Raw genomic sequence first — 115,343 nt, 5'->3', positions numbered from 1 at the left:
TTCCTGATGCCCAGCCGCCGGAAGATCGTCTTGGCGACCGCGGGGGCCTCGCCGGTCAGTTGACCCTTGCTGTTGATGGAGGCATAGGGCGGTTCGCTGGCGATTCCCATGCGGACGGTGCCCTTTTTCCGCAGATCCTCCAGCTGGTGTCCGCCGCCGGTCGCCCCGGTGACGTCGACCCGTGAGCAGCCGGTGCCCGCTCCCATCGCACCTGCTGCGCCGAGCGCCGCCACCCCCGCGAGCAGCGATCGGCGTCGGATTCCGCCGGTCAATTTTCTATTGATCATTCTGTTCTCCTGTGGTGGAGCCATGGGCGCGCGACTACCCGGACACCCGGCATATATGCCGATCGTTTCCGGCCCTTGATACAAGCGCCGCGGAGTTGTTCCGTACGCCGGTATTGCCCACCTACGATCAGGGGCATGACCGATCGCTTCATCGAAGTCTCCCTGGACAAGCGCGGCGTGAGCTGCACGGCCAAGTTGCTAGACGACCGCGCGCCGATCACCTGCAATGCCGTGTGGGATGCACTCCCGCTCGGCGGCGACGTCTACCACGCCAAATACGCCCGCAACGAGATCTACGCCCTGCTCGCGCCGTTCGCTCCTGAGGAGCCGCCGCTGGAGAACCCGACGATCACTCCGATCCCCGGCGATCTGTGTTACTTCACCTTCACGGACACACAACTGGGGACGAAGTCCTACGGTTACGAGACCCAGGCCGCACACCAGGGCCGCACCACCGTCGTCGATCTCGCGCTGTTCTACGAGCGCAACAATCTGCTGATCAACGGCGACGCGGGCTGGGTGCCGGGCATCGTGTGGGGCAGCGTCGTCGACAACCTGGACCGGATGGCCGACGCCTGTCAGGACCTGTGGCGGGCCGGGGCGTTGGGGGAGACCCTCAGCTTCCGGCGGGCGTAGGGGGCGCGGGGATCTGTGCGGTCCCCGCCTCGTAGAGGGCATGCGCGGCGCGCAGCACCAGCGCGTCCGCATGCCGCGCACCGACCAGCTGGACGCCGATCGGCAGCCCGTCGGCGTCCACCCCGCACGGCAGCGTCGCGGCCGGCTGCTGGGTGAGGTTGAAGGGGTAGGTGAACGGGGTCCAGCCGGTCCAGCGGGTGTGGCCCGATCCGGACGGCACCTCGGCGCCCGCTTCGAAGGCGGTGATCGGTACCGTCGGGGTCACCAGCAGGTCGTAGGCGCTGTGGAAGCGGCCCATGGCCTGGCCGAGAGCCATCCGCGTATCGACCGCCGCGAGATAGTCCAGCGCGCTGTAGCGGGCACCCTGTGCGCAGATCTCCTGGAGCCCCGGGTCGAGCAGTGCCCGGTCCGCGTCGTCCAGATGCTGCACCACCCGGGCCGCGCCGCTGAACCACAGCGTGTGGAAGGCCTCCACGGGGTCCGCGATGCCCGGGTCGATCTCCTCGACGGACGCACCGAGCCCGGCGAGGGTGTCGACGGCCCGGCGGACCGCCGCGGCGACCTCCGGAGCGATGGGCACCTCCCAGCCGAGCGACGGGCTGTAGGCCACCCGCAGTCCGGACACCGGGCCGGCCAGCTCTGCACGGAACGAGCCGGTCGCCGGACCGAGCTGGGACCAGTCCCGCCAGTCCGGCCCGCAGATCACGTCCATCGCCAGCGCCGCGTCCGCCGCGTCCCGGGTCATCGGCCCGACGTGCGCCAGCGTCCCGAACGGGCTCGCCGGATACAGCGGCACCCGCCCGTAGGTCGCCTTGAGCGCGAAGATCCCGCAGAACGACGCCGGGATGCGCACCGAGCCGCCGCCGTCCGTGCCCAGGCTCAGCGGCCCCGCGCCCGAGGCCACCGCCGCCGCGCTGCCGCCGCTGGAGCCGCCCGAGGTGCGGGCCGGGTCGTACGGGTTGCCCGTCACCCCGTGCCGCGGACTGTCGGTGACGCCCTTCCAGCCGAACTCGGGGGTGGTGGTCTTGCCGACGAACACCGCACCGGACTCCCGCAGCCGGGCGACCGACGGGGCGTCCTCGTCCCAGGGGCCCTCGGCCCGCACCGTGCGCGAACCGCGCAGCGTCGGGGCGCCCCGGGTGAGGATCAGATCCTTGACGGTGACCGGGACCCCGTCCAGCGGACCGGCCGGTTCACCGGCCCGCCAGCGCTCCTCCGATTCCCGGGCGCCCGCCAGCGCCTCGTCCGCGTCGATCCGGGTGAAGCAGTTCGTCGCGGACTGGGCGGCCTCGGCGCGCTCCAGCACCGCCCGGGCCGCCTCGACGGGGGAGAATTCGCCGGCCGCGTACCCGGCGGTGAGCCGGGTGGCGGTGAGGTCGGCGAGGTGGGTCGGTTCGGTGGTCATGCGTCCTCCGAGCGTCGGCCGCCCCGGCGGGGCGGTGGGGGAGCGGGACTGCCGCGCCGGGCCCGGCAGCCGGGCGCCGTCACTGCACCGGTACGTACCCGAGCCGTTTGTCGACGACGTTGTCCAGCGGCTCGCCCGCCGACCACTTGTCGAAGTTGTCCTGGAACTGCTCGGCGAGGGCGTCCCGCCAGCCCAGGGTGTCGCCGCTCATGTGGGGCGAGACGATCAGATGCGGTACGTCCCACAGCGGGCTGTCCGTGGTGAGCGGCTCCTGCTCGAAGACGTCCAGCGCCGCCGCCGCGATCCGCCAGGCGCGCAGCGCCGCGACCAGATCGGCCTCGACGACCAGCGGCCCGCGCCCGACGTTGATGAAGCGGGCCCGCTGCGGCATCCGCTCGAAGGCCGCCTTGTCGAATAGCCCGCGGGTGGCGTCGGTCAGCGGCGCCGCACAGATCACCCAGTCCGCATGGGGCAGCAGCCCGTCCAGCGCCTCACTCGCGTGCACCCGGCCGAAGCGCGGATCGTCCCGGCGCTCCCGGCGGCCGACCAGATCGACCTTGATGCCCAGGGCCAGCAGGGTGCTGCCGATGGCCCGGCCGATCGGCCCGGAGCCCACCACGACGGCCCGGCTCCCGGCCACCCGCAGCGTCTCGCGGTGCCGCCAGCGCCGCTGCCGCTGGAGCTCCCAACTTCCGTAGAAGTCCTTCGCCATAGCGATCACCAGCCCGGCGACGTACTCGGCGATCGGCTGCTCGAAGACACCGCGGGCATTGGTCACCACGGTGTCGTCGGCGATCAGCGCCGGGCACAGCAGCTGATCCACTCCCGCGCTGGCGGTGTGTACCCACCCCGGTTTGGGGCCCTGCTCCGGCCAGGCTCTGCGGATCGCCTCGGAGGTGAAATCCCAGGCCAACAACACGTCGGCGGAGGGGAGTCGGTCGGCGAGCGACTCCTCGTCGGTGAAGATCACCCGCGCCCGGCCGGCGAGCCGGTCCAGCTTCGGCGGCGGGTCGGATCCGAGGACGAGGACGGTGCTTTCGGACATAGCCAGAAACCGTTCTGAAACGTGAGCCCCCTTCAATAAAAGAGGGGCGCCGACAGATGCCTGAGATGCGAGGATTGACCACGCTAAGAAGTCGTATCTACCGTGTCAACAACGGCACTGTCCCGACGTCCCGGCTTGATCCGGCTGCACCTCCTCCTCGGCCACTGGCCTGGCCATTCCAGCCCTTCGTTGTTGTTCTAGGGGCCTTCATGGACGTCTCTTTTCTGGGTGGCCCACAGCCGCAGCTCGGCGTGGGTGTTGTCGCTCCCTTCGACTTCGCGCTCGACCGAGAGCTGTGGCGATGGGTGCCCGACGACGTGTCCCTCCACCTCACCCGAACCCCCTTCGTGCCGGTCGAGGTCAGTCTCGACCTGGCCCGGCTGGTCAGCGAGCACGAAACCCTGGACGCCGCGGTCCAGGCGCTGTGCGCGGTATCACCGCAGGTCATCTCCTATGCCTGCACCTCCGGCAGCTTCGTCGGCGGTGTGGCGGGCGAGCGGGCCATGTGCGCTGCCATGGTCCAGGCGGGGGAGGTGCCCTCCCTCACCACCTCGGGCGCGCTGATCGAAGCGGTCCGCGAGATCGGCGCACGGCGCATCGCCGTGGTCACGCCCTATACGAAATCGGTCACCGACTCCCTGGAGGACTTCCTCGGCGAGGCCGGCATCACGGTTACCGGGCGCGCCTATCTCGGGCTGACCCGGCACATCTGGAAGGTGCCCTACCGCGATGTCGTCGACATGGCCCGCGCGGCCGTGGTCGGTGACACCGAGGCCCTCTTCATCAGCTGTACGAACCTGCCGACCTACGACGTCATCCCGCAGCTGGAGGCCGAGCTGCGGATGCCGGTGCTGTCGGCCAACCAGGTCACGATGTGGGCCGCGCTGCGCGCCATCGGCGTCGCGGCGGTGGGCCCGTATCAGGCGCTGCTCGATCCGGTGGCACGGCGGGGGCCGGCCGCGATGAACGGATCGGAGCCGGTGGACACCGGACCGCGGGCGACCCCCGAGGCCGCCTTCGCCGGGTCTCCCGCACCACCGGAGGGGGAGGTGGCCGAGGGCCTCGAACCGCCGCCCTACCCACCCGAGGACACCGGAGGTCTGCCGCCGGTCTGAGGGTCCGCCCCCGGTCCCGGACGCTGCCGGCGTGATCCCGCTCGCCGGCAGCGCTCCGTCCGTACCTCACCGCTCCACCCGTCAACGCATCCACGAACGCCCCGGCACCCGCAGCCGTACACGCAAGGGAGACCTGCATGGCATCGGTCGGCTTCCTCTATCCCGGATACTCCGCGGAGGACGACTACCCCCGGATCGAAGAGCTCCTGGGCGGCACGGTCCGCCTGCCGCTGGTCCATACCGACATCGGCGAGGACGCCCACCGCGTCGACGCGCTGCTGGAGATGGGCTCCGCCGCGCGGCTGGCGGCCGGCGTCGACGAGCTCAAGGAGCGCGGCGCCGAGGCCGTCGTCTGGTCCTGCACCAGCGCCAGCTTCGTCTTCGGCTGGGAAGGCGCCCACGAACAGGTCCGGGAGCTGTCCGCCACCGCCGGCCTGCCCGCCTCCAGTACGTCCTTCGCGTTCGCCCATGCCGTCCAGGCGCTCGGGGCACGGCGGGTCGCGATTGCGGCCACCTACCCCGACGACGTGGCCGAGCACTTCCATGCGTTCTTGAAGTCCGCCGGGACGGAGGTCGTCTCGACCCGCGCCAGCGGCATCATCACCGCCGCCGAGGTCGGCACCTGGGGCCGCGAGGAGGTGCTGGCACTGGCCCGCGCCGGCGACCATCCCGATGCCGAGGTGGTGCTGCTGCCGGACACCGCGCTGCACACCGCCGACCATCTGCCGGCACTCGAAGCGGAGCTGCGCAAGCCGGTGCTCACCGCGAACCAGGTGACGGTCTGGGAGGGGCTGCGGCTGCTCGACCGCACGCTCTCCTGCCCGGTGCTCGGCACCCTCTTCTCCCGGACCGCGCACGTCTGACCCCGGGCGGCCGGACGCTGCGGCCCGGGCCCCCGCCCGGGAAGCGGTCCTCCCCACGGGATCTGACCCGGGAATAAGTGGAGATACTCTCCGGTTGTCCTCCCGGCAGACCAGCGACGCGAGGAGGACCGCACCGTGAGCGGTGAAGCGGACGAGATCCGGGGCAGCAGCGAGACGATCCACGACGGCGGCGACGGGATACGGGGCACCGCCCTGGGCAGTGCCCCGGTCCCGCTGTCGGTGCTCGACCTGGTGACGGTCGGCGCCGGCCACACCGCGTCCGGTGCGGTGCGCACCGCCGTCGAGCTGGCCCGTACGGCCGAACGCCGCGGCTTCCACCGCTACTGGGTCGCCGAGCACCACTCCATGCCCGGCGTCGCGTCCTCCTCGCCCGCGGTGCTGCTCGCCCATCTCGCTGCCCACACCGACCGCATCCGGCTCGGCTCGGGCGGCGTGATGCTGCCCAACCACGCCCCGCTGGTCATCGCCGAGCAGTTCGGCACCCTGGAGGCGATGGCTCCCGGCCGCATCGACCTGGGGCTGGGCCGGGCACCGGGCACGGACGGCGCCACCGCGGCCGCGCTCCGCAGGGGCACGCACCACGAGGGTGCAATGGGGTCTCCCCGAGAGCTGGGGGACGAATTCCCCCAGCAGTTGGCCGAGTTGACCCGCTTCCTCGACGACTCCTTCCCCGACGGCCATCCGTACGCCGGGATCCATGCGGTCCCCGGACCGGTCCAGGCCACCTCGCCTGGCGGCGTCCAGTCCGCCCACCGGCCGCCCCTGTGGCTGCTCGGCTCGTCCGGTTTCAGCGCCCGGCTGGCCGGCTCGCTCGGCCTGCCGTTCGCCTTCGCGCACCACTTCTCCGCCGCCCACACCCTCCCCGCGCTGGACCTCTACCGCGCCTCATTCCGCCCCTCCGAGGTGCTCGCGGAGCCGTACGCCCTGATCGGGGTCGCGGCGCTGGCCGCCGAGGAGGAGCGCGAGGCTCGGCGCCAGGTGATGACCGGCGCGCTGTCCATGCTCCGGCTGCGCACCGGCCGCCCCGGTCTGGTCCCCACCCCGGAGGAGGCCGCGGCGTACCCGTTCCAGGAGGCGGAGCGCCACTTCGTCGACAGCTGGCTCGGCAATGTCGTGCACGGCACCCCGGACGCGGTCCGCCAGGGACTGGACGACCTCGCCAAGCGCACCGGCGCCGACGAGTTGATGATCACCACCAACGCCCACGGCAGCGCGGCCCGGCTGCGCTCGTACGAGCTGATCGCGGACGTGTACGGGTTGCCGGCGTAGGGCGTTCGTACGCGGCGGTTGCGGCCGGTGGTGATTCCGCCGGGGCCTCGCCGTGGGGGTGGCGCGCCGTTGCGGCGGGATTTCTTTTCGGTGCGGGCCCGCCCGCACCGGTGGTCCGGATTCCGCCCGCGTCGGCGAGCTGTTCCGCGCACGTGGTCCGCTCAGGCTCCCGTATGGCGGCCCGCGTCGAGGAGAGCCTCGACGCGGTCGGGGGCGACGGGACGGGAGTAGAGCCAGCCCTGGCCGGTGTCGCAGCCGATCCGGCGGAGCCGCTCGGCCTGTTCGGCGCTCTCCACGCACTCGGCGGTGACCGTGAGGCCGAGCCGGTGCGCCAGCGCCACCAGCGCCTCGACGATCATCTCGTCCGCGGGATTGGGGTGCTCCTGTGAGCGGAAGCCGCGGACGAAGGAGCCGTCCAGCTTCAGTACCGACACCGGCAGGCGGCTGAGGTAGGCGAGGTTGGAGTAGCCGGTGCCGAAGTCGTCGATGGCGATCCGTACGCCCATGTCGCTCAGCGCCTGCAGGGCCTGCAGCGGCCGGCCGGCCGAGCCCATCACCGCCGACTCGGTCAGCTCCAGCTGCAGCAGATGCGGCGGCAGCCCCGTCTCGGCGAGGATCCCGGCGACATCGGCGACCAGGTCGGAGTCCCAGACCTGACGTACGGCCACATTGACGCTGACGAACAGCGGCTGGCCCGGGTGCGCCAGCTGCCAGGCGCGCGCCTGGTAACAGGCCCGCGTAAGGACCCAGCGGCCCAGCTCGACGATCGCGCCGTTCTCCTCCGCCAGCGCGATGAACCGATTCGGCGACAGCGTCCCGAACTGCGGATGCCGCCAGCGCACCAGCGCTTCCACGCCCTGCGCCCGGCCGTCCCCCAGTCCGACCAGCGGCTGGTACTCCAGGGTGAATTCGCCGCGGTCGACGGCCGGCCGCAGGGTGCTGGAGAGCGCCTGCCGGGTCATCCGGTGGGCGTTGCGCTCCGGGTCGAAGAGCGTCCAGCGGGCCTTGCCGTCCTCCTTCGCCCAGTACAGCGTGGTGTCCGCGGCCTGCATCAGGCCGGTCGCGGTGGTGCCCCCGGCGGCCCGCTCCACCACGCCGATGCTCGCCGAGACCGACAGCCGCTGCCCGGCCAGGTCGAACGGGCGCTGCAGCGCGTCCAGGACGCACTGGGCGAGCTCGGCCAGCTGTTCGGTGCCGGTGGAGTCTTCCACCAAAAGAGCGAACTCGTCACCGCCGAGTCGCGCCACCAGATGCCCGGCGCGGCCCGGCCCGCGGTCCGCGGCGCTCTCCGCACAGCGCGTCAGCCGCTGCGCCACCGCGCTCAGCAGCCGGTCGCCGACGCGGTGCCCGAGGGTGTCGTTGACGGCCTTGAAGCCGTCCAGGTCGAGGTAGCACAGCCCGATCCGGCCGGTGCCGGACGGCCCGAAGGAGGCGGATTCCAGCGCGGTGGAGAGCCGCTCGAAGAACAGCGCCCGGTTGGGCAGCCGGGTCACCGGGTCGTGCATCTGCAGATGCCGCAGCCGGGCCAGCAGATCGTGCCGGTCGCTGATGTCCGCGACCGACAGCAGCATCCGCTCCTCGCCGCTGAGCGGCTCCGGGGTGAGCGGCTCGACGGTCACCTCGACCCAGACGGAGTGCCCCTCGGTGTGTTTGAGCCGGCGGGTGCAGTGCAGCCGTTCGCTGCGCCCGCACAGCACCTCGCGGTAGGCGGTCCACACCCGGGGGTCGGCGCCGAGGTCGGTGAGGTCGGCCGCTGTGGTGGCGACCAACTCCTCCGGGTCGGCGCCGACCAGTTCGCCGAAGGCGGGGTTGGCGGCGAGCACCAGGCCGTCGCGGTTGAGCACGGCCATCGCCAGCCGGCCCGCGTAGAAGGCCGCGCGATAGTCGCCGAGCGAGGCCGCGCCGTCGTCGCAGCGGCCGGCGGGTGCGGGCCGGGTCTCGGCAGGTTCTTTGGTCGTGCCATTACGCTCCGTCACTGAGGGGAGCGTCGCCCCGGGCGTGCGGCCCGGGCTGTCGGGGTGTCCGCTCACTGCTCGCTCCCGCATGGCGCTTGTCTCGTGATGGAGGGGGGATCTCGCGCTGGAAAGTGTGGCGATCATAGAGGCTGGCGCAACGGCCGATCCAGCGACGCAACCGGGATCCTCCGCCCGCATGACGGAACTTCAGCCATTTCTGTCCGCCTGTGTTCGCGCCGAATGCCCCGTTGGTCGTTTGTGACTTTCCGTTACGAGTCAACGAAGACGCGCCGGTCACCCGTCCGGGTCTTCAAAACGGGCCGAATAGCATTAAATCGCCCCAGGGTAGATGAGGTCTCCGAATCCGTCCCTGGAGGTATATGTGCCGCGCGCCCGGACCCCCGACGGGGGAGACCGCCGCCGTCTGCGGCGCTTCGCGGCCGTCGCCACGTCCCTGAGCGCGCTCATCGCGACCTCCATCGTCGCCGGCCCCGCCACCGCCTCCGAGGCCGTGCTCCCGTGCGCCCTGGGACGCACCGACGCGCACCACTCCGAGGGGGTCGACGGCTGGAACGGCTCCTATCCGCGCCCGGACCGCCGGCTCGACGCCGTCATGATCTACCTGTCCTTCCCGGACGCCCGGCCCGAGAGCACCCCGCAGGAGCTGTCCCACGACTACTTCCCGGCCACCTCGGGCTTCTTCGCCCGCGCCTCGTACGGCCACTTCCGGCTGCGGCCGCACATCCACCACTCCTGGGTACGGATGCCGCGGCCCTCGGCCTCGTACGGGATACAGCGTGACTGGGACGCCGACCGGCGCTCGGCCTATCTGCACGACGCGGTCGCCGCCGCCGACCCGTCCGTGGACTTCAGCCGCTACGACGTGGTCTATTTCGTCGCCGACCCGGACGCCCCCGGCGTGGACTCGGACGCCACCAAGGTCGTCAACCTCGACCAGCCGATGCATGCCGACGACCGCGATCTGAGCCGGTTCGTCACCGTCTTCGAGCAGAGCCCGCCGGACCGCAACGTCCTCGCCCACGAGACCGGGCACGTCTTCGATCTGCCGGACCTCTACCACCGGCCGGAGGGCGGCAAGGGCGACTGGGACACCTATGTCGGCGACTGGGACCTCATGGGCAGCCAGTTCGGCCTGGCACCCGACCCCTTCGCCTGGCACAAGTGGCGGCTCGGCTGGATCACCGACCGGCAGGTCGAGTGCATCGATCTGGCCGGCCCGGCCATGCACTCGCTGCGGACGCTGTCCGCCCCCGGGGAATCCGGCGCCCGGCGCCGGCCGCGGCTCCTGGTGCTGCGTACGGGGCACGACAGCGCCCTCGCCATCGAGGCACGCGATGCCACGGGCAACGACCGCTCGCTGTGCGCCGAGGGCGTCCTGGTCTACCGCGTGCACAGCGACACCGCCTCCGGCTCGGGGCCCGTGCAGGTCCTCGACGGCCACCCCGGCACCTCGGCCTGCTGGGGCACCTCGGTCTATCCGCCGCTCGCGGACGCGCCGCTGGGTGTCGGCGAGAGCATGGACGATGCCAAGGACGGCGTCCGCATCCAGGTCGCGGGCCGGACCGCCGACGGGGACTGGGCGGTCAAGATCGGGCACCGCTGACGTCCTGCCCGGCGCACCACGGGAGCGCATACGACGAAGGCCTCCACCATGGTGGAGGCCTTCGGCTGTCTGTGCGCCGCCAGGGACTCGAACCCCGGACCCGCTGATTAAGAGTCAGCTGCTCTAACCAACTGAGCTAGCGGCGCCTGCTGACGGGGAAAACATTAGCATCCTGCCCGGGGAGGGCAAAAATCGGTTTGTCTCAGCCCGGCGTGAGCGCCGAAACGCGGTGCTGAGCTGCGGTGTCCCGCTCTGGCCCGGCCATCGAGCGGGCGGCCCGGACGCACGCCCACAGCAGCACGTCCGGACCCGGCAGCCAGGGGTTGCGGACATCCGGTGCCACCAGCCAGCGGGAGGCGGCCGGGCCGGACGGGTCCTCGGCGGCCGCGGCGGTGATCTCGGCCGCGCCGAGGCGGGGGTGCAGCGGGGGGACGGTGACCGCGTCGCCGCTGCCGTGGCACAGCAGCGGGGGGACGGCGGCGGACCACTCCTCCCAGACGAGCAGCGCGGGCAGCCGCTGGGCCGCGCCGGGGGTGGCGAACAGCAGGATCCGGCCGCGGTGCGCGGCCACCGGCCCCGAACCGGGGCCGGTGGACCATAAGTGGTCCACCATCCGCCGCCCGAAGAGCGCGGGGGCATTGATGACGTCGAAGGCGGTGCCGCACGGCAGCACGCTCGGCGCGGCCGGCTGGGCGGCCCACGCCGCCTGCATCGCGTCCGGATCGGGGCCGGCGGAGGCGAGCCAGTCAGCGCCGGCAAGCGTGACATATGCCGAGGTGGGAAAGGCCAGAGTGCGCGGGGTGTCAGGCAGCCAGTCGCTCATGGGGACAGGTCTACCCAGCTGGAGCGCCAGGTCTTGGCTGATTGCGGGAAATCAGGGCGGGGCGTTGCGGGAGCCGGTATCTTTCGCGCCCTGCATATGCCTCCGGCTCATGATCATGGACCATGAGTCGGAGGGGACGCCTGGGGCAGCACCCCCGGAGCCGGCCGGGGGCGGGGCGGTCAGTCCATGTCGCCGGGCAGCGAGCTGCCGCTGCGCATCAGGCTGCGCCCGAACTCGATCATTTTCTGGGCATAGTCCTCGGTCCACTCCGCCTGCTCGGCGAGCACGGCCAGCGGCATCCGGTCGAACCGGCTGGGGTCGGCCAGCTGGGCCGCGGCCAGCGCCTGGAACTCCGTGGCACGGTCGGCCGCGGCGCGGAAGGCGAGGGTCAGTTCCGTGGCGCGGCTGAGCAGCTCGCGCGGATCCTCCATCGACTCCAGATCGAAGAAGTGCTCGGGATCGGCGGCGGCCTCGGGCGGCTCGAAGAGCAGCTGCGCGGGCTTCATGCGCCGTGGTCCGGGTGCCGCACCACGCGGGTCGGGAGCCGGCTGCGGCTCGGACATGTACCTACCTCCAGATCGTGTGCCGCATTCCATTGTCCCGCCCCGCGCAAGTACGCCCCGCCCAGGAGCGGCCGCCGGCTCGTACCGGCCGTCCGCGGTGGCGGGAGACCGGCGGCCGCCCGGCCTACGGACGCCACCCCACCCGGTGTTCCGCCAGATGGGCGAGGACGGCGTGGTTGGCCTCCCAGCCGTCCGGGAACTTGACCGTGACGCCGAGGCTGACCGGTTCGGTCGAGGGGTGTGCGTCCAGCAGGTCGGCGACGCCCGCCCGGCAGACCACGATGCAGGCGTGGCGGTGGCGGGAGGCGAGCACACACAGCCGGCCGGTCTCCAGATGGAAGGCGGTGGCGTCGGGGCGGCCGGAGAGCGGGTGCAGCACGACCGTGACATCGAACTCGCGGCCCTGGAGGCGGTTGGCGGTGTCCACCGCGACGCCGGTCACCCCCAGATCGGCGAGCGCGGCGCGGACGGCCGCCGCCTGGTCCCGGTGGGCCGTACCGACCGCGATCCGGCCGGCCGTCAGGGGCGCCGGGGCGGGCGTCTCCCCGGCCGCGGCCGGCCCGGCCTCGCTGGTCGTGGCGCCGCCGCGGTCGAGGAGCCGGCGTACGACATGGGCCACCGCGCGCATCGCTTCCGGGTCCGTCCGCGGGGTGTGGCGGGCGGGGAGTTCCAGCAGGCCCCAGCCGGACTCGGCGGCCTCGTCCAGGACGCGGTCCACGCCGGAGCCGTCGCCCGGCACCCCGAACGCCAGCCGACGGTCGCCGTGGCCGGTGCCGCTGCGGAACGGGGTGTACGGATAGAACGCGCGGGAGACCAGCGGCGCGGCCGAGGCGGGCAGCCGCCAGGAGACCGGCAGCCGGTGCTGCGGCAGGCCGGGATTGTGGGCCAGGAGCGTGGACACCGCACTCGACGACGGGTCGTACGCCAGCCCCGCCCACTGCTCCGCGCCGACCACGCTGAAGGGATCCAGCTGGCCCGGGTCGCCGACGAACAGCGCCCGTTCGAAGAGCCCGGCGACGCTCAGCAGCGCATCGGAGCGCATCTGATAGGCCTCGTCCACGATGGCGTGCCGCCAGGGCTCGTCGACCTTGGTGTACGCCCATTTCGCGGCCGTGGAGACCACGATGTCCATCCCGGCCAGCTCGGCGATCTTCGCGGACGTACGGACCGCGGGCAGCCCGGCCAGCGCCGGGTCGAAGGCCCCGGGCTCGCTGCTGTGCAGCCGGCCGACCGGCAGCTGCGGGTCCTTCTCGGCGAGCCGCAGCACGAGGTCGTCGACCTGGGAGTTGGTCTGCGCCACCACCATCAGCGGGCGTCCGGCGGCGGCGAGTTCGCGGGCCGCCCGCACCACGAGGGTGGACTTGCCCGCGCCGGGCGGGGAGTCCACGACCACCCCGCGCAGGGCGCCGTGCAGCGTGTCGTGCAGGATCCGGTCGGTCGCCGCGGCGGCCGCGGCGGCGGGGTCGAAGGGCTCGCCGGGGTCGGGACGGTGAGCCTGAGTGGCCGTCATACGGCGGTGTTCTCCAGGGCGGTCGAGGGCCGGGCACGGGTCACAGGTAGTCCTCCGCGGTCACGGGGTCGGGGGCGTCGTGCGGCGCCTCGGAGGCGCCGGGCGGCGGGCCGCCGTGGGTCCAAGGGGTGTCCTCGGGGTCCGGGAGCTCCGGGCCGCCGCGCGGGGAGTGCTCGAACAGCGTCCAGCACACCGTGTCGCCCGGCTCCGGCACCGAACCGGGCTCCGGGGTCTTCCCGCGCCCCATCCCGCCCGTCAGCCGTACCACCGGCGCGCTGTGTTCGCCGGGTCCTCGGCCTTCCCCGCGTTCCCTGCTCTCCCCGCCTTCCGCGCCCTCGAACGCGACGAACTCGGCGGTCTGTGTGCGGCCGTCCGCCAGCGGGCGGTAGAGCCGGACTCCCTCCGACAACTGCGGGCGGTCGTCCGTGTGCAAGGTGACCAGCGGGCGCGGCATCGGCCGCTTCCCCTCGGAGAAGGCCATCTCGACGGCGGTGACCGTGCCCTGGAACGCCTCGCCGGCCAGTCGGCGTCCCGCCATCACCAGCGGGTCGTCCAGGGCCTCCTGGGCGTCGAGCCGGGCCTGTGCGGTCTCCCGGGCCGACAACTTCTGCGCGGCGGTGACCGCGTCGTCCTGCCGGGGCTGCGGGGGCTCGCCGGCGCGTACCCGGTCCCGGTGCGCGGTGTACGACCAGCGGTCGCGCTTCCAGCGCTCGGCGACCCGCGCGCCCTCCGGCAGCGCCCGCAGCAGGTCGATGCCGTGCCACACGGCGTCCCAGGTCGGCCGCAACTGGCCCTCGACCAGGGCGCGGAGCGCCTCCTCGGCGCCCGGCAGTCCGGCGTCGTAGCGGGCCATCGCGGGGGCGAGCAGCCGGTTGTCGAACGCCGGGTCGGTGGCCGGGCCGGCCGGCGGGCAGAGCAGCTGCCCGTCCGCGTCCCGCGCGCACTCCGCGCGCTCGGCGGCCGCCCGTCCCGACATCCCCGGCGGCGGGTCGATCCACGACAGCAGGGCGCCCAGATGCTGGTCCTCCAGCGCGCTCTGGCCGGTGGCCCAGTGGCGGGTCAGCAGGTCCGTCATGGACAGCAGCAGACCGGAGCCCGGGACCCGCGCCCGCTCGCCGACATGCGTCAGCCAGCGGCCCAGCAGCGGGACGTGCGGCGGCGCGGGATACGGCGCCTCCGGCTCCTGCTCGGCCGTGCGCCGGAACCGCATCGAGCGGCCCAGCAGCCGTACGAACTCGATTCCGCTGCCGCTCGGCACGATCAACTGCGGTGCGTCCGCGCACAGTTCGACCTGCACCGGGACCTTCTTGCCGGTTTCGGGGTCGGTCTCCTTGCGCTCCTCCCACTCGACGGTGTCCGCGAAGCCGTCCAGATACGGCAGCACCGCTTCGGCCAGCTCGGCGAGGAACGCGAACCGCAGCTCGCGGTCGCGCGGCTGGGGCACGGCCAGCAGAGCCGGCTTCTCGCGGTCCGTGCCGACCAGCGCGCCCAGCGGGGCACCGGCCTCGCCCGCGGTCGTCAACGGGACCAGCACCAGCGGCCGCTGGGACAGCGGGCGGTGGCGGACCGTGCACCGCGGTTGGGCGCGGCCCGCGGCGACCGCCTCCATCCGGGCCAGCGTGTCGATCAGGGACATCCCGGCTCCTCCGCTCGCGGACCCGGCACCACGGCCCGGGCCAGTACCTCGGCGCGCAGCGCGGCGGCCCGGCGCAGCGCGCCGACGGCCGGGTCGTCCGGGCCGCCGGGGGCCACGGGGGTCTCCGGGGCATCGGGACCGGCCGCCGCCAACACCTCCGCCACCGTGCGCAGCCCGCCCAACTCGCCCCGTACGCCGCGCCCCAGCGTCTCCACCGCGCCCTCCTCGCGGGACCGCTTGCGGCAGTGGAAGGCCAGCTCGCAGGCGGCGAGGCACTCGGGGGCGTAGGCCGCGCCGACCGCCTCGACGGCCTCGGCGAGCTCTTCGGGCGGGCGGTTGGCCGTCTTCCCGTCGTCCCCGAGGCGGAGGTCGAAGGTGGTCCCCTCGGGGAGCGCGCCGGCGATCTCCTCGACGCGGGTGAGGCGGGTCAGCTGCCGCCGGGTCGTGGCCAGCTGTTTGCGGACGTCGACGGCCGCGGCGGTGGGGAGGTTGGAGAAGTCCTTCGGGCACACCAGCAGCACCCGGTCGCGGACCGTCACCTCGCGGCCCGTATACGCACCGACCTGGCCGGCAACCGGCTCCAGGGCCAGGACGTACACCGCGGCCTGCCGGGCGGCGGCGCCCACCTTGGCGGCGTCCGCCGCACCGTCGATCATGGGGAAGGACTTGATCTCGACGACCGTCCAGCTGCCGTCCGGATGCACCACCACCGCATCCGGCTCCACATAAGCGGGCGAGCCGGCCACCTCGACCGCCAGCATCGGATGCCGGAGCAGCGCCCAGCCGCCGGCCGCGGTCGCCTCGCGCAGCGCCAGCGCCGTACGCGCCGTACGGCCCTCGGGTCCGGCCGCGGACAGGTCCGGGGTGGCGACCTCGTCGGGCACCGGCGGCGGGGTGCCGGGCGCCAGCCGCTCGTGCAGCAGCCGCAGCAGTTCCGTGCCGCCGTCGGAGGTCACCTTGGCCTCGAAGGCATGGCCGCGGACGATCGCGAACTGGGACTGGCCGTACGCCGCGGGCGAGCCGAGCGCCTGGGCCAGCGCGCCCTTGTCGATGCCCGCGCCGTCCAGCAGCGCCCGGCGCCGGCAGCCGGGGTTGGCGGCCAGCGCGGCGAGCGCGCGGGCATCGAGGGAGCGGGGGCGGACACCGGGGCCGCGAAGTTCGGTGAGCCGCTGGCGCAGGCTCGGTGTCGCCGCCGGCCGCCCCGCCACAGGGGCGGCCGACGCGGATCGGCCGTCGCGTGAAACGTTCACCCGCGGAAGTCTCGCATCCGGCACCGACAAGCGGGGCGTCCGCCCGCCGGTCCGCCGCGTGATGGCCGCTCCCCGCCGGGGCAGCCGCCCCCCGTCGGGGACAAAACGACCCGATGCGCGATGATGGAAGGCCCGCGGTCAGCGCCGCCCGCACCGAGCAACGATCAGCCGAGAAGCCGGCGAGAGGTACGACCATGGCACCGCGCATATTCCTGGCCAGGCACGGACAGACCGAGTGGTCGCTGTCCGGCCGGCACACCGGCCGCACCGACGTCCCGTTGCTGGACGAGGGCCGGCGCGGCGCCAAGCTGCTGGGCGAGCGGCTGCACCGCGCCCCCTGGGACGGCCTGCCGGGCGTCGAGGTCCGCACCAGCCCCCTGGTGCGCGCGACGGAGACCTGCGAGCTGGCCGGTTTCGGCGACCGGGCGCAGCCGTGGGACGCCCTCATGGAGATCGACTACGGCGCGTACGAGGGCCTGACCCCGGACGAGATCAAAGCCGGGCGGCCGGACTGGCTGATCTGGCGCGACGGGGTGCCGGAGGGGGAGACGCTCGCCGAGGTCACCGCCCGGGCGGACGAGGCCATCGGCTGGGCGCGGTCGGCCGACCGCGATGTGCTGGTCTTCGCGCACGGCCACATCCTGCGCGCCCTGGGCGCCCGCTGGCTGGGCCTGGACATCTCCTTCGGCGCCCGGATCCGGCTGGAGCCGACGTCCCTGTCGGTGCTCGGCTGGGCCTACGGGGAGCCGGCGATCGAGCGCTGGAACGACACCGGCCACCTCGGCTGACCGGCCGGCGGGCCAGGGCCGCCCGGTGGCCGACGGGGCGTCAGCCGGGCCCCGGCCCGCCCGCCGCGGACGTCATCCGGAAGCCGCGTCCGGCGCCCCACCGCCGGCTGCGGAGGCCGCTGCCGCCGCGGCCGATGCCGCGTGCCGCGCCAGGAAGTCGTCGACCGCACCCCGGTCGCGGTGCGCCCGCAGGGTCTGGGCGGTGCGGTCGAGCATCGTGCGGATACGGGCCGAGCGGACCTGCGTCAGCAGCGTCAGCACCCGGACCCCGGCCGCGGCGGCCTCCTCGTGCGCCCCGCTGTCCGCGAGGTCGCCCGCGAGCTCCGCGGTGAACAGCGCGATATTGCGGGTGAAGTGCGGGTTCTGCAGCGCCACCGCCCGGCGCGCGTGCTCCACCGCGCGCTCCGCGTCACCCAGCGCCGACCAGCACTGCGCCTCCAGGCCCGCCAGTTCGGCCTCGCCGTAGAACGTCATCCACTCCGGGTCGCCGTCCCGCGGCCCGCCCGCGAACAGCCGCTCCGCTCTGGCCAGCGCCTGCTCGCAGCCGGAGCGGTCCGCGAGTCCGGCCCAGCCGCCCGCCTCCCGCAGTGCCAGCAGCGACAGCAGCCGCGGTGAGGCCAGCTGCTTGGCGGCCTGCTGCGCGGCCTGCGCGGCCCGCACCGCCTCGCGCGGCCGGCCGGCGTCGCGGGCCAGAAAGGCCGTATTGCAGAAGGCGTGCGCCTCCAGGGCGGCATCGCCGCAGACCCGGGCGGTGGCCAGCGCCTCCGCGTAGTGCGAGCGGGCGTCGTCGAAGCGGCCGGAGTCGTGCGCCAACCAGCCGACGGAGATGGCGAGTTCGCCCGCGCCGGCGTGCAGCCGGTCGGACACCGAGCGGCGCTGCACATCCGCGTCCAGCAGCTCGTAGGCGGCGCGCAGCGGCTGGGCGGCGCGGTGGTAGAGGCCCTCCGCGCCGTGCCGGTCGTCCAGCAGCCGGATGTGCCGGACCGCCTCCTCGACGGCGGTGGCCTCGGCGGCCCCGACGCGTCCGACGGGTGGTGTACGGGGCCCCGGCACAGGGGCGGACACGGCGGCGGCAGCGGCCTCGATGGGATGCAGGGCGGCAAAGCCCAGGGCTGCTGCCGGGCCGCCGGTGATGAACGCGCGACGCAGCACGTCGCTCTCCTCGCAGATCTGGATACGGGTATCGCGGTGGTCGGGAACGGGTGCCAGGGGCGCGGCGCTGACCGCTGTGGCACGCGCCCCCCGTCCGCGTACCGCCTCGCGCGGCGCGAACCCCATGTCGGGCAGCGTCAGCCCGGGGAACATGTGCCGGAAGACCCGCTCGTAGGCGTAGTTCGGACACCGGATTTCCCCGGACTCGACGCGCCCCACATAGCGGGCGTCACACGAGACCTGTTCGCCGATCTCACGGGCGGACCGTCGGACCGCCGCCGCGAACTCGCCTGGCGACAGCCGGCCGCGCAGCTGTCGGAAAGCGAGGTTCGGGCGGGCGGGTACGGTGCGGGACGACGCTGATCTTGCTTCTGGCGACGCCATGGCGGACCCTCTCCGTGCCCTCTCCGTGCCATCCTGCGGCGTTGCCGCCTCCTGGCGGTGCGGCGGGGACGACCGTACCGGCTGTGATGGCTTCGATACGCACAGTTTGGCCGCAAATCGGATATCTCGCGCGCGATCTGCCATGAACTGCCATCCATTGCAGCGTTACGCCGCCGTAGCTGTTGACACGTCCGGACGTTGAACCCGGTGTAAAGGGCGCACCGCGTGCAGGAGGAGGGGTTCTCCGTGTGGGAGACCGGCGTGAGCAGGGGCGGCAACGGGTCCGCGGGCCAGGCCGGCGGCCGGCGGGGGCAGGTCGTCACGGGCGGGGCACCGCCCGCAGCGGACCGGCAGTGTGACCTCGTCACGGTGCCGGCCCGGCAGGGACTGGAAGCCGTGGACATCCTCCGGCTGCGGGACGGCGTCGGCCCGGTGCTGCACGACGGCGCCTGCGACACCCTCGGTTTCCTGGTCCCGGCGGGCACCGCCGCGGGCTGGGACGTGCCCGGCAGCGCCTGTACGCAGACCTCCGGACGGGGCATCAACCTGGCGGCGCTGTGCGGGGAAGGCACCCCGGTGGAGCCACCGGCCACCGGCACCGGCTGGCTGGTGCCCCCGGAGGGCGCGGGTGCCGACGCCACCGACCCCGCCGTACTGCGCGCGGCTCTCGGCGAGGCCGCCCGCACGATCGAGGCCGTCGACCGCTGCCAGTAGGGGTGGCCGGGCCGGACGCGTCAACCGGGTCGCAGGCGGCGGCCGGCCCGTACGCGACGGCCCGTGTGGAAGCAAAGTGGCGGGAAAGGGGCCGCCCGGCCGGTGCCGGGCGGCCCTCGGTGTGTCCGAGCCTGTTCGGTGATCCGGGCTAGCGGGCGGCCGGTTCGCTGTCCCTGGCCGGGCGGGGGATCGTGGTGGCGCCGCGTCGCTCGCCGAGTCGGCGCTGGACGCCGCGCACCAGCCGCGTCGCGGTGAAGGCCGCGCCGTGCACGAAGCGCATCGACGGGCCGAACGACGGCGCGGTGAGCAGCCCCGCGAAGAACAGCCCGGGCCAGGTCGATTCGAAGCCGGAGTTCAGCTCGGGCGCCCGGCTGCCGCCCACCGTCCAGAGTGTGGTGCGTACTTGGGGCGCGAGCAGCCGCAGCCGCCCGAGGTCGGGGGTGAACCCGGTGGCCGCCACCACGTGGTGGGTGTCCAGCGTCTCGGTGCCGCCCTCCGTATGGGTGAGGTGGAGCCGCACCCCGTCGTCCCGGGCGGCCGCGGCCCGGACCCGGTGGTTGAGCAGCACCGGAACCACCGGCTCGAAGCGCTCCCGCAGCCACCAGGCGCCGGCCGGGGCCCCCGCGTGCTCGGCGATCCGCAGCCGGGTCGCCGAGGGCAGCCGGCGCACCGCCCAGGGCATCTGGGACCACACCCGGTTCGGCCAGCCGGTGCCCAGCGCGGAGTGCGGATCGCGCAGCGCCCGCAGCCGGCCGCGATCCAGCGGTTGCGGCGGGGCCTGCCAGCGCAGCCGGTCGGCGCGGGCCACGATGCGGGGCCGGGCACCCTGTTCGGCCAGCAGGGCCGCGGTCTCCAGCGCACTCTGCCCGGAGCCGATGACGGTGACGTCCCGGTCGGCGAAGTGGCGCAGATCGCGGTGGTCGCTGCTGTGGGAGGCGAGGTCCGGGGGCAGTTCGAGCAGCGGCCAGGGGCGGTTGACGAACGGCAGCACACCGACGGCGAGGGCCACGGTCCGGGTCGCGATCTGCTCGCCGGTGTCCGTCTCGACGTGGAAGCCGTCGCCGTCGGGGCGTACGGCGGTGACGGTGAACTCGTCGACCTGGGGCACGGCCTGTTCGCCGAACCATCTGCCATACGCGGTGAAGGTGTCGAGGGGCAGCGGGACGCCGTGCTCGGCGGTCAGGTCGTGGGCGGCGCAGTAGTCGGCGAGGGTGTGGGCGCCCTCCGGGGCACTGAGATCGGAAGCCCAGGGTTCGGATGTGAGGAACATGCCGTCGGGCATGTGGTCGCGCCAGGAGGCCATCGGCCGGCCCAGGACCCGCAGCCGCAGTCCGGCCGCCGCCGCGTGTGCGGCGATCGAGAGTCCGTAGGGGCCGGCGCCCACCACCACGAGGTCGTACATGGAAGGTCCCTGCTCTTTCTCTGGGTGCGGTGTGGAGGGCCCCGAGCCGGCGGGGCCCCGGGGCCGGAGGCGGCCCCCGGGGGCGGCGCGCACCTCCGGACCCGGAGAGCGCCCCGCCCCGGCTACAAGTCGTCGGCTGCCGTGCCCCTCAAGGCCGTGGCGGGGCCCCGGGCGTGGGTGCGGGGGGCACGCCGCGCGGCATGCCGTGCGGCGCCGCGGAGGAGCGGGCGGGCAGCGGCGGGGCCGGGGGCGGGGCGCCGTCCGGTGGGACGGTGCGCCGGCGGTACGTGCCCGGGCGGAACCGCCGCCCGGGCCCGCCGGGGCCGCGCGGCACCGTACGGCCGGTCAGGTCCAGGTGGAGCGCCCGGACCGCGTCGAACGGGGCCGCGCGGCACCGTACGGCCGGTCAGGTCCAGGTGGAGCGCCCGGACCGCGTCGAGTCCCGAGGACGGGTCGGTGAAGAGCCGGAAGTGGGCGCCGGGCCGCGCGCTGACGCCGAGGAGGTGGTAGCGGCCGTGGGCGTCCCGGTGGAAGTCCAGGTCGAGCAGGCCGCGGTAGCCCAGATGTCCGGCCAGCCGCAGGGCGGCCCGTTCGACCTGGGGGTTGGGCAGCCGGCGGCCGGCCGCGGCCGGTCCCGCCCACGGCCGGCCGCGGCCCGCGCGGCCCGGGCCGCCGATCAGGCACCCGCCGTCGCCGGTGAAGCAGCCGTGGAAGAACCAGTCGGCGCCCCGTCCGCCGGGCAGCAGGCGCTGCAACAGCAGGGCGCTGCCGGCGCGTTCGGTCTGCTCGTACAGCCGCCGGGCGTCGTCGGGGGTGTGCACCAGGGTGGTGCCGGGCAGCCCGGCCGAGGGGGGCAGCAGCCACGGCCGGCTCCACTTGGCGACCATCGGCAGCCCGAGCTCGGCCGCCGCGTCGGCGCCCTGCCGCGCACCGGCGGGGACGACGGTCGCCGGGTGCGGCAGGCCGAGCTTCCGGCACAGCAGGGCGAGTTGGGCCCGGTCGGCGAGGCGCTCGGACAGGCCGGCGGGCTGCGCGGGGAGCAGATAGCGGCCCAGCAGCCGGCCGGCGAGCCGGGCCGCGGCGAGGGCGCCCCGGTCGTCCACGGGGAGCAGCACGGCGGGTCGGCCGATGCCCTCGGAGAGGTCGCGCAGCAGGTCCAGCAGGGGGGCGTGTGCCATCGGCCCGGGCGGCCGGGCGTACATCCGGTGCAGGTACCGCGACCGGCCCACCGGACCGCGCGCCGATGCGGCCACCGCGTGCACCTCGATGCCCGCCCGGCCCAGGGAGCTCACGACGCCGAGGGTCTCGCGGGGGAAGGGGCCGGGGTCGAGCCGGAGCAGCAGGACGGGCACCTCGGTGTCGAACGAGGACATCGCGCGGAGCCCCTCAGCCACGACCGCGGACCGTGCGGGGGAGCGGGACCACGGCGCCCCCGGTGGCCCCGGCCCCCGCCGGCCCTTCCTCCGGGGGCGCTTGCTGCACGGTCTCGGCCATGGCGCTGCCTACCTGTTCGAGAGCGGGGACGGGGCGGGGGAGCGGGCCGGGTCCGGCAGCGACACGCTCGCCACCGGGAGCGCGGCCGCCCGCCCCTGCGGCGGGGGCACCGGCACCGGGGGCACCTGCGCCGGGCTGCGCCGCCGTACCGGTGCGCCGGCCAGGACCTGCTCGTAGACCGACATCAGCGCCGCGGCGCTGCGGGTGATGTCATAGCGCCGCACCACCGGCGGGACCGGCAGCCGGTCCGACCCACCGCGGCGCGACTCCCGCAGTGCGGTGGCCAGTTCATGGACGACCGGACTGAAGTGGCGGGCGCCGGGCGCCTGGTCGGCGGGCAGTTCGTCGACCGCCGGGCAGCTGCCGTGGAGTACGGGCAGGCCGGACGCGAGGGCCTCCACCACGGCCAGTCCGAACGCCTCCGACGGGGAGGGGGAGACGAAGACGTCGACGGCCGAGAGCAGTCCGGGGATATCGGGCCCGGCGGATTCCTCGCCGTCGGCCTCCGCCTCGACCGCGCCGCCCCGCGTGCCCAGCAGATGGATCCGGTCGCCCGAGCCGAACTGCTCCGCCATCCGCCGCAGCATCTCCCGCTCCGGCCCCTCGCCGGCCAGCAGCAGGTGCACGCCCGGCAGCTGGGTCACCGCCCGGACCAGGACGTCGAACCGCTTGCCGGGCACCAGCCGGCCGGCCCCGCCGACCACGAAGGCGTCCAGCGGCAGCCCCAGCCGGGTGCGGACCAGGGCCCGGGCGGCCGGGTCGAAGGCGAAACGGTGCGCCTCGATCCCGTTGGGCACCACGTGGATCCGCTGCTCCGGTACTCCCCAGCGGCGCAGCCGGGCGGCGACGGTGTCCGAGACGGCGACCGTCGCCGCCCCCAGCCGCTCGGTGGCCCGGTAGAGCGTCCGCACACCACGGGTCAGCCGGCGGCCCTCGATGACCGCGTCGCCCAGGGAGTGCTCGGTGGCGACCACGGCCCGGACGCCGGCCATCCGGGCGGCGATCCGGCCGTAGACGCAGGCCCGGTAGAGGTGGGTGTGCACCAGGTCGTAGCCGCCGTCGCGGATCAGCCGGGCGAGGCGGGGGAGTGCGGTCAGATCCCGCTCGCCGGTCATGCCGAGGTGGGTGACGCGGGTGCCGTCGGCCTCGATGCCCTCGGCGACCGGGCCCGGGCCGGTCAGGGTGACGACCTCGCAGTACGCGGGCAGCCGGCGCAGCAGCAGCCGCAACTGCTGTTCGGCGCCGCCCACTTCGAGGCCTGTGATGACATGCAGAACCTTCACCGGATGCCTCCAGGGATAGCGGCCGGGGTGGTGAGCTGGTGGGCGGTCGCCGGGGCGGCCGGTCCGTCCGCGGGCCGCGCACTGCGGCGCGGCGGGTGTGGGACGCGAGGGGTCTGCGGCCGACGGAGGGCGTGCGCGGCGACGGCGCTCATCGGCCCTCCCGCCGCAGCAGCCGGGCCGCGGCCCGCAGCATGATCCGGATGTCCTGCGCCCACGACCAGCTGTCGATGTAGAGGTTGTCGAAGCGCGCCCGGTCCTCCACGGGGGAGCCGCCGTGCAGCCCGTGCACCTGCGCCAGCCCCGTGAGCCCCGGCGGCATCCGGTGCCGGGCGCCGTACTCCGGGCAGCTCCGGGTGAACCGCTCGACGGTGCGGGGGTGTTCCGGGCACGGCCCGACCAGGCTGAGTTCGCCGCGCAGGACGTTCCACAGCCGCGGCAGCCCCGCCACCCCGGTGCGCCGCAGCAGCCGGCCGACCCGGCTCGTGCGGAGGTCCGTCCCGCTCCCAGCGGCCGTGGCCTCCTCCCCGTCGTACAGGCGCCGGGTGCGCAACGTCAGCAGCAGGAAGCTGCGGCCGCCCCGGCCGATGCGTTCCTGCCGGCAGAGCACCCCCGGGCCGTCGGCGAGCCGGACCGCCAGCGCACCGCCCAGCAGCACCGGGGCCGCCACCACCAGGGCCACCGCCGCCAGGACGAGGTCCAGCGCCCGCTTGTCCGCGCCGCCGTGCCGCGGCGGCGCGGTCTCCAGCCGCCGCCAGGCGAAGCCCCACAGATGGCCGGACGCCGGCGGCGGCGGGCGGCCCTCCAGGGCGGCCGCGGCACCGGCCAGCCAGATCGTCGAGCCCTGGTCGATGAAGCGGCGCAGCAGCGCGGCGGTGTACGGATCGCCGTACGGCGGCACCGTGAACACCGCGTCCCGCACCGTGTGCCGGATGACGGCCCGGGTGATGTCGTGCGGGGAGGTGAGCCGCGGCGGTCCGCCGTGACCCGGGGGCACCTCGGGCCCGGCCGGCGCCCCCGTCGTGACCAGGCCCACCGGGCGCATCCCGTACCCGGGGCGGGCGTGCAGCACGGCGGCGAGCTGCCGGGCGGCCGGGTCGGGGCCGACGATCAGCGTGGCGCGCGGCCGGCGGCGGGCGGCGGCGCGCCGTGCCCGGTGCACCAGGGCCCGGGCGCCGCAGACCAGCGCGGTGTGCAGCGCCACCGCGCCGACCAGCAGAGCCGGCGGCAGCGCCTGCGCGGGGCGTACGGCGGCGAGCACCGCGGCCACCGCGCACCAGCAGACGGCGCCGCGGCCGAGCAGCGCGGGCAGTTCGCCGAGCAGGCTCGGGGCGGGATGCGGACGGTAGAGGCCGGCCCGGGAGTGGAGCAGCAGCGCTCCCAGGACCAGGGGGCCGAGTGCCGTCGGCGCGGTGCCGGTGCCGAGGACGGCCAGCGCGGTGCAGACGGTGGCCAGGCAGTCGCCGGCCAGCAGCGGGACGACGGCCCGCGGGCGTACGCCGCGGCCGGGCCGGGGCGGTGGCAGGGTCTCCCGGGCCGGGCCGCGCGGCGGGTGGACCGCGGCGGGGACCGGTCCGGGGGCCGGTCCGGGGGCCGGTCCGGGGGCCGCCGGCGGCCGGACCCGGGCGGAGTGGGGCGCATCCGCGCTGTCCGTCGTCATCGCCTGATCGGCTCCCTGGTCCTGGTGCCCGGCACACCGGGCCCCGCCCCGCCGTCGACGGGCCGGGGGGCGCCCGAAGCCGTGGGCCGCACTCGGTACTGCGGGTCTTGCGGCAGCACGCACTGCTCCCCTGAATAGCGAGCCGACAGAACTCTCTGCGGGAAATTCCGGGCGCGCCGCTCAGTGCCGGGTATCGGCCTGGACGAAGAGCGCGCCGAGCAGATATCCCGGGTTGCGGGTGGTGAAACGGAATGTGAGCCGATCGGCGCCGGACCGCAGTGCGGGGGTGATGTCGAATACATCGGAATCAAATCCGAGGGTGTTCCGGTAAGCGGGCAGCCGCGCCGCCGGTCGGCCGAAGTCGGTGATGGTCGAGTTCATCACATCATTCGCCGGGTTGGCGGAATCGTGCACCCTCATCGGGTGGTGGCGGCCGGCCCGTACGGTGAGTGCGTCATTTCCGCGGCCCCGGTATCCGTCATACGCGACCACGCCGGCGCGGCCCCGTGAATTCGCCGGGATGTGTAGTCCATTGAGCCGTACGGTAAACGCGCGACGGTCCGCCGTCAGCGGCCGGAAACCGTCCCACAGCGCGATTCTGCGCAGCGGTTCCTTGGCGTTTTCGTATACGGCCACCAGGGTCCAGCCGCCCCCTGTACCGGCCGCGGACGGGCTCTTCGCGCCCTTGATCTGTGCCACCGTGTAGGCGCCGGCACCGCTCTTGCGCACCAGCCCGGTGAGGTCCGCGGACGCCTGGAAGCCGTCGGCCGCGTCCCTGCCGCGGTGGCCGGCGAGGGTGTCGGCGCGCACCGTCCGGTACCGGCCGCCGGGCCCGGCGACCAGCACCTGTCCGTTGTTCCCGGCGGCCTGGTGCGTGCCGGCCCGCAGGGTGCCGCCCCAGTACAGGCGGGCGTAGCTGACCCGCGAGCCGGCCGGGATCCGCAGGGTCGCGCGGCTGGAGCTGTCGGTGCGGGCGTCGGAGTCGACGTCGGGGTACGTCGTCGCGTCGTGTCCGCTTCGGCCGGCCACGTCCTGCCGGGCCGCCGCGCACGGTCCGCCCGTGCGGCCGGCCGGTGCTTTGCAGATGACCGAGGAGTTCGCCGCGCGGGCGATACCGCCGTGCTGGGTGACGTGATAGCGCTCGGTGAAGGGAATTCCTGCGGATTCCCTGGGGGCCGGCGCGGCAGCCGCCGAGGACAGTGCGGCCGACAATGCCAAGGAAGCCAGTGCGCATACGACGCCGCGCCCGGTGCGGTCCATCGACTTCCGCATGTCTTCCTCTCCGACTTCAATCAGTCAAACAGGAGAGCACTCTGACAGAAATCATGCTGGAAACCGTGGCAGGCACGCCGGATCCGGGTCAGGGTTCCCGAACAGCGGAATACCGGACTTCGGCGGGGCCGCGTCGTTACTGCCATAAGGGCTAACGATTTCCCGGACGGGGGAACGCCCGCATCCCTGCCGCATTTCGCTCGTTGTGACCGGTTGCCCCATTCACGAACTGAAAGGAGAATGGGATGAAGCGGTTTGTTACGACCGCCGCGATCGCCACTGCCAGCTGTGCCGTTGTGCTCAGCGGCGCCGGCATCGCATCTGCAAGCACGGACGGACACCACGGCAACCACGGCCGTTACGGCCGCGGCGACCACGGTCGTTTCGGCGACAACGGTCGTTTCGGTCGTCGGGGCTTCAGTGGCGGCGCCACCGCTGCGGGCTTTGCCGCGGGTTCCCCGGGCATCCTCAGCGGCAACAACGTCCAGGTGCCGATCAACATCCCGATCAACATCTGCGGCAACAGCGTCAACGCGCCCGGCCTGCTGAACCCGGCCTTCGGGAACGTCTGCATCAACCGCTGATCGGCCGGCCGGTCCAAAGCACCATCGGGCCGGCTCGGTTCGTGAGGTCAAGTTGGCGGACCACCTCCGGCTCCGGTCGTGGGTGGTTCGCCACTCTGCCCCCGCACCACCGGAGGCGGCCGCGTCGCCAGAGACGGGCCCCTGCGCTGACCTGCGGATTCGGGCTGCACCTCACGGGCCATACTGGAGGGCATGGCGAAGAGCAGACGCGGGCGCGGCGGCCCGGAGACCGTCACGGAGACGGTGGACGGCGGACTCGCCGAGCTACGGCCCGACCGGGACCGGCCGCGCGGCTGGACGCTCCTGATCGACGGGGCCCCGCAGTCCCATGTGGACCTCGACGACCCGTCCTTCCTCGACTTCTCCTATCAGCGGCGCCTCGGGCATCTGGCGGACCTCGCCGGCCCGCCCGGCGCACCGCTGCGCGTCGTCCACCTCGGTGGCGGCGCCCTGACGCTGGCCCGCTATGTCGCGGCGACCCGCCCGCGGTCCACCCAGCAGGTCGTGGAGATCGACGCACCGCTGGTCCAGCTCATACGCCGGCAGCTGCCGTGGGACGGCGGCTGGCGGATCCGGGTGCGCGGCGGCGACGCCCGCGCCGGCCTGGCGAAGATCCCCGACGGCTGGGCGGACCTGATCATCGCCGACGTCTTCGGCGGTGCGCGCACGCCCGCGCATCTGACCAGCACGGAGTTCGTGACGGAGGTCCGCAGGGCGCTGCGCCCCGGCGGGTTCTACGCGGCGAACCTCGCCGACGGGCCGCCGCTGCGGTTCCTGCGCGGCCAGATCGCCACCGTCCGTACGGTCTTCCCCGAGCTGTGTCTGACCGCCGACCCGGCCGTCCTGCGCGGCCGGCGCTTCGGCAACGCCATCCTGCTGGCCGCCGACGGGGAGCTGCCCGTCGCCGAACTGACCCGGCGGGCGGCGACCGATCCGCAGGCCGCACGGGTCGAACACGGGCGGGCGCTGCTGGACTTCACCGGCGGCGCGGCACCGGTCACCGACGCCACCGCCCTCGCCTCGCCCGCCCCGCCGGCCGGCGCCTTCGACTGAGCCGCGGGCCGGGGCCGGGGGCCGGGCGCCAGGGCCGGGGCGGGGCCACCCGGCGCTACGCCCCGCTGCTGCTGATCTGCACGGTCGGCGGATGGCCGTTCCAGGTGCAGAACACCGACGTATGGGCGCTGCCGGAGAAGTCGACCCGGATCCACCCGTCCTGCTTCCACACCTGCATCTGCCACCCCGAGTCGGGCGTCGCCGACACCAACTCGGCCGAGCGGCCGCCCAGATCGAAGACCACCCGGCCACCCGCCGTGGAGTAGCTCTTGATCCGGCCGTCGGAGGCCGGCGGATAGCCGTCCTGCGGGGAGGGGTCCGGGTGCTGCGGCCGGGCGCCGCCCGTGGCGGACGGGGAAGCCGGACCGGAGGGCTTGCCGTCGGTGGGCGCCGGGCTGCGGTCCGGCGAACGGGACGGCTTGGGGCGGTGCGTGGAGGAGACCCGCGGGGAGGCGCCGCCGTCCGGCCGCGCCCCGGACACCCGGGCGGACAGCGGCAGCGCGCGCGGCGGGTCGTACGCGGTGCCGGACAGCACGGTGTGCACCCCGAACCACGACAGCGTGACCGCGGCCCCGGTCGCCAGCGTCCAGGCCACCGCGTGAACCAGTCCTCGTTGCATCCGGCTCATACTGCACCACCGGACGGCGCGGACGCAGCCCGCTTCAGCACGGCCGACCGCTCTGTCACGGTGTCAACACCCGGCAGGGAAACGGCCCCGAATGGCGTACGGTGCCGCCCATGGCACGTGTGCTCGTCGTCGAGGACGACCAGTTCGTACGCTCGGCGTTGATCCGGCATCTGACCGAGGCCGCCCATACGGTGCGCAGCGTCGGCACCGCTCTGGAGGCACTGCGCGAGGTGGCTCAGGTCGGCTTCGACGTGGTCATCCTCGACCTCGGCCTGCCCGATCTGGACGGCGGCGAGGCGCTGAAGATGCTGCGCGGGATCACCGATGTGCCCGTGATCATCGCCACAGCCCGGGACGACGAAGCCGAGATCGTCCGGCTGCTCAACGACGGGGCCGACGACTATCTCACCAAGCCGTTCTCCGTCGAGCACCTCTCGGCGCGGATGACGGCCGTACTGCGCCGCTCCCGGGCCACCGCCGCCGGCGCGGAACCGCCCTCACGGGTGATCCGGGTCGGCGGCCTGTCCATCGACCCGCTGCGCCGGCAGGCCGAACTCGACGGCGCCGCACTCGATTTGACCCGCCGGGAATTCGATCTGCTGGCCTTCCTCGCCGAGCGGCCCGGTGTCGTCGTCGCCCGCAGGGAACTCCTCGCCGAGGTCTGGCAGCAGTCCTACGGCGACGACCAGACCATCGACGTCCATCTGTCCTGGCTGCGCCGCAAGCTGGGCGAAACCGCGGCGCGGCCCCGGTACTTGCACACCCTGCGCGGCGTCGGCGTGAAGCTGGAGCCGCCGCGGTGAGATGGGCCCTGGTCAAGGTGGCGCTGGCGGTCACCACCATGGTCGTGGTCGCGTTCGCCGTCCCCCTCGGCCTCGTCGTCAAGGAACTGGCCCGCGACCGCGCGTACGGAAGCGCCGAGCGGCAGGCCGCCACGATCGGTCCGGTCCTCGCCATCACCACCGACCGCACCCAGCTCGAACGCGCCGTCGCCAGCGCCGAGACCGGCCCCGGCGGCCGGATCGGCGTCCATGTGCCGGCGAGCGGCCGGAACGGGCCCGCCGAGATCGGCGCCCGGCGGGCGGCGGAGGCGGATGTGGCGGCCGCCGTGAAGCTCGGCCGGGCCTCCATCTCCCCGGTCCGCGGCGGCTCCGCGCTCCTCCAGCCGACCGCCGTGGCCTCCGGGATCGCCGTCGTGGAGGTCTTCGTCCCCGACGCGGCCCTCACCAACGGCGTCACCACCGCCTGGGTGGTGCTGGCCGGCGTCGGCCTGGCGCTGGTCATCGGCTCGGTCGCGGTCGCCGACCGGCTCGGCACCCGCATGGTGCGCCCCGCGCAGCGGCTCGCCGGCGCCGCCCATGACCTCGGCCGGGGCAAGCTCGGTGTACGCGTCCAGGAGGACGGGCCCAAGGAACTGCGGCTGGCGGCCAGCGCCTTCAACTCCATGGCCGACCAGGTCGTCCAACTCCTGGCCAACGAACGCGAACTGGCCGCCGACCTCTCGCACCGGCTGCGCACCCCGCTGACCGTGCTCCGGCTCAACGCCGCCTCGCTCGGCGACACCCCGGCCGCCGAGCAGACCCGGGCCGCCGTCGCCCAGCTGGAGCGGGAGGTCGACCAGATCATCCGCACCGTCCGCGAACAGAAGGCCCAGACGCAGCAGACGGCCGCTGCGGCCGGCTGTGACGCCGCGGAGGTGATCCGCGAGCGGATGGGCTTCTGGTCCGCGCTCGCCGAGGACGAGGGCCGCACCGTGCGCATCGCCGGCGCCGACCGCCCCGTACGGGTCCCGGTCGCCCGCCCCGAACTCGCCGCCGCCCTGGATGCGATGCTCGGCAACGTCTTCCGGCACACCCCCGAGGGCACCGCCTTCGCGGTCGACGTCCACAACGCGGACGAGGCGGTGATCGTGCTGGTCTCGGACGCCGGCCCGGGCATCGCCGACCCGGACGCGGCACTGCGCCGCGGCCACGGCGGAGGCGGGGAGGGTTCCACCGGCCTCGGTCTGGACATCGTGCGGCGGCTGGCCGAATCCACCGGCGGCGATGTCCGCCTGGGCCGTTCCGTCCTCGGCGGCACCGAGGTCCGGGTCTGGCTGGCGCTGGACGACCGGCGGGCCCGCCAGGACGGACGGCGCGGGCACCGGCTGCGCCGCACCCTCGGCCGCCGGCGGCGGGCCGCGCGCTCCGGCTCCTGACCGCCCGTCCGGCGTGGCATGTGCCCCTGGCTCTTAACCACCCCCTTCCGCTTCCTTAAGGCGGTCATAAGTCCCCCAACCTCCGCACCATTACCGACATTTGTCCGTTTCCCTGCCGCTAGCGTGCGGGACGCACCACGGTGCACCCCCTCCCACCCCCCACGTGACGACAGGCAGGCACGAGATGACTTCCTCGGCACACCGCCGGCGCAAGAGCCGCACCACCAAGCTGATCGTGACCGGCGCGGCCGCCGTGGTCGCGGCGGGCGGTGCCGTCGCCGTCGCCGGCGGTGCCATGGCCGCCAAGGCCCCGCGGACCGCCGGCACCACCGCCAAGGCCGCCGCCGGCTTCGCCCCGTACGTCGACACCTCGCTCACCCCCGCCTACGACCTGCCCGGCACCGCGCAGAAGACCGGCGTGAAGAACTTCACCCTCGCCTTCATCACCTCCGGCGGCGGCTGCGACCCCAAGTGGGGCGGCTCCGGCGAGCTCGGCAACGACGCGGTGGCCAAGCAGATACCCGCGCTGCGCAAGGCCGGCGGCGACGTCCGGGTCTCCTTCGGCGGCGCCACCGGCTCCGAACTCGCCCTGGTCTGCGGCTCCGCCGACCAGCTGGCCGCCGCGTACGGCAAGGTCATCGACCAGTTCAAGCTCACCAAGGCCGACTTCGACATCGAGGGCGGCGCGCTGCCCAACACCGCCGCCAACACCCGCCGCGCCCAGGCCATCGCCCGGCTCCAGAAGACCCACCCCGGTCTGGACGTCTCCTTCACCCTGCCGGTCATGCCCGAGGGCCTGACGCAGGACGGGGTGAACCTGGTCGCCGACGCCAAGAAGAACGGCGTCAAGATCTCCGCCGTCAACATCATGGCGATGGACTACGGCGCCTCCTACAGCGGCGACATGGGCACCTACGCCACCCAGGCCGCCACCGCCACCCAGGGCCAGCTCAAGAAGGCGCTCGGGCTGCGCGACGCGGCCGCCTGGAAGACCGTGGCCGTGACCCCGATGATCGGCGTCAACGACGTCCAGCAGGAGGTCTTCCGGCTCGACGACGCCAAGCAACTGGTGGCGTTCGCCAAGGGCAAGCACCTGGGCGGGCTGTCGATGTGGTCCTCGACCCGCGACCAGGCCTGCCCGGGCGGCCCGGCCCCCTCGGCACAGCCGACCTGCAGCTCCATCGACCAGAAGCCGCTGGACTTCACCAAGGCCTTCGGCGCCTTCACCGGCTGACCCCCCACCGGCGGCCCGGGCGCCGGCCCGGGCCGCTCGCCCCCACGGCGGGGCGCGGCGGACTCCCCCTACCGCCGCGCCCCGCCGCCGCGCTCGCACGGCGGCCCCACCGGTCCGTACGGCCCCGCACCGCACTGCCGCGCCGTACGAGAGACGACCGGGGCGGTGCCCGTCCGCGGCCCCGCGAAGATCACCATCACCCACACGAACCCCACGGTGACCACCGGCGACGACGTTCTCGACCGGGCCTGCGCCTCCGTCGCCGACAAACGCCAAGGCCCCCGACCTGAGGTCGGGGGCCTTGAAGTGGGGTGAGTAACGGGACTTGAACCCGCGACATCCTGGACCACAACCAGGTGCTCTACCAGCTGAGCTATACCCACCATGACCGGTGCTGTGTGGTTCTTTTTCCCCACCGGCTGAGAAAAAGTGTACAGGGTCCGGAGGGGTGCTCGCGCCCAGGTTTTGCGTCCCGGGACCGAGGGCGTGTCGTGCGGGTCACGGCGGACCCGCAAGGAACCACACGACACGCACCCCCACGGCTCACTGCGGCGTGGACTGCGGCTCAGCAGGAAGGACGTGCTTGGCGGCGATGGCCTTCGCGGTGTCCGAGTCGGGGCCGGGCTGCGGTACGAAGACCGCCTCGCGGTAGTAGCGCAGCTCCGCGATGGATTCGCGGATGTCCGCCAGCGCCCGGTGGTTGCCGTTCTTGTCCGGACTGTTGAAGTACGCCCGCGGGAACCAGCGCCGGGCCAGTTCCTTCACGGACGAGACGTCGACGATCCGGTAGTGCAGATAGCTTTCCAGCGTCGGCATGTCGCGCAGCAGGAAGCCGCGGTCGGTGCCGACGGAGTTGCCGCACAGCGGCGCCTTCCCCGGCTCCGGCACATGCTGCTTGATGTACGCAAGCACCTGCGCCTCGGCCGCCTCCAGCGTCGTCCCGCCGTCCAGCTCCTCCAGCAGCCCGGAGGCGGTGTGCATCTGGCGCACCACCTCCGGCATGGTGCCGAGCGACTCGGCGGGAGGGCGGATCACCACATCCACCCCGTCGCCCAGCACATTCAGCTCAGAGTCGGTGACCAGGGCGGCCACCTCGATGAGCGCGTCATTCGCCAGCGAGAGTCCGGTCATCTCGCAGTCGATCCACACCATGCGATCGTTCATACATCTCACCCTACGGGGCGCTCGCGCTGTCCGGGCAGCACGGGGCGGGCCGGTCCCCGCCCGACCGCGGCCTCCGCCAGCCGGGAGGCGTAGCCCTCCGGCTGCGGTTTGCCCGCTTCGCCCGGTTCCGCGGTCGCCAGACCGTGGCCGGCCAGCGCGGGGGCGAACCGTTCCCCGCCGCTCGCGCCCAGCGCCGCCCGCTCGCGCTCCGGCCGCTCGGCGCGGTCGGCCCGCTCCGGCCTGAGCGCGGGCTCGGGTGCCCCGTGCGGCCGGCGCGCGCGGTAGGCCGCACGGTAGGCCGCGGGTGAGGCGCCCAGCTGCCGCCGGAAATGGCCGCGCAGCGCCACCGGCGAGCGGAAGCCGCAGCGACCCGCGACCTCGTCCACCGAGTAGTCGGATGTCTCCAGCAGCCGCTGGGCCTGCAGGACCCGCTGGGTGATCAGCCACTGGAGCGGAGCGCTTCCGGTCAGGGAGCGGAAGCGCCGGTCGAAGGTCCGCCGGCTCATGTAGGCGCGCGCGGCGAGCGTCTCCACGTCGAACTGCTCGTGGAGGTGCTCCAGCGCCCAGGCGACGACCTCGGCGAGCGGGTCGGCGCCGATCTCTTCAGGTAATGACCTGTCGAGGTAGCGCTGGTGCCCCATGTCGGACGCGGTCCGGCGGGGCGGCACGACGAGCCGGCGGGCCAGCGCGTTCGCGGCGTCTGCGCCGTGGTCGGTGCGCACGATGTGCAGACACAGGTCGATGCCTGCCGCCGTTCCCGCGGAGGTGAGCACATCGCCGTCGTCGACGAAGAGCTCGCGGGGGTCCACATGGACGGACGGATAACGCTTGGCGAGCGTCGGTGCGTACATCCAGTGGGTGGTGGCCGGCCGGCCGTCGAGGAGTCCGGCCGCGGCGAGAACGAACGCCCCCGTGCACAGCCCGACGATTCTGGCCCCTTCTTCATGCGCGCGGCGCAGCGCGTCGAGCGCGGCGGGCGGCGGGGCCTGGGTGATGGAACGCCAGGCCGGTACGACGACAGTCCCGGCACGGGAGATCGCCTCCAGCCCGTAGGGGGCCGACAGTTCGAGCCCCCCGGTCGTGCGCAAAGGCGCATCTTCGCCCGCGCACACAAGTAGCCGGTACCGCGGGACACCTGCGTCCTGGCGGTCGATGCCGAAGACCGAGAGCGGAATGGAGCTCTCGAAAATGGGGCCGCCACTGAAGAGGAGCACCGCGACTATTTCGCGGCGTCGTCGGGCGGCGAGCTTGCGTGCGGCATCTGGTACGGCAGCGGAGTCCTGGCTCATGGCACTTAAGCCCCCCTCGGTCGTCTCGCCCTCTCGGTCCTGCACAGTTCCCCCGCCGTCACTACCAAGATCGAATCTACTGTGTTCCGTGAGGATGGAGTGCCAAGTTCACCACCCGCTGGTATGTCGATATGGCAACTTGGCGCGAAGCATTCGATCACGAAGCGTTCCACTCGTCGGGCCTCCATGGGAAGTACGCGTCTCGGCTCTGCCCGTTCGCAGTAGGGCACAACCATGCCCAGCGGTCCTTTCCTCCCTGCTCACAACAGGGTTGAGGGGGGCTCAGGGGAAGGTATGGACCTCGGCCGGAAGTTGGCTGAAAACGGTCGCGCGCAGACTTGCAGAGGCCTCAGTTGACCGGCGTACGCCCTCCGGAATGGCGCCCGCCCCCGTGCGCCGCCGGACCCGGACGTCCCGTTCTGTCCCGGTGTCTTCCGAAGTCGCGCACCCGGACCCGCGCGGCGGTCCGTTCGGATTGCCGCAACAGCGCGCGACAGACGCAGGTCACCGCGCCCAGGCCGGCGGCGGCGCCGGCCGCGCCGGCCCAGGAGGCGCCGCTGAGGATCAGTACGAAGGGCACCAGGGCGCAGCTGAACGCGCCCCAGCGCACCACATCGCTCACCGGGTCGGGTGATCTGTCGGACGGCAACGGCACCATGTGCTCCCCTCGGACGGGCTGCTGGATACAACGCCGCCGACGATCATGGGTCACCGTCAGAGGGTACGTACGGGGGCAGGCCGGGGCATTGCCATCCGCGCCACGCTCCGGCATGCTCCGGGGAACGTTCGAGGCCCCACCCGGCTCGCGCGGGCGCTCCGCGTCCCCGGCGTGCTCTGGGCAGCGGGGGAGTGGCGCCGTACTCTTGGGGTATCGGGTTGGGAAGATGATTCCCAGTCGTGTTGTTCCTCTTTGAACTATGGCCTCCGGTCCTCGATCGAGCCAGCTCAGTCAACTGCCGGATCAAGTCAATCGCTGTTCCCCGTTCGCCCCTCCGCAAGAGGACGCCCTCGCCGAGACATCAATGGCCGGTCACGAAATCCCCGAACCCGCGGACCGCAAGCAGGTCGCCGATCCGATGGCGGACCTCGAAGCGGCGGAAAAGACGCGCCACTCCTGCGACCCTGCGTTCCGTCATGGCGTCGTGGTCGGCTTCGACGGCTCCATGTCGAGCGAGCGGGCGTTGGCGTATGCAATCGGTATGGCCCGGCGCCTCGGCTCCGGGTTGATCATCGTCCATGTGGCCAACCGGCTGCCGACGACCGTCTGGGCGGGCTGTGAGCCCCCGGTCTTCGTGGACGTACCGGATCACCGCACCGAAGTCCTGGGCCTGGAGCTGGCCTGCGCCGATCATCTCTCCGAGGTCCCCTGGATCCTCGTCGAGCGCGGCGGTGACATCTGTCACGAGCTGGAGGAGGTCGGCCAGGAGTACGAGGCCGACGCGATCGTGGTCGGCTCCACGCACGGCCTGGTCGGCCGGATCTTCGGCTCGGTCGCCGGACGGCTGGCCCGCCGGGCGCAGCGCCCGGTCATCGTGATCCCCTGACGCATCTCTGACGTACCCCCGGCGCATCCCTGACGTACCCCTGATGCGGCCCTGGCGCGGCCGCTGTCGCGCGCCGTCCCCGTGCCGCCTCGGTTCTCCGCTGTGTGTACACAGGTGAGGGGGCGTCATGGGGATTGTGCGCAGGCGCATTTCGCCGGCCGGCCGGAGGTGGATTGTGCGCTTGTGAGGGGTAGAAAACGGTCACGTGGGCGCGCCGCGTCACGGGCCCGGCGGCCGCGCGCACGGCAACTGCGTGCTGCCGCCCGGGTGGTGACGGTTCCCGGAGCGGCGGCATCCTGCCGGCGTATGGGCGACGCCGGCAAAGGGGAGGCGGCGGCTCCGCGCGTGAGGTGGCAACGCGCGGAGCCCCGCTCACGTGCTATTCCACCGTGACGGACTTGGCCAGGTTCCTGGGCTTGTCGATGTCGCGGCCCAGCGCCAGGGCCGTGTGGTAGGCGAGCAGTTGGAGCGGGATGCCCATGAGGATCGGGTCCAGCTCGGGCTCGTTCTTCGGGACGATGATGGTGTGGTCGGCCTTCTCCTGCTCCTGGTGGGCGACGGCCAGGATGCGGCCGCTGCGGGCCTTGATCTCCTCCAGGGCGGCGCGGTTCTTCTCCAGCAGGTCGTCGTCCGGGACGATCGCGACGGTCGGCATGGCGGGCTCGATGAGGGCCAGCGGGCCGTGCTTGAGCTCCGAGGCCGGGTAGGCCTCGGCGTGGATGTAGGAGACCTCCTTGAGCTTCAGGGAGGCCTCGCGGGCCACGGGGTAGCCGCGCACCCGGCCGATGAACATCATCGACTTGGCGTCCGCGTAGGCGGCCGACAGCTTCTTGATCTCTTCCTCGCCCTTGAGGATCTCGTCGATCTGGCCGGGCAGCTTGCGCAGGCCCTCGATGATCCGCTTGCCGTCCGCGACCGAGAGGTCACGGATACGGCCCAGGTGCAGGGCGAGGAGCGCGAAGGAGACCACCATGTTGGTGAAGCACTTGGTGGAGACGACGCAGACCTCGGGGCCCGCGTGGACGTAGATGCCGCCGTCGGTCTCCCGGGCGATCGCCGAGCCGACCACGTTCACCAGGCCCAGTACTCGCGCGCCCTTGCGCTTGAGCTCCTGGACGGCCGCCAGGACGTCGTAGGTCTCACCGGACTGGGAGACCGCGACGTACAGCGTGTCGGGGTCCACGACCGGGTTGCGGTAGCGGAACTCGGAGGCCGGTTCGGCGTCCGAGGGGATGCGGGCCAGCTCCTCGATCATCTGCGCGCCGATCTGGCCGGCGTGGTACGAGGTGCCGCAGCCCAGGATCTTGACCCGGCGCACCCCGCGCGCCTCGCGGGCGTCGAGGTTCAGGCCGCCGAGGTGCACGGTGGAGAAACGGTCGTCGATCCGCCCGCGCAGCGCGCGGTCCACCGCGTCCGCCTGCTCGGAGATCTCCTTGTGCATGTAGGTGTCGTGGCCGCCCAGGTCGTACGACTCGGCCGCGTACTCGACGGTCTCCGGCGTCGCCGTCGTCCGCGAGCCCTCGGTGGTGTACGTGCGGTAGTCGTCGGCCTTGAGGGTGGCCATCTCGCCGTCGTCGAGGGTGACGACCTGGCGGGTGTGCGAGACCAGCGCGGCGACGTCGGAGGAGACGAACATCTCGTGCTCGCCGATGCCGAGGACGACCGGGGAGCCGTTGCGGGCGACCACGATGCGGTCGGGGAAGTCGGCGTGCAGTACGGCGATGCCGTAGGTGCCCTCGATGTGCCGCAGCGCCTCGCGGACCCGCTCCTCCAGCTTCTCGGCCGTGGAGCGGCCGATGAGGTGGGCCAGGACCTCGGTGTCGGTCTCGGAGGCGAAGGTGAAGCCGTCGGCGGTGAGCTTGGCGCGCAGTTCGGCGGCGTTGTCGATGATGCCGTTGTGGACGACGGCGACCTTGCCCTCGGTGTCGAGGTGCGGGTGGGCGTTCTCGTCGGTGGGGGCGCCGTGGGTGGCCCAGCGGGTGTGCGCGATGCCGGTGGAGCCCGCGAAGCGCTTCGGCAGCCGGGACTCCAGCTCCCGGACCCGGCCCTTGGCCTTGGCGGTCTTCAGACCGCCCGCGGCCTTGCCGGTGCCCTTGGCGTGGATGGCGATGCCCGCCGAGTCGTAGCCGCGGTACTCCAGGCGCTGCAGGCCCTCCAGGAGCAGCGGAGCGACATCACGTTTGCCGATGTAGCCGACGATCCCGCACATACAGTGACCCTCCGAGAAAATGGTGTGGCAATGGTCGTGCCCGGCGCCCGTGGCGGGGGCGTCAGCCGTAGACGAGGCGGCGCAGCTGGCGGGCGGAGAGATCGGGCGGGGCCACGGCGCGGTGCGGCATCTCGTGGCGGATCCGTTCGAAGATCTCCTCGTTGCGCAGTCCCTGGGACTGCAGCTCCCGATGGCGGCGGCGGACGAATTCCTCCGTCGTCTCGTCGAAGTACGCCAGCACGTCCAGCACCACCCGGGCGGCCTCACCGCGCTGCAGCGGTGTGCTGCGCACCAGGTGGTCCACCAGGTCTTCGTGCGGCGCGTCAGCGCTGCGGTTACGGCGTTCGAGCACCCGTCGATATTGCGTGGCGGCGCGAGGAATCGCAAGAAATCTGCCCGGTATCGGGCACATCCCCGGTTTGGCGGCCGGAAAGTGGTCTGGACCTTGACCGGATCAGAGGGTCACGGTACGCATGGTCACCGTTCGGTCGCTCCATGCCATGCACGATGCCATGCACGACGTTGCCGAAGGGATCGTCGATGAGACGACGCAGACTGCTGTTCTCCCTGCTGCTGGTCGCCGCGGCGGGGCTGGGAACCGCCGCCGTACCCCCGCAGGGCGCCACCGGAGCCACCGCCCGGGCCGCCACCCCCCTGGACCAGGTGATCCCCGCTCCCGCGTCCGTGCACGGCGGAGGGGACGCCGTCACCCTCGGCGCGCACACCCCCATCCGCGTCCCGGGCGGCTCCGGCGAGGCCCGGAAGATCGCCGGCCGGCTGGCGGGGCTGCTGCGGCCCGCCACCGGCTTCGGCTTCCCGGTGACCACCAAGGACGGCCGGGACGGCATCGTCCTGCGGCTCGGCGGCAGCGGCACCGGGGGCCTGGGCGCCGAGGGCTACCGGCTGACCTCCGCCGGCCGCACGGTCACCCTCAGCGCCGCCCGCCCGGCCGGCCTCTTCCACGGCGTCCAGACGCTGCGCCAGCTGCTGCCCGTCGACGGGCAGCGGGGCGCGCGCCGCGGGTCCGTGCGGATCGCCGGGGGCACCATCACCGACGCGCCGCGCTACGCCTACCGCGGGGCGATGCTCGATGTCTCCCGGCACTTCTTCACCGTCGCGCAGGTCAAGCGCTACATCGACCAGCTCGCCATGTACAAGATCAACAAGCTGCATCTGCACCTCTCGGACGACCAGGGCTGGCGGATCGCGATCAAGTCCTGGCCGCGGCTGGCGACCTACGGCGGCTCCACTCAGGTCGGCGGCGGCCCCGGCGGCTACTACAGCAAGGACGACTACCGCGAGATCGTCCGCTATGCCGCCGACCGCTATCTGACCGTCGTCCCCGAGATCGACATGCCCGGCCACACCAACGCCGCGCTCGCCTCCTACGCGGAGCTCAACTGCAACGGCCAGGCCCCGCCGCTCTACACCGGCACCAAGGTCGGCTTCAGCTCGCTGTGCGTGCCGAAGCAGGTGACCTACGACTTCGTGGACGACGTGATCCGCGAGCTGGCGGCCCTGACGCCCGGCCGCTACCTCCACATCGGCGGCGACGAGGCGCACTCCACCAGCCATGCGGACTACGTGGCCTTCATGGACAAGGTGCAGCCGGTGGTCGCCAAGTACGGCAAGACCGTGATCGGCTGGCACCAGCTGACCGGAGCGCACCCGGTCAAGGGCGCCGTCGCCCAGTACTGGGGCTATGACAAGACCGGCACGGCGGAGCGCACCCAGGTCGCCGACGCCGCCAGGAACGGCACCCGGCTGATCCTCTCGCCGGCCGACCGCGCCTACCTCGACATGAAGTACGACCGGAACACCCCGCTGGGCCTGTCCTGGGCCGGCTATGTCGACGTCAAGCGGTCCTACGACTGGGACCCGGGTCGCTATCTCGACGGCGCGCCCGCCGCATCCGTCCTCGGCGTCGAGGCGCCGCTGTGGACCGAGACCCTCTCCACCACCGCGCACATCGAGTACATGGCCTTCCCGCGGCTGCCGGGCATCGCGGAGCTGGGCTGGTCCCCGGCGGACAGCCACGACTGGGACGGCTACAAGGTGCGGCTGGCCGCCCAGGGGCCGCGCTGGGACGCCCTGGGCATCAACTACTACCGCTCCCCGGACGTGCCCTGGCCCGGTAAGTGAGCCCGCCGGCCGGGCGTCCGCGGACGCCCGGCCGGTCCGGCGTCAGAGCCCCAGCTCCCGGGCGATCAGCATCCGCTGGACCTCGCTGGTGCCCTCGCCGATCTCCAGGATCTTGGCGTCCCGCCACATCCGGGCGACCGGGTACTCGTTCATGAAGCCGTACCCGCCGTGGATCTGGGTGGCCTCCCGGGCGTTGTCCACCGCGATCTCGGACGAGTAGAGCTTGGCGAGCGCGGCCTCCTTCTTGAAGGGCTCGCCGTGCACCAGCCGGGAGGCGGCATGGCGCCAGGACAGCCGGGAGGTGTGGGCGCGCATCTCCATGTCGGCGAGCTTGAACTGGATCGCCTGGTTGCCGCCGATCGGCCGGCCGAAGGCCTGCCGCTCCTTGGCGTAGCGCACCGACTCGTCCACACAGCCCTGCGCCAGACCGGTGGCCAGCGCGGCGATGGCGATCCGGCCCTCGTCGAGGATGCGCAGGAACTGGGCGTAGCCGCGGCCCTCCTCGCCCAGCAGGTTGGCGGCCGGAACCCGGACGTCGGAGAACGACAGCTCGCGGGTGTCCGAGGCGCTCCAGCCGACCTTGGAGTACGGGGCGCCGACCGTGAAGCCGGGCGTGCCGGACGGCACGATGATCGAGGAGATCAGCGGGGAGCCGTCGGCCTTGCGGCCGGTGACGGCGGTGACCGTGACCAGACCGGTGATGTCCGTACCGGAGTTGGTGATGAAGCACTTGCTGCCGTTGATCACCCAGTCCCCGCCGTCCCGTACGGCGGTGGTACGGGTCGCGCCCGCGTCCGAGCCGCCGTCCGGCTCGGTCAGGCCGAAGGCGCCGAGCACCTCACCGCTGCACAGCTTGGGCAGCCACGCGCGCTTCTGCTCCTCCGTGCCGAAGTGGTAGATCGGCATGGCGCCCAGGGAGACGCCGGCCTCCAGGGTGATGGCCACCGAGGAGTCGACCCGGGCCAACTCCTCCAGGGCGATGCCGAGCGCGAGGTAGTCGCCGCCCATCCCGCCGTACTCCTCGGGGAACGGCAGGCCGAACAGGCCCATCCGGCCCATCTCCTGCACGATCTCGTACGGGAACGCATGCTGCTCGTAGTACTCGCCGATCTTCGGGGCGATGACGTCGTGCGCGAACGCCTCGACCGTGCGCCGGAGTTCTTCCAGCTCGGCGGGCAGACGGTGGTCCAGGGACATGGGGGTCACTCCTTGTGGGAGAGGGCGCGGAAGGTACGTGAGGGGCTCGGCCGGCCGAGGACCTCGGCCATCCACGCGCTGGTGGCGGTCAGCCGGCCGAGGTCGACGCCGGTCTCGACGCCGAGGCCGTGCAGCATCCACACCAGGTCTTCGGTGGCGAGATTGCCGGTGGCGCTCTTGGCGTACGGGCAGCCGCCGAGGCCGCCCGCCGAGGCGTCGATGGTGGTCACGCCGTGCTGGAGCGCGGCGAAGGTGTTGGCGAGGGCCTGCCCGTAGGTGTCGTGGAAGTGGACGCCCAGGCGGGAGGTGGCCACCCCCGCCTCGTTGAGGGCGGCGAGCAGCCGCTGCACATGACCGGGGGTGGCCACGCCGATGGTGTCGCCCAGGCTCAGCTCGTCACAGCCCAGGTCGAGCAGCTCCCGGCAGACCCGGACGGTCTGCGCCACGGGCACCGGGCCCTCCCAGGGGTCGCCGAAGCACATCGAGAGGTAGCCGCGGACGTGCACCCCGGCGTCCTTGGCGCGCGCCACGACCGGCGCGAACATCGCCAGCGCCGCGTCGACCGTGCGGTTGAGGTTGGCCTGGGCGAAGGACTCGGTGGCGCTGGCGAAGACCGCGATCCGGCGGGCGCCCAGGGCGAGCGCACGGTCCAGACCGCGTTCGTTGGGCACCAGGACGGGCAGCCGGTGCGGATCGAGGTCGCCCAGCTGCGGGAACAGCTGCTCCGCGTCGGCGAGTTGGGGCACCCACTTGGGGTGGACGAAGCTGGTGGCCTCGACGAGCGGCAGACCCGCCGCGGCGAGGCGGTGGATGAACTCCGCCTTGATCTGGGTGGGGACGACGGTCTGCTCGTTCTGCAGCCCGTCGCGCGCGCCGACCTCATGGATCCGTACGCGGGTGGGCAGCCCCTCCGCGGGGACCTCCATGGGCAGTCCGGTCGCGGTCATGAGGCGCTCTCCTGCCCGCCCTCGGGGGCGCCGGCGGATGCGGCGGCCTCGTCGGGGTCCTCGTGCGGGGCGACCACGGCCAGGATCTGGTCCATGGCGACGGTCGACCCCGCGGTGACGTCCAGTTCGGTGACCCGTCCGGCGTGCGGTGCGCAGATGACGTGTTCCATCTTCATCGCCTCCACGACCAACAGGCCCTGGCCCGCGGCTACTTCATCGCCGACGGCGACCTTGACGACGGTGACGGTGCCCGGCATCGGGGCCGCGAGGGTGTCCGCGCCGTGGGCCCCGGCGGCCCCGCGCAGCGCCGCCGCCACCGGGTCGTGGTCGATCACCTGCCAGGAGTCGCCGTCCCTGCCGAGCCAGTCGCCGGCGCGGTGGAAGCTGTGCACCACGCCGTCGACGGTGACCCGCACCCGGTCCGCGGTGACCTGCCCGGCCGGCGCGTCCGGCCGGACGTCACGGGCGACGGGGTCATGGCCCGGTACCCGCAGCCAGTGGCGGACGGGGGCGGGCTCGCCGCCGAGCCGGAAGCCGCTGGGCGCGGCGAACGGGTCGCGCCAGCCGCCGTCGGCCGCGGCCGGCTCCAGCGCGGCCTGCCGCACCGCCGCGGCCGCCGCATACACCTCGTCCGGCACCGCGCCGTCGACCAGCCCGGCCGCCTCCCGCTCCACCAGGCCGGTGTCCAGCTCGCCGGAGACCACGTCCGGGTGGGCCAGCAGCCGGCGCAGGAAACCGGCGTTCGTGGTCACCCCGAGGGTGACGGTGTCGGCCAGTGCGGCGCGCAGCCGGCGCAGTGCGGTCGCCCGGTCCGGGCCATGGGCGATGACCTTGGACAGCATCGGGTCGTAGCGGCTGCCGACCTCCCCGCCCTCCGAGAGCCCGGAGTCCGTGCGGATCCCGCCGCCCTGCGGCTCGTGCAGCGCCAGCACCGTGCCGCCGGTGGGCAGGAAGTCGCGGGCGGGGTCCTCGGCGCAGATCCGCGCCTCGATGGCGTGCCCGGTCAGGGTGATGTCCTCCTGGGCGCAGGGGAGATGCTCGCCGGCCGCGACCCGCAGCTGCCACTCCACCAGATCGAGGCCGGTGACGAGCTCGGTGACCGGGTGCTCCACCTGGAGCCGGGTGTTCATCTCCATGAAGAAGTACGAGGCGGGGTCCTTGCCCGGGACGATGAACTCGACGGTGCCGGCGCCGCGGTAGCCGCAGGAGCGGGCCGCCTGGACGGCCGCTTCTCCCATCGCGGCGCGGGTGGCCTCGTCCAGCAGCACCGAGGGGGCCTCCTCGATGACCTTCTGGTGGCGGCGCTGGAGGGAGCACTCGCGCTCGCCGAGGTGCAGGACGTTGCCGTGGCCGTCCGCCAGGACCTGGATCTCGATGTGCCGGGGCCGGTCGATCCAGCGCTCGACGAGCAGGGTGTCGTCACCGAAGGAGGAGCGGGCCTCCCGGCGCGCGGAAGCGATCTCGTCGGCCAGCAGGGTCTCCTCGCGGACCAGCCGCATGCCCTTGCCGCCGCCGCCCGCGGACGGCTTGAGCAGCACCGGCATGCCGATCTCCCGGGCCGCGGCGGCCAGTTGCGCGTCGCCCAGCCCGCTGCCCGAGGAGCCGGGGACGACCGGGACCCCGGCCGTCCGCACCGTCTCCTTGGCGCGGATCTTGTCGCCCATCAGCTCGATGGCGTCGGCGGGCGGGCCGATGAAGACCAGCCCGGCGTCCGCGCAGGCCCGCGCGAAGGCGGCGTTCTCGGCGAGGAAGCCGTAGCCGGGGTGGACCGCCTGCGCACCGGTCCGGGCGGCCGCGTCCAGCAGCCGCTCCACGGACAGATAGCTCTCGGCGGCCGGGGCCGGGCCGATCCGGACGGCCGTGTCGGCCTCGCGGACGTGCCGGGCCTCGGCGTCCGCGTCGCTGAAGACGGCGACGGAGCGGATGCCGAGGGCGCGCAGGGTGCGGATGACACGGACCGCGATCTCGCCGCGGTTGGCGATGAGCACGGTGTCGAAATTGGTGGCCATACCTGGGGACATCCCTCTCACATCCGGAAGACGCCGTAGCCGGGCGCGGTGCGGTCCTTTTCGGGGAGCGGCGCATTGGCGCAGGCGGTCAGCGCCAGGCCCAGCACCTGCCGGGTCTCCAGCGGGTCGATGACGCCGTCGTCCCACAGCCGCGCGGTCGCGTAGTAGGCGTTGCCCTGGGTCTCGTACTGCGCGCGGACCGGCGCCTTGAAGGCGTCCTCCTCCTCGGCGCTCCACTGTTCGCCGTGCGCCTCCAGCTGGTCGCGCTTGACGGTCGCGAGGACGGAGGCGGCCTGTTCGCCGCCCATCACCGAGATCTTGGCGTTCGGCCACATCCACAGGAAGCGCGGCGAATAGGCCCGGCCGCACATGGAGTAGTTGCCCGCCCCGTACGAGCCGCCGATGACGACCGTCAGCTTCGGGACGCGGGTGCAGGCCACCGCCGTCACCATCTTCGCGCCGTGCTTGGCGATCCCGCCGGCCTCGTACGAACGCCCCACCATGAAGCCGGAGATGTTCTGCAGGAACAGCAGCGGGATGCCGCGCTGGTCGCACAGCTCGATGAAGTGGGCGCCCTTCTGGGCGGATTCGGAGAACAGGATGCCGTTGTTGGCGACGATGCCGACCGGATGGCCGTGGAGATGGGCGAAGCCGGTGACCAGCGTCGTGCCGTACTCCGCCTTGAACTCCGCGAAGCGCGAACCGTCCACGAGGCGGGCGATCACCTCGCGGACGTCATAGGGCGTACGGGAGTCCGCGGGCACCACGCCGTAGAGCCCGGCCGGATCGGCCTTGGGCTCCTCGACGGTCCGCACCGTCCACGGCAGCGGCGCGCGCTCGCCGAGGGTGGAGACGATGGTGCGCACCAGGCGCAGCGCATGGGCGTCGTCCTCGGCGAGATGGTCGGTGACGCCGGAGGTCCTGGCATGCACCTCGCCGCCGCCCAGCTCCTCGGCGGTGACCACCTCGCCGGTGGCGGCCTTCACCAGCGGCGGCCCGCCCAGGAAGATCGTGCCCTGGTTGCGGACGATCACGGCCTCGTCGCTCATCGCGGGCACGTAGGCGCCGCCCGCCGTGCAGGAACCGAGGACGGCGGCGATCTGCGGGATACCGGCGCCGGACATCCGCGCCTGGTTGTAGAAGATCCGCCCGAAGTGCTCCCGGTCGGGGAAGACCTCGTCCTGCATCGGCAGGAAGGCGCCGCCGGAGTCCACGAGATACAGACAGGGCAGCCGGTTCTCCAGGGCGATCTCCTGCGCCCGCAGATGCTTCTTGACCGTCATGGGGTAGTACGTGCCGCCCTTGACCGTGGCGTCATTGGCGACGATCACCGTCTCGCGGCCGGAGACCCGGCCGATGCCGGCGATCACACCCGCGGCCGGCGCGGCCCCGCCGTACATCCCCTCCGCGGCCAGCGGCGCCAGCTCCAGGAACGGCGAGCCGGGGTCCAGCAGGGCGTCCACCCGGTCGCGCGGCAGCAGCTTGCCGCGCGCGGTGTGCCGCGCCCTGGCCTTCTCGCCGCCGCCCAGCCGGGCCGCCGCGAGCTTCTCGCGCAACTGGGCGGCCAGCTCGCGGTGCGCGGCCTCGTTGGCACGCCAGGAGTCGGACGCCGGATCGGCGGTACTCCCCAGCACCGGTGCCTGCTCCATCAAACGAGCCCCCTTGCTCGGTCGCTGTCCCGTCACCGCGATCCGCGGCTGCCGGGCCGTTCGGGTCGGCGACCGGGTTAATGGTCGTTAACCACACTCCCTTCAGGTTAACGAGCACTAACCCGGCTGTCTACAATCGACGGCATGAGTAATGCGCAGGCCCCCGCCCCGATCAGTCGCCGTGAGCAGATCCTCAGGGAGGCGGCCCGGCTCTTCGCGGAGCGCGGGTTTCACGGCGTCGGAGTGGACGAGATAGGGGCTGCCGTGGGCATCTCGGGCCCCGGTCTCTACCGGCACTTCGCCGGCAAGGACGCCATGCTGGCCGAGCTGCTGGTCGGGATCAGCGAGCGGCTGCTCGCCGGCGGGCGGATGCGGGTCGCGGAGGGCGGCGAGAGCCCCGAGGCGGTGCTGTGCGCGCTGATCGACGGCCATATCGACTTCGCGCTGGACGACCGGCCGCTGATCACCCTGCACGACCGCGAGCTGGACCGGCTGCGCGAGGCCGACCGCAAGCGGGTCCGCCAGCTTCAGCGGCAGTACGTGGAGCTGTGGGTGGAGGTCGTCCGGCAGGTCCACCCCGGCCCCTCCGAGCCCCGGGCCCGCGCCGCGGTGCACGCCGTCTTCGGCCTGCTCAACTCCACCCCGCACCTCGGCCGCCCCGGCGCCCTCCCGGGGCGTACGGAGATGGCGGAACTGCTGCACGGGCTGGCGCTGGGGGCGTTCGGGGCGGTGGCGCAGGAGTCCGCGGCGGACGGGTCGATGGCGGCGGCGGTGCCGGGCGCGTAGCGCAGGTCCTGGCCCGCACGGGTTTTCGTTGACCTCTGGACAGCCTTGGTGACTGGCGGGTAGCTTTCGCTGAGCAAGCGCTTAGCCATGCGCTTGGTCCGGCGACCTGGAGGAGGCGACGTAGCAATGCGCCGTACGGTGTTCAACGAGGATCACGAGGCGTTCCGCGAGACCATACGCGCCTTCATCGAGGCCGAGGTCGTGCCCGTGCACGACGAGTGGCTCGCCGCCGGCCAGGCACCCCGCGACTTCTACTACAAGCTCGGCGAGCTGGGCGTCTTCGGTATCCGTGTCCCCGAGGAGTACGGCGGCGCCGGCATCGACTCGCACAAGTTCGAGGCCGTGATGTACGAGGAGACCTCCCGCGCGGGCGTCTCCTTCGGCGGCTCCGGCGTGCATGTGCTGCTCGGCCTGCCGTACATCGAGATGCTCGCCACCGACGAGCAGAAGAAGCGCTTCCTGCCGAAGTTCGTCAGCGGCGAGGAGATGTGGGCGCTGGCGATGACCGAGCCGGGCACCGGCTCCGACCTCGCGGGCATGAAGACCACCGCGAAGCTGTCGGACGACGGCACGCACTACGTCCTCAACGGCGCCAAGACCTTCATCACCGGCGGTGTGCACGCCGACCGCGTGATCGTCTGCGCCCGTACCGCCGCGCCCCGCGAGGACGACCGCCGCTTCGGCATCTCGCTCTTCGCTGTGGACACCAAGTCCGAGGGCTACTCCGTCGGCCGCAAGCTGGACAAGCTCGGCCTGAAGGTCTCCGACACCGCCGAGCTGGCCTTCGTCGACGTCAAGATCCCGGTCGAGGACCTGCTGGGCGAGGAGAACAAGGGCTTCGGCTACCTGGGCCTGAACCTCGCCTCCGAGCGCTGGGGCATCGCCTTCGGCGCCTACGCCCAGGCCAAGGCCGCCGTCCGGTTCGCCAAGGAGTACGTGCAGGAGCGCACCGTCTTCGGCAAGCCCGTCGCCGCCTTCCAGAACACCAAGTTCGAACTGGCCGCCTGCCAGGCCGAGGTGGACGCCGCCGAGGCCGTCGCCGACCGCGCGCTGGAGGCCCTGGACGCCGGTGAGCTGAGCCCGGCCGAGGCCGCCTCCGCCAAGCTGTTCTGCACCGAGGTCGCGCACCGCGTGATCGACAAGTGCCTCCAGCTGCACGGCGGCTACGGCTTCATGAACGAGTACCCGATCGCCCGCCTGTACGCCGACAACCGCGTCAACCGCATCTACGGCGGCACCAGCGAGGTCATGAAGATGATCATCGCCAAGTCCATGGGCCTCTGAGCCGTAAGGTCTCCACGCACGTGAACGACGCCCTGCGGTCCCTGCTCGATCTGCTCGCGCTGGAGCGGATCGAGCAGGACATCTTCCGCGGCGAGAGCCGCGCCTCGGTCGTGCCCCGCGTCTTCGGCGGTCAGGTCGCCGCCCAGGCGCTGGTCGCGGCCGGGCGCACGGTCCCCGCCGACCGGCCGCCGCACTCCCTGCACGCCTACTTCCTGCGCCCCGGCGACCCCGGCGCGCCCATCGTCTACACCGTCGACCGCATCCGTGACGGCCGGTCCTTCACCACCCGCCGGGTCGTCGCCGTCCAGCACGGCCAGCCGATCTTCCACCTCTCGGCCTCCTTCCAGACCGCCGAGGAGGGCCTGGAACACCAGGAGCCGATGCCGCCCGCGCCGGACCCGCTGACCCTCCCCACCCCCGCCGAGATCCTTCCGCGGCACGCCGGACGCTTCCTCCCCCCGGCCGTCGCCGACCGGCTGCTGGAGGCCCGGGCCGCGATCGACCTGCGGTACGTCGACGAGCCGCCCTACGTCACCGTCGGCGAGGTGCGCGAGCCCCGGTCCCAGGTCTGGTTCCGCACGAACGGCGACCTGGACAAGGCCCTCGCCGACGGCGCCGACTGCAGCGACACCGTCACCCGCCCCCTGCTCGACATCTGCCTGGTCACCTACGTCTCCGACATGACCCTCCTGGACTCGATCCTGCTCGCCCACGGCCGCGGCGGCTGGGCGGTCGGCGACGTCGTCGGCGCCAGCCTGGACCACGCGATGTGGTTCCACCGCCCCCTGCGCGCCGACGACTGGCTCCTCTACGACCAGGAGTCCCCGACAGCCCAGGCCGGTCGGGGGCTGGGCAAGGGGCGGATCTTCACGGCGGAGGGGAAGTTGGCGGTTTCGGTGATTCAGGAGGGGGTTATTCGGGTGCCGCGCGACTAGGGTGCGGCCCACCCCTGCCACCCAGCCGTCCCTTCGGAATCCAGCCGCGTTCAGCTCTCGTCAGGCCGAGTTGAGGTGACCTGCTGGACGAGCAGCAGCGCGAGCGGGCCGCCTTGAAGCAGGAAGCGGCCTTCTGTGGCGGCTCGGAGTGCGTCGGACATCGGCCACCACATGAGTGTGAAGTTCTCTTCGCTCGGTGCGAGTTGTTGTGGGCCGCAAGTGAGACCTTCGGCCAGGTAGAGGTGGATGCGGGCGGTCGAGTGCAAGGTGAGGGCGTAGGAGCCGAGGGGCCGCCAGGTCCTGGCGGTGACGCCGGCTTCCTCACGCAGCTCGCGTCGCGCGCATTGTTCCGGCGTTTCACCGGGCTCCCGGCGCCCTCCGGGAAGGAACAGGTAGTCACCTCCGTGCTGGGGAAATTCGGTGGTCAGGACGGCGACCATGCCGTTGGCGTCACGGGCCACGATGACGGAGGCGTCACGCGTCGCCTCCCGGTCGGGTGCGTCGGTCATGGCCCGGGAGCGTATCCGCCTAGGACCCGTCCGGCCGATCACGCGGAGAGCGCCGACGCGATCGTGGGTGATCCGGCTTCAGTCGTTGATGTCGTCGGCCGGCTGGAGTCAGGGCGCGCGGAGAATCCGAACGGCAGGGCCGTACCCTGAGGCAGGCGATGCGGGCACTTCCGATGCGTCGCAGCCGCCCGTTGCAGCCGGGCGCCGCCCCACTCCGGGTACCTGGTACCCGGCAAGCGATCAGGAGTTGACCGGTGATCAGTCTGGCCGCGGTGGGGGGAGTGGCCCTGGTCGAACTGGGCATGGCCCTGACTCCGGGACCGAACATGATCCACCTCGCCTCTCGCGCGATCACCCAAGGCCGCAGGGCGGGCCTGGTCAGCCTGAGCGGGACCGCCGTGGGATTCCTGTGCTACCTGCTGGCCGCAGCCGCGGGCCTGTCCGCGTTGTTCGCCGCCGTGCCGCTGGCGTTCACGGTGGTCAAGCTCGCCGGAGCCACCTACCTCGCCTACCTGGCCTGGTCCATGCTCAAGCCCGGGGGCCGCTCGCCCTTTGCCCCGGCCCAGGACCTGCCTCCGGTCTCTGACGCCCGCCTGTTCTCGATGGGGCTCCTGACCAACCTACTCAACCCCAAGATCGCTCTCATGTACGCCGCTCTTCTGCCCCAGTTCATGGATCCGCAGGCGGGCCCGGACTGGGCGCAACTGCTCCAGCTCGGTGGTGTGCAGATCATCGTGGGGATCTCCGTGAACGCTCTGATCATGCTGGGCGCAGCACGGGTTTCGGGGTTTCTGGGCGCCCGGCCCCGTGTGATGACCGCTCAGCGGTTCGTGTCAGGCGGCTTGCTCGGCGTCTTCGCGCTGCGCACCGCCCTGTCCCGTACGCCTGTCTCGGCCTGAGCCATGCCCGCGCGCCTGTGACACCGGTCCTGCTGGAACCAGCCGAACATGTCACGGAGATCGCCGACGCGATCGTGAGTGATCTGACCAAGCGGTTGATCGTCCGCTCGACGGTGTTGCGCTTCTTGTAACGGTCCTCATCGAAGTCGGGTGGCCGTCCGCCACGTGCGCCGTTGCGCAGGCGGGCTGCCTGGCTGTCGGTCTTCTCGGGGATGGTGTGGCGGATTCCCCGCCGTCGCAGATACTCGCGGATGGAACCGTTGCTGTAAGCCTTGTCAGCCGCAGGCCAGCGTGTTCGCCACCAGGTCGACGGCCTCGTCGAGGGTGAGCGCCCGGCGCTCGATGTACGTCACGGTCGCGCCGCGGTAGATCCGTTGGAGAGCGGGGGCGTCGGCCATGGTGAGCTCCCGTAGCTCGATCACGTGGCCACCGTAGCCAGGGTTTCGGCGAGTTCGGCGGCGGTTGGCCGGTCACTCGCCTTGCCGAGGAGTACCGGCCGCAGGATGTCCTGGAACGTCGGCCAGGGGGCTGCGGAGTCGAGAGAGATGCGACGGCCGGCGATGTGGGCGCGAATTTCTGCGGGGGTGAGCCGGCCGGAGTCGATCCCGGCCGCGGCGTAGTCCAGTGGCCAGCGGCCGGTGGCGCAGGTCCATAACGTTCCGGCGAGGGCGTACACGTCGGCCGCGGTAGTGGGAGTGGCCGGCGGGATACCGGCGTTGACGGACGCAGCCAGTTCCGGCGCTACCAGGTGGGTGATGCCGCCGCGGAAACCGATGACCGGTTCCGTACCTTCGCGCCAGGACCAGGAACAGTCGAGCAGCCGTACGCCGTGGTCGGTGTGGATGCCGTGCGAGGGCTGGAGGTCGGCGTGGACCCAGCCGGAGGAGTGCAGCGCGGCCACGGCTCGGCACAGGTCCACCGAGGCTGACAGGGCGGCTGCTTTCCCGTCCGTGTCAGACCGCACAGGCGCGAACGCATGCCAGGTCGACGGCCCCTTGAACCAGCGGGTCACCAACCACGCAACGCCTTCGCCCTCGCCGGAGGCCAGCAGGTAGTCGGGCCAACCGATCGCGTCGAGGACCGCGGCCTCCCGCTGGATGACGGCCGCCCCCTTGCTGTCGCCGACCTTGACCGCCACGGTCCCGCCCGGACCGGTCACCTTCCACACCGCCGCTCCACGGCGGTAGGAGGTCTCCTTCAGCTCGACCGGGACGCCGCAGGCCGCTTCGGTGGTGGCAACGGCCGCTGTCGGGAAAGGAGGAAACTCGCCCATTTCTTCACTGCCTTCCACTCGTACGGGAGCCCCCGAAACACATTGCGTCCGTCATCCACCCTCCGGCGTGAACTCGTACTGGAGTTCATGGAGATGGCCCGCCTTGACCATGATCGTGACCTCGATGGGCCGTTCGCCGTCGCTGTAGACGACTCGCAGGGTTCGGAGGACGGGCAGGTTGCTGGGAAGGCGGAGGGCCTCGTACTGCTCCTGGGTGGGTACGCGGGCGGAGACCCGGTCGACGCTGAGGCGGGGCGGGTAACCCAGGTCGGCCAGGAGGGTTGGGGTACCGCCCTTGATCCTGCGGCGTTCCGTCATCGCGGTACCGCGGGCGAGGTCCAACGGGTAGTAGGACGTGACCAGTTCGACCGGCTCGTCGTCGATGAAGAGAATCTGGCGGCGGAGCAGTGCGGTGCCGCCGTCCGGGAGGTCCAGGGCCGCTGCGGCATCACTGGGCGGCGTGGCCTCGGTGACCTCCAGGAGGTCGCTGTGCGCTCGGCCTCCGCGCTTCGTCGCCTCGGTGAGCCAGCGGTACTGCTCGCCGGAGCCGGCCGGTGCCACGGACGAAGCGGGCCGCACGGTCTGCTGCCGGTGTTCCCGTACCGTCACCGCCGCTCCGGCGCGACCCACGACCAGGCGTTCTTCCTTGAGCAGGTGGAGCGCCTTCTGCACGGTGGCGCTGGAGGCATCGAACCGTGCCTTGAGGTGCGTCGTGGACGGCAGTTTCGCGCCTGGTTCCAGATCACCGCTCATGATCTCGTCGCGGAGGTCGGCGGCGATCCGTTCGTGCAGGGAACGCCGATCGTGCGCGTCGTCTTCGGTTCTCGGCACAGTCATCCGATCTTGATCTCGTAGCGCAGCCGCTGAAGGTGTCCGGGCATCGCCATCCTGTCGACCTGGATCGGCTGGTCGTGTGCGTCCAGCGTGAGCCGCGTCAGCTGGAGTACCGGTTCGTCGGCGCCGGTCCGCAGCGCATCGCGTTCCTCGTGGCTGGGCATCCGGGCGATGACGTCCTCCTGGACCCTCGCGCCGACGTGCCCGAGGCCGGCGAGGAGCGAGACCGCGCCGCCGGGAATCTTGGCGGTCCCGGCCAGCCGGGTTCCCTGTGCGATATGGACGGGGTAGTAGGTGTCGGTCAGCTCGCAGGGCGCCTCATCGACAAACATCACGCGACGGCGTACGACGACGCTCTCGCCCTCCGCGATCCCCAGGAGTTCCGCGATCTCGGGCGGTGCCGCGATCTCCCCGGCGTGGACGATGCGTTGGCTGCCGCGTCGGCCACGGGCGGCGGCTTCCGCGCCCCAGGCATCGGACTGCCCCTTCTCACGGGGCGTCAGATACGGCATCGAGGTGCTGACCCACTCGCTGGTACCCACGCGTCCTCCTGGCGATAGGCGATCCCAACCCGTCGCCTACACGGTATGCGACGCCTGCCGGCGGCCACCCCCAGGATTACCTTGTTGCTTTTCGTGAATAGCGATACACTCACAGTGATCGTGTAACCAAGCAGCAAGGCGGTGGTTCCCGTGTCCGTGTGCCTTTCGCGACCACGTCGAATTCCTCGACCCCGTCGTCCTGTCGGGGCCGCGCGATGAGCGAGCCACCGACGACGCGCCTGCTGCCGTGGGTGAGCCCCGACGGCAAGACCTGCATCCTGCTGAGCGAAGGCAGCGGTGAGAGCGGCTTTTCCCGTGTCGCGGACCGGATGGAAGACGTACAGCTGGAGATGGCGGACGGGCTGCTCGATCACGCGGCCGACATGCTCGGGGACGGCACCGCGACCGATCGGCAACTCCGTTTCCTCGGGGAGCAGTTGAGTGCGGCGTTGCGGGACGTGCGCCGTGTCGCGGGGAGCAGGGGCGAGCGGCTGAGCACCGGCGGGTAGCAAGTACAGGGCACCACGCACTGAATGAAAGAGAGGTACGGGATGGGCCTGCAGATCATCACCGCTGCCGATGGCGGGCAGCAGGGCGGAGGAGGAGACGGCGGGGACGGGCACCCCGGCCAGCCCTGGACGCCGCCCCCGCCGCCGCCCCCGGACGGTGACATGCCGCCCGGCGACGGGACGCACCGCAAGTGAGGTTCGACTCTCAGCAGGGGCACCCTGACGAGCTGGTGCGGTCCCTCCTCGAAACAGGAGCCTTGACGTCCGATTGGGCGGAGACGTTCAGAGCCGTACCGCGAGCGCTGTTCCTGCCGGATCTCGTCTGGGCGCATGACATGGCGACCGGTCGAAGTGTGGCCGTCTCCCGGAGTGGCGATGCCGCAGGGTGGGAGCGGGCCGCGTACGCGAACGTCCCGCTCGTTACACAGTGGGACGACGGACAGCACACGGGGAGCGAGCCCGGCACCGTGCCGACCAGCTCGGCGAGCATGCCGTCGGTCGTGGCCACGATGCTGCGCGATCTGGACGTGAGCGACGGAATGCGGGTGCTCGAAGTCGGCACCGGCACGGGGTGGAACGCCGGCCTCCTCGCTCACCGACTGGGCAGCGGGAACGTGGTCAGCGTCGAGATCGACAAGGCGGTGACCGAACAGGCACGAGGAGCGTTGCTGCGCGCCGGACTCCACCCCCGAGACGGTCCACGGGGATGGTGGGGACGGGTGGCCGGACGGGGCGCCGTATGACCGGGTGATCGTCACGGCAGGGGTGCGAGCCGTTCCGCCGCGCTGGTTGGAGCAGTCACGGCCAGGCGGGGTCATCCTTGCCCCCTGGGGCACCCATTACAGCGACCAGGACGCACTTGCCCGGTTGACCGTGAGGGAGGACGGCTCCGCGTCGGGCCCGTTCCTGCGCATGGTCGAGTTCATGAAGCTGCGGGATCAGCGCTTGGACTGGAACCGGTTCAGGGAACACGTTCCGGATTTCCCCGGCGACGCCGACGTCTCCCGTACGGCCGTCGCTCTGACGGACTTGGGGGACCGATACGAGCCCGCACGGTTCGTCATGGGACTGTGTGTGCCGGACTGTGCCCATGTCATCAACAGGCCGGACGGGGGGACTGCGCGGGCGTGGTTCTTCGACCTGACGAGCCGGTCATGGGCCGCCGCTGTTTTCCGCAGCGGCGAACGGGAGGCCACGGTCTACCAGTCGGGGCCGCGTCGCCTGTGGGACGAAGTAGAGGCGGCCCTCCGATGGTGGGTCGGCCGGGGCGAGCCGAGCCACACCCGGTTCGGTCTCACCGTCGCCGCGGAGGGGCAGAGGGTGTGGCTGGACGACCCGGCCGACTCCTGGGCCGTGTGAGTGTGGGGTCTCAAATCCCGCTTCATAATCTCAGGGCCAGCTGCATATAGATGGCATGTATGCAGCCATCTTGAGACTTGCAGCTTGAAGCGTTCACTCTTCCGGGCGAGGTAAGAAGTGACCGCTCCACCCGGGGGCTGATGTCGTCATCGCACGAGCCGTGTCGTACCGATGTCGTATACGACATCGCCGTGAGACTAGCGCGTGGGTGGGTGTTGCTGCCCTGGGTGTGTGGTGCTCGTCGAGCTCCGGTGGGACTCGACGCGTTTCAGTGGTCCATCCGTCTGTGGTGACGGATCTTGTTGCCGTTCCTCTGTGGGCCAATCAGCCCACTCCATGGCTTGGGCGGCGCACAGAGCCGGCGAGCACGAGATATACGGAGGTACCAGTGAAGGCAATCGTCGCGACGGATCCGGCCGCGGAAGCAGCCGGGATCACACTCGCGGAGCGGCCTGAGCCGACGCCGGCGATCAACGACGTCGTCGTTGAAGTCCATGCGTCGGGCTTCGTCCCCGCGGAGTGGGAGTGGCCCTCGACGTGGGTCGATCGCGCCGGTCGCGATCGAGCCCAGGCGATCATCGGCCACGAGTTCGCCGGAGTGGTCACCTCCCTCGGCTACGGCACGACGGGGCTCTCGCTGGGACAGCGGGTGTTCGGGGTCACGGACTGGCACCGCGATGGAACCCTGGCCGAGTACGCGGCCGTGGAGGCACGCAACCTGGCGCCGCTGCCGGGGAACGTCGACTTCACGGTGGGTGCGAGCCTGCCGATCTCCGGCCTGACCGCGTGGCAAGGTCTGTTCCGGCACGGTCGGCTTCAGGCGGGTCAGAGCGTCCTCGCACACGGCGCCGCCGGCGCAGTCGGGTCTGTGGTTACGCAGCTCGCCCGGGAGTTCGGCGCCTACGTCATCGGTACCGGGCGGGCGGCGGACCGCCAGGCGGCGCTCGACTTCGGCGCGAACGAGTTCCTCGACCTCGCCACCGAGGATCTCGACGACATCGGCGGGGTCGACGTGGTCTTCGATGTGATCGGCGCTGACATCCAAAGGCGCTCGGCGAGAATCCTCCGGCCTGGCGGGACGCTGGTGTCGGTGGTCGGGCCTGTTGAGGCTCGCCCTGTCGACGGCTTGGCGGTCGACTTCGTCGTCGAGTCCGTTCCGAGTCAGCTGGTGGAGATCGTCGACCGGGTACGGGACGGGCGCCTTCGCACGCACATCGGAACCGTCGCGACCCTCGACGACGCCGTCCCTGCGCTCAACCCGACCGAGCGGCGCAAGGGCAAGACCGTCATTCGCGTGCGCCCCTGAGCGCCCTGGAATGGGCCGACAGCGGTGGTGGGCTGGACGACCGCTGACCTGCCCGGTGTCGGACGAGGAAATGCCACGGACTTGAGACTGATCGTGGTGACACGGCCGTGAGACAACCAAGAAAGCCCAGGTCGCAAAAGATCGACATGTCAGACGCGGCGAGACCCTACAGTGAGGAATGCAACCGGCCCGTCCGGGCGCTGTGCAGCGGTGGACAGGGCTTCCAGCTCTGACCAGCCGCTGTGTTCCATGCCGCCCGCCGACCGGGAGACGTTCAGCCCACCAGCCCCGCCGCATCCAGCAGATAAGCAGTCAGCGGGTCGTAGTGCCGCGGGCTCAGGACGTGGTCGTCCAGGGGGATCGTCACGCGGACCGTGCCCTCGGCCTCGGCGAGGAAGAGGGCCGGGTCGTTGGAGTCGGCGAAGCCCACCGCGTCCAGGCCGCGTTGGCCGGCGCAGCCCGCCCAGCCGTGGTCGGCGATCACCAGATCCGGCAGCGGGCGGCCGTCCCGCTCCAGGCCGTCCAGGATCGCGGCCATCGGCTCGGGGGAGTGGGTGTGCCACAGCGTCGCGCCGCGCTCCAGCATCGCGACGTCACCGAACTGGAAGACCATGCCGTCGTCCGCCCGCAGCCCGTCCGGGATGACGACGATCTCGCAGTCCGCCGCGCGCAGCGCCTCGGCCGTGGCACGGTGCACGTCGAGCAGCCCGCCCGGATGGCCGGTCGCGAACAGCACCCGCTGCCGGTCGGCCGCCGCCTTGCGCAGCACCGCGGCCGCCCGGTCCAGCGCGTCCACCGTCAGTTCCGGGTCGATGGTGTCCTGGCCCTGCCGGTGGTGCGGATCGTCGTTCACGCCGCAGCGCTCCGCCATCACGGCCAGGACGTCCTGCTCGTCCGTCCACCGGTCGCCGAATTCCAGTCCGAACCAGTAGTGGCGGTCGCCGTTGGCGAGCCTGCGGTAGTGGGTGAGGTTGTTCTCGCGGGGGGTGGCGACCTCACCGGCGATCCGGGTCCGTACGAGATGATCGACGAGTTCGGCGCGCGTGGGGGCGGGGGCTGCGGAGGCTATCGGCATAGCGCCCATTGTGCCCGCAGGGATGATCCGGGGCCGGACGGTTCCGCAGCCCGGACACCGGGGTGCGGAGTGCGGAGCGGCGCTGCCGCGGTGTGCAGGGGAGGAACGCCAGGTCACCGGCCCGTCGGCGCCCCGTGCGGGCGGCTGGCCAAATTGTCGAATGCCCCCGGCTCGCTCCCCGCAAATGTCCATGGGGCGATCGCCCGGCCCTCCCTACCCTCACCCTCATGACCTCCACCTCCACCGGGCCCGTGGGCCCCGTCGACTCCTCCCGTGTCCCGCGCTACGCCGGGCCCGCGACGTTCGCGCGGCTGCCCCGCCTCGACGAGGTCGGCGGCCGGGCCGACGTGGCCGTCGTCGGCGTCCCCTTCGACACCGGCGTCTCCTACCGCCCCGGCGCCCGCTTCGGCGGCAACGCCATCCGCGAGGCGTCCCGCCTGCTGCGGCCGTACAACCCGGCCCAGGACGCCTCCCCGTTCGCGCTCGCCCAGGTCGCCGACGCCGGTGACATCGCCGCGAACCCGTTCAACATCAACGAGGCCGTGGAGACGGTCGAGGCCGCGGCCGACGACCTGCTCGCCACCGGCGCCCGGATGATGACCCTCGGCGGCGACCACACCATCGCCCTGCCCCTGCTCCGCTCGGTCGCCAAGAAGCACGGCCCGGTCGCGCTGCTGCACTTCGACGCCCATCTCGACACCTGGGACACCTACTTCGGCGCCGAGTACACCCACGGCACCCCGTTCCGCCGGGCCGTCGAGGAAGGCATCCTCGACACCTCCGCGCTCTCCCACGTCGGCACCCGCGGCCCGCTCTACGGCAAGAAGGACCTCGACGACGACGAGAAGATGGGCTTCGGCATCGTCACCTCGGCCGATGTCATGCGGCGGGGGGTGGACGAGGTCGCCGACCAGCTGCGCCAGCGCATCGGTGACCGTCCGCTGTACATCTCCATCGACATCGACGTGCTGGACCCGGCGCACGCGCCCGGCACCGGCACCCCCGAAGCCGGCGGCCTGACCTCCCGCGAACTTCTGGAGATCCTGCGCGGGTTGTCGTCCTGCAACCTGGTCTCGGCGGATGTGGTCGAGGTCGCTCCGGCGTACGACCATGCGGAGATCACCTGCGTGGCCGCCTCGCACACCGCGTACGAGCTGACGACGATCATGTCGCGGCAGATCGCGGCGGGGCGGGACGGGAAGTAGGCCCCCCTCGCGGCCCAGCGGCCCCGGAGCCGAGAACGCCGGCCCGCCACGGGAGACCGTGGCGGGCCGGCGTTCGTGCGCCCGGACCGGGGAGTCCATGTGCAGGGCCGGGGCGTCCATGTGCAGGGTCGGGGCGGCGTCCGGGGGCGGTCCCGCCGTCCCGGGGGGAGGCGGCTCCGCGCCCTCAGTCCGCCGACGCGTTGTTCCGGTGGTCCGTCGAGCCGTCCCGGTCGAGTGCACGCAGGGCGAACCACAGCTCCATGCGGACGTCGGGGTCGTCCAGATCGGTGTCGAGCAGGGCGGCGATCCGGGCGATGCGCTGGCGGACGGTGTTGCGGTGGATGCCGAGCGCGGTCGCCGTGCGGTCCCAACTGCCGTGCAGGGAAAGCCAGTTGTGGAGGGTGGTGCGGAGCTGTGGGGCGCCGTCCAGCGGGGCGAGCAGGGCCCGGGCGTGCCCGCGGGCGTCCTCGGCGGCGACGAGCGAGGTGATGCCGTGCGGGCCGGGAGCGTGCGGGCGGACCAGGGGTGAACGGGTGGCGAGGGCGCGGCGTAGGGCGGCGGCGGCATGCCGGTCGGCGGCCGGCAGCTCCGCGACCGGGACGGGTGCGCTGACGCCGAGCGTCCAGCCGGGCTGCGCGGTGATCTCCCGCTCGGCGGGGACCAGGGCCCGGACGGTCCGGGCCGCGTCCGGGGCGGCGGCCGGCGGCCCGGATCCGGCGCCGGGGGCCGCCGCCCGCTCCGGGCCCGGGTCGATCAGCGGGGTGCCGAGCGCGGCGGCCAGGCCGGCGGCCGGCTGGGTCGTGTCCCGGCGGCGCTCGGCGTGGACGACGGCCCACAGGCGCGGGCCGAGCAGCGGGGCGGCCTCGTCCGGGCGGGCGCCGAGCAGCAGCCGGACCAGGGCCGCGCAGTGCCTTGCCGCGGCCGGACCGGGCTCGGTGGCCGGGCCGGTGATCAGGGAGAGCAGCACGGCGGCGACGCCGGCGATGGTGTGCGCGGGCGGGTCGTGCACGTCCGCGGCCACGGTCAGGGCGAGCGTCTGCGGGCCGTGGCCGCGCCCGGTCAGGGCGTAGGCGGACAGCGAGGCACCGGGGAGGGTGTCGGTCGCCGAGGACGGGCCGCCGGCCCCGACGACCTGCGCGAGGCGCCCGGCCGCGGCCCGGACGGCCGCGGTGGGGCGGGGCCCGGCCGCCCCGTGCACCGCGCCGTCCGGGGCGACCAGCGCGGTCCAGCCGTGCACATGGCGGGCCAGGGCACGCAGCACGGCCGCGGCCGGTTCGGGGCGGGCGGCGGCCGCGGCCAGCGCACGCTGCGCCTCGCTCAGCCGGGTCAGCTCGCGGTGCCTGGCCTGCGTGACCGCCTGCCACACGGCGCTCTCCACCGCCGTGAACGGGGTGCCTGCCGGGACCTCGACCAGCGGGAGCCCGTGTCGGTCGCAGGCCGCCACCAGGGCGGGCGGGACGGTGTCGTGCACCGGCGCGATCCCGAAGCCGAGGGCGGCGGCACCGGCGGCGACGGTGCGGGCGGCGTAGCCGTCGAGATAGGCGTCCACGGCGGGGGCGCCCCCGCTCACCTCCGCAAGATGCACCCCCGCCGTCAGCAGCATCTCGCCGCCCAGGAGGTACGGCACCGGGTCGGCCATCTCGGAGGTGTGCACCCAGTGGATGGCGACGCCCTCGCGGGGCCCGGCCAGCTGGCGCAGGCCCAGATCCGTCCGGGCGAGCAGCTCCGCGAGCGGCACCGGCGGGGTGGACGGCGGGGGGAGAGGGGGCGGCATGTGCGAACCATCCACATCGGCGGGCGGCGAATGGAGGAAACGTACACTTCAGCGTCGTCTTCCCGCCTCCTAGGGTCAACCCGCAAGGCGCGGCGCCCGGCGAGACCCCCGCTCACCGGGCACCCGCCGCGCCCTCCCCCACGCCCCGTTCTGTTCCTCTTCTCTCGCTCCTCTCGCTCCTCTCCCTCGGCGCAGCTGGAAGGGATGGCCCATGGCTGTCGACTATGCGGTGATCGTGCTCTATTTGGCCGGAATGCTCGCGGTGGGCTGGTGGGGGATGCGGCGCGCCACATCCAAGAGCGACTTCCTCGTCGCCGGCCGCCGCCTCGGCCCGGCGATGTACTCGGGAACCATGGCGGCGATCGTGCTCGGCGGCGCCTCCACCATCGGCGGTGTGGGGCTCGGCTACCAATACGGCCTCTCCGGCGCCTGGATGGTCTTCGCCATCGGCCTCGGGCTGCTCGCGCTGAGCGTCTTCTTCTCCGCCCGGATCGCCCGGCTGAAGGTCTACACCGTCTCCGAGATGCTGGACCTGCGCTACGGCGGCGCCGCCGGGCTCATCTCCGGCGTCGTCATGTGGGCGTACACGCTGATGCTGGCGGTCACCTCGACGATCGCCTACGCGACCATCTTCGATGTGCTCTTCGGCCTGGACCGGACGGTCTCGATCGTCCTCGGCGGAGCCATCGTCGTCGCGTACTCGACGCTCGGCGGCATGTGGTCGATCACCCTCACCGACATGGTCCAGTTCGTCGTCAAGACGATCGGTGTGCTGCTGCTCCTGCTGCCGATCGCCGTCATCAAGGCGGGCGGCTTCGGTGCGATGGCGGACCGGCTGCCGCACGACTACTTCGCCCCGCTCGGCATCGGCGGCCAGACGGTCTTCACCTATGTGCTGATCTACTCCTTCGGCATGCTGATCGGGCAGGACATCTGGCAGCGGGTGTTCACCGCCCGCAGCGACCGGGTCGCGCGCCTCGGCGGCACCGCGGCCGGTACGTACTGTCTGGTCTATGCGCTGGCCGGGGCGGTCATCGGCACCGCGGCCAAGGTGCTCTACCCGCATCTGGGCAGCCCGGACGACGCGTTCGCCACCATCGTCAAGGACACCCTGCCGGTGGGCGTGCGCGGACTGGTGCTGGCGGCGGCGCTGTCCGCGGTGATGTCCACCTCCTCGGGCGCGCTGATCGCCTGTGCCACGGTCGCCCACCAGGACATCTGGTCGCGGCTCAAGGGCGCCGCCCGGGTACGGCGGCACCCGGCCCCGGAGGCCGCGTCCGGGACGGCCGGCGGCCCGCAGCGAGCCGAACCGGACGGGGCACCCGACGAGGTGCGCGGCAACCGCCTCTTCACCCTGCTGATGGGCCTGGCGGTCATCGTCATCGCCAGCGCGCTCAACAATGTCGTCGAGGCGCTCACCCTCGCCTACAACCTCCTGGTCGGCGGCCTGTTGGTGCCGATCCTCGGCGGGCTGCTGTGGAAGCGGGGCACCGCCGCCGGCGCGCTCGCCTCGGTCGCGGCCGGCGGGCTGACCGTCATCGGCCTGATGGCCTCGCTCGGGGTCCTCGCCAATGAGCCGATCTACTACGGGCTGCTCGCCTCGCTCGTCGCGTACGTGGCCGTCAGCCTGGCCACCCGGCCCACGGACCAGGCGGTGCTGGCCGTCTGGCGGGAGCGGCTGGCGGGCCGGGAGGGCGCACCGTCCCCCCTGTCCCGCGTCTGAGGACACCCGGCCGCCGGGCCGTACCCACCCATCCCACCCCTCACGAGACGGAGAGCCGACCACCGATGAGCACCACCGAACCCGTGCCGGAGCCGGCGAAGCGCACCGGAGGCGATCTGGTCGTCGAATCGCTGACGGCCCTGGGCGCAGACACCGTCTTCGGGCTGCCGGGCCAGCACGCGCTCGGGGTGTTCGACGCCCTGCGCCGCTCCGCGCTGCGCTACGTGGGGCTGCGGGTGGAGAACAACGCGGGTTTCGCCGCCGATGCGTACGCCAGGGCCACGCACGGGGTCGCACCGCTGCTGGTCTCCACCGGCCCCGGCGCGCTGATGACGCTGGCCGCGCTCCAGGAGGCGGCGGCCGGCTCGGCGGCCGTCCTGGCCCTCGGCAGCCAGGTGCCGCTGGCCGGGATGGGCGGCGGCCGCCACGGCTATCTGCACGAACTCACCGACCAGAGCGCCTCGTTCCGGGGCGTGGTCAAGTCCGTCCACACCGCGCGTACGGCCTCCCAGATCCCCTCCGCGGTGGCCGCCGCCTGGGAGTCGGCGCTGAGCACCCCGCACGGGCCGGTGTGGCTGGAGATCCCGCAGGATGTGCTGCTGGCGGAGGTCGATATCCCACCGGTGGCCGAACTGCACGCTGCACCAAGGGAGTTGCTGCCGCGGCCCGAGCTGATCGCGGCGGCGGCGACCCGGCTGACCGAGGCCCGGCGGCCGGTGATCCTGGCCGGCGGCGGAGTCGTACGGGCCGGGGCCGAGGCGGAGCTGCTGGCGCTCGCCGAGCAGCTGCGGGCGCCGGTGGCCACCACCTTCGGCGGCAAGGGCGCCTTCCCGTGGGAGCATCCGCTCTCCCTCCAGTCCTGGCTGGAGGACCGCCACACCACGGCCTTCCTGGAGGACGCGGACACCCTGCTGGTCGTCGGCTCGGGGCTGGGCGAACTCTCCTCGAACTACCACACCTTCCGGCCGCGCGGCCGGGTCGTCCAGATCGAGGCGGACCTCGGCAAGCTGGAGTCGAACCATGCCGCGCTGGGCATCCACGCGGATGCGCGGGCGGCGCTGGCCGCCCTGGTCACGGAGGTGGGAGCGCGGGAGCCCGCGGGCGCCGGCAGCGCCGGGGTGCCCGCCCCCGAGGCCGCCGTGTCCGCCCTCCTGGCGCGGGTGGCCGACCGGATCGCCGGACAGCGACTCGACCTGGAACAGCAGCTCCTGGCCTCGGTGCGCGAGGCCCTGCCCGACGGCGCGGTCAGCTGCTGGGACATGACGATCCTCGCCTACTGGGCCTGGTCCGCCTTCGACCCGCGGGGCACCAACGCCCTGCATTCGGCACAGGGCGCCGGGGGCCTGGGCTACGGCTTCCCGGCGGCCCTGGGAGTGGCCGCCGCGGACCCGGCGCGCCCGGTGCTGGCGGTCTCCGGTGACGGCGGCGCCATGTACTCGCTCGCCGAACTCGCCACCGCCCGGCAGTACGACGCGCCGGTGACCTGGCTCATCGTGGACGACGGCGGCTACGGCATCCTGCGCGAGTACATGACCGACGCCTTCGGCGCGCCCACCGCCACCGAACTGACCCGGCCGGACTTCGTGGCGCTGGCCGAGTCGTTCGGCGTCCCCGCCGTCCGTACGAGCCCGGAGCAGCTCCGTACGGACCTGGCGGCGGCGTTGGCGGCCCCCGGCCCCTCGGTCGTCGTGCTCCCGGCCCGCCTGCGGATGTTCGCGCCGACGCATCGGGACGCCTGACGACGTCGCCGCGAGGTTTCACCGCCTCGCCAGGTGGGGAGTACGCCCCTACCGAACCAAACGGGCTGCCCATCCCTCCTCGGGGGTGTGCAGCCCGCCGTGTTTGTGGTGACGTGCGGTCTGTTGCCGTGGCTTTGGCTGTGGCGTGTGGTGCCCCGGACAGGGATCGCCGGACCTGCGCTGCTCCCCGCGTGGGGCTTGCCGGGTCCAGGGCGGCCCCCCACAGAAGGGGTCCCCATGAGCACCAGCGTTCAGTCACCGTCGCCGGAACTGCTGCAGCCGGCTTCCCTCCCCGGCTCGGTCGCGCCGGCCGCCGCGGCGCGGGAAGTGGCCCGGGCGGCGGCCCTCACCCTCATGGCAGTCTCGACGATCCCGGTCGGCAGCAACCCGGTCGGGCTGGCGTTCATCCCCAACGGCAACCTCTACGTTGCCAACTCCGGGTCGAACAATGTGCAGACCATCGACACCACCACGGACGCCGTCATCGGCGCCGCGATCCCGACCGGCACCACGCCGGCCTGGCTGACCGTCGCTCCCAACGGCAACGCCTACGTCCCCAACAACATCTCCAACAACGTGACGGTGATCGACACCGCCACCAGCACCGTCCTCACCACGATCCCCCTCAGCGGCGGCCCCGCCGCGGCGGCGGTCATCCCCAGCGGCAACGTCTACGTCAGCCGCTTCGGGGCGAACAGCGTGCAGGAGATCGCCACCGCCACCAACACCACCATCGGCCCCGCGATCCCCACCGGCAGCGGCCCGGTCGGGATCGCGGTCGCCCCCAACGGCAGGGCCTACGTCGCCAACCGGAACGGGAACAGCGTGACGGTGATCGACACCGCCACCGCCACCGTCCTCACCACGATCCTCGGCTTCAACCAGCCGAACTTCGTGGCGATCGGCCCCAACGGGGATGCCTACGTCGCCAACATCGGCTCGAACAACGTGACGGTGGTCGACACCACCACGGACACCATCGTCACCACGATCCCCGTCGGCACCAACCCGTGGGGCATCACGGTCGGCCCCGACGGCAACGCCTACACGGCCAACCGCGGCTCGAACAACGTGACGGTGATCGACACCACCACCAACCTGCCCGTCGGCGCCCCGATCCCCGTCGGCAGCCAGCCGATCGCCCTGGTGGTCGCGCCCAACAACAAGGTCTACGTCACCAACATCGCCGGGGCCAGCGTCAGCGTCATCCAGTTCCCCCCGACGATCAACACCATCACCCCCAACTCGGGGCCCATCACGGGCGGCACGGTGGTGACGATCACCGGTACCAACCTGACCGGGGCGTCCGTCGACATCGGCGGCAACCCCGCCACCGGCGTGACCGTCAACTCCACCGGTACGCAGCTCACCGCCACCACTCCGCCCGGGGCGGCCGGCCCGGCGGACGTCACCGTCACCACCCCCGGTGGCAGCACCACTGTGGTGGGCGGCTTCACCTACATCGTCCCGGTCCACGCCACCTCGCTGACCGCGACCCCGGCGCTGACGAAGCTGTTCCCGCCGCACGTGTACTTCCCGTTCCTGACGGCCACGCTGACCGACCAGGTCACCGGTCTGCCGGTGCCCGGCCAGACCATCGTGTTCCACATCGGCAGCAACCTCATGGGCACCGCCACCACCGACGCCCAGGGCACCGCCCGGCTGAATGAGACGCTCCTGTTGAGTCTCATCCTCCTCAACGGCGGCTACGACGCCACCTTCGCCGGCGCGACCACCCCGACAGCCATCCTGTCGCCGTCCAGCGACCACGCGGGAGTCATCGAACCCTGACCGCCCGTCCGCTCACCGGCCGGCGAGCGGCATGCGTGACACCGGCCCGGTCGGGGGCAACTGTCCACGACCGGGCCGGTGTCCGTGCGGCAGCCGTGCCGCCGGGTGGGGGCTAGCACCCGCCCGCGCCCACCCGCCCCTGCAACAGCCGCGACAGCGCCGCGTGGACGTCCTCGACGGAGCGGTCGGGCTGGAAGGACTGCCAGTCCAGGGCGGCCACCAGGACCATGCCCAGGAGGGCGGAGGCGGTGAGGGAGATGTCGAGTTCGGCGGAGAGTTCGCCGGTGGCCACGGCGTCGTGCAGGACGGACTCGACGACGGTCAGGGCCCGGCCGCGGACGGAGGTGAGGGTGGCGCGCCAGGTGCGGTTGGTGCGCCACAGTTCGGCGACGTAGAGCTGCATCAGGGCGGGGGAGCCGGCGATGAAGTCCAGGCCGGCCCGGATCATGGCGTCCAGGGCGTCGACCCGGGTGCCGCCGGCGGCCACCGCTGCGTCGGCGGCCCGGCGCAGCGAGCCGGCGAGCAGGTCCATGCCGTCCCGGAGCAGCTCCTCGTAGAGGACGTTCTTGCTGGCGAAGTTGTAGTAGACGGTGCCCTTGGCGACGCCGGCGCGGTCGGCGATCTCGTCGACGGTGGTGGCCGAGAAGCCCTGTTCCGCGATGAGGACGACGGCGGCGTCGAAGATCCGGCGGCGCGTCGAGGCACGCCGGGGCGCGGGGGCGGCCCCCGGGGCGGCGCCGTCGCCGGCACCGCCCCGGGAGACCGGGAGCACACTCACAGGCTCAGTTCCGGGTGCAGGTCCTTCATCCGTACGACCTGCCGGCCGCGCGCCGTGAGGGCGGTCAGGGCCAGCGCGCCGAGGGTGAAGGCCACCAGGACACCGCAGCCCTGCCAGACGATGCCGAGGTCACCGCCGGTGATCAGCCGGCGCAGGCCGTCGACCACGTAACTCATCGGCAGGAACGGGTGGATGGCGGCGAAGAACCCGGGGCTGGTCTGCACCGGGTAGGTGCCGCCCGCCGAGGTCAGCTGGAGCATCAGCACGATCAGGGTCAGCACCCGGCCGGCCGGTCCGAAGAACGCGCCCAGCAGCTGGATGATGGCGGTGAAGCAGGCCGTGGCCAGCAGCAGGAAGCCGACGGTGCCGGCCGAGCGGGCCATCTGCAGGCCCAGGCCCCAGTGCAGGACGGCCATCAGGGCCAGGACCTGTACGACGCCGACGGCGTAGGCGGGCAGCCAGGAGCCGAGGGTGATCCGCCAGCCCGGGGCGCCCGCGGCCAGGGCTCGCTTGCCCAGCGCCGGGAGCAGCATGAACGCGACCATCGCGCCGACCCAGAGGGAGAGCGGGATGAAGTACGGCGCCAGGCCGGTGCCGTAGTTGGGCGCCTTGTGCATCGACTTGGAGGCCAGCTCGACCGGGTCGGCCATCACCTCGGTGCGGGCGTCGCGGTCCTTCTTGTTGTAGTCCGGGATCTTGGCGACGCCGCTGTGCAGGCCGTCGGCCAGCTGGTTGGTGCCGTCCTTGAGCTTGAAGAGACCGCCGGTGAGCTTGGTGGCGCCGTCCTTGGCGGTGCCGACGCCGCTGTGGACCTTGCCGGCGCCGTCGGCGACCTTGCCCGCGCCGTCGGCGAGGGTGCCGATGCCGTCCGCGAACAGCCCCGCGCCCTGGGAGACCTTGTGGGCACCCGCGTTGAGCGCGTTGATCTGACGGATCGCGGTGTCCGCGCGCTGCCCGATGCCCGGTGCCTGCTCGGCGACCATCACCGCGCCCTGGTGCACCTCGTGCAGCTTGCTGCGGATCGGCCCGAAGTCCGCCCCGGCGATGGAGTCGTTGACCTTCTCCGCCGCGTCGGCGGCCACCTTGCTGCCGTCCGCGAGCGCCTTCAGCTTCGTGCAGTCGGGGTCGGTGTCCAGCAGCCCGCCGCAGCGGTCCTGGTAGATCTCCGCGGCGTTGTCGGCGTTCTTGCGGGCCTGGGTGGCGGCCTTCGCGGAGTCGCTCGGCAGGGTGTCGAGGAGGTCGTCGAGGGTCTCGGTGGCGTTCGCGACGAACTGCGCGCCCTCGCCGATCTCCTTGCCGTGCTTGCGCAGGAAGGGCAGGTCCTTCTTGGCGATGCCGTGGACCTTGTCGGCGAGCTGCTGGGTGCCGTCGGCGACCCGGCCCGCGCCCGCGCTGAGCTCATGGGCCTTGGCGACGGCCGAAGAGGCGCCCTTGCTCAGGTCACCGGCGCCCTGACTGACCTTGCCGGCGCCCTCGTTGAGCTTGCCGAGGCCGTCCGCGAGGTCACCGGAGCCCTTCTTGGCCGAGCCGACGCCCTTGTCGACCTTCCCGGCCCCGTCCGCCGCCTTGGCGGTCTGGTCGTGCAGGTCCGAGAACGACACGAAGATCTTGTCGAGCATGGCGCGCGACGAGCTCGCCGAGGTCTTGGCCCGGATCTCGGAGAACACCGACCGCGAGATCGAGCCGACGACGTAGTTGTTGGCGTCGTTCGTACGGACCTTGAGCGCGCCGGTCTGCGGGTCGTCGCCCGAGCTGGAGGCGATCCGCTTGCTGAAGTCCTGGGGGACGGTCAGCGAGAGGTAGTACGTGCCGTTCTCGACGCCCTTGGCGGCGTCCGCGGCGCTGACCTCCTCCCAGTGGAAGGTCTTGCTGTCCTTGACCTTGTCGGCCAGGTCGTCGCCCGCGGTGATCTTCTTGCCGTCGGCGGTGGCGCCGCGGTCGTCGTTGACGAGGGCGACCGGGATCTTGTCCAGGCGGCTGTAGGGGTCCCAGAAGGAGCACAGATACAGCGCTCCGTACAGCAGGGGGATCAGCGTCAGGGCCACCAGGCCCAGCCGGGGCAGCTTCCCCCGGCCGAACCGCCTGAGCTCAAGCGCGGCCAGTCTCGGCGAACGCATGCGCTGCCTCCTCCTTGTCGGTCCCGTCGGTGTGGGGGTGGGCGCCGTCTGCCGTGGCGGAGTCGTCCGCGGGTGCGTCGGCGGCTTCGTCTGCGGGTGCGTCGGCGGGCGCCGCGTCGGCCTCGGCCTCGGGCGCCGCTTCGGCGGGCGCCGCGTCGGCCGCGGTCGCCGGTGCGGGCGTGGTGCGCACGACCAGCGCGTCCGCGGGGGCCTCGCTGCCGGCGGCCACGACGGTGGTGCCCGCCTGCGCCAGGTCCCGCAACAGCTGCCAGGCCTCGGCGCGTTCCTCCGCCGACAGCTTGAGGTCGACATCGTCGACGGCCAGCAGCTGCGGGCCGTGCATGATCCCGAGGGCGACCGAGAGGCGCAGCGCCTCGATCCGCTCCAGGTCCCGGACGGCCGTCCCCAGGCCCTTGACGAGGGTGCCCGGGTCGAGCCGGACGGCCGCGAGGGCGGCGTCGATCCGGGCCCGGGTGGCCTCCTTCTGGCGCTTCCCCCACGGGAGCGAGGCGCCGAGGCCCTGGAAGCGGTGGCCCAACAGGGCCTGTTCCTTGAGGTGTTCGCCGACCGTGAGGGCCGGTTCGAGTTCGACGACGCCGGGTACATGGGCGATGGCGGTACGGCTGCGCACCGTGCCCATGCGCTTCGGGAGCGGGAGTCCGGCGACCGTCGCCTCGCCCGCGGTGATCCGCATCCGGCCGGTGAGGGCCAGCAGCAGGCAGGTACGGCCGGAACCGGAGGAGCCCTGGACGGCGATCAGCGCGCCCGGCTCCGCGGTGATGTCGATGCCCTGGAACGCCCACCCCCGTGGGCCCTCCACACCTATTCCTCGGGCGTTGACCGCCGCCCCCTGGCGGGTGGTGTTCACGAACACCCCTCCCCTTTGATCTGACTGGTCAGTCTAAAAGTGTAGCCGCACGGGGCTCGCTGACCAATCGGGGGCCCCGAAACGAACCGTTGGTGACCGAGTGCGGCGGATCCCGTGACCTGAACGGCGGATACGTCCTAGGGTGCCGTGCAGGCGGGGGCCTGATGATGTTCACGGTGATGTCCGTTCCGCATGCCCTGACGCGGTACGGGCGCGCACGTCACAACGGAGAACCATGGATCATTCGGCACAGCACCCCGTCGACCGGCCGCCGAGGGACCGGGCGGAGCGGCGGCCCCGGCCTGCCCGCCGCTCGCGCAAGCTGGTCGCCCCGCTGCTCGCAGGGGCCCTGGTCGCGGTCCTCGCCCCCGTCTCGGCCTCGGCCGCGGCGCCCGACCGGGTGCCCGCAGGAGGCCCGCCCGCCGGTGGCGCTCCACAGGAGCCCTGCGACGGCGGCGACGGCTGGACCGCCACCTCCACCAAGATCGACCCCAAGGGCGGCTACGACGCCTACGTCGGCAACGGGTACCTCGGCGCGCGGGTCGCACCCAACGGCACCGGCTACACCGCACCCGGCGGCAAGACCGGCTGGCCGCTGAAGACGCCCGCCTACGACGGCGCGTTCGTGTCCGGGCTGTACGCCAAGGGCCCCAAGGACGTGCAGGGCCGGCAGGCGATCGCCGCGATACCCACCTGGTCCACGCTCGACGTCGCCACCGGCGGGGCCCGCCCCGACACCTTCTCCTCGGCCACCGCACCCGGCCGGATCTCCCATTACCGCCAGTCCCTCTCCCTGCGCTGCGGCTTCGTCCGTACCTCGCTGACCTGGACGGCCGCCGACGGGCGCCGCACCGACCTGGTCTACGACGTGCTCGCCGACCGCAACGACGCCCACACCGGCGCGGTCCGGCTGCGGATGACGCCCCACTGGAGCGGCGCGGCCACCGTCACCGACGGCCTCGACGGCCGGGGTGCCCGCCGCATGGCGCCGTCCGCCGCCGGCGGCTCGCACCAGGGACGCACCATGGACGTCGGGTTCCGCACCGACGGGACGAAGACCGACGGCACGGTGGCCTCCACCCTGTCGACCGGGCCCGGCGTCCAGGCACAACAGCCCCGCCAGGAGCCGCAGCAGGACAAGCTGAGCAACCGCCAGCGGGTGTCCTTCCCGGTGCGCAGCGGCCGCTCCTACGAGCTGACCAAGTACGTCGGCGTGGACACCGCGCTCACCTCCCGCTCCCCGCGGGCCGCCGCCGACGCCGCCTCGCGCCGGGCCGCGGCCCGCGGCTGGGACGCCCTGTTCGCCCGGCACACCGCCGCCTGGCAGCGGCTGTGGCGCAGCGACATCGAGGTCAAGGGACAGCCCGACATGCAGTCCTGGGTGCGCTCGGCGCAGTACGGACTGCTCTCCTCCACTCGCGCCGGCAGCGACAACAGCATCGGCCCCACCGGCCTGACCAGCGACAACTACGCCGGCGAGGTCTTCTGGGACGCCGAGACCTGGATGTACCCGAGCCTGCTCGCCACCCACCCCACGCTCGCCCGGTCCATCGTCGACTACCGCTACAAGACCCGCGCCGGGGCCCGCGCCAACGCGAAGAAGCTCGGCTACGACGGGCTGTTCTACCCCTGGACCAGCGGCAGCAAGGGCAACCTGTGGAACGAGTGCCACAGCTGGGACCCGCCGCACTGCAAGACCCAGAACCACCTCATGGGCGACATCTCCCTGGCCGCCTGGCAGTACTACCTCGCCACCAAGGACACCGCCTGGCTGAAGTCCCGCGGCTGGCCGGTCCTCAAGGGCATCGCCGAATTCTGGGCCTCCCGGGCCACCCGTAACGCCGACGGCAGCTACTCCGTCAAGAACGTCGCCGGGCCCGACGAGTACAGCAACGGCGTCAACGACGGGGTCTTCACCAACGCCGGCGCCGCCACCGCCCTGCGGCACGCCACCCGCGTCGCCGAGATCCTCGGCGAGCAGGCACCGGCCTCCTGGAAGACCATCGCCGACAAGCTGCGGATCCCCTACGACAGCAAGAAGAAGATCTTCGAGCAGTACGCCGGGTACAAGGGCACGACCATCAAGCAGGCCGACACCGTGCTGCTGATGTACCCGCTGGAATGGCCGATGTCGAAGGCGCAGGCGGCCCGCACGCTGGACTTCTACGCCGGGCACACCGACCCGGACGGCCCGGCCATGACGGACTCCGTGCACGCCATCGACGCGGCCGCCATCGGCGAGCCCGGCTGCGCGACCTACACCTACCTCCAGCGGGCCATCAAGCCGTTCGTCCGCGGGCCGTTCAAGGAGTTCTCCGAGGCCCGCGGCAACAAGGCCGGCGCCACCGACCCGCACGCCGGCAAGCCCGCCCAGGACTTCCTCACCGGCAAGGGCGGCTTCCTGCAGACCTTCACCAACGGACTGACCGGGCTGCGGCTGCGGGAGAACGCGGTGCACCTCGACCCGATGCTGCCGCCGCAGCTGTCCCAGGGCGTCACCCTGCGCGGGCTGCACTGGCAGGGCCGGACCTATGACATCGAGATCGGCGCGCACCAGACCACCGTGCGGCTGACCGCCGGGGCATCGATGAAGATCGAGACGCCCGAGGGCGACAAGATCGTCAGCCGGGGGGTGCCGGCCGTCCTGAAGACCCGCCGCCCGGACCGGACCGCGACCTCGAACGCGGCCCGCTGCACCCCGGCCACGGCGACCTCGGAGGAGCCCGGCCTGTACGCGGGCGCCGCGGTGGACGGCAACACCACCACCGCATGGGTGCCCAACGCCGCCACCGGCACCCTCACCGTCGACCTCGGCCGGCCCACCCTCGTCGGCCAGATCACCCCGCACTGGACCGCGACCCGCCCGAAGTCGTACAACGTCCAGGTCTCCCGGGACGGAAAGCACTGGACGGGCACCGGATACTCGGGCCGGACCACGGCGCGGTACGTACGGGTCACGGTCGAGGGCGACCGCACCCCGGCGGCCGGCGGCAAGCCCAAGCCGCATCCGGGGATCACCGAGCTGACCGTGCAGCGCCTGAAGTAGCCCGCTGCGCCACGCCCGGCGACGGCCCCGCCCCGCACCCGCGGGACGGGGCCGTCGCGCTGCCCGCACCGGCGCGCGCCCGGTCCCGCGGCCGCCGAAATGTAACGGCGGGATGAAAACCGCCGCCGGCGGTGTTGGGCCATGCGGTAAGTGTCGAGGCGCGGGAGGCACCGGGTGGCGGGGACGGACAGGAAACGAGTGGGCTGGGCGCGGCGGCTGACCCGCGACTGCTGGCAGTACAAGAAGGACGTGCTGCTCGCGCTGGGCTCCTCGCTCGCCGGCATGGCGGTGCTGGCGCTGGTCCCGCTCGTCCCGCGGCTGATCATCGACGACGTCATCGTCCGGCATGCGCGCCCCCTCGGCCCCTGGGCCGGCCTGCTGGTCGTCGCCGCGGTCGTCGTCTACGTCCTGACGTACATACGCCGCTTCTACGGCGGCCGGCTCGCCCTGGACGCCCAGCACGATCTGCGCACCCGGATGTTCGCCGCGATCGCCCGGCTCGACGGCCGGCGGCAGGACGAGCTGAGCACCGGCCAGGTCGTCGGCCGCGCCACCAGCGACCTCCAGCTGATCCAGAGCCTGTTGTTCATGATCCCGATGATGATCGGGAACGTCCTGCTCTTCGTGATCTCGCTGGTCGTGATGGTGATGCTGTCCCCGCTGCTCACCGTCGTCGCGCTGGCCGTCGCCCCCGCCCTGTGGTTCATCGCCCGGCGCAGCCGCACCCGGCTCTTCCCCGCCACCTGGTACGCCCAGGGCCAGGCGGCCGCCGTGGCCGGTGTCGTGGACGGTGCGGTCTCCGGCGTACGGGTCGTCAAGGGCTTCGGGCAGGAGGAGCAGGAGACCGGCAAGCTGCGCGAGGTCAGCCGCCGGCTGTTCGCCGGACGGCTGCGCACGGTCCGGCTCAACGCCCGCTACACCCCCGCGCTGCAGGCCGTCCCCGCGCTCGGCCAGGTCGCGATGCTGGCCCTCGGCGGCTGGATGGCCACTCAGGGACACATCACCCTCGGCACCTTCGTCGCCTTCTCCACCTACCTCGCGCAGCTGGTCGGACCCGTCCGGATGCTGGCGATGATGCTGACCGTCGGCCAGCAGGCGCGGGCCGGTGTGGAGCGGGTCTACGAGCTGATCGACACCGAGCCGGCCCTCCAGGAACGGGCGGACGCCCACGCGCTGCCCGCCGACGCCCCCGCCACCGTCGAATTCGACCGGGTGACCTTCGCCTACGCACGGCCGCACCGCAGTGACGACGGGGAGCCCGCGGCTGCGAGCCCCCTCCGCCCCGTGCCCCCCGTTCTCAACGGGTTCTCGCTGCGCATCGAGGCAGGCGAGACCGTCGCCGTGGTCGGCACGTCCGGCAGCGGCAAGTCCACCGTGTCGCTGCTGCTGCCCCGCTTCTACGACGCCACCGAGGGCCGCGTCCTGATCGGCGGCCACGACGTACGCGAGCTGACCCTGACGTCGCTGCGCGGCGCCATCGGCCTGGTCCCCGAGAGCAGCTTCCTGTTCTCCGACTCCGTACGCGACAACATCGCCTACGGCCATCCGGAAGCCACCGACGCGCAGGTGCGTGCCGCGGCCCGCGCCGCCCAGGCCGACGGCTTCATCTCCGCGCTCCCCGAGGGCTATGACACCAAGGTCGGCGAGCAGGGCCTGACCCTGTCCGGCGGCCAGCGGCAGCGCGTCGCCCTGGCCCGTGCCCTCCTGACCGACCCCCGGCTGCTGGTCCTGGACGACGCCACCTCGGCGGTGGACGCCCGGGTCGAGCACGAGATCCACGAGGCGCTGCGCGGCGTCATGGCGGACCGTACGACCCTGCTGATCGCCCACCGCGCCTCCACCCTGGCGCTCGCCGACCGGGTCGCCGTCCTCGACGGGGGACGGCTGGTCGACATCGGCACCCAGGAGGAGCTGGAGAGCCGCTGTGCGCTCTACCGCCGGCTGCTGACCGACCCGGAGGAGCTGGGCGGCGTCGCACACGACCCCGCGGGCGAACTCGCGGGCGCCTTCGACGCCGAGTTCGCCACGGACGGCCTGCCCGAGTGGGGGCCACAGGCCGCCGAGCCCGACGGAGGAGCGGACGGCACGGTCGGCACGATCACCCCCGAGCTGTGGGTCCGCCGTGAGCAGGAGGCCGAGGCGGGCGCGGCTGGGACGGCGGGGCGCACGGCGGCCGGCGCCGGGCCCGGCCTCGGCGCGGCAACGGCCGGGCTCCCGTCCTCGCCCGAGCTGCTCGCCCAGGTCGCCGCCCTGCCGCCGGCCACCGACACCCCCGACATCGACGAGGACCGGGCCCTGCGCCCCGAGCGCTCCTACGGTCTGCGCCGGCTGCTGCACGGCTTCGGCCGGCCGCTGGGGTTCGCACTGGCGCTGGTCGCCGTGGATGCCGTCGCCGGGCTGCTGCTGCCGGTGATGATCCGACAGGGCATCGACGAGGGCGTCCGGCGCGGGGCGCTGATCGGGGTCTGGACGGCCGCCGCACTCGCCCTGGTCGTGGTCCTCGCCCAGTGGGCCGCGCAGATCGGCGGCAACCGCATGACCGGCCGCACCGGCGAACGGGTCCTCTACTCCCTCCGCCTCAAGATCTTCGCCCAGCTCCAGCGCCTCGGACTCGACTACTACGAGCGCGAGCTGACCGGCAAGATCATGACCAGGATGACCACCGACGTCGATGCCTTGTCGACATTCCTGCAGACCGGCCTGGTCACCGCCCTGGTCTCGGTGCTCACCTTCTTCGGCATACTCGTCGCGCTGCTGGCCATCGACGTCCAGCTGGCCCTGGTCGTCTTCGCCACCCTCCCGCCGCTCCTCATCGGCACGTACTTCTTCCGCAAGCAGAGCGTCAAGGCGTACGAGCTGGCCCGCGAGCGGATCAGCGTCGTCAACGGCGACCTCCAGGAGAGCGTGGCCGGACTGCGGATCGTCCAGGCCTTCCGGCGTGAGGACAGCGGCGAGGAGCGGTTCACGGCCCGCAGCGACGCCTACCGCCGGGCCCGGGTCCGCGGCCAGTTCCTGATCTCGGTCTACTTCCCGTTCGTCCAGCTGCTGTCGTCCGTGGCGGCCGCGCTGGTGCTGATCGTCGGCGCCGACCGGGTCGGCAACCACACCCTCACGGCCGGTGCGCTGGTCGCCTACCTCCTCTACATCGACCTGTTCTTCGCCCCCGTCCAGCAGCTCTCCCAGGTCTTCGACGGCTACCAGCAGGCGTCCGTCTCGCTCGGCCGCATCCAGCAGCTGCTGCGCGAGCCGACGACCACGCCCGCCGCCGAGCGGCCCCGCGAGGTGCCCACGCTGCGCGGCGAGATCACCTTCGACGACGTCCACTTCCACTACGGCGGCGGGGAGGCGCCGGCGCTGGCCGGCGTCGACCTGACCATCCCGGCCGGCCAGACCGTGGCCTTCGTCGGCGAGACCGGCGCCGGTAAGTCCACCCTGGTCAAGCTGGTCGCGCGGTTCTACGACCCGACCGCGGGAGCCGTCCGGATCGACGGCACGGACCTGCGCGAGCTGGATCTGACGGACTATCGCCGCCGCCTGGGCGTCGTCCCCCAGGAGTCCTACCTCTTCGCCGGCACGGTCCGCGACGCCATCGCCTACGGCCGCCCGGACGCCACCGACGCCGAGGTGGAGGCCGCCGCCCGGGCCGTCGGCGCGCACGCCATGATCGCCACCCTCGACGGCGGTTACCTCCACGAGGTCGCCGAGCGCGGCCGCAACCTCTCCGCCGGGCAGCGTCAACTGCTGGCGCTGGCCCGCGCCGAACTCGTCGACCCGGACGTGCTGCTGCTCGACGAGGCCACCGCGGCGCTGGACCTCGCCACCGAAGCGGTCGTCAATCAGGCCACCGACCGGCTGCGCGCGCTGGACTCCGCCCGCTCGGGTGACGCCTCGTCCGCCCGCAGCCGCACCACCCTCATCGTCGCCCACCGCCTGACCACCGCGGCCCGCGCGGACCGCGTGGTGGTGCTCGACCGCGGCCGCATAGCCGAGGACGGCACCCATGCCCAGCTCCTGGCCCACGACGGGCGTTATGCACAGCTGTGGCGCACGTTCACCGGCGAGGAGGAGGAACTCGCGGCCTGAGGCCGTGTGATCGGGCCCGCCCTCGCGCGGGGGCGGGCGGCTCCCTGCGCCCGGGCCCGTCCGCTGCCCGCCCGGCTCCCTGGGCCGGCCCCGTCCGCCGCCCGCCCCGGCGGCGGCCGTCCGGAGGATCCGCCGGATGGCTCCGAGGGCTGGTGGCGCCCGACATGCGCCGATAGGTTCAGCCCGACCTTTGCTATCCCAAGGGGAGGGTGCATGCGCAAGGCCACCAGATGGCTGCTGTCACTCGCCGTGCTCATAGGCACGGTGGGCGGCGGCAGCGTGTCGGCAGGAGCGGCCACCGCCGCCGAGCCGAAGACCGAGGACATCAAGGACCGGATCCTGGCGATCCCGGGCATGAGCCTCATCGAAGAGAAGCCGGTCGACGGCTACCGCTACTTCGTCCTGAACTACACCCAGCCGATTGACCACCGGCATCCGTCGAAGGGGACGTTCCAGCAGCGGCTGACCCTGCTGCACAAGTCGGTCGACCGCCCGACGGTGTTCTTCACCTCCGGCTACAACGTCAGCACCACGCCGTCCCGCAGCGAGCCCACCAAGATCATCGACGGCAATCAAGTCTCGCTGGAGTATCGTTACTTCACCCCGTCGCGGCCCACTCCCACGGACTGGAAGAAGCTGAACATCCGGCAGGCCGCCGACGACCAGCACCGCATCTTCCAGGCGCTGCACCGTATCTACGCGAAGAACTGGATCGACACCGGCGGCAGCAAGGGCGGCATGACGGCCACCTACTACCGCCGCTTCTTCCCGCACGACATGGACGGCACCGTCGCCTACGTCGCGCCCAACGACGTACGCAACGACGAGGACTCCGCGTACGACCGGTTCTTCAAGACCGTCGGGACCGCGCAGTGCCGCGCCGACCTCGCCGCCATCGAGCGCGAGGCTCTGCTGCGCCGCAAGGAGATGGTCGGCCGCTTCCAGGACTGGGCCGACGAGAAGAAGCAGACCTTCAAGACCGTCGGCAGCGCCGACCGGGCCTATGAAGTCATGGTCACGGACCTGGTGTTCGGCTTCTGGCAGTACCAGCCGGCCGAGACCGCCTGTGCCGAGGTCCCCAAGCCGACCGTCTCCACGGACGGGCTGTGGGCGTGGATGGACAAGGTCGGCGGCTTCGACAGCTACACCGACCAGGGCATGGAGCCGTACACGCCGTACTACTACCAGGCCGGCACCCAGCTGGGTGAGCCCGGCTACGCCTACCCGAACCTGGCCGGCCTGCTGAAGTACCCCGGCATCAACAACTCGCGGTCGTTCGTGCCCAAGGACATCCCGATGCGCTTCGACGCGCGCGCGATGCCCGACGTCGACCACTGGGTGCGCCACCACGCGAACCGGATGATGTTCGTCAACGGGCAGTACGACCCGTGGAGTTCGGAGCACTTCGAGCTCGGCCGGGGCGCCCGGAACTCGTACGTCTTCACGGTGCCCGGCGGCAACCACGGCTCGAACATCGCCAAGCTGAAGGAAGCCGACCGCACCAAGGCCACCGCCGAGCTCCTCGACTGGGCCGGCGTCCCGGCCCCGGGCGGCGAGGCCAAGCCGCTGGCCCCGTTCAACAAGCAGTTGGACAGGCAGGAGATCCGGCGGATGCCGCTGCTGCGGCCGTAGGGCCGTACGGCAAGCAAGGCAGCGGGACCGTAGAGCCCGCCCGCTGGGCCGTGGGCTGCAGGGCCCCGCGACCGCGGACACGGCGCGCCCTTCCCCGGGTGGGGAGGGCGCGCCGTGTCCGTGTTCGTGTCCCGGCCCTTGCTCAGTACGACAGGCCGTGGCCGATCCGGTAGAGCGCCGTGGTCGGGGTGTCGGCGCGCATTATCGGAACGGGCAGTCTGCCCGCCGGGTTCCGCCGGCCGGCGATCACCCGGGCCGCCGCCCGCAGCTCCACATCCGTCCAGGAGTAGCTGGCCAGCGCCGCCTTCACCCCGGCCAACTGGGCGATGTCGTAGGGATTGCGGACCGCCAGCTGCACCACCGGCTTACCCGTGGCCAGCAGCGCGGCGACCAGCTTCCGCTGGGGCGAGTCCGCGGTCACGTTGTAGGTGGCCACCACCACCGCGTCCCGCGCGGCGAGCGCCGCCACCGCCTCGTCGATCTGCTGCCGGCCCGGCGACAGGCCCGTGGACAGCGCGGTGGCGGTGAAGCCGAGCTCGGTGAAGGCCTTCGCCAGGACCGTGGTGGGCGGGCCGCCGGTGCCGGACGGCGCGGCCGCGTCGAAGCCCACCACCAGCACCCGGCGCTCCCGGCGCCGGGACAGCGGCAGGATCCCGGCGTCGTTGCGCAGCAGGGTGGTGGTGCGGTCCGCGATCCGGTCCGCGGCGGCGAGATGGCTGCGGATGCCGACGACCCGGTCCACCGCCCGGTGGGTGGTGTAGGGGTTCGCGAAGAGCCCGCGCCGGTCCTTGAGCAGCAGGATGCGCATCAGCTTCGCGTCGAGGTCCCGCTCGGTCAGCTCACCGTCCGCGAGCGCCTTGAGGACGGCGGCGTGGGCGACGGACAGGTCCGGAGGGTTCAGCAGCTGGTCGACACCGGCCTTGAGGGCGAGCACCGGCACCCGGGCGTCGCCGTACTTCACCCGTACGCCTTCCATGCCGAGGGAGTCGGTCACGACCACACCGTCGTAGCCGAGGCGTTCGCGCAGGATGCCGGTGAGGATCGGCCGGGAGAGCGTGGCCGGGTCCTCGCGCGCGTCGAAGGCGGGCACGACGATGTGCGCCGTCATGATCGAATCGATGCCGGCGGCGATCGCGGCCTTGAACGGCGGCGCGTCCAGCCGCTCCCACTCCTCGGCCGTGTGATGGATGTACGGCAGCCCGACATGGCTGTCGGTGTCGGTGTCGCCGTGGCCGGGGAAGTGCTTGGCGCAGGCGGCGACCCCGGCGCCCTGATAGCCCGTCACCTCGGCGGCGACCATACGGGCCACGGCCTGCGGGTCCGCCCCGAAGGAACGGACGCCGATGACGGGGTTGGCGGGGTTGACATTGACATCGGCATCCGGCGCGTAGTCCTGCCGGATGCCCATCGCGAACAGCTCCTCGCCGGCGATCCGGCCCGCCGTACGGGCGTCGTCGCGGGAGCGGCCCGCGCCCAGCGCCATCGCCCCGGGGAACAGCGTGGCGGGCGCCCCGACCCGGGCCACTATGCCGTGTTCCTGGTCGGTGGAGATCAGCAGCGGCACGGGCACGCGCTGGGCGGCGGCGGCCTTCTGGATGCCGTTGGAGAGGTCGGCGATCTGATGCGGCTCACGGGTGTTGTGCGCCCAGCCGAAGTAGATGATGCCGCCGACGTGGTACTTGGCGATCAGCTCCGCGGCGTTGGCGACCCCGATCTCCTTCTGGTTCGCGGCGACATCGGCCGGGTCCGGGTCGGTGGCGGAATGCCCGTAGACCCGCATCACGAAGAGCTGGCCGACCTTTTCCTCCGGGGTCATGCGGGAGATCAGGCGGCGCAGCCGGGCCCGGGTGGCGGGGGAGGGGGGCCGGTGCCCATGGGGGGACGCCGCGGCGTGCGCGGGGGCGGCGCCCGCGGCAGCGGCGGCGGCCGCGGCGGCCGCGGTGGTCAGGACGGTACGTCTGGAGTGCATCTGCGCTCCTTCCGGAGGGCTTCCTCGGCTCTGTGAAGGAAACTTCCAAGGAGACACGGATAGCCGGAAAACTATTGTCGGTCAATGACTCCTTCCGTGGTGGCGCCCAGGGATTGCGGGGCGGGCGGGGATGTGTGATGGGGCGTCAGGGAGAGGGCGGGGCGCGCTCCCTGCGGCGGGGCGCGGGAGGTGTGTCGCTCCCTCCGCGGTGGGGCGGGGCAGGAGCCGGCTGCGGGTCCGGAGAGGGGAGGGGCGTCGCTCCCCCTGCGGCCGGGCAGGGTCAGGAGCCGGCGGTGGGCCTGGAGACGAGCGTCGTTCCCCCTGCGGCGGGGCGGGCGTCAGGAGCCGGCTGCGGGCGCGGAGAGGAGCCGCTGGAGGTGTGCGCGGCCCGGGGCCAGCAGGTCGGGGAGGTCGGCCGCCTGGGGGTACCAGCGCTTCTCGTACTCCCAGCAGAGCCAGCCGCCCGCCCCCTGGTCGTAGCTGCCCTCGGGAGCCGGCACGGGGCCGTGGGCGTCCTCGGGGTCCCGGGTGAGGGTGCCCAGGACGGCCGCCAGCGGCAGCGCGCCGGCACCGAGCGGGAGCGGGGCGCGCTCCTCGGCCGAGGCGACATCCTTGACCTGCACATAGCCCAGATGCGGGGCGAGTGCGGCATGGGTGTCGACGGGCTCCTCGCCGCCGAGCCAGCTGTGCAGCACGTCCCAGAGCGCCCCGATCTGACGATGCCCCACGGGGCCCAGAATGCGGGCGGCGTCCGCGCCCGTGCGGTGGGAGTCATGGGTCTCCAGCAGGACCCGGACGCCCCGTTCGGCGGCGAGCGGGGCCACCGCGGCCAGCCGCCGGGCGGCGTCCGCATCCGCCTCGTCCGCCGGGCGGTCACCGCCGCCGGGGAAGACCCGGACGTACGGCGCCCCCAGATCGGCCGCGAGCAGCACCAGCTCGCTCAGCTCGTGCGCCAGCTCCTCCTCGCCCGCCGCATCCCGGGCGGCGGCGACCCTGGCGTATCCGGCCACCGCCAGGATCTCGACCCCGGCGTCGGCGAACTGGCCGCGTACCGCGGCGCGTTCCCGCGTCCCGAGCAGCGGATGCACCGGCTCCTCCGGATGGGCCCGCAGTTCCACCCCCTGATACCCGGTGTCGGCCGCCAGCCGCAGCACCTCCGCCACCGGCATCCCCGGCACACCGAGGGTCGAGAAGGCGAATCGCATCGCCGGGGTGGAGCCGTCCGTGCCGCCCGTGTTGACCATGCCTGCGCTCCTCCTGGTCGCTGATGTTCTCCCGTCTCTCCCCGTCCTTCCCCCCTGCCCCGATGTCCCTGCCCTCATTGCGCCGGGTGAGCCGCCCGGCGCGGCACGACGGGGCCCGCGGACCGGCACCGCCGGAGATACCGGGGGCCGCCTCGGCCCCCGTCAGAGCGTCAGCCGCCAGTCCTGTCCGACCAGGTCCTGACCGAAGCTGTGGTGCGCCGACTCGGCGACCAGCTCGAATCCGGCCCGCTGGTAGATGCCGCGGGCCGCGTCGAGTATGGAGTTGGTCCACAGCACCATCTCGCCGTACCCGGCCTCCCGGGCGAACTCCACGCAGGAATCGACGAGTTGACGGCCCACGCCGTGACCGCGGGCGCTCGGCTCCACCAGCAGCAGCCGCAGCCGGGCGACTCCCGGCCTGCCGTCCCGTACACACATCACGGCGCCCGCCCGCTCCCCGTCCAGCTCCGCGATCCAGGTGCGGTCCCACTGCGGGTCGAAGGCCTCGGCGTACTCCGCCACGATCCGGGCCACCAGCGCCTCATAGCTCAGATCGAAGCCGTACTCGTCGGCATAGAGGGCGGCGTTGCGCTCCACCATCCAGCCCAGGTCGCCGGGGCGGGCGGTGCGCAGCGTGATCCGGGGTGCCCGGGCGTCGGCCAGATCCTCCGCGTCCTCGCCGAGCAGGACGCGGATGGTCCGCATCGAGGACAACAGGCGGGCCCGGTCCGCCGTGGAGAGATCCGCCAGCAGGGTGCCCGCGGCTTCCTGGGAACCCTCCTCCAGCAGCCCGGCCGCCTCCCAGCCGAGCGGCGTCAGCATGATGCGCTGCCGGCGGCGGTCCTCTTCGGACCGGGAGCGGGTGATCAGCAGGCGGTCCTCGAATCCCCTGAGCAGCCTGCTGAGATAGCCGGCATCCAGCGAGAGGGTCACCCGGAGGTCCGCGGAGTCCACCCGCTGGCGGCGGGCGAGCTCGTACATGACCCGGGCCTCGGTGTCGGTGAACGGTGCGGGGAGATGCCGGCCGTAGTCGAGCGAGCAGATCAGGTTGATCCAGAATCGGTTGAATCTGCGCAGCTCATGGAGGTCGACTGAAGGGTCGCGCGGGGGCGGGGTGTCGGCCGTCGTATCCGTATCGGGTGGTGTGGTCATCGGCGGACCTCGTCATTGACTGCGTCATCGTTTGACTGAGTCAAGGGTAGTCCCCCCGGGCCGATCCGCACAGCCCTCGGCCTGTCCCGATTGCACCGCCTGCTTTCCCGCCTCGCTGCCCCGCCCCGCCGGCCCTCGCCGCCCCGCCACGCATGCTGGCGCCCCGGCCGGAGAAAGCGCTTACTGGGTCCGGATGCCTACCTGCGGTGAGCGAGAGGGGCCGGACCGTGACACGCACGACCGTACGCATCGCCATGAACGGTGTGACCGGGCGCATGGGATACCGCCAGCATCTGGTGCGCTCCCTCCTGGCCCTGCGCGACCAGGGCGGCCTCGTGCTGGCCGACGGGACGGTGATCCGGCCGGAGCCGGTGCTCGTCGGCCGCTCCGCGCCCAAGCTGCGGGCCCTGGCCGCACGCCACGACGTGCAGCACTGGAGCTGCGACCTCGACGCCGTGCTGGGCGACGACGACATCGACATCTACTTCGACGCGCAGGTCACCGCCGCCCGCGAAGCGGCCGTCAAGAAAGCGATTGCTGCCGGACGGCACCTGTACGTCGAAAAGCCCACCGCGAGCAGCCTCGCGGGCGCACTGGAGCTGGCCCGGCTGGCCCGGGAAGCCGGTATCAAACACGGCGTCGTCCAGGACAAGCTCTTCCTGCCCGGCCTGCGCAAGCTCCGCCGCCTCGTCGAGGGCGGCTTCTTCGGCCGCATCCTGTCCGTACGGGGCGAGTTCGGCTACTGGGTCTTCGAAGGGGACTGGCAGCCGGCGCAGCGCCCCTCCTGGAACTACCGTGCCGAGGACGGCGGCGGCATCGCGGCCGACATGTTCCCGCACTGGGAGTACGTCCTGCATGAGCTGTTCGGGCCGGTCCGCAGTGTCCAGGCGCACGTCACCACGCACATCCCGCGCCGCTGGGACGAGTCGGGCGCCCCGTACGACGCCACCGCCGACGACGCCGCATACGGCATCTTCGAGCTGGCCGGTGGCATCGTCGCGCAGATCAACTCCTCCTGGGCGGTCCGGGTGCACCGCGACGAACTGGTGGAGTTCCAGGTGGACGGCACCGAGGGGTCGGCCGTCGCCGGGCTGCGCCACTGCCGGGTGCAGCACCGCGCCGGCACGCCGAGGCCGGTCTGGGATCCCGACGTCCCGGCCTCCGAGCCGTTCCGCGACCAGTGGCAGGAGGTCCCCGACAACGCCGGTTTCGACAACGGCTTCAAGGCGCAGTGGGAGCTGTTCCTGCGGCACGTCGTACGGGACGAGCCCTGGCGCTGGGACCTGGCGGCGGGCGCCCGGGGCGTCCAGCTCGCGGAACTCGCGCTGCAATCCTCGGCGGAGGGGCGCCGGCTGCCGGTGCCGGAGCTGAGCCGGTGAACGCCCCGGCGCGCCCCTCCCCGTCCGGGCCGGACGCCGGTTTCCCCACGGCGCCGCTCCCGGATCCGCGGCCCCTGTCGGACTCCTGCTCCTCCTCCCCTTCCGCGCGTCCCCCGCTGCGCTCCCGTACGGTCTTCGCCGCCGCCCATGTGGTGGCCGATCCGTCCGCCGGCACCACACCGGGCGGCCCGGCCGCCCTCGACTGGGACGCCACCCTCGCCTTCCGCCGCCATCTGTGGGCGCACGGCCTGGGCGTGGCCGAGGCGATGGACACCGCTCAGCGCGGGATGGGCCTGGACTGGCCGGCCGCCGCCGAGCTGATCCGCCGCTCCGCCGCCGAGGCCAGGGCGGTCGGCGGCCTCCTCGCCTGCGGCGTCGGAACCGATCAACTGCCCGCCCACGGAGCGACGTTGGCCGAGGTACGGGCCGCCTACGAGGAACAGCTCGCCGTCGTCGAGGACGCCGGCGGCCGGCCCGTCCTGATGGCGTCCCGTCAGCTCGCCGCGGCCGCCACCGGCCCGGACGACTACCAGGAGCTGTACGGCCACCTCCTGCGCCAGAGCACCCGGCCGGTCATCCTGCATTGGCTCGGCCCGATGTTCGACCCGGCGCTGGCCGGCTACTGGGGCAGTAACGCATACGACGTCGCCACGGAGACGCTCCTCCAGATCGTCGCCGCCCACCCGGACACGGTGGACGGCGTGAAGATCTCGCTGCTGGACGCCGGCCGGGAAGTACGGCTGCGCCGCCGGCTGCCACCGGGCGTCCGCTGCTACACCGGCGACGACTTCCACTACCCGGAGCTGATCGCGGGCGACGAACACGGCTTCAGCCATGCGCTGCTGGGCATCTTCGACCCGCTCGCCCAGCGCGCCGCCGAGGCCGTACGCCATCTCGACGCCGCGGGCCCCGGAGGCGTGGCCGCCTTCCGGGCCGTCCTGGACCCGACCGTCGCGCTGGCCCGCCACCTCTTCCAGGCACCCACCCGCTCCTACAAGACCGGCATCGTCCTGCTCGCCTGGCTGGCCGGCCACCAGTCGCACTTCACCATGGTGGGCGGGATGCAGTCGGCGCGCTCGCCGGGGCACCTGCGGCGCGCCTACGAACTGGCCGACGGCCTGGGCCTGTTCCCGGACCCGGAGCGCGCCGCCCGGCGGATGCGCACCCTCCTCGCCGCCCACGGCGAGGAGGACGCATGAGCGACGACCTGTCCGCCCTCCTCGGCCGCCTGAGCCTCAACCAGGAGACCGTCCGGCAGTGGTCGCTGCCCCAACTGGCCGACGGATGCGCCCGGGCCGGTGTACGGGGCGTGGGCCTGTGGCGCGCACCCGTGCACGAGTACGGGGTGCGGGCGGCCGCCCGGCTCGTACGGGACGCCGGGCTGCGGGTCACCAGCCTGTGCCGCGGCGGATTCCTCACAGCGACGGACCCGGGTGAGCGGGCGGCCGCCCTGGACGACAACCGGGCGGCCGTCGACGAGGCGGCCGCCCTCGGGACGGACACCCTGGTGCTGGTCTCCGGCGGACTGCCGGCCGGCAGCCGGGACCTGGCCGGCGCCCGGGAGCGGATCGCGGACGCACTGGGCGAGTTGGGGCCGTACGCGGCGGAACGGGGGGTCCGGCTGGCGCTCGAACCGCTGCACCCGATGTACGCGGCGGACCGGTGCGTGGTCTCGACGCTCGCCCAGGCACTGGACCTCGCCGAGCGGTTCCCCGCCGCGCAGGTGGGGGTGGTCGTCGACACCTACCACCTGTGGTGGGACGACACGGTCGGCGCGCAGATCGCCCGCGCGGGCGCGGCCGGCGGCGCGCCGTCGCGGATCGCCGCGTTCCAGCTCGCCGACTGGGTCACCCCGCTGCCCGAGGGCGTCCTGCTGGGACGCGGGCAGCTCGGTGACGGTTCGGTGGATCTGCGGTGGTTTTGCGAACGGGTCGAGGCGGCCGGCTGCTACCGGGGGCCCATCGAGGTGGAAATCTTCAACCCGGCGCTGTGGGCGCGGGACGGAGCGGAGGTGCTGGCGGAGATCGTGGACCGCTTCCGCACCCACGTCGGGTGAGCCCGGCGTTCCCGCGCACCTCGGATGAGCGGGAAATATCCCCGCGAAGGAGCACAACCGTTGACCGTTCACAGAGGTCATAGCTGACGCTGGTCCCGACAAGGGGGGATCCGGGGGGATCCGGGGCCGGCATGGAGGGGGGAATCGAGGGGCCCGGCCATCGGGCGGGCCCCTCGATGGGGCCCGGACACGCCGGTCCGCGGCGGCCTGTCAGACCCCGGCGGTACCGTCGGGTCATGGTCAACGCAGCCGTCGTCGAAGGGGTCCTGGAGCGGATCACCTACGCCAACGAAGAGAGCGGCTACACGGTCGCGCGGGTCGACACCGGCCGCGGCGCGGGCGATCTGCTGACCGTCGTCGGCGCGTTGCTGGGCGCGCAGCCGGGTGAGTCGCTGCGCATGGAGGGACGCTGGGGCTCCCACCCCCAGTACGGCAAGCAGTTCACCGTCGAGAACTACACCACCGTCCTGCCCGCCACGATCCAGGGCATCCGCCGCTATCTGGGCTCCGGCCTGATCAAGGGCATCGGCCCGCGGATCGCGGACCGCATCGTCGAACACTTCGGCACGGACACCCTCGACGTCATCGAGACCGAACCCGCGCGTCTGGTCGAGGTGCCCGGCCTCGGCCCCAAGCGGACGAAGCTGATCGGCGCGGCGTGGGAGGAGCAGAAGGCCATCAAGGAAGTCATGGTCTTCCTCCAGGGCGTCGGCGTCTCGACGTCCATCGCCGTGCGGATCTACAAGAAGTACGGCGACGCCTCGATCTCCGTCGTCCGCAATGAGCCCTACCGCCTGGCCGCCGACGTGTGGGGCATCGGCTTCCTGACCGCCGACCGCATCGCGCAGTCCGTGGGCATTCCGCACGACAGCCCGGAGCGGGTCAAGGCGGGCCTGCAGTACGCGCTGTCGCAGTCCACGGACCAGGGCCACTGCTTCCTCCCCGAGGAGCAACTGATCGCCGATGCGGTGAAGTTGCTCGGCGTGGACACCGGCCTGGTCATCGACTGTCTGGGCGAACTGGCCGCGGACCCGGAGGGCGTGGTCCGCGAGAAGGTGCCGGGCGCCGAGGAGGGCGCGCCGGTCACCGCCGTCTATCTGGTGCCGTTCCACCGCGCCGAGATCTCCCTGGCCGGCCGGCTGACCCGGCTGCTGCGCACGGACCAGGACCGGATGCCGGCGTTCCAGGACGTGGAGTGGGACAAGGCGCTGGCCTGGCTGGCGCGGCGGACGGGCGCCGAGCTGGCGCCCGAGCAGCAGCAGGCGGTGCGCCTCGCGCTGACGCAGAAGGTCGCGGTGCTCACCGGCGGCCCCGGCTGCGGCAAATCCTTCACGGTCCGTTCCGTCGTCGAGCTGGCCCGCGCCAAAAAGGCCAAGGTGGTGCTGGCGGCGCCCACGGGCCGCGCCGCCAAGCGGCTCTCGGAGCTGACCGGGGCGGAGGCCTCCACGGTCCACCGCCTCCTGGAGCTCAAGCCCGGCGGGGACGCCGCCTATGACGCCGACCGGCCGCTGGACGCCGATCTGGTGGTCGTCGACGAGGCCTCGATGCTGGATCTGCTGCTCGCCAACAAGCTCGTCAAGGCGGTGCCGCCCGGCGCCCATCTGCTGCTGGTCGGGGACGTCGACCAACTGCCGTCGGTGGGCGCGGGCGAGGTGCTGCGCGATCTGCTCGCCGGGGGAGGGGCCGCGTCCCCCCGGACGGAGGCCGGGGGAGCGTCGGACAGGGGCGGTGATCGGGTGGCGGGTGGGGTCGTGCCTGCGGTCCGGCTGACCAGGATCTTCCGCCAGGCCCAGCAGTCCGGGGTGGTCACCAACGCCCACCGCATCAACTCCGGCGTGCCGCCCCTGACGACCGGCCTGGCCGACTTCTTCCTGTTCGCCGAGGAGGACTCCGAAGAGGCCGGACGGCTGACGGTGGATGTCGCGGCCCGCCGGATCCCGGCGAAATTCGGCCTCGACCCGCGCCGGGACGTCCAGGTGCTCACCCCGATGCACCGCGGTCCGGCCGGGGCGGGCGCCCTGAACGGCCTGCTCCAGCAGGCCGTGACCCCCGCCCGCCCCGATCTGCCCGAGCGCCGCTTCGGCGGCCGGGTCTTCCGTGTCGGCGACAAGGTCACTCAGATCAGGAACAATTATGAAAAGGGCCGCAATGGTGTCTTCAACGGCACGGTCGGCGTGGTCACCGCCCTGGACTCCGACGAGCAGCGCCTGACCGTCCGCACCGACGAGGACGAGGAGGTGCCCTACGACTTCGATGAACTCGACGAACTCGCCCACGCCTATGCCGTGACGATCCATCGCTCGCAGGGTAGTGAATATCCAGCAGTGGTGATTCCGGTCACCACCAGTGCCTGGATGATGCTGCAGCGCAATCTGCTGTATACCGCCGTGACCCGGGCAAAGCGTTTGGTGGTGCTGGTCGGCTCCCGGAAGGCCCTCGGACAGGCCGTCCGCACCGTATCCGCCGGTCGGCGGTGCACGGCACTCGATCACCGGCTCGCCGGCGCGATGTGAGGCCACCCCTCTTTCCCATTCAGGGCGAAGAGGGGCAGGATGGGCACCCGGGCGGCACTGAGTGCCGCTGAGAGGCCCTATGGCCGACCCCGAGTGCACATCCAGGTCTCAAATGGGGGAAGGTATAGGCAGTCAGGGCACCTCGAAGAAGAGGCACAACGTCGGTGAGGGATGACGTGAGCGACAACTCTGTAGTACTGCGTTACGGGGACGGCGAATACAGCTACCCGGTCGTCGACAGCACCGTTGGCGACAAGGGCTTCGATATCTCGAAGCTGCGCGCCCAGACCGGTCTGGTGACCCTGGATTCCGGTTACGGCAACACCGCGGCGTATAAATCCGCGATCACCTATCTCGACGGTGAAAACGGCATTCTTCGTTACCGCGGCTACCCGATCGAGCAGCTCGCAGAGCGCAGCACGTTCGTCGAGACCGCGTACCTCCTCATCCACGGCGAGCTGCCCACCGTCGATGAGCTGGCGAACTTCAAGCAGGACATCACCTTCCACACCCTGCTGCACGAGGACGTCAAGCGCTTCTACGACGGTTTCCCCCGGGACGCCCACCCGATGGCGATGCTGTCCTCGGTGGTCAGCGCGCTGTCGACGTTCTACCAGGACAGCCACAACCCGTTCGACGAGCAGCAGCGCCACATCTCCACGATCCGGCTGCTGGCCAAGCTCCCGACGATCGCGGCCTACGCGTTCAAGAAGTCGGTCGGCCACCCGGTCGTCTACCCGAGCAACGACCTCGGGTACGTCGAGAACTTCCTCCGCATGACCTTCTCGGTGCCCGCCGCGGACTACGACCTCGACCCGGTCGTGGTCAGCGCCCTCGACAAGCTGCTGATCCTGCACGCCGACCACGAGCAGAACTGCTCCACCTCCACCGTGCGCCTGGTCGGCTCCTCGCAGGCGAACCTCTTCGCCTCGATCTCGGCCGGTATCAACGCCCTGTGGGGCCCCCTGCACGGCGGCGCCAACCAGTCCGTGCTGGAGATGCTGGAAGGCATCCAGCGCGACGGCGGCGACGTCGACTCCTTCATCCGCAAGGTGAAGAACAAGGAAGACGGCGTGAAGCTCATGGGCTTCGGGCACCGCGTCTACAAGAACTTCGACCCCCGCGCGAAGATCATCAAGGCGGCGGCGCACGACGTCCTCTCCGCGCTCGGCAAGTCCGACGAGCTGCTGGACATCGCCCTCAAGCTGGAGGAGCACGCGCTCTCCGACGACTACTTCGTCTCGCGCAAGCTCTACCCGAACGTCGACTTCTACACCGGTCTGATCTACCGGGCCATGGGCTTCCCGACCGAGATGTTCACCGTGCTCTTCGCGCTCGGCCGGCTCCCCGGCTGGATCGCCCAGTGGCACGAGATGATCAAGGAGCCCGGTTCCCGCATCGGCCGCCCGCGGCAGATCTACACCGGTGTCGTCGAGCGCGACTTCGTGCCGGTCGAGGAGCGCTGACGGCCGCCCTGTGCCGGCAGGCCACCGAGGGCTGAGAAAGAAGAAAGCGCCCCGCCTCCGGATCCCCCCACGGGTCCAGAGCGCGGGGCGCTTCCCGTGTCCCGGTTGGATTCCCCCCACGGGATCCGTCCGGGCGTTCGGGTAGCACCGCGATCTGCCGGGACGCGCACATTCGGGAGGGCCGCTCAAAGCTCCCCGGGCGCGTCGCCCCGGCCACGCGTAGCCGGGCACGATCCCCCAAGATCGGCACGGCTGGTGCAGTGCAAGCCCCGCCGGGGGTGCCTGCACTGCCCGGTTAGACTCACGACCCCCCTCAATGGTTACGTTCCCATGAGTGTGATCTGGGTCTCTTGCCATATAGGGGCGAATGTGGTCAAGGGTCTCCATTTGGAGATCGGGGCCGTGGGGTATGGGTGTTGTGTCAGTTGTAAGGACTAGGTGAATTTTCCTGGCCGCAGGCCTTTGGTGACCACCAAGGCCGACGAGAGGGGCATGGCGCCACCCGTGATCGCCAGGCCGCCTCTCCTCGACGCGACAAGGTCGCCTGCTCTCGAACGCGACAAGATCGCGCGGCGCACAAGGTGCCGGCCGTCCCGCCGGGGCGAGTGTGACCCGCGCCCGCGCGATGCGGAGCGGCGCCCGAATCAGGCCGCCCGACCCACCAGCTCGTACCCGGCCTCGTCGACGGCAGCGCGCACGGCTTCCTCGTCCAGTGGGGCCTTCGAGGTGACGGTCACCAGGCCGGTGGCGGCGACCGCCTGCACCGAGCTGACCCCGGCGAGCTCGCCGAGCTCGGACGAGACCGCACCCTCACAGTGGCCGCAGGTCATACCGGTCACCTTGTAGGTGGTGGTCACCTCGCCGGACCGGCCGTCGGTGCCGCCGGCGTCGCCGGCGCCTTCCGGGGTGCAGCAGGAGCTGTTCTCAGCCATGGGGGACTCTCCTTGTGGTGCCGATGCGTGCCATGTGGTGCCAGGTGCCGGAGTGCCGGAATGACCCAGGGGCGACTCAAGCGACTGCCGGTCCTCTCCGACCCTAAGCACCTTATACCCCTAGGGGGTATCAATTCCAGCCGTCGTCGCGGGCATCGCGTTGCCGCGCGCCCCACCACGCGTCAGCCTTGGGGGTACGGACTCGGGGCGGATCCGAGGAGGCGGCCGATGGACGTACTCGCCCTCTACGGCCTGCTGGTGCTCACCACGCTGCCGCCACTCGTCCCCAACTCCGCCCTGCTCGTCTCCGCCGGCGTCCTCGCCTCCCGGGGTCAGGCGTTCCTGCCGCTGATCCTCGTCATCGTCGCGGGCAGCGCCCTGCTCGGGGACCTGCTGATGTACCTGGCCGCCCGCCGATTCGGCGGACCCGTACGCACCTGGATGCGCCGCAACCCCCGCCGCCGGGCACTACTGGAGTGGACCTCCGGCCGGATCCAGCGCTACGGCCTGCCGTTCGTGATCGCCGTACGGTTCCTGCCCAGCGGGCGCATCGCCGGCGCGCTGGCCTCCGGGGTGCTGCGCTACCCGCTGCGCAAGTACGCGCTCGGCGCCGCCATCGCCGAGGCCAGCTGGGCCACCTACTCGGTCGGCCTCGGCTACCTCGGCAGCGCCGCCGCCGGCCGCCCCCTCTACGCCGCCGGCATCGGCTTCGGCGTCTCCTGCGTGGTCGCCGCCGTGGGTGCCGCGATCCAGTGGGCCGCCCGCCGCCGCACCCTGCGCGCCTCGTCGGAGGAGAGCGGCGAGAACGAAGGCGGCGGCGCCCACAAGAGCGACGGACCGGAGCGCGGCGGCGGACGGCCGTCCTCCGCAGCCGCGCTCTGACGGCCCGCTCAGCCGCCCTGAGCCGCCCCGCCCGCCCCGGTCCGGACCTCCGCGACGGCGACCGGCAGGCCCGTACGACGCGAGCGCTCACACGCCTCGGCGACATACAGCGCGTCCAGCGCCTCCGCCGGCGAACAAGGGCTCGGCACCCGGCCCGCGGCGACCTCGGTGAAGACCTCCAGCTCGGTGACGTAGGCGTCATGGAAGCGCTCCATGAACGTGGCGTACGGAGCGGCCGCCCGGCGCCAGGACAGCCGCGCCTCGGCGGACGGCAGCGGCGCACGGTCGTCGAGGCCGACGACCCGGGCACCCTCGGAACCGCAGACCTCCAGTCGCACATCGTGGCCCGCGCCGTTGTAGCGGGTCGCCGTGACCGTGGCCAACGTGTCGTCGTCGAAGCGCAGCAGCGCCGCGCAGGTATCGACATCGTCGCCGTCGGCGAAGAAGGACGCACCGCGGTTGGCGCCCTGGGCGTAGACCGAGACCACCTCGCGGCCGGTGAGCCAGCGCAGGATGTCGAAATCGTGGATGCTGCAGTCCCGGAACAGCCCCCCAGAGGTGGGGATGTAGCCGGCCGGCGGCGGCGTCCGGTCACTGGTGCAGGCACGCAGGGTGTGCAGCCAGCCCAGCTCGCCGGAGTGCAGCGCCTCGCGGGCGGCGCGATAGCCCGCGTCGAAGCGGCGCTGGAAGCCGATCTGCACCGGCACCCCGCAGGCCCGCGCGCGTTCCACCACACCGAGGGTGCCCGCCACGTCCGGCGCCACCGGCTTCTCGCAGAACACCGGCACCCCGGCGTCCAGGGCCTGATGGATCAGGGTGGCGTGGGCGCTGGTCGCGGCGGTGATCACCACGCCGTCCAGGCCGTCCGCGTACATCTCCGCGATGCCCGGCGCCGCGCGTACGCCGAGGGTGTCCGCCAGCGCGGCGGCGCGTGCGGTGTCCACGTCCGCGACCACAAGGCCGGTGACGCCCGGGACGCCGCGAAGGGTCTGTGCGTGGAAGGCGCCGATGCGCCCGGTGCCGATCAGGCCGATCTTCATGCCTCGGATCCTTTCCGGGGAGGGAGAGGGGAAGGGAGGGGGAGGGGAAGGGAGGGGGAGGAGTGGGGCGGCGGCGATGGTGGCGGTGGGAGAAGCCGGGGGGAGCGCCGCCGGGGCTGCCGGAAGGCATGACGGGGTTCCCCATGGCCGGGCCGGTTGATGTACGTGTTGGAACGGTCCAATCATCGCCGCACCGGCACCTTGCATGTCCTGATGTCCGCATGTCAACCGTTCTGCAGGGGGTATGCGCCGGAGTATTGACGCTGTCCCGGCCCGGTGGAAGGATTTCCGTCCATGGAACGGTCCAATAAGCGCGCCGATGTGTCGCCCGGTGAACGGTCCGGAGCCCGGCCGGGCGCGGACCGGGCCCCGACGATCCGCGGTGTCGCCGCGCGCGCGGGCGTCTCCAAATCGCTGGTCTCGCTCGTGCTCCAGGGCTCACCGCGGGTCAGCGACGCCAAGCGGCAGGCCGTATTGGCGGCCATCGACGAACTGGGCTACCGCCCGAACGCCGCGGCCCGCAGCCTCGTCGCGCGCCGTACCCACACCGTCGGCGTGCTGCTGAACGATATGCGCAACCCCTGGTTCGTCGAGGTGCTCGACGGCCTCAACTCCCTGCTGCAGGCGCACGGTCTGCGGATGCTGATGGCCGACGGACGGCTGGACCGGCGGGCCGGCCAGGGCTTCGCCCGCACTTTCCAGGAACTACGGGTCGACGGTCTCGTCGTCGTCGGGACCCTCCCGGACACCGCGGGCCTGGCCGAGGTCGCCGAGCGGCTGCCGACCGTCATCGCGGGCAACCACGAACCCCGGCTGCCGCACACCGACCTCGTCGCCAACGACGACGAACGCGGCGCCCGGCTCGCCACCGAACACCTCATCGGCCTCGGTCACCGGCGGATCGCCCACCTCGCCGGGCAGGGGCCGGTCGGCGCACTGCGCCGGCGCGGCTTCGAGGCCGCCGTCCGCGCCCACGGCCTGGCGGCGGACGCCGTAGTGGAGAGCGGCGACGGAACCGAGGAAGGCGGCTACCGCGCCGCCGTCCGCCTGCTCGGCCCCACGCACACCGCCCGCAACACCGGCACCGAACGCCCCACCGCCGTCTTCGCGTTCAACGACATCTCCTGCGTCGGCGCACTGTCCGCCGCCCAGGAACTGGGCCTGGACGTGCCCGCCGACCTCTCCCTCGTCGGCTACGACAACACCTACCTCGCCCGTATCCGCCACCTCTGGCTGAACTCCGTGAACAACGCCAGCCATGAGGTCGGCCGCCGCGCGGCACGCTGCCTCCTGGACCGGATGGAACGCCCGCACGCCCCCGCAGGGCGACAACTCGTGGCCCCGGAACTGGAGATCAGAGGATCGACGGCACCGCCGCGGCCCGCCTGACCCTCCGCGCCCTCGTTCCGGGGTGCCGGTCCGGTGGCTCTCAGCGCCGGCCTCGTTGGCCGGGCCGCCGGGCCACCCACGCTCTGACCGTATCGGCGAACCAGTACGGTTTTCCGCTCTCCACCAGATCCGGTTCGGGCAGCAGCCCGTGCTTGCGGTACGAGCGCACCGTGTCCGGCTGCACCTGGATGTGCGCGGCGATCTCCTTGTACGACCAGAGCCTGCGGTCGGTCATCTCTGCCACCTCCTGAGCGCCGTACGCAGGCGCGGCCCGGGGGAGCCGGCAGGGGCCGCGTACGGCCTGGTGATCACTCACCCTGTGCCTGGACAACGACACGGAGTAACCGCCGGGGAGGGGCTGTTGAACGGCTGTGACGGAAGCCCCGCGGGACGGTGACAGCCGTGACGCGGGGCGGACGGCTGTGACGGGGACGGGACGCGAGGGGACACGACGGGGGGCACCGACCCGGCGGCCGGAGTGCCGGAGCGCCGCGGACGCCGGGAGTTGGGTGCGAACGGGCCTGTGGCGGGGTGCGAACGGCCGTGGCGGGCCGGTTCCCGGGAGGGGGAACCGGCCCGCCACAGATGAGCTGCAGACCTGTCGGGCGCCGGTCAGGCGTAGTAGAGCGCGTGCCAGGTCTTCTTGTCGACCTTGCCGTTGGCGGTCAGATGATGCCGGGACTGGAACTTCTTCACCGCGGCCAGGGTCTTGGGACCGAAGTACCCGGTCACGTCTCCCCAGTGGAGATAGCGGCGGTTCGCCAGCAGGCACTGCACCTGCGAGACGCGGTCGCCGCGCTGACCGTGGACGGTGAGGGCGCGTCCGTTGTAGTAGGCGCAGGCTGCCAGTGTGTCGCCCCGCTCGGCGGCCGGCCCGGCGGCGGACGCCGGACCGGTCAGCAGCCCCGCGGTGAGCAGGCCCGCGGACGCGGCCAGGACGGCAGTACGGGTGAGGGCGCGACTGAGTGCGTTGGTATTCACGTTTTCCACCGTTTCCCCCGTTGGATGTGATTCCACCCGAGATGACGCCGGGGCCGCGCGCCGCGGTTCCCGGCGATGTGGTGATGTTTCGTCAATTTCCTTGCACAGTCGCTGCCTTGCGCAGTTCGTCCGCCAGGTCCTCCAGCGCCAGGCCCTTCGTCTCCGGCGCGTACCGCCGGCAGAACACCCAGGACAGCACACACATCGCGCCGAAGAACCAGAAGGTGGTGCCGGCGCCGACCGCATCGAGCAGCAGCGGAAAGGCCAGCGCCACCCCGAAGTTGACCAGCCACATCACGAACACCGCGGCACCCATGGCCAGACCACGGACCTGCAGCGGGAACATCTCCGCGAGCAGCAGCCAGACCCCGGTGTTCAAGGTGGCCTGCATGAAGGCCATGTAGAGCACCATCAGACCGAGCACCAGGGCGCTGACCGCGGGGGAGTGCGGAAGGTGGAACGAGGCGCCGAGCAGGGCGAGCGAGACGGTCATCCCGGCCAGACCGGTGAGCAGCATGGGCCGGCGGCCGACCCGGTCGATCAGCGACATCCCGACCGCGGTGGCGACGACCGAGATGACACCGACCGCGATGGTGGCCGTGATCGAGGCACCGGTGGCCAGCCCCGTCGACGCCAGGATCTTGGGCGCGAAATACACCACCGCGTTGACACCGGTGATCTGCTGCACGGCCGCCAGCCCGATACCGACCAGCAGCAGCCGCCGCACCCACGGGGTCCGCAGCTGCTGCCAGGCGCCGCGCCGGGCATCGTCCTCCAAGGCGCGGGCGTGATCGATACGGGCCAGCTCGGCGGGGACCTCCTCGGCCGGCAGCGTACGGCCCAGCACCCGGGCCGCCTCGTCCCGGCGGCCCTTGCTGATGTACCAGCGCGGGGTGTCCGGCAGGAAGAGGAGCCCGACGGACAGCGCCACCGCCGGCAGCGCGGCCAGGCCCAGCATCCAGCGCCAGGCCGCCCAGTGCGCCAGTACGGCATTGAGCAGATAGGCGAGCAGCTGACCACTGACGATCATCAGCGAGTTGAAGGAGACCAGCCGGCCGCGGATGTGCGCAGGCGCGATCTCGGAGAGATAGAGCGGGGTGATCACGGAGGCGCTGCCGACGGCGAGACCGAGTACGAACCGCGCCACGGTCATGGCCACCACACTCGGCGAGAGCGCGACGGCCAGGGCGCCGCCGAGGAACACGGCGCCCGCCCACAGCAGGGAGTTGCGCCGCCCCAGCGCGTCGGACATCCGGCCGCCGATCAGCGAACCGAAGGCCGCGCCGATCAGCAGCGCGCTGGTGATGACGCCCTCCCCCAGGGAGGTGAGGCCGAAGTGGTCCTCCATGAAGGGGAGCGCGCCGGAGATCACCCCGGTGTCGTAGCCGAAGAGGGCGCCGCCCAGGGCGGCGACGACGGCGATGCCGACGAGGAACCGCCGGGCGCTGCGGGCCCGCGCGGCCGCGGACGGCCCGGCGGGCGCGGCCTGGCTGGTCGGAACGGCCATCGTCAACTCCTGCTCGCCGGGGCGGAGGAACCGGCGATCGGGGAGGGGGGTGCGGGCAGTGGTAGGGAGCGGCGCCGGGCGGCGCCAGGGGGGAGGTGCACGGTGCGGGGGCCTTTCGGTGCGGCGGCGGGGAGCGCGGGGGCGGCGCGTTCCCGGCGGCGTGGCGTTGGCGGGCGGGAGGGGGCCGGCCGGTGGTGGGCGTGCCTCGGCGGCGTGCCTCAGTGGTGGGGCACGCCTCGACGGCAGGGCCTGCCTCAGTGGTGGGGCACGCCTCGACGGCAGGGCCTGCCTCAGCGGTACAGCGCCGGCCGCTCGATCAGTTCGACGGCCACCCGCTCGCCGCCGGCCTGCGCGAGCACGCCCGCCTCGCACACCGCGGCCGCGGCATAGCCGTCCCAGCAGCTGGGGCCCTCGACCTCGCCACGCAGGGTGGCGCGCACCCAGCGCTGCACCTGCCGGTCGTAGGCCTCCTCGAAGCGCTCCACGAAGCCAGGGGGGATGGCGCCGCCCCAGTGGCCCGCGGTGTTGCTGAACACCCCGTGGTCGTCACCGATCCTGGCTGTGCCGCCCTCGCAGACCGCCTCACAGCTGACCTGGTAGCCGAAGCCGCAGTTGACGAAGAGCTCGGTGTCCACGACCCGGCCGCCCGCGGTCTCGAAGAGGATCAGCTGCGGGTCGCTGAGGCCCTCGGGGGCGTTCCCGGTCGGCGACGGGCGCAGCACCCGTACGGCCGTGATCTCGTCGTCCAGCAGCCAGCGGGTCACATCGATCTCGTGCACCACCGAGTCGTTGATCATCATCGCGTTGGTGAAGCCGGGCGGGGTGTCGGCGTTGCGGTGCTTGTTGTGCAGCATCAGCGGACGGCCGTAAGTGCCCTGATCCAACAGGGACTTGAGGCTGCGGTAGCCGGCGTCGTAGCGGCGCATGAAGCCCACCTGGACCCGGCGGTGCCCCAGCGCCCGCTCGGCCTCCAGTACGCGCAGCGCGGAGGCCGCGTCCGGCGTCAGCGGCTTCTCGCACAGCACCGGCAGATCGCGTGCGAAGGCGTCCAGCAGCGTCGCCTCGTGCGCGGGACCGGGCGAGGCGATCAGTACGGCGTCCACCCCGGGGTCGTCCATGGCGGCGGCCGGATCGGTGTAGGCGGTACACCCTTCGATGCGGTCGGCGAGATGCTTGACGCGGGCCGCGTCGATGTCGACCACGGCCGCCACCCGGGCGCCGCTGATCACCTCGTCGATCCGGCGTACGTGGTCGGCGCCCATGCGGCCGGTGCCGATGACCGCCACACCGAGGGTTCCGAGCGAAGTCATGTCGTCCTCACGTCCTTATGTGCTACAGAGTGTGATGTACCCTGGAAACTAATTACTCTCCGTAATCGTTGCCGGGGTATGAGGAGGCGTCACGAGGCAGGCGCAAGAGGCCTATTGGGGGCCGGGGAGGCCCAGCGGCCCTTGGCGGTCCGGAGCGGCCCTCGGTAGTCCAGGGCGGCTCAGGCGGCTCAGGGGGCTCAGGCGCCGCAGGACCGCAGAAAGCGCCGGGTCCGCTCGGCGATCGGGAACGGCTGGTCGGGCGGGCAGGGGTACATGTCCTGCTCGACGATGGCGAAGAGGTCGACGTCCAGCTCCTGGGCGGCCTTCAGGACGGGCGGCAGCGCGGGCACGCCCAGCGGCGGTTCGCACATCACGCCCTGCTTGACGGCGGGCCCGAAGGGCGTGCCCTTGGCGACGACGTCGCCGAGGATGTCCGGGTCGACCTGCTTGAGGTGGAGGTAGCCGATCCGCTCGCCGTAGGTGCGGATCAGCTTGACGCTGTCGCCGCCGCAGTAGGCGTAGTGGCCGGTGTCCAGGCAGAGGTTGACCAGGTTGGAGTCGGTGGAGTGCAGGAAGCGCTCGACGTGTTCCTCGGTGTCGATGTGGGTGTCGGCGTGCGGGTGCACCACGATGTCCAGCCCGAACTCGTCCCGTACGCGCTGGGCCAGCCGCTCCGTGCCGCTCGTCAGATGCGTCCACTGTTCGGCGGTCAGCTCACGCGGCTCGATCTCCTCGGCCGTCTTGTCGTCCCGCCAGAAGGAAGGGATGACGACGAGGTGCCCCGCGCCCATCGCCTGGGTGAGGGTGGCGACCTCGGAGACGTGCGCCCAGGTCTTGTCCCATGCGGCCGGGCCGTGGTGCATGGAGGTGAAGATCGTGCCGGCCGAGACCTTCAGGCTGCGGCGGGCGATCTCGTCGCGGAGGACGGCGGGGTCGGTGGGCAGATAGCCGTACGGGCCCAGCTCGATCCACTCGTAGCCGGCCTCGGCGACCTCGTCCAGAAAGCGCTGCCAGGGGACCTGCTGCTCGTCGTCGGGGAACCAGACTCCCCATGAGTCGGGTGCGGAGCCGATGCGGAGGCGGTCCAGGACGGGCGGGGCGGCATGGGAAGCGGACATGCTGCGGCTCTCCTCTCGCCGGTCGGCGGTGACCGGGAGGCGCTGGGGTGGGGTTGTGGGGCACAGCCTCTCTGCCGCCCCGGGGAGTGTCAAGACTTCGTCCTGACATAAGGACTTAAGGACTTTGTCGCCTGGGGGGCGCCGGAGTGGGGGCCGGGCGGGGGCCGGGCGGGGCGTGTTCCGGGGGGTGCGGGGGGGTGCCGGGTGGGTGGTGGTCGGGCTCGGGTGGCGGGAGGCCGGTCGGGCTCGGGTGGCCTCGGGCTCCGGGCGTGCGGCGGTCCCAGGTCCCTCTGGATGCGGGCGGCCGCAGGGTCCTGGTCGTCGCGGCGGCCCAAGCCCTGTGGGCGACCCCGGGCCCCTGGGTGCGGGTGCCCAAGCTCCTGGGTGTGGGCGGTCCCGGGTCCCCGGGTGCGCGGGTCCCCCTATGCCCGTGGTTGCGAGTGGCCGCCTCTGCCTCCGCCCCCACCGCGTCGGCGCCCCCACCTCCCCCCGCACGCTCTCGGCCCACATTCATCGCTCTCCTTGACATCAGTATGTAAGGACAAAGTATTGACAGGGTCTGACTCTCCCCGTTAGACCTTTCCTCAGAGCCGAACTCGCCGAACCCGCCGCGCCGGCTGACCCGAAGGGGCGCACATGACCGAGCCGTACGACCTGATCACCATGGGCCGCATCGGAGTGGACCTCTATCCGCTGCAGACCGGTGTGCCGCTGGCGCAGGTCGAGACCTTCGGGAAGTTCCTCGGCGGATCCGCCACGAATGTCGCGGTCGCCGCGGCCCGGCTCGGCCGCCGCGGCGCGGTCATCAGCCGCACCGGGCGGGACCCGTTCGGCGACTACATCCACCAGGCGTTGCGCGACTTCGGGGTGGACGACCGCTGGGTGACCGCCGTCGACGCCTACCCGACGCCGGTCACCTTCTGCGAGATCTTCCCGCCGGACGACTTCCCGCTGTACTTCTACCGCCGCCCCAAGGCCCCCGACCTGGTCATCCGCCCCGAGGAGCTGGATCAGGAGGCCATCGCGGCGGCCCGGATCTTCTGGATCACCGGTACCGGGCTGTGCGAGGAGCCCAGCCGCAGCGCGACGCTCGCCGCGCTTCAGGCCCGCGCCAAGGTCGGCACCACCGTCTTCGACCTCGACTGGCGGCCGATGTTCTGGGGCGGCGAGGGCGGCGCCTCCGGGGACGGCGGGGCGAAGGGTGCCGCGGCGATGGCCGCCGCCCGCCCGTATTACGAAGCCGCGCTGCGGCACGCCACCGTGGCGGTCGGCAATGTCGACGAGGCCGAGGTCGCCACCGGACTGCGCGAGCCCAAGGCCTGCGCCCAGGCGCTGCTGGACCAGGGCGTCGAACTCGCCGTCATCAAGCAGGGGCCCAAGGGCGTGCTCGCGGTCCATCGTGACGGGCGTACCGCCGAGGTCCCGCCCACCCCGGTGGAGGTCGTCAACGGACTCGGCGCCGGTGACGCGTTCGGTGGCGCGCTCTGCCACGGCCTGCTGGCCGGCTGGGAGCTGGAGCCGATGATGCGCTACGCCAACGCCGCCGGAGCCCTCGTCGCCGGCCGGCTGGCCTGCTCCTCCGCGATGCCGACGGCCGACGAGGTCGACGCGTTCCTCGCGAGCCGCTGACCCCCGTGGCCGCGCGCGTCGTGCGGTCCGCCCGCCCCACCTGTGCACTCAAGAAGGTGAGTTGAGCCTTGACTCCTCGGATCAGTGACCTCGCGACGCTGCGGGCCCGGCACCCCGAAGCCGTCGCGGAGGCCGCCGCCGCCCGCACCCGTCGCCCGCTCCTCGGCGACAGCGGCCGGCTGATGATCATTGCTGCCGACCATCCGGCCCGCGGTGCGCTCGCCGTGGGTGACCGGCAGTTCGCCATGGCCAACCGCCTCGACCTGCTGGAGCGTCTGGTGCTCGCGCTGTCGCGGCCCGGGGTGGACGGGGTGCTCGCCACCGCCGACATCCTGGAGGACCTGCTGCTGCTCGGCGCCCTCGACGGCAAGGTCGTCATGGGGTCGATGAACCGCGGCGGTCTCGCGGGCGCCTCCTTCGAGATGGACGACCGGTTCACCGGGCATCGGCCGCAGGACCTGGCCCGGCTCCGGTTCGATGCGGGCAAGTTGCTGCTGCGCATCGACTACGAGGACCCCGGCTCGCTGGCCACGATGGAGGCCACCGCGCGTGCCATCGATGAGATGGCCGCGCGCGAACTGCCGGTCTTCGTCGAGCCGTTCCTGTCCTCCCGGATAGAGGGAAAGGTCCGCAACGACCTCAGCCCCGAGGCCGTCATCCGCTCCGTGGCCATCGCCTCCGGCCTCGGCGGCACCTCCGCCTACACCTGGCTCAAGCTGCCGGTCACCGACGATCCCGAGGCCATGGCCCGGGTCTGCGAGACCACGACGCTGCCGACCGTGCTGCTCGGCGGCGACATCGGCAGCACCGTCCGTGACCAGGAAGCCGCCTACGAGAAGTGGCGCAAGGCGCTGCGGCTGCCGACGGTCCAGGGGCTGGTCGTGGGCCGCTCGCTGCTCTATCCCGCCGACGGGGATGTCGCCGCTGCCGTGGACACCGCCGTAGGCCTGCTGTGAACGCCGCGCATTCCGCAGGAGACTCGACATATGGGTACTGAATTCCACCTGAAGGCCACCACCGCCGCCGAGGGGCCGTACGCGCTGGACATCGACCCCGGGCGGGCCGGCTGGGGCTACTCCTCGCTGCGCATCCTCGACCTGCCGCCCGGTGGCCACCACTCCTTCGCCACCGGCGACAGCGAGTGGATCGTGCTGCCGCTGTCCGGCGGCTGCACGGTGCTGACCGATGACGGCGAGATCCTCGAACTCGACGGGCGGGAGAGCGTGTTCAGCGGTGTCACCGACTTCGCGTACGTGCCGCGTGACGCGCATGTCCAGATCGCCACCGGCCTCGGCGGCCGGTTCGCGCTCACGGGCGCCCGCTGCGAGCGGCGGCTGCCCGCCCGGTACGGTCCGGCCTCCGGCGTCCCCGTGGAGCTGCGCGGCAGCGGCGCCTGCTCCCGCCAGGTCAACAACTTCGGCGCGGCCGGCACCTTCGAATGCGACCGGCTGATCGCGGTGGAGGTGCTCACCCCCGGCGGCAACTGGTCCTCGTACCCGCCGCACAAGCACGACGAGTGCCGCCCGGGGGAGGAGTCGGAGCTGGAGGAGATCTACTACTTCGAGATCGAGGCCGCACACGGCACGGACGGTGTCGGCTACCAGCGCGTGAGCCCCTCGGGGCACGGCCGCGGCACCGATGTCCTGGCCGAGGTCCGCAGCGGCGACGCGGTCCTGATCCCCGACGGCTGGCACGGCCCGTCCATCGCCGCCCCCGGCCACGCCATGTACTACCTCAATGTGATGGCCGGCCCGGGGGAGACCCGCGAGTGGCTGATCTGCGATCACCCCGACCACGGCTGGATCCGCGCCACCTGGCCCGATCAGCCCGTCGACCCCCGCCTTCCCCGCTACGCAGCGCCCGCAGGAGACGCCCGATGAACGCCCCGACGACACGCCGCCTGACGGTCGCGCAGGCCCTGGTCGAGTTCCTCGCCCACCAGTACACCGAGCGGGACGGCCGGCGGCACCGCCTGATCAACGCCTGCTGGGGCATCTTCGGCCACGGCAATGTCGCCGGTCTCGGCCAGGCCCTGCTGGAATCCGGCGAGTCGCTGCCCTACCTCCAGGGCCGCAACGAACAGGCCATGGTGCATGCCGCGGTCGGCTACGCCCGGCAGTGCGACCGGCTCCGCGCGCAGGCCGTCACCACCTCCATCGGCCCCGGCGCCACCAACCTCGTCACCGGCGCCGCGCTCGCCACCGTCAACCGGCTGCCGGTGCTGCTGCTGCCCGGCGACACCTTCGCGACCCGGCTGGCCGACCCCGTGCTCCAGCAGCTGGAGGTGCCGCACGCGGGCGATGTGTCGGTCAACGACGCGCTGCGGCCGGTCTCCCGCTACTTCGACCGGGTCACCCGTCCCGAGGCGCTGATCCCGGCCGCGCTGCAGGCCATGCGGGTGCTCGCCGACCCGGTCGACACCGGCGCCGTCACGCTCGCGCTGCCGCAGGACGTGCAGGCCGAGGCGTACGACTGGCCCGAGGAGTTCTTCGCCGACCGGGTCTGGCGCGTCGCCCGGCCCGCCCCCGATGCCGACGCCCTCGCCGAGGCGGTCCGCCTCATCCGCGAGGCCCGCCGGCCGCTGGTGATCGCCGGCGGCGGCGTCCACCACTCCGAGGCGGAGGACGCGCTGCGCGCCTTCGCCGACGCCACCGGCATCCCGGTCGCGTCCACCCAGGCCGGCAAGGGCTCGCTGCGCCACGACCACCCCGCCGACGTCGGCGGAATCGGCCACACCGGCACCGCCACCGCCGACGAACTGGGCCGCGCGGCCGACCTGGTCATCGGTGTCGGTACCCGCTACACCGACTTCACCACCGCCTCGTCGACGTTGTTCGCGGCGCCCGGCGTCCGCTTCCTCAACCTCAACATCGCCGCCTTCGACTCCCACAAGCTCGGCGCCACCGCCCTGGTCGCCGATGCCCGCGCCGGACTCGACGCGCTCGGCAAGGAGCTGGCCGGACACCGCGTCGCGAAGGAGTACGAGGCCGGCTACACGGCGGCGAAGGCGGCGTGGGAGCGCCGGGTGGATGCCGCGTACGCCGCCGCGGACGACTCCGCGCGGCCCTCCCAGACCCAGGTCCTCGGCCTGCTGGACGCGCTGGTCGACGACACCGACGTGCTCCTCAACGCCGCCGGGTCCCTCCCCGGTGACCTGCACAAACTCTGGCGCGCCCGGTCCCGCAGGCAGTACCACCTCGAATACGGCTACTCCTGCATGGGCTATGAGATCCCCGCGGCGATCGGGGTCCGGCTGGCCGCCCCGGACCGGCCGGTGTGGGCGCTGGTCGGCGATGGTACATACCTGATGAACCCCACGGAAATCGTCACCGCGGTCCAGGAGGGTCTCGCCTTCACCCTCGTCCTCCTCCAGAACCACGGCTACGCCTCCATCGGCGGTCTGTCCGAGCAGACCGGCGGTGAGCGCTTCGGGACGGCGTACCGCTTCCGGGCCGGGGACGGCACGTATACGGGCGCGCCGCTGCCGGTCGATCTGGCCGCCAACGCCGCCTCGCTCGGCATGCACGTCCTGCGGGCGGCCACCGTCGGCGAGCTGCGCGCCGCGCTCGCCGAGGCGCGTGGCGCAAAGAGGCCCACATGTGTCTATGTCGAGACCGAAACGGCCGACACAGTGCCGGGCGCGCCGGAGGCGCAGGCCTGGTGGGATGTACCTGTTGCCGAGACCGCGACACGGCCGGCGGCCCTCGCCGCCCGCCAGGCGTACGACCGGCAGGCCGCCGGTCGCCGCCGTCACCTCTGACCACAGCTTCGAGTCGTCACCCCGGAAAGGTCCCCGCATGAAGACCATCAACCACTGGATCGGCGGCAAGCCCGTCGAGGGCGTCTCCGGCAACTTCGGTCCGGTCTACAACCCGGCCACCGGTGCGCAGGAGAAGCAGGTCGCCTTCGCGTCGGCCGACGAGGTCGATGCGGCCGTCCGCGCCGCCAAGGAGGCTTTCGCTTCCTGGGGCACCAGTTCGCTGGCGAAGCGCACCTCGGTGCTGTTCAAGTACCGCGAGCTGGTCGATGCCCACCGTGAGGAGATCGCCCGGCTGATCACCGCCGAGCACGGCAAGGTGCACTCCGACGCGCTGGGCGAGGTGGCCCGCGGTCTGGAGATCATCGAGCTGGCCTGCGGTATCCCCGAGAAGCTCAAGGGCGAGCTGTCCACCCAGGTCTCCACCCGCGTCGATGTGGCGGCGATCCGCCAGTCGCTCGGTGTGGTCGCCGGCATCACGCCGTTCAACTTCCCGGCGATGGTGCCGATGTGGATGTTCCCGCTGGCCATCGCCTGCGGTAACACCTTCGTGCTCAAGCCGAGCGAGAAGGTGCCCAGCGCCGCGTTCAAGCTGGCGGAGATGGCCGCCGAGGCGGGGCTGCCGGACGGTGTGCTGAACATCGTCAACGGTGACAAGGTGGCGGTCGACGCGATCCTGGAGCACCCGGACATCGCCGCGGTCTCCTTCGTCGGCTCCACCCCGATCGCCAAGTACATCCACACCACCGGCACCGCCCACGGCAAGCGCGTCCAGGCGCTGGGCGGCGCCAAGAACCACATGCTGGTCCTGCCGGACGCCGACCTCGACCTGGCCGCGGACTCCGCGATCAACGCCGCCTACGGCTCGGCCGGCGAGCGCTGCATGGCGATCTCCGTCGTCGTGGCCGTCGGGGAGACCGCCGACCCGCTGATCGGCAAGATCAAGGAGCGTGCCGACCAGCTGCGGATCGGCCCCGGCGACGACCCGGCCTCCGAGATGGGCCCGCTGATCACCAAGGTCCACCGCGACAAGGTCGCCTCGTACGTCACCGGCGCGGCGGCCCAGGGTGCCGATGTCGTCATCGACGGCACCGGCTACACCGTCGAGGGCTACGAGGACGGCCACTGGCTGGGGATCTCCCTCCTCGACCACGTCACGCCCGAGATGGACGCCTACCGCGACGAGATCTTCGGCCCGGTGCTGTCGGTCGTACGTGTCGACACCTACGACGAGGCCATCGCGCTGATGAACAACTCGCCGTGGGGCAACGGCACCGCGATCTTCACCCGCGACGGCGGTGCGGCCCGCCGCTTCCAGCTGGAGGTCGAGGCCGGGATGGTCGGCGTGAACGTGCCGATCCCGGTGCCGGTCGGCTACCACTCCTTCGGCGGCTGGAAGGACTCGCTCTTCGGCGACCACCACATCTACGGCAACGACGGCGTGCACTTCTACACCCGCGGCAAGGTCGTCACCACCCGCTGGCCCGACCCGTCGGACGGCGGCATCAACCTGGGCTTCCCCAGCAACCACTGAGGGAGGCCCGGAGGGGTTCCCCGACGTATGCCCTGACGGGTTCCCTGAGGCCCCCGGTCGGCTCCGTGCCGGCCGGGGGTCCGTGCCGTCGGGGGCCGGGGGCTGTGCGCGCGTGCCTCGTGCCCTTGCACGCCGCGGGTACCCGCGGCGTGCGACAGTGCCGCGTCCTTCGGGAGCGCGCCGGATCCCGGGCGGGCTCGCGCCCCCGCGCGTTGCTACCGTGCTCCCTCGCCGAGCACGAAGACAACCGGGGGACGAAATGCACCAATCCATGGCGCTCGCCAAGGGCGCCCGTATCACCGGCGGGATTTTCTGCCTGCTGTTCTTTCTCTTCACGGCCTGCTGGCTGGTGGTCGACCTGGGCGAGTTCGGGATCGGCGGGCTCTGGGATTCCTGGACCTTCCAGCACTCCGGCGGTACCAACCAGGTCACCACCCCCTTCCATGTCGGTCTCGCCCTCGTCCAGTTGGCGGCGGTGTTCACCGCCTTTGCCGGGCAGCGGGTGGCCGGTGGCCTGCTGGCCGTGGCCACCACCTTCACCTTCGCCACCGCGCTCCAGGCGGTGATCAGCACCGGCAGCCACACCAGCGACGAGCGCTGGTTCGTCCACGCCGAGAGCGCCACCACGACCTTCGACGGCGTGTTCGTCAGCAGCCTGGGGGTGCTCCTGCTGTCGTTCGCCGCCGGTGTCGTGCTGCTCACCGGCCTGCGTTCCTGGCCGCGCGCGAAGCCCAGCGACCCGCCGGTGCGCCCGACCAGGACGGCCGGGACGGTGGCCGCTCTGCTGCTCGGGGCGATGGTGCCGGCCAATCTGGCCTGGCAGATCTACCTGCTGACGCAGGGCGGTGGTTCCTTCACCACGTTCTATCTCGGCAAGGGTGTCCTCAGCTCACTGCTCTGCCTGGCTCCCGGCTGGTCCGCACTGGTCTTCCTGGTGCTGACCGCGCTGGCCGGGGTCAACAGCCTGATGCGCGGCGGTGCGGCGCGCGGGCTGGCCATCGGGCTGGCGGTCCTGTCGATGCCCAGCGCCCTGGTGACCTTGATCGCGTTGGCCGGCAACGGTGCCCTCTTTACACTGGACGACGGCATGCCGGGCCTGAGCATCCTCAACGATCTCCAGCTGCTGCTGGACCTGCTCGGTTCGCCGGCCCTGCTGGCGCTGATGGCCCGCGGCGAGCCGGTCGCCGTCGCCTGGTACCCGCCGTCCCGGGCTCCGCAGTTCGCCGGCCCCGGCTTCGTCCCACCGCCCGGGCCGCAGGCCCCGCCCGCCTGGCAGTCGCCGGCCGGCCCGGTGCCCCCGGTCAGCGGCCCGCCGATGCCCCCGGCCGGTGCGCCGCCGGTGCCGCCCGGCAACCCGCCGTCCCCGCAGGGCGGGTTCGGGCCGCCGAGGTACTGACCGGCGACGGTTTCGGGCACTGCCCGCGGGTCCGCGAGGAGCGGCCGACGGGATCACCGGGCGGCCGGCGAAAACAACTGTCCCCGTACGCCCGCCGGTTGCTACCGTGCGGCGGCGCCCGGGCTCCGGGTGCGACCACTGCCGGACGAGGGAGGCTGAGGACTATGGCCCGCCAGACGCCTCTTCAGCCTGCCTTTGTCCGGGCCGCCGCCTGAGCCGGAGTCCGAGCGCCGGTGCGCGGCCCGGTCGTCGACCACGACCAGGAGTGACGCATGTCTTCTTCCCCCTCCCCGCATTCCCGGGCCCCGCAGGGTTCCGGCACCTCGCCCTCCTACGCTGCCGCGCCGGATCTACGGACGGAGCGGCTGCTGCTGCGGCCCTGGTCCGACGGTGACCTCGCCGCCGTCCTCGACGGGACGCGGCAGCCGCACTGGGCCGCCGACTTCCCCGCGGACGGCGACCGGGTCATCGCCGGTTACACCGCCGGCCACCCCACCGCGCGCGGTGCCTACGGCCAGCGGCAGATCCTGGAGCGGGAGAGCGGTCTGGTGGTCGGCGCCATCGGACTGTTCTGGCCGCCGGCCGACGGCTCGGTCGAGTTCGGCTACGGCATCGTGCCGTCCCGGCGGGGCCGCGGCTACGCCTCCGAGGCCGCCCGCGCCCTGGTGGCGTTCGCCTTCACCGCGCCGGGCGTGCACACGGTGGGCGCGCAGACCGAGCGGTCGAACCCGGCGTCCGGCCGCGTCCTTCAGAAGGCCGGACTGGAGCGCTGGAGCAGCGATGCCACGTACGTCCGCTTCCGCCTGACGGGGCCCGCGCCGGCGTAGGGGCCCGGCCGGCCCCGTACCGCATCCGCTGTACGGGGCCGGCGAACCCTACTCCCCGGGGAGGCCACCGGGTTCCGCCCGGGGGGCCAGGTGCCGGCCGGGGTCCGTACCTAGGATTCAGGCCATGGAACTCCGAGGCCTCAGACTGCGTGGACGGCGCCTGTACGCCAGCGTGGGCGCACTGGCCGTCCTCCTAGGAGGCGGCACCTGGGCGGCGGCCGCCTCCTCGGACGCCGCGCCCGCCGTACACCGCGAGGACCGGGTCCTTTCGATGCCGGAGGAGCCCGGCAGCGCGCGGCACGTACGGATCGACACCTCCTTCTTCACCGCGCCGGGGCACTCTGCCGGGCGCCGCCCCGCGGTGCTGCTCGCGCACGGCTTCGGCGCCACCAAGGCCAACCTCCGCCCCCAGGCCGAGAAGCTGGCCCGGGACGGATATGCCGTCCTGACCTGGTCGGCACGCGGCTTCGGGAAGTCCACCGGGAAGATCGGGCTGAACGATCCGCGGGGCGAGGTCGCCGATGTGCGCCGGCTGATCGACTGGCTGGCCAAGCGCCCGGAGGTCCGGCTCGACAAGGCCGGCGACCCCAGGGTGGGGGTCGCCGGCGGCTCCTACGGCGGGGCGATCTCGCTGCTGGCGGCCGGCTACGACCGGCGGGTGGACGCCATCGCCCCGCAGATCACGTACTGGAACCTGGCCGATGCGCTGTTCCCCCACGGGGTGTTCAAGAAGCTGTGGGCCGGGATCTTCTTCACCACCGGTTCGGCGGGCACCCCCACCGGCTCCGCGCTCCGGCCGCCCGCCACGTCCGGCGGCTGCGGGAAGTTCGAGCCCGAGCTGTGCCGGATGTATCAGCGGGTGGCGGTCCGCGGCCGGCCGGACGCCGCGGCCCGCAAGCTCCTGGAGAGCCGCAGCCCGGTCGCCGTCGGCGACCGCATCAAGGTGCCGACGCTGCTGATGCAGGGCCAGACCGACTCGCTGTTCCCGCTCGACCAGGCCGATGCCATCCGGCGGGCGGTCCGCCACAACGGTGCGCCCGTCGACGTCGACTGGATCGCCGGCGGGCACGACGGCGGGGACCGGGAGGCCGCCCGGCTGGAGGGCCGGACCAGGGCCTGGTTCGACCGCTATCTGAAGGGCGACCGGCACGCGGACACCGGGCCCGCGTTCCGGATCAGCCGCACCGGGGGAGTGGACTCCACCGACGGCACGGTGCAGATGCGCGGTGCGAGCGCGGACCGCTACCCGGGCCTGGACCACGCTCCGCGGCACCTCCGCCTCGCCGGCCGCCGGCAGACCTTCGCCAACCCGCCCGGCGCCGGCCCGCCCGCCGTCTCCGCGGTGCCCGGCGTCGGCGCGCTCGGCAATCTCTCCTCGCTCGGCGCCGGCGGTCTGTCCCTGGACTTCGCCGGGCAGTACGCCGGCTTCGTCTCGGCGCCGCTGCGCACCCCCGTCCGTCTCACCGGCAGTCCCACCGCCACCGTGCACGTACGGTCCGACACCCCGGACGCGGTGCTGTTCGCGAAGGTCTACGACGTCGCGCCGGACGGCCGCCGCCAGGTGCTGCCGTCCCAGCTCGTCACGCCCTACCGCATCGAGGGCGCCCGCGAGGGCCGGACGGTACGGCTGCGGCTGCCCGCCGTCGACCATGAGTTCGCGGCCGGCCACCGGCTGCGGCTGGTGCTGTCGGCCACCGACCTCGGCTATGCCTCGCCGGCCGAACCCGCCTCCTACACCGTCTCGCTGCGGGGTGGCGGCATCGAGGTGCCCACCGCGCCCGAGGTGCGTACCGCGCCCGCCGCGCTGCCCGCCTGGACCTGGGCGCTGCCCGCCGCGGCCGCCGTGGCCGCCGCGCTGCTGCTGCTCACCGGCCGTCGCCGGATCACGGCCCCGGCCCCCGACCCGTCGCTCGCCGAGGTCCCGTTGCAGATCAGCCAGTTGAGCAAGCGGTATGCGAAGTCGGCCGCGGGCTATGCCGTACGGGACCTCTCCTTCCGGGTGGAGCAGGGGCAGGTGCTCGGACTGCTGGGGCCCAACGGGGCCGGCAAGACCACCACGTTGCGGATGCTGATGGGGCTGATCACGCCCGACGAGGGCGAGATCAGGATTTTCGGGCAGGCCGTGCGGCCGGGCGCCCCGGTGCTGTCGCGGGTCGGGGCGTTCGTCGAGGGGGCGGGCTTCCTGCCGCATCTGTCCGGCCGCGCCAACCTCGATCTGTACTGGCAGGCCACCGGCCGGCCGGCTGCCGACGCGCACTTCGACGAGGCACTGGATATCGCCGGCCTCGGCGACGCGCTGGACCGCGCGGTGCGCACCTACTCCCAGGGCATGCGGCAGCGACTCGCGCTGGCCCAGGCCATGCTGGGGCTGCCGGAGCTGCTGATCCTCGACGAGCCGACCAACGGGCTGGACCCGCCGCAGATCCGGGCGATGCGGGACGTCATGATCCGTTACGCGGCCGCCGGACGCACCGTCATCGTCTCCAGCCATCTGCTGTCCGAGGTGGAGCAGAGCTGCACGCATCTGGTCGTCATGGACGGCGGGCGGCTGGTGCAGGCCGGGCCGGTCGCCGAGATCACCGGGTCCGGCGACACCCTGCTGGTCGGCGTCGCGGAAGAGGTCTCCGACGCCGTGCTGGAGAAGGTGGACGCGCTGCCCGGTGTCGCCTCGGCCGTGCGCGCCGACGGCGGACTGCTGGTCCGGCTGGACGGCGCCAGTGCCACCCAACTGCTCACCGAACTCCTCCGGTTGGAGATCGCGGTGGACCGCCTCGGCCCGCACCGCCGCCTGGAGGACGCCTTCCTCACCCTGATCGGAGGGGACCGATGACCGCGACCCCGGTGGCGCGGGCGCCCGGCTACCACCCGCGCCGCACCCTCCCGCTGCGCGTCGAGGCCCGCCGCCAGCTGCGCCGCCGGCGCACCCTGGTGGTCGCCGCGATCCTGACGCTGCTGCCGTTCGTGCTGGTGGTGGCGTTCGCGGTGGGCGGCGACCCGAGCGGCCGCAACAACGGCCGGATCACCCTGATGGACGGCGCCACCGCCTCCGGGGCCAACTTCGCGGCCACCGCCCTGTTCGTCTCGGCGGGCTTCCTGCTGGTGGTCCCGGTGGCGCTGTTCTGCGGTGACACGGTCGCCTCGGAGGCGAGCTGGGCCTCGCTGCGCTATCTGCTCGCCGCGCCGGTCCCGCGGGCGCGGCTGCTGCTGAGCAAGCTGACCGTGGGGCTGCTGTTCAGCGCGGCCGCGATGCTGCTGCTGCCGCTGGTCGCGCTGGGCGTCGGCACCGCCGCGTACGGCTGGGGGCCGCTGCAACTGCCCACCGGCGGCGCGCTGCCCGCGGGCGAGGCGGTGGGCCGGCTGGCGGTGGTCGCCGGCTATGTCTTCGTCAGCCAGCTGGTCACCGCGGCGCTGGCGTTCTGGCTGTCGACGGTGACCGACGCACCGCTGGGCGCGGTCGGCGGCGCCGTCGGGCTGACCATCGTCGGCAATGTCCTCGACCAGGTCACCGCGCTCGGCAGCTGGCGCGACGCGCTGCCGGCCCACTGGCAGTACTCCTGGGTGGACGCCCTCCAGCCCCGGCTGGAGTGGTCCGGGATGATCCAGGGCTCGGCGGTCTCGGTGTCCGCCGCGCTGGTGCTGTGCGCCCTGGCGTTCCGCGGCTTCGGCCGCAAGGACGTGGTGTCCTGACGGGGTGCCGGGTGGGGGAGCGGGGGCCGCGCGCGGTCGCCGGACGGCCCCGGGGCCGGTGAGCCGGCCGGCCCCGGTCACGGCCGGTCAGGCGGCGCGGCCCCCGGCCCCGGGCACGGTCTGGCTCAGGCAGTCGGCCCCGTCATCCGCGCGCTGACCCACTGCATCGTGCCCTCGCCCAGGCCCTGCACATAGGTGCCCGCGCTGTGGGTGCCGTCCGGCACGATCTGCAGCCGGGTGTGCACGGGGCCGTGCCCGTACTGGCGGATGAACTTCCGCACCTTCGGCAGCACCGTGTTCTCCCGGGAGCCGTCCTGGAAGGCGAGGTAGACCGGCGGTCCGCCGCGCGCGATCAGCCGGCGGGCCAGGACCTCCGGGTTGTTCTCCCGCTCCTCCTTGGCGTGGCCGTTCCACAGGGGCGAGTCGGGCACGATGTCCGGCCCGTTGGGTATCGCGACCTTGAACGTCTCCGGGTTCTGCAGCACGTTCTTCAGCGCCGCGAACCCGCCCGACGAGGAGCCCATGATCGCCCAGGCGTCGCGGGTCTTGAGGGTGCGGAAGTTCTGCCGTACGAGGTCGGGCACGTCCTTGCTGAGCCAGGTGCCGATCTTCGGCTGGCCCGGTATGTCGCTGCCGTCGTAGTACTGCTTGTCATTGGGGTTCAGCACCGGCATGACGACGATGAACGGCAGGCTGGTGCCGTTCTGGGACCACTGGGCGAGGTTCTCCTCCAGCTTGAGGTCGGAGCCGATCCAGTAGTTGACGGGGTAGCCGTAGGAGCCGGGCAGCGCCTCCATCACCGGGAAGCCCTTGTTGGCGTTCCGCTTCTCGTAGTACTCCGGCGGCGCCCACACCCACACCTTGCCGGTGAAGCCCGACTTGGGGCCGTGCAAGGTGGTCACGCCGATCGGGGTGTTCTGGCCGGCCCCGCCGACCCGGCTCTCCTCGGTGAAGCTGATCGGCCGGGTGGGCCACTGCACCAGCGAGTGCTTCCCCCGGGGTGTGTGGTGCAGCGAGGCGCCCGTCTTGGGGCCGCCGAAGCGGACGGGGGACGCCTGGGAGGCGCTGGTGCCGCAGCCTGCCGTGGCGGCGAGAACGGTCAGGGCGATCAACGCGATCACCGGACGGAACAGGGCTTTGTGCACGGGGCCTTCTCCTTGCCGAACACCCGGGGATGGTCCGGGCTGAACAGCAAGAGGGGGCCCGCGCGGCGCCTGGTTTCCCCTCCGGGGTGTCGGATTGGTCGCACCACCCGGGCGGAATCCGGGCATCCCCTTTCTGACCTGCGATGTTTTACGCTCAACGGAAGGCTGTTTTACCGGGATTTTCCGGGTCGTGGGAGCGGGACACCCGCCCACACGGCCTGCCGGCGCGCTCCGGGAACCCCCGCCTGCGCCCCCTGGGAACCCCGCCTGTGGCCTCCGGGAACCCCCGCCCGTGGCCCGTATCCTCGTCGCTATGACCTGGTCGCGTGCGCTCAAGGACGCCGCCCGCTCGGGGCTGACCATCGAGCGGACCAAGCTCACCCCCTTGATCGCCATCCGCGGCTCGGTCGGCGTCGCCCTGGTCATCGGCCTGTGTCTGTGGCGCGGCGACCCGGCCCTCGCGGTCTCCTCCGCCTTCGGCGCGTTCTCCTCCGGCATCGTCACCTTCCAGCGCAGCATGCGGCCGCGCCCGGTGCTCGCCCTCGCCGTCGCCGGCGCCCTGGCGGTCTCCACCTTCCTCGGCTACCTGGCCGCCGCCCACCTCCTCGCCTTCGTGCTGCTCCTCGCCGGCTGGACCTTCCTGGCCGGGATGGCGTGGGCGATCGGCCCGGTCGCCGGGCTGGCCGGCACCCAGACCGTGGCGATCATGCTGGTCACCGTCACCCTGCCGACGTCCGTCCTCGGTGCGCTGCAGCACGCCGCCCTGATCTTCTTCGGCGGCGTCGTCCAGGCCGCCCTCATCGTGCTCTTCCCGGTCCGCCCCTGGGGCGTCCAGCGCGACGCGCTCGCCGACGCGCTGGCCGCCGAGGCGGATTACGCGCGCCGGCTGCGGCAGGACCCGGTCGCCCCGTTCGACCCGGCGCCCCTGATGGACGCCCGGATCGCCTCCGCCGTGACCCCGCGTCAGGCCAGGCGGCGCCCCGTACAGCTGCACGGCCCCCGCGGCCTCGCCGAACGCGTCCGCCCGGTCCTCGCCTCCCTCGCCGACCCGGTCGTCGGCGCCCCGCTGGAAGGGCCCGAGCGCGACCGCGCCCGCGATCTGCTGGGGGCCGCGGCCACCGTTTTGGACGCCGTCGCCTTCGCGGTACGGCACGCCAAGCCGGTGCGGCTGCCCCCCGAGGCGATGGCCGTCCTCGAAGTCCCCGCCACCGGCCCGATGCTGCACGGCGCCGCCCGCCGCTCCGCCTACCGCCTGATCTCCCTGCTCGCGGACGCCGTCGAACTCACCGATGAGCCGGTCGAGGCCACCCGCCCCACCACCGAGGCCGAGCGCGGCCATCTGCTGCGCCCCAGCGTCCCCCGGCTGGTCCCGGTCGCGCTGCGCTCGCTGCACCGCGAGACCCGTTGGACCTCCCATGTCTTCCGGCACGCCCTGCGGGTCGCCGCGGTCGCCGCCGCCGGCTATCTGCTGGGCACCGGGCTCCCGTTCGGCCACGGCTACTGGGCGCCGCTCGCCTCCGTCATGGTGATGCGCCCGGACTTCGCCCAGACCTACTCCCGTGGCGTCGCCCGTTTCAGCGGCACCCTGGTCGGCGTCGCCGTCGCGGGCGGGCTGATGGCGCTGGCCCACCCCGGCCTGTACGTCAGCGCCGGGCTGGCCGTGGTCTGCGTCGGGCTGATGTATCTGCTGATGCGCACCGGCTTCTCGGTGACCTCGGCGTGTGTGACCGCCTATGTGGTCTTCCTGCTCGGCATCGCGGGCACGGGCTGGCAGCAGACCGTCCAGGAACGCGTCGTGCTGACCCTCCTCGGCGGACTGCTCGCGATGCTGTCGTACGCGCTGTTCCCGGCCTGGGAGACGCCCCGGCTCCGCGACCGCCTCGCCGAATGGCTGGCCGCCAACGGCCATTACGCCCTGGCCGTGTATGACCTCTACGCCACGCCCGCCGAACGCCGCCCCCGGCAGATCCGCGACGCCCTGCTGGACGCCCGTGCGGCCCGCGCGGCCTGGGAGGAGACCGAGGCCCGCGCCGAGAAGGAACCCGTACGCCACCGCGGACTCTCCCCGGCCTCGGCGAAGGCGGCCGGCGCCGCGCTGGCCACCATGGGCCGGGTCACCATGATCCTGGAGGTCCATCTCCCCGAACGCGACGCGGACGCCTCGCCCGGCGCCACCGCCTTCGCCTTCGAACTGCGCAGCTCCCTGGAGGAGGCCACCGAAGCGGTCCGGGAGCGGGGCGAAGTGAACTGGAGCGCGCTGCGCGCCGTATGGGAGAGATGGGACGCGGAGGACGAGAGCCGCGGTGTCGCCCTGCGCGCCGCCGACCTGCTCGTCGACGCCCTCGACGACCTGGCCGAGGCGCTGTCCC

The 115,343-nt window shown here is 72.6% G+C and carries 90 protein-coding genes, 2 tRNA genes and 2 pseudogenes (2 of these 94 cut by a window edge); 46 read left to right on the top strand and 48 right to left on the bottom strand.

Annotated elements, in window-relative coordinates; translation table 11 throughout:
* Positions 1-287, bottom strand: the 5' end (the start) of a protein-coding gene (gene ehuB, locus BKA18_RS13345) for an ectoine/hydroxyectoine ABC transporter substrate-binding protein EhuB (protein WP_366043343.1). 625 nt of this gene lie to the left of the window's left edge; 287 of the gene's 912 nt are visible here — the first part of the coding sequence; the start codon lies at positions 285-287; the stop codon falls past the left edge of the window.
* A 135-nt stretch (positions 288-422) separates the two neighbouring features.
* Between ehuB and BKA18_RS13340 the strand changes: the two genes are divergently transcribed.
* The gene (locus BKA18_RS13340) at positions 423-923 is read left to right on the top strand and encodes a DUF3830 family protein (protein WP_366043342.1); all 501 of its coding nucleotides are present in this window, start codon (positions 423-425) and stop codon (positions 921-923) included.
* On the opposite strand, the gene BKA18_RS13335 is transcribed toward BKA18_RS13340, so the two are convergent.
* Together BKA18_RS13335 and BKA18_RS13330 are read right to left on the bottom strand one after the other, a co-directional pair.
* The gene (locus BKA18_RS13335; RefSeq protein WP_366043341.1) at positions 904-2,328 is read right to left on the bottom strand and encodes an amidase; all 1,425 of its coding nucleotides are present in this window, start codon (positions 2,326-2,328) and stop codon (positions 904-906) included. The genes BKA18_RS13340 and BKA18_RS13335 overlap by 20 nt on opposite strands.
* A 79-nt stretch (positions 2,329-2,407) precedes the next feature.
* Positions 2,408-3,373 carry a D-2-hydroxyacid dehydrogenase gene (locus tag BKA18_RS13330; protein ID WP_366043340.1) on the bottom strand — a complete coding sequence of 322 codons (966 nt, stop codon included), beginning with the start codon at positions 3,371-3,373 and terminating at the stop codon, positions 2,408-2,410.
* Between the two features lie 209 nt (positions 3,374-3,582).
* On the opposite strand from BKA18_RS13330, the gene BKA18_RS13325 reads away from it, so the two are divergent.
* The 3 genes from BKA18_RS13325 (at position 3,583) to BKA18_RS13315 (ending at position 6,641) form a co-directional block, all read left to right on the top strand.
* On the top strand, positions 3,583-4,488 hold the full coding sequence (locus tag BKA18_RS13325) for a maleate cis-trans isomerase family protein (RefSeq protein ID WP_366043339.1): 906 nt from the start codon (positions 3,583-3,585) through the stop codon (positions 4,486-4,488).
* A 137-nt stretch (positions 4,489-4,625) separates the two neighbouring features.
* A complete protein-coding gene (locus BKA18_RS13320; RefSeq protein ID WP_006605418.1) occupies positions 4,626-5,351 on the top strand; it encodes a maleate cis-trans isomerase family protein in 726 nt (241 codons plus the stop codon).
* Between the two features lie 135 nt (positions 5,352-5,486).
* Positions 5,487-6,641, top strand: a complete 1,155-nt coding sequence (locus BKA18_RS13315) for an LLM class flavin-dependent oxidoreductase (protein WP_366043338.1) — start codon at positions 5,487-5,489, stop codon at positions 6,639-6,641.
* 161 nt (positions 6,642-6,802) lie between these two features.
* On the opposite strand, the gene BKA18_RS13310 is transcribed toward BKA18_RS13315, so the two are convergent.
* Positions 6,803-8,617: a putative bifunctional diguanylate cyclase/phosphodiesterase gene (locus tag BKA18_RS13310; RefSeq protein ID WP_366043337.1), complete on the bottom strand. Its 1,815-nt coding sequence runs from the start codon at positions 8,615-8,617 to the stop codon at positions 6,803-6,805.
* A 361-nt stretch (positions 8,618-8,978) separates the two neighbouring features.
* On the opposite strand from BKA18_RS13310, the gene BKA18_RS13305 reads away from it, so the two are divergent.
* Positions 8,979-10,220, top strand: coding sequence for a M6 family metalloprotease domain-containing protein (locus BKA18_RS13305; RefSeq protein ID WP_366043483.1), 1,242 nt, complete (start codon positions 8,979-8,981; stop codon positions 10,218-10,220).
* Between the two features lie 72 nt (positions 10,221-10,292).
* Here the strand turns inward: BKA18_RS13305 and BKA18_RS13300 are convergent.
* The 6 genes from BKA18_RS13300 to BKA18_RS13275 all read right to left on the bottom strand — a co-directional run bounded on the left by BKA18_RS13300 (position 10,293) and on the right by BKA18_RS13275 (position 16,002).
* Positions 10,293-10,366: transfer RNA gene (locus BKA18_RS13300), tRNA-Lys, on the bottom strand.
* A 56-nt stretch (positions 10,367-10,422) separates the two neighbouring features.
* Positions 10,423-11,043, bottom strand: a complete 621-nt coding sequence (locus tag BKA18_RS13295) for a bifunctional DNA primase/polymerase (RefSeq protein ID WP_366043336.1) — start codon at positions 11,041-11,043, stop codon at positions 10,423-10,425.
* Between the two features lie 179 nt (positions 11,044-11,222).
* Positions 11,223-11,606, bottom strand: a complete 384-nt coding sequence (locus tag BKA18_RS13290) for a hypothetical protein (protein ID WP_174243922.1) — start codon at positions 11,604-11,606, stop codon at positions 11,223-11,225.
* 124 nt (positions 11,607-11,730) lie between these two features.
* Positions 11,731-13,116, bottom strand: coding sequence for an AAA family ATPase (locus tag BKA18_RS13285; protein ID WP_366043335.1), 1,386 nt, complete (start codon positions 13,114-13,116; stop codon positions 11,731-11,733).
* A gap of 40 nt (positions 13,117-13,156) precedes the next feature.
* Positions 13,157-14,752, bottom strand: coding sequence for a hypothetical protein (locus tag BKA18_RS13280; RefSeq protein ID WP_366043334.1), 1,596 nt, complete (start codon positions 14,750-14,752; stop codon positions 13,157-13,159).
* The gene (locus BKA18_RS13275) at positions 14,743-16,002 is read right to left on the bottom strand and encodes a hypothetical protein (RefSeq protein WP_429638323.1); all 1,260 of its coding nucleotides are present in this window, start codon (positions 16,000-16,002) and stop codon (positions 14,743-14,745) included. The genes BKA18_RS13280 and BKA18_RS13275 overlap by 10 nt, the downstream gene beginning before the upstream one ends.
* 194 nt (positions 16,003-16,196) lie before the next feature.
* Between BKA18_RS13275 and BKA18_RS13270 the strand changes: the two genes are divergently transcribed.
* Positions 16,197-16,790, top strand: a complete 594-nt coding sequence (locus BKA18_RS13270) for a histidine phosphatase family protein (protein ID WP_366043333.1) — start codon at positions 16,197-16,199, stop codon at positions 16,788-16,790.
* 72 nt (positions 16,791-16,862) lie between these two features.
* On the opposite strand, the gene BKA18_RS13265 is transcribed toward BKA18_RS13270, so the two are convergent.
* Positions 16,863-18,326 (bottom strand): NsdA family TPR-like regulatory protein, encoded by a 1,464-nt coding sequence (locus tag BKA18_RS13265; protein ID WP_366043332.1) that lies wholly within the window; start codon positions 18,324-18,326, stop codon positions 16,863-16,865.
* 225 nt (positions 18,327-18,551) lie between these two features.
* On the opposite strand from BKA18_RS13265, the gene BKA18_RS13260 reads away from it, so the two are divergent.
* Positions 18,552-19,040 (top strand): hypothetical protein, encoded by a 489-nt coding sequence (locus BKA18_RS13260; RefSeq protein WP_006605429.1) that lies wholly within the window; start codon positions 18,552-18,554, stop codon positions 19,038-19,040.
* Positions 19,041-19,188: 148 nt separating this feature from the next.
* Here the strand turns inward: BKA18_RS13260 and BKA18_RS13255 are convergent, their stop codons facing one another.
* From BKA18_RS13255 to BKA18_RS13235, 5 genes are all read right to left on the bottom strand, one after another.
* Positions 19,189-20,442 carry an NAD(P)-binding domain-containing protein gene (locus BKA18_RS13255; protein ID WP_366043331.1) on the bottom strand — a complete coding sequence of 418 codons (1,254 nt, stop codon included), beginning with the start codon at positions 20,440-20,442 and terminating at the stop codon, positions 19,189-19,191.
* A gap of 122 nt (positions 20,443-20,564) precedes the next feature.
* Positions 20,565-21,836 carry an ATP-grasp domain-containing protein gene (locus BKA18_RS13250; protein WP_366043330.1) on the bottom strand — a complete coding sequence of 424 codons (1,272 nt, stop codon included), beginning with the start codon at positions 21,834-21,836 and terminating at the stop codon, positions 20,565-20,567.
* A gap of 108 nt (positions 21,837-21,944) precedes the next feature.
* A complete protein-coding gene (locus BKA18_RS13245) occupies positions 21,945-23,219 on the bottom strand; it encodes a glycosyltransferase (protein WP_366043329.1) in 1,275 nt (424 codons plus the stop codon).
* Positions 23,220-23,367: 148 nt separating this feature from the next.
* Positions 23,368-24,876 (bottom strand): sugar transferase, encoded by a 1,509-nt coding sequence (locus tag BKA18_RS13240; RefSeq protein WP_366043328.1) that lies wholly within the window; start codon positions 24,874-24,876, stop codon positions 23,368-23,370.
* 180 nt (positions 24,877-25,056) lie between these two features.
* Entirely contained in the window at positions 25,057-26,148 is a 1,092-nt protein-coding gene (locus tag BKA18_RS13235; RefSeq protein WP_366043327.1) for a hypothetical protein, read from the bottom strand.
* 245 nt (positions 26,149-26,393) lie between these two features.
* Between BKA18_RS13235 and BKA18_RS13230 the strand changes: the two genes are divergently transcribed.
* On the top strand, positions 26,394-26,732 hold the full coding sequence (locus BKA18_RS13230; protein WP_366043326.1) for a chaplin: 339 nt from the start codon (positions 26,394-26,396) through the stop codon (positions 26,730-26,732).
* Positions 26,733-26,924: 192 nt separating this feature from the next.
* Positions 26,925-27,785 (top strand): spermidine synthase, encoded by an 861-nt coding sequence (locus tag BKA18_RS13225; RefSeq protein ID WP_366043325.1) that lies wholly within the window; start codon positions 26,925-26,927, stop codon positions 27,783-27,785.
* Between the two features lie 55 nt (positions 27,786-27,840).
* On the opposite strand, the gene BKA18_RS13220 is transcribed toward BKA18_RS13225, so the two are convergent.
* Entirely contained in the window at positions 27,841-28,404 is a 564-nt protein-coding gene (locus BKA18_RS13220; RefSeq protein ID WP_366043324.1) for a hypothetical protein, read from the bottom strand.
* 119 nt (positions 28,405-28,523) lie between these two features.
* On the opposite strand from BKA18_RS13220, the gene BKA18_RS13215 reads away from it, so the two are divergent.
* The 3 genes and pseudogenes from BKA18_RS13215 to BKA18_RS13205 form a co-directional block, all read left to right on the top strand.
* A complete protein-coding gene (locus BKA18_RS13215; protein ID WP_006605438.1) occupies positions 28,524-29,216 on the top strand; it encodes a response regulator transcription factor in 693 nt (230 codons plus the stop codon).
* Positions 29,213-30,610: a sensor histidine kinase gene (locus BKA18_RS13210; protein ID WP_366043323.1), complete on the top strand. Its 1,398-nt coding sequence runs from the start codon at positions 29,213-29,215 to the stop codon at positions 30,608-30,610. The genes BKA18_RS13215 and BKA18_RS13210 overlap by 4 nt, the downstream gene beginning before the upstream one ends.
* A gap of 322 nt (positions 30,611-30,932) precedes the next feature.
* Positions 30,933-31,844: pseudogene (locus BKA18_RS13205) on the top strand (chitinase); the annotation flags it as partial.
* Positions 31,845-32,151: 307 nt separating this feature from the next.
* Here the strand turns inward: BKA18_RS13205 and BKA18_RS13200 are convergent.
* The 4 genes from BKA18_RS13200 to BKA18_RS13185 form a co-directional block, all read right to left on the bottom strand.
* Positions 32,152-32,227: transfer RNA gene (locus BKA18_RS13200), tRNA-His, on the bottom strand.
* A 160-nt stretch (positions 32,228-32,387) separates the two neighbouring features.
* A complete protein-coding gene (gene orn, locus BKA18_RS13195; RefSeq protein ID WP_040899217.1) occupies positions 32,388-33,008 on the bottom strand; it encodes an oligoribonuclease in 621 nt (206 codons plus the stop codon).
* 5 nt (positions 33,009-33,013) lie between these two features.
* The gene (locus BKA18_RS13190) at positions 33,014-34,297 is read right to left on the bottom strand and encodes a GlxA family transcriptional regulator (protein ID WP_147246855.1); all 1,284 of its coding nucleotides are present in this window, start codon (positions 34,295-34,297) and stop codon (positions 33,014-33,016) included.
* A gap of 349 nt (positions 34,298-34,646) precedes the next feature.
* Complete coding sequence (locus BKA18_RS13185; protein WP_331716949.1) at positions 34,647-35,009, bottom strand: hypothetical protein; 363 nt, start codon at positions 35,007-35,009, stop codon at positions 34,647-34,649.
* A gap of 310 nt (positions 35,010-35,319) precedes the next feature.
* Here BKA18_RS13185 and BKA18_RS13180 point away from each other — a divergent pair, with 310 nt between their 5' ends.
* Positions 35,320-35,841: a universal stress protein gene (locus tag BKA18_RS13180; protein WP_006605445.1), complete on the top strand. Its 522-nt coding sequence runs from the start codon at positions 35,320-35,322 to the stop codon at positions 35,839-35,841.
* Between the two features lie 379 nt (positions 35,842-36,220).
* Here BKA18_RS13180 and glmS read toward each other — a convergent pair whose 3' ends face one another.
* Both glmS and BKA18_RS13170 read right to left on the bottom strand, forming a co-directional pair.
* Positions 36,221-38,050 carry a glutamine--fructose-6-phosphate transaminase (isomerizing) gene (gene glmS, locus BKA18_RS13175; protein WP_366043322.1) on the bottom strand — a complete coding sequence of 610 codons (1,830 nt, stop codon included), beginning with the start codon at positions 38,048-38,050 and terminating at the stop codon, positions 36,221-36,223.
* Positions 38,051-38,111: 61 nt separating this feature from the next.
* Positions 38,112-38,402, bottom strand: coding sequence for a hypothetical protein (locus BKA18_RS13170; protein WP_006605447.1), 291 nt, complete (start codon positions 38,400-38,402; stop codon positions 38,112-38,114).
* A 188-nt stretch (positions 38,403-38,590) separates the two neighbouring features.
* Here BKA18_RS13170 and BKA18_RS13165 point away from each other — a divergent pair, with 188 nt between their 5' ends.
* Entirely contained in the window at positions 38,591-40,192 is a 1,602-nt protein-coding gene (locus BKA18_RS13165; RefSeq protein WP_366043321.1) for a beta-N-acetylhexosaminidase, read from the top strand.
* 42 nt (positions 40,193-40,234) lie between these two features.
* On the opposite strand, the gene BKA18_RS13160 is transcribed toward BKA18_RS13165, so the two are convergent.
* Genes BKA18_RS13160 through BKA18_RS13145 form a run of 4 tightly spaced genes read right to left on the bottom strand, consistent with a single transcriptional unit; the run spans position 40,235 to position 45,994 of the window.
* Positions 40,235-41,389, bottom strand: a complete 1,155-nt coding sequence (locus BKA18_RS13160) for an acyl-CoA dehydrogenase family protein (protein ID WP_174243918.1) — start codon at positions 41,387-41,389, stop codon at positions 40,235-40,237.
* A 5-nt stretch (positions 41,390-41,394) separates the two neighbouring features.
* Positions 41,395-42,336, bottom strand: coding sequence for a hydroxymethylglutaryl-CoA lyase (locus BKA18_RS13155; protein ID WP_366043320.1), 942 nt, complete (start codon positions 42,334-42,336; stop codon positions 41,395-41,397).
* Positions 42,333-44,345 (bottom strand): acetyl-CoA carboxylase biotin carboxylase subunit, encoded by a 2,013-nt coding sequence (locus BKA18_RS13150; protein ID WP_366043319.1) that lies wholly within the window; start codon positions 44,343-44,345, stop codon positions 42,333-42,335. Before BKA18_RS13150 ends, BKA18_RS13155 begins: the two co-directional genes overlap by 4 nt.
* A gap of 17 nt (positions 44,346-44,362) precedes the next feature.
* Positions 44,363-45,994, bottom strand: a complete 1,632-nt coding sequence (locus tag BKA18_RS13145; RefSeq protein WP_006605452.1) for a carboxyl transferase domain-containing protein — start codon at positions 45,992-45,994, stop codon at positions 44,363-44,365.
* A gap of 144 nt (positions 45,995-46,138) precedes the next feature.
* On the opposite strand from BKA18_RS13145, the gene BKA18_RS13140 reads away from it, so the two are divergent.
* The 3 genes from BKA18_RS13140 to BKA18_RS13130 all read left to right on the top strand — a co-directional run bounded on the left by BKA18_RS13140 (position 46,139) and on the right by BKA18_RS13130 (position 48,999).
* Entirely contained in the window at positions 46,139-46,780 is a 642-nt protein-coding gene (locus BKA18_RS13140) for an SACE_7040 family transcriptional regulator (protein WP_366043318.1), read from the top strand.
* A 126-nt stretch (positions 46,781-46,906) separates the two neighbouring features.
* Entirely contained in the window at positions 46,907-48,064 is a 1,158-nt protein-coding gene (locus BKA18_RS13135; RefSeq protein WP_359363030.1) for an acyl-CoA dehydrogenase family protein, read from the top strand.
* Between the two features lie 20 nt (positions 48,065-48,084).
* Complete coding sequence (locus BKA18_RS13130; RefSeq protein WP_366043317.1) at positions 48,085-48,999, top strand: acyl-CoA thioesterase; 915 nt, start codon at positions 48,085-48,087, stop codon at positions 48,997-48,999.
* A 50-nt stretch (positions 49,000-49,049) separates the two neighbouring features.
* Here the strand turns inward: BKA18_RS13130 and BKA18_RS13125 are convergent, their stop codons facing one another.
* A complete protein-coding gene (locus BKA18_RS13125; protein WP_366043316.1) occupies positions 49,050-49,508 on the bottom strand; it encodes an NUDIX hydrolase in 459 nt (152 codons plus the stop codon).
* A gap of 254 nt (positions 49,509-49,762) precedes the next feature.
* Between BKA18_RS13125 and BKA18_RS13120 the strand changes: the two genes are divergently transcribed.
* Entirely contained in the window at positions 49,763-50,407 is a 645-nt protein-coding gene (locus BKA18_RS13120; RefSeq protein WP_366043315.1) for a LysE family translocator, read from the top strand.
* 275 nt (positions 50,408-50,682) lie between these two features.
* On the opposite strand, the gene BKA18_RS13115 is transcribed toward BKA18_RS13120, so the two are convergent.
* The 4 genes from BKA18_RS13115 to BKA18_RS13100 are packed head-to-tail and all read right to left on the bottom strand — an operon-like array spanning position 50,683 to position 53,056.
* Positions 50,683-50,829, bottom strand: coding sequence for a hypothetical protein (locus BKA18_RS13115; RefSeq protein WP_167551463.1), 147 nt, complete (start codon positions 50,827-50,829; stop codon positions 50,683-50,685).
* Complete coding sequence (locus BKA18_RS13110) at positions 50,826-51,680, bottom strand: serine/threonine-protein kinase (protein WP_366043314.1); 855 nt, start codon at positions 51,678-51,680, stop codon at positions 50,826-50,828. The genes BKA18_RS13115 and BKA18_RS13110 overlap by 4 nt, the downstream gene beginning before the upstream one ends.
* Positions 51,681-51,731: 51 nt before the next feature.
* Positions 51,732-52,517 (bottom strand): GntR family transcriptional regulator, encoded by a 786-nt coding sequence (locus tag BKA18_RS13105; protein ID WP_366043313.1) that lies wholly within the window; start codon positions 52,515-52,517, stop codon positions 51,732-51,734.
* The gene (locus tag BKA18_RS13100; RefSeq protein WP_366043312.1) at positions 52,514-53,056 is read right to left on the bottom strand and encodes a UTRA domain-containing protein; all 543 of its coding nucleotides are present in this window, start codon (positions 53,054-53,056) and stop codon (positions 52,514-52,516) included. Before BKA18_RS13100 ends, BKA18_RS13105 begins: the two co-directional genes overlap by 4 nt.
* A 215-nt stretch (positions 53,057-53,271) precedes the next feature.
* On the opposite strand from BKA18_RS13100, the gene BKA18_RS13095 reads away from it, so the two are divergent.
* The 4 genes and pseudogenes from BKA18_RS13095 to BKA18_RS13080 all read left to right on the top strand — a co-directional run bounded on the left by BKA18_RS13095 (position 53,272) and on the right by BKA18_RS13080 (position 56,230).
* Complete coding sequence (locus BKA18_RS13095; RefSeq protein WP_366043311.1) at positions 53,272-53,565, top strand: hypothetical protein; 294 nt, start codon at positions 53,272-53,274, stop codon at positions 53,563-53,565.
* 42 nt (positions 53,566-53,607) lie between these two features.
* Positions 53,608-53,760, top strand: coding sequence for a hypothetical protein (locus tag BKA18_RS13090; protein ID WP_006605462.1), 153 nt, complete (start codon positions 53,608-53,610; stop codon positions 53,758-53,760).
* Positions 53,757-54,924, top strand: a pseudogene (locus BKA18_RS13085) (methyltransferase domain-containing protein). Before BKA18_RS13090 ends, BKA18_RS13085 begins: the two are co-directional and overlap by 4 nt.
* A 388-nt stretch (positions 54,925-55,312) precedes the next feature.
* Positions 55,313-56,230: an NADP-dependent oxidoreductase gene (locus BKA18_RS13080; protein WP_366043310.1), complete on the top strand. Its 918-nt coding sequence runs from the start codon at positions 55,313-55,315 to the stop codon at positions 56,228-56,230.
* A 274-nt stretch (positions 56,231-56,504) separates the two neighbouring features.
* On the opposite strand, the gene BKA18_RS13075 is transcribed toward BKA18_RS13080, so the two are convergent.
* Positions 56,505-57,305 (bottom strand): phosphatase, encoded by an 801-nt coding sequence (locus tag BKA18_RS13075; RefSeq protein WP_366043309.1) that lies wholly within the window; start codon positions 57,303-57,305, stop codon positions 56,505-56,507.
* 227 nt (positions 57,306-57,532) lie between these two features.
* On the opposite strand from BKA18_RS13075, the gene speB reads away from it, so the two are divergent.
* Positions 57,533-58,510, top strand: a complete 978-nt coding sequence (speB, locus tag BKA18_RS13070; RefSeq protein ID WP_366043308.1) for an agmatinase — start codon at positions 57,533-57,535, stop codon at positions 58,508-58,510.
* Between the two features lie 184 nt (positions 58,511-58,694).
* Here speB and BKA18_RS13065 read toward each other — a convergent pair whose 3' ends face one another.
* The gene (locus BKA18_RS13065) at positions 58,695-60,284 is read right to left on the bottom strand and encodes a PucR family transcriptional regulator (RefSeq protein ID WP_366043307.1); all 1,590 of its coding nucleotides are present in this window, start codon (positions 60,282-60,284) and stop codon (positions 58,695-58,697) included.
* 211 nt (positions 60,285-60,495) lie between these two features.
* Between BKA18_RS13065 and BKA18_RS13060 the strand changes: the two genes are divergently transcribed.
* The 3 genes from BKA18_RS13060 to BKA18_RS13050 all read left to right on the top strand — a co-directional run bounded on the left by BKA18_RS13060 (position 60,496) and on the right by BKA18_RS13050 (position 65,537).
* The gene (locus BKA18_RS13060; protein ID WP_366043306.1) at positions 60,496-62,007 is read left to right on the top strand and encodes a sodium:solute symporter family protein; all 1,512 of its coding nucleotides are present in this window, start codon (positions 60,496-60,498) and stop codon (positions 62,005-62,007) included.
* 65 nt (positions 62,008-62,072) lie between these two features.
* Positions 62,073-63,746, top strand: coding sequence for a thiamine pyrophosphate-binding protein (locus BKA18_RS13055; protein WP_366043305.1), 1,674 nt, complete (start codon positions 62,073-62,075; stop codon positions 63,744-63,746).
* A 237-nt stretch (positions 63,747-63,983) separates the two neighbouring features.
* Complete coding sequence (locus BKA18_RS13050; protein WP_366043304.1) at positions 63,984-65,537, top strand: IPT/TIG domain-containing protein; 1,554 nt, start codon at positions 63,984-63,986, stop codon at positions 65,535-65,537.
* A 112-nt stretch (positions 65,538-65,649) separates the two neighbouring features.
* On the opposite strand, the gene BKA18_RS13045 is transcribed toward BKA18_RS13050, so the two are convergent.
* From BKA18_RS13045 to BKA18_RS13035, 3 genes are read right to left on the bottom strand one after another with little or no spacing between them, the layout of a single operon-like run.
* Positions 65,650-66,315: a TetR/AcrR family transcriptional regulator gene (locus BKA18_RS13045; protein ID WP_366043303.1), complete on the bottom strand. Its 666-nt coding sequence runs from the start codon at positions 66,313-66,315 to the stop codon at positions 65,650-65,652.
* Positions 66,312-68,432 carry a YhgE/Pip family protein gene (locus BKA18_RS13040; RefSeq protein ID WP_366043302.1) on the bottom strand — a complete coding sequence of 707 codons (2,121 nt, stop codon included), beginning with the start codon at positions 68,430-68,432 and terminating at the stop codon, positions 66,312-66,314. Before BKA18_RS13040 ends, BKA18_RS13045 begins: the two co-directional genes overlap by 4 nt.
* Positions 68,404-69,300: an ATP-binding cassette domain-containing protein gene (locus tag BKA18_RS13035; protein ID WP_366043301.1), complete on the bottom strand. Its 897-nt coding sequence runs from the start codon at positions 69,298-69,300 to the stop codon at positions 68,404-68,406. Before BKA18_RS13035 ends, BKA18_RS13040 begins: the two co-directional genes overlap by 29 nt.
* 235 nt (positions 69,301-69,535) lie before the next feature.
* Between BKA18_RS13035 and BKA18_RS13030 the strand changes: the two genes are divergently transcribed.
* From BKA18_RS13030 to BKA18_RS13020, 3 genes are all read left to right on the top strand, one after another.
* Complete coding sequence (locus BKA18_RS13030; protein WP_366043300.1) at positions 69,536-72,346, top strand: discoidin domain-containing protein; 2,811 nt, start codon at positions 69,536-69,538, stop codon at positions 72,344-72,346.
* Between the two features lie 174 nt (positions 72,347-72,520).
* A complete protein-coding gene (locus BKA18_RS13025; protein WP_366043299.1) occupies positions 72,521-76,429 on the top strand; it encodes an ABC transporter ATP-binding protein in 3,909 nt (1,302 codons plus the stop codon).
* A gap of 213 nt (positions 76,430-76,642) precedes the next feature.
* A complete protein-coding gene (locus tag BKA18_RS13020) occupies positions 76,643-78,061 on the top strand; it encodes a S28 family serine protease (protein ID WP_366043298.1) in 1,419 nt (472 codons plus the stop codon).
* 142 nt (positions 78,062-78,203) lie between these two features.
* Here BKA18_RS13020 and BKA18_RS13015 read toward each other — a convergent pair whose 3' ends face one another.
* The 3 genes from BKA18_RS13015 to BKA18_RS13005 form a co-directional block, all read right to left on the bottom strand.
* Positions 78,204-80,030 (bottom strand): glycoside hydrolase family 3 protein, encoded by a 1,827-nt coding sequence (locus tag BKA18_RS13015; RefSeq protein ID WP_366043297.1) that lies wholly within the window; start codon positions 80,028-80,030, stop codon positions 78,204-78,206.
* Positions 80,031-80,368: 338 nt separating this feature from the next.
* Positions 80,369-81,274 (bottom strand): sugar phosphate isomerase/epimerase family protein, encoded by a 906-nt coding sequence (locus BKA18_RS13010; protein ID WP_366043296.1) that lies wholly within the window; start codon positions 81,272-81,274, stop codon positions 80,369-80,371.
* 162 nt (positions 81,275-81,436) lie between these two features.
* Complete coding sequence (locus BKA18_RS13005; protein ID WP_366043295.1) at positions 81,437-82,426, bottom strand: GNAT family N-acetyltransferase; 990 nt, start codon at positions 82,424-82,426, stop codon at positions 81,437-81,439.
* 227 nt (positions 82,427-82,653) lie between these two features.
* Here BKA18_RS13005 and BKA18_RS13000 point away from each other — a divergent pair, with 227 nt between their 5' ends.
* The 5 genes from BKA18_RS13000 to BKA18_RS12980 all read left to right on the top strand — a co-directional run bounded on the left by BKA18_RS13000 (position 82,654) and on the right by BKA18_RS12980 (position 89,840).
* A complete protein-coding gene (locus BKA18_RS13000; RefSeq protein WP_366043294.1) occupies positions 82,654-83,805 on the top strand; it encodes a Gfo/Idh/MocA family protein in 1,152 nt (383 codons plus the stop codon).
* Entirely contained in the window at positions 83,802-85,004 is a 1,203-nt protein-coding gene (locus BKA18_RS12995; protein ID WP_429638322.1) for a dihydrodipicolinate synthase family protein, read from the top strand. The genes BKA18_RS13000 and BKA18_RS12995 overlap by 4 nt, the downstream gene beginning before the upstream one ends.
* Complete coding sequence (locus tag BKA18_RS12990) at positions 85,001-85,861, top strand: sugar phosphate isomerase/epimerase family protein (protein WP_366043293.1); 861 nt, start codon at positions 85,001-85,003, stop codon at positions 85,859-85,861. Before BKA18_RS12995 ends, BKA18_RS12990 begins: the two co-directional genes overlap by 4 nt.
* 236 nt (positions 85,862-86,097) lie before the next feature.
* Positions 86,098-88,374 (top strand): SF1B family DNA helicase RecD2, encoded by a 2,277-nt coding sequence (gene recD2, locus BKA18_RS12985; protein ID WP_366043292.1) that lies wholly within the window; start codon positions 86,098-86,100, stop codon positions 88,372-88,374.
* A gap of 176 nt (positions 88,375-88,550) precedes the next feature.
* Positions 88,551-89,840, top strand: coding sequence for a citrate synthase (locus BKA18_RS12980; protein WP_006605484.1), 1,290 nt, complete (start codon positions 88,551-88,553; stop codon positions 89,838-89,840).
* Positions 89,841-90,484: 644 nt separating this feature from the next.
* On the opposite strand, the gene BKA18_RS12975 is transcribed toward BKA18_RS12980, so the two are convergent.
* Positions 90,485-90,772 (bottom strand): heavy-metal-associated domain-containing protein, encoded by a 288-nt coding sequence (locus BKA18_RS12975; RefSeq protein WP_366043291.1) that lies wholly within the window; start codon positions 90,770-90,772, stop codon positions 90,485-90,487.
* A 228-nt stretch (positions 90,773-91,000) separates the two neighbouring features.
* On the opposite strand from BKA18_RS12975, the gene BKA18_RS12970 reads away from it, so the two are divergent.
* On the top strand, positions 91,001-91,654 hold the full coding sequence (locus tag BKA18_RS12970) for a DedA family protein (RefSeq protein WP_366043290.1): 654 nt from the start codon (positions 91,001-91,003) through the stop codon (positions 91,652-91,654).
* 8 nt (positions 91,655-91,662) lie between these two features.
* Here the strand turns inward: BKA18_RS12970 and BKA18_RS12965 are convergent, their stop codons facing one another.
* Positions 91,663-92,694 (bottom strand): Gfo/Idh/MocA family protein, encoded by a 1,032-nt coding sequence (locus BKA18_RS12965; RefSeq protein WP_366043289.1) that lies wholly within the window; start codon positions 92,692-92,694, stop codon positions 91,663-91,665.
* Positions 92,695-92,988: 294 nt separating this feature from the next.
* Between BKA18_RS12965 and BKA18_RS12960 the strand changes: the two genes are divergently transcribed.
* Complete coding sequence (locus BKA18_RS12960; RefSeq protein WP_366043288.1) at positions 92,989-94,083, top strand: LacI family DNA-binding transcriptional regulator; 1,095 nt, start codon at positions 92,989-92,991, stop codon at positions 94,081-94,083.
* Positions 94,084-94,123: 40 nt separating this feature from the next.
* On the opposite strand, the gene BKA18_RS12955 is transcribed toward BKA18_RS12960, so the two are convergent.
* The 5 genes from BKA18_RS12955 to BKA18_RS12935 form a co-directional block, all read right to left on the bottom strand.
* A complete protein-coding gene (locus BKA18_RS12955; protein ID WP_006605489.1) occupies positions 94,124-94,318 on the bottom strand; it encodes a helix-turn-helix transcriptional regulator in 195 nt (64 codons plus the stop codon).
* Positions 94,319-94,695: 377 nt separating this feature from the next.
* Positions 94,696-95,064, bottom strand: coding sequence for a peptidoglycan-binding domain-containing protein (locus BKA18_RS12950; RefSeq protein WP_366043287.1), 369 nt, complete (start codon positions 95,062-95,064; stop codon positions 94,696-94,698).
* A 91-nt stretch (positions 95,065-95,155) separates the two neighbouring features.
* Positions 95,156-96,571 carry a sugar porter family MFS transporter gene (locus BKA18_RS12945; RefSeq protein ID WP_366043286.1) on the bottom strand — a complete coding sequence of 472 codons (1,416 nt, stop codon included), beginning with the start codon at positions 96,569-96,571 and terminating at the stop codon, positions 95,156-95,158.
* Between the two features lie 290 nt (positions 96,572-96,861).
* Positions 96,862-97,881, bottom strand: coding sequence for a Gfo/Idh/MocA family protein (locus tag BKA18_RS12940; protein WP_366043285.1), 1,020 nt, complete (start codon positions 97,879-97,881; stop codon positions 96,862-96,864).
* Between the two features lie 197 nt (positions 97,882-98,078).
* A complete protein-coding gene (locus tag BKA18_RS12935) occupies positions 98,079-98,999 on the bottom strand; it encodes a sugar phosphate isomerase/epimerase family protein (RefSeq protein WP_366043283.1) in 921 nt (306 codons plus the stop codon).
* A 636-nt stretch (positions 99,000-99,635) separates the two neighbouring features.
* Between BKA18_RS12935 and iolC the strand changes: the two genes are divergently transcribed.
* From iolC to BKA18_RS12890, 9 genes are all read left to right on the top strand, one after another.
* Complete coding sequence (gene iolC / locus BKA18_RS12930; protein WP_366043282.1) at positions 99,636-100,628, top strand: 5-dehydro-2-deoxygluconokinase; 993 nt, start codon at positions 99,636-99,638, stop codon at positions 100,626-100,628.
* A 68-nt stretch (positions 100,629-100,696) separates the two neighbouring features.
* Positions 100,697-101,584 carry a Cgl0159 family (beta/alpha)8-fold protein gene (locus BKA18_RS12925; protein WP_006605495.1) on the top strand — a complete coding sequence of 296 codons (888 nt, stop codon included), beginning with the start codon at positions 100,697-100,699 and terminating at the stop codon, positions 101,582-101,584.
* Between the two features lie 30 nt (positions 101,585-101,614).
* Entirely contained in the window at positions 101,615-102,508 is an 894-nt protein-coding gene (gene iolB / locus BKA18_RS12920; protein ID WP_366043281.1) for a 5-deoxy-glucuronate isomerase, read from the top strand.
* On the top strand, positions 102,505-104,388 hold the full coding sequence (gene iolD / locus BKA18_RS12915; protein ID WP_366043280.1) for a 3D-(3,5/4)-trihydroxycyclohexane-1,2-dione acylhydrolase (decyclizing): 1,884 nt from the start codon (positions 102,505-102,507) through the stop codon (positions 104,386-104,388). The genes iolB and iolD overlap by 4 nt, the downstream gene beginning before the upstream one ends.
* A gap of 37 nt (positions 104,389-104,425) precedes the next feature.
* Positions 104,426-105,919 carry a CoA-acylating methylmalonate-semialdehyde dehydrogenase gene (locus tag BKA18_RS12910; RefSeq protein WP_366043279.1) on the top strand — a complete coding sequence of 498 codons (1,494 nt, stop codon included), beginning with the start codon at positions 104,426-104,428 and terminating at the stop codon, positions 105,917-105,919.
* Positions 105,920-106,178: 259 nt separating this feature from the next.
* The gene (locus tag BKA18_RS12905; protein WP_366043278.1) at positions 106,179-107,315 is read left to right on the top strand and encodes a hypothetical protein; all 1,137 of its coding nucleotides are present in this window, start codon (positions 106,179-106,181) and stop codon (positions 107,313-107,315) included.
* A 272-nt stretch (positions 107,316-107,587) separates the two neighbouring features.
* Positions 107,588-108,142: a GNAT family N-acetyltransferase gene (locus BKA18_RS12900; protein ID WP_366043276.1), complete on the top strand. Its 555-nt coding sequence runs from the start codon at positions 107,588-107,590 to the stop codon at positions 108,140-108,142.
* Between the two features lie 124 nt (positions 108,143-108,266).
* Entirely contained in the window at positions 108,267-110,972 is a 2,706-nt protein-coding gene (locus BKA18_RS12895; RefSeq protein WP_366043275.1) for an alpha/beta fold hydrolase, read from the top strand.
* Positions 110,969-111,829, top strand: a complete 861-nt coding sequence (locus tag BKA18_RS12890) for an ABC transporter permease (RefSeq protein WP_366043274.1) — start codon at positions 110,969-110,971, stop codon at positions 111,827-111,829. Before BKA18_RS12895 ends, BKA18_RS12890 begins: the two co-directional genes overlap by 4 nt.
* A 125-nt stretch (positions 111,830-111,954) precedes the next feature.
* On the opposite strand, the gene BKA18_RS12885 is transcribed toward BKA18_RS12890, so the two are convergent.
* Positions 111,955-112,974 (bottom strand): alpha/beta hydrolase, encoded by a 1,020-nt coding sequence (locus BKA18_RS12885; protein WP_366043273.1) that lies wholly within the window; start codon positions 112,972-112,974, stop codon positions 111,955-111,957.
* Between the two features lie 313 nt (positions 112,975-113,287).
* Between BKA18_RS12885 and BKA18_RS12880 the strand changes: the two genes are divergently transcribed.
* Positions 113,288-115,343 carry the 5' portion of an FUSC family protein gene (locus tag BKA18_RS12880; protein WP_366043272.1) on the top strand. 83 nt of this gene lie beyond the right edge of the window, so 2,056 of the gene's 2,139 nt are visible here — the first part of the coding sequence; the start codon lies at positions 113,288-113,290; the stop codon falls past the right edge of the window.

This window comes from Streptomyces auratus, assembly GCF_050433025.1.
GTDB classification, from domain to species: domain Bacteria; phylum Actinomycetota; class Actinomycetes; order Streptomycetales; family Streptomycetaceae; genus Streptomyces; species Streptomyces sioyaensis.
The sequence above is the reverse complement of the archived record's forward strand: the minus strand, read 5'-3'. Positions and strand labels throughout refer to the sequence as shown.

What these genes read in the sequence shown, in the direction of transcription:
- BKA18_RS13340 (WP_366043342.1), top strand. Translation starts at nt 423, where the DNA reads ATGACCGATCGCTTCATCGAAGTCTCCCTGGACAAGCGCGGCGTGAGC.
- BKA18_RS13335 (WP_366043341.1), bottom strand. Translation starts at nt 2,328, where the DNA reads ATGACCACCGAACCGACCCACCTCGCCGACCTCACCGCCACCCGGCTC.
- BKA18_RS13330 (WP_366043340.1), bottom strand. Translation starts at nt 3,373, where the DNA reads ATGTCCGAAAGCACCGTCCTCGTCCTCGGATCCGACCCGCCGCCGAAG.
- BKA18_RS13325 (WP_366043339.1), top strand. Translation starts at nt 3,583, where the DNA reads ATGGACGTCTCTTTTCTGGGTGGCCCACAGCCGCAGCTCGGCGTGGGT.
- BKA18_RS13320 (WP_006605418.1), top strand. Translation starts at nt 4,626, where the DNA reads ATGGCATCGGTCGGCTTCCTCTATCCCGGATACTCCGCGGAGGACGAC.
- BKA18_RS13295 (WP_366043336.1), bottom strand. Translation starts at nt 11,043, where the DNA reads ATGAGCGACTGGCTGCCTGACACCCCGCGCACTCTGGCCTTTCCCACC.
- BKA18_RS13290 (WP_174243922.1), bottom strand. Translation starts at nt 11,606, where the DNA reads ATGTCCGAGCCGCAGCCGGCTCCCGACCCGCGTGGTGCGGCACCCGGA.
- BKA18_RS13285 (WP_366043335.1), bottom strand. Translation starts at nt 13,116, where the DNA reads ATGACGGCCACTCAGGCTCACCGTCCCGACCCCGGCGAGCCCTTCGAC.
- BKA18_RS13280 (WP_366043334.1), bottom strand. Translation starts at nt 14,752, where the DNA reads ATGTCCCTGATCGACACGCTGGCCCGGATGGAGGCGGTCGCCGCGGGC.
- BKA18_RS13270 (WP_366043333.1), top strand. Translation starts at nt 16,197, where the DNA reads ATGGCACCGCGCATATTCCTGGCCAGGCACGGACAGACCGAGTGGTCG.
- BKA18_RS13265 (WP_366043332.1), bottom strand. Translation starts at nt 18,326, where the DNA reads ATGGCGTCGCCAGAAGCAAGATCAGCGTCGTCCCGCACCGTACCCGCC.
- BKA18_RS13255 (WP_366043331.1), bottom strand. Translation starts at nt 20,442, where the DNA reads ATGTACGACCTCGTGGTGGTGGGCGCCGGCCCCTACGGACTCTCGATC.
- BKA18_RS13240 (WP_366043328.1), bottom strand. Translation starts at nt 24,876, where the DNA reads ATGACGACGGACAGCGCGGATGCGCCCCACTCCGCCCGGGTCCGGCCG.
- BKA18_RS13235 (WP_366043327.1), bottom strand. Translation starts at nt 26,148, where the DNA reads ATGCGGAAGTCGATGGACCGCACCGGGCGCGGCGTCGTATGCGCACTG.
- BKA18_RS13230 (WP_366043326.1), top strand. Translation starts at nt 26,394, where the DNA reads ATGAAGCGGTTTGTTACGACCGCCGCGATCGCCACTGCCAGCTGTGCC.
- BKA18_RS13225 (WP_366043325.1), top strand. Translation starts at nt 26,925, where the DNA reads ATGGCGAAGAGCAGACGCGGGCGCGGCGGCCCGGAGACCGTCACGGAG.
- BKA18_RS13220 (WP_366043324.1), bottom strand. Translation starts at nt 28,404, where the DNA reads ATGCAACGAGGACTGGTTCACGCGGTGGCCTGGACGCTGGCGACCGGG.
- BKA18_RS13215 (WP_006605438.1), top strand. Translation starts at nt 28,524, where the DNA reads ATGGCACGTGTGCTCGTCGTCGAGGACGACCAGTTCGTACGCTCGGCG.
- orn (WP_040899217.1), bottom strand. Translation starts at nt 33,008, where the DNA reads ATGAACGATCGCATGGTGTGGATCGACTGCGAGATGACCGGACTCTCG.
- BKA18_RS13190 (WP_147246855.1), bottom strand. Translation starts at nt 34,297, where the DNA reads ATGAGCCAGGACTCCGCTGCCGTACCAGATGCCGCACGCAAGCTCGCC.
- BKA18_RS13180 (WP_006605445.1), top strand. Translation starts at nt 35,320, where the DNA reads ATGGCCGGTCACGAAATCCCCGAACCCGCGGACCGCAAGCAGGTCGCC.
- glmS (WP_366043322.1), bottom strand. Translation starts at nt 38,050, where the DNA reads ATGTGCGGGATCGTCGGCTACATCGGCAAACGTGATGTCGCTCCGCTG.
- BKA18_RS13165 (WP_366043321.1), top strand. Translation starts at nt 38,591, where the DNA reads ATGAGACGACGCAGACTGCTGTTCTCCCTGCTGCTGGTCGCCGCGGCG.
- BKA18_RS13160 (WP_174243918.1), bottom strand. Translation starts at nt 41,389, where the DNA reads ATGTCCCTGGACCACCGTCTGCCCGCCGAGCTGGAAGAACTCCGGCGC.
- BKA18_RS13155 (WP_366043320.1), bottom strand. Translation starts at nt 42,336, where the DNA reads ATGACCGCGACCGGACTGCCCATGGAGGTCCCCGCGGAGGGGCTGCCC.
- BKA18_RS13150 (WP_366043319.1), bottom strand. Translation starts at nt 44,345, where the DNA reads ATGGCCACCAATTTCGACACCGTGCTCATCGCCAACCGCGGCGAGATC.
- BKA18_RS13145 (WP_006605452.1), bottom strand. Translation starts at nt 45,994, where the DNA reads ATGGAGCAGGCACCGGTGCTGGGGAGTACCGCCGATCCGGCGTCCGAC.
- BKA18_RS13140 (WP_366043318.1), top strand. Translation starts at nt 46,139, where the DNA reads ATGAGTAATGCGCAGGCCCCCGCCCCGATCAGTCGCCGTGAGCAGATC.
- BKA18_RS13135 (WP_359363030.1), top strand. Translation starts at nt 46,907, where the DNA reads ATGCGCCGTACGGTGTTCAACGAGGATCACGAGGCGTTCCGCGAGACC.
- BKA18_RS13125 (WP_366043316.1), bottom strand. Translation starts at nt 49,508, where the DNA reads ATGACCGACGCACCCGACCGGGAGGCGACGCGTGACGCCTCCGTCATC.
- BKA18_RS13110 (WP_366043314.1), bottom strand. Translation starts at nt 51,680, where the DNA reads ATGGGCGAGTTTCCTCCTTTCCCGACAGCGGCCGTTGCCACCACCGAA.
- BKA18_RS13105 (WP_366043313.1), bottom strand. Translation starts at nt 52,517, where the DNA reads ATGACTGTGCCGAGAACCGAAGACGACGCGCACGATCGGCGTTCCCTG.
- BKA18_RS13095 (WP_366043311.1), top strand. Translation starts at nt 53,272, where the DNA reads ATGAGCGAGCCACCGACGACGCGCCTGCTGCCGTGGGTGAGCCCCGAC.
- BKA18_RS13090 (WP_006605462.1), top strand. Translation starts at nt 53,608, where the DNA reads ATGGGCCTGCAGATCATCACCGCTGCCGATGGCGGGCAGCAGGGCGGA.
- BKA18_RS13075 (WP_366043309.1), bottom strand. Translation starts at nt 57,305, where the DNA reads ATGCCGATAGCCTCCGCAGCCCCCGCCCCCACGCGCGCCGAACTCGTC.
- speB (WP_366043308.1), top strand. Translation starts at nt 57,533, where the DNA reads ATGACCTCCACCTCCACCGGGCCCGTGGGCCCCGTCGACTCCTCCCGT.
- BKA18_RS13065 (WP_366043307.1), bottom strand. Translation starts at nt 60,284, where the DNA reads ATGCCGCCCCCTCTCCCCCCGCCGTCCACCCCGCCGGTGCCGCTCGCG.
- BKA18_RS13060 (WP_366043306.1), top strand. Translation starts at nt 60,496, where the DNA reads ATGGCTGTCGACTATGCGGTGATCGTGCTCTATTTGGCCGGAATGCTC.
- BKA18_RS13055 (WP_366043305.1), top strand. Translation starts at nt 62,073, where the DNA reads ATGAGCACCACCGAACCCGTGCCGGAGCCGGCGAAGCGCACCGGAGGC.
- BKA18_RS13050 (WP_366043304.1), top strand. Translation starts at nt 63,984, where the DNA reads ATGAGCACCAGCGTTCAGTCACCGTCGCCGGAACTGCTGCAGCCGGCT.
- BKA18_RS13040 (WP_366043302.1), bottom strand. Translation starts at nt 68,432, where the DNA reads ATGCGTTCGCCGAGACTGGCCGCGCTTGAGCTCAGGCGGTTCGGCCGG.
- BKA18_RS13030 (WP_366043300.1), top strand. Translation starts at nt 69,536, where the DNA reads ATGGATCATTCGGCACAGCACCCCGTCGACCGGCCGCCGAGGGACCGG.
- BKA18_RS13020 (WP_366043298.1), top strand. Translation starts at nt 76,643, where the DNA reads ATGCGCAAGGCCACCAGATGGCTGCTGTCACTCGCCGTGCTCATAGGC.
- BKA18_RS13015 (WP_366043297.1), bottom strand. Translation starts at nt 80,030, where the DNA reads ATGCACTCCAGACGTACCGTCCTGACCACCGCGGCCGCCGCGGCCGCC.
- BKA18_RS13010 (WP_366043296.1), bottom strand. Translation starts at nt 81,274, where the DNA reads ATGGTCAACACGGGCGGCACGGACGGCTCCACCCCGGCGATGCGATTC.
- BKA18_RS13005 (WP_366043295.1), bottom strand. Translation starts at nt 82,426, where the DNA reads ATGACCACACCACCCGATACGGATACGACGGCCGACACCCCGCCCCCG.
- BKA18_RS12990 (WP_366043293.1), top strand. Translation starts at nt 85,001, where the DNA reads ATGAGCGACGACCTGTCCGCCCTCCTCGGCCGCCTGAGCCTCAACCAG.
- recD2 (WP_366043292.1), top strand. Translation starts at nt 86,098, where the DNA reads ATGGTCAACGCAGCCGTCGTCGAAGGGGTCCTGGAGCGGATCACCTAC.
- BKA18_RS12975 (WP_366043291.1), bottom strand. Translation starts at nt 90,772, where the DNA reads ATGGCTGAGAACAGCTCCTGCTGCACCCCGGAAGGCGCCGGCGACGCC.
- BKA18_RS12970 (WP_366043290.1), top strand. Translation starts at nt 91,001, where the DNA reads ATGGACGTACTCGCCCTCTACGGCCTGCTGGTGCTCACCACGCTGCCG.
- BKA18_RS12965 (WP_366043289.1), bottom strand. Translation starts at nt 92,694, where the DNA reads ATGAAGATCGGCCTGATCGGCACCGGGCGCATCGGCGCCTTCCACGCA.
- BKA18_RS12960 (WP_366043288.1), top strand. Translation starts at nt 92,989, where the DNA reads ATGGAACGGTCCAATAAGCGCGCCGATGTGTCGCCCGGTGAACGGTCC.
- BKA18_RS12955 (WP_006605489.1), bottom strand. Translation starts at nt 94,318, where the DNA reads ATGACCGACCGCAGGCTCTGGTCGTACAAGGAGATCGCCGCGCACATC.
- BKA18_RS12945 (WP_366043286.1), bottom strand. Translation starts at nt 96,571, where the DNA reads ATGGCCGTTCCGACCAGCCAGGCCGCGCCCGCCGGGCCGTCCGCGGCC.
- BKA18_RS12940 (WP_366043285.1), bottom strand. Translation starts at nt 97,881, where the DNA reads ATGACTTCGCTCGGAACCCTCGGTGTGGCGGTCATCGGCACCGGCCGC.
- BKA18_RS12935 (WP_366043283.1), bottom strand. Translation starts at nt 98,999, where the DNA reads ATGTCCGCTTCCCATGCCGCCCCGCCCGTCCTGGACCGCCTCCGCATC.
- iolC (WP_366043282.1), top strand. Translation starts at nt 99,636, where the DNA reads ATGACCGAGCCGTACGACCTGATCACCATGGGCCGCATCGGAGTGGAC.
- iolB (WP_366043281.1), top strand. Translation starts at nt 101,615, where the DNA reads ATGGGTACTGAATTCCACCTGAAGGCCACCACCGCCGCCGAGGGGCCG.
- iolD (WP_366043280.1), top strand. Translation starts at nt 102,505, where the DNA reads ATGAACGCCCCGACGACACGCCGCCTGACGGTCGCGCAGGCCCTGGTC.
- BKA18_RS12910 (WP_366043279.1), top strand. Translation starts at nt 104,426, where the DNA reads ATGAAGACCATCAACCACTGGATCGGCGGCAAGCCCGTCGAGGGCGTC.
- BKA18_RS12905 (WP_366043278.1), top strand. Translation starts at nt 106,179, where the DNA reads ATGCACCAATCCATGGCGCTCGCCAAGGGCGCCCGTATCACCGGCGGG.
- BKA18_RS12900 (WP_366043276.1), top strand. Translation starts at nt 107,588, where the DNA reads ATGTCTTCTTCCCCCTCCCCGCATTCCCGGGCCCCGCAGGGTTCCGGC.
- BKA18_RS12895 (WP_366043275.1), top strand. Translation starts at nt 108,267, where the DNA reads ATGGAACTCCGAGGCCTCAGACTGCGTGGACGGCGCCTGTACGCCAGC.
- BKA18_RS12890 (WP_366043274.1), top strand. Translation starts at nt 110,969, where the DNA reads ATGACCGCGACCCCGGTGGCGCGGGCGCCCGGCTACCACCCGCGCCGC.